Consider the following 114,237-nt stretch of genomic DNA (forward strand, 5'->3'; position numbering starts at 1 on the left):
CCCAGCCTTGGGGGTGCGCCCCCCGCCCGCGGGGGGGGGCGGGGGGGCCCCCCCGTCGGTCCGCGCCGCCGGGGGGGGGGGCGGGCCGGGCCCCGCGCGGGCCGCCGGGGGTACCACCGGCGGCGACGGCACCGGCGGCAACACCGACGACGGCACCACCGACCGCCCGGCGCTGATCCCGCCCTGGCCGACAGCCACCCGCCACCGCACCCCGCCGCCGCCGCACAGGTCAGCCGCATCGGGCACATCAGGCACACCGGATACACCGGATACACCGGACACGTCGGCCCCACCGGCCGGCGCCGACCGGCACGCCCACTGGCGCGACGCCGCCCGGGTGCCGCCCGGCCGAGAGCCCGCCGAGCTCGGCTTCTGCGTTTCGGGCGGCGGCATCCGCTCGGCCTGCGTCACGCTCGGCGCGCTCCAGTCGCTGCGGCCCTGGCTGAAACGGGCCCGCTACCTGGTCTCCGTCTCCGGCGGCGGCTACACCGTCGGCGCGCTCCAGCTCGCGCTCAGCGACTCCGCGCCCGACAGCCCGGTGCACGCCGTCTCGGGCCTGACGGCCGACACCGTGATGGAGCCCGGCTCCCCGGAGGAGGACCACCTCCGCAGGCACGGCAAGTACATCGCCGACGGCGCCGGCGAGTGGCTGGTCGCCCTCGGGACACTGCTGCGCGGCGTGCTGTCCGCCCTCACCCTGCTGCTGGCCGCCGTCCTGACGCTCGGCCTCGGCCTCAGCCGCTTCTACCACGCCGTCCCGCTCACCGACCTGGACCGGCTGGCGGCGGCCGGCCTGCGCCACGCGGGCGCCGTCCCGGGGCCGCTGGAGTTCCGCCCGGCCGCGCTCGCCGCCCTCGGCGCGCTGCTGGCGGCAGCCACCGGGTGCCGGCTGCTGTGGCTGCTGGCCTTCCCCTCCCTCGGCTGGCAGGCGCTGCTGCCGCGCGCCCTCCGCCGGCTCAACCTCACCGCACTCGGGCTGGCCGGCCTGTCGGCCCTCGGGGTGCTGGCCGTCCCGGGGCTGGCCTGGGGCGCGGTCCGGCTCCAGCAGGCACTGGCGGCGGGCCCTCGGCTGACCGGCGCCGGGCTCAGCCTGACGGTCGGGCTCAGCTACCTCGCGCTGCTGCTCGGCATACTCTGGCGCGACCGCCGGACGATCGGCCACGGCACGGCCGGGCCGGCCGGGGCGCTGCGCGGTCCCGGCCGGATCGGCGGCGGCCGTACCGCCGGCCTCCCCCAGTCCGTGGTGGTGTGGGCGGCCCTGCTGACGCTGGCGGCGGGCGCGCTGCTGGCCCTCGGCTGGGCGGTCGCCACCGGCTGGGCCTGGCCGACGGCCGTCCAGGTGCTGCTGCCGCTGCTGCTCGGCGCGGTCGGGCTGAACCTCGACCAGACCTGGATGAGCCTGCACCCGTTCTACCGGCTCCGGCTGGCCTCCGCGTTCGCGGTCCGCCGGGCCACCGAGGGCGGCCGGTCGACGGCCCGCCCGTACCACTTCTTCCAGGAGCAGACCCGGCTGAGCCACTACGGTGCCCGGCACCCCGACTTCCCGCAGGTGATCTTCTCGGCGGCGGCCAACCTGTCCGGCAACTCCCGCACCCCGCCGGGCCGTCGGGCGGTCTCCTTCGCGCTCTCGTACGACTACGTGGGCGGTCCGGACGTGGGGTACGCGCGCACCGACCTGCTGGAGCGGCGCACCCGGCGGCACATCGCCCGGGACCTCACCGTCCAGTCGGCGATGGCCGTCTCCGGGGCCGCCTTCTCCTCCGCGATGGGGCGCAACTCCCGCGTCTACCAGAGGCTGTTCGCGGTGACCAACGCACGCCTGGGGACGTGGCTGCCCAACCCCGCGGTGCTCGGCCCGGACTGGTCCGGCACCCTGGACTGGCGCCGCCCCGCGCAGCCCGCCGTCCGCCGGCTCCCGTACCAACTGCGCGAACTGACAGGCCGGTTCCCGGCGGACGACCGCTTCCTCCTCACCACCGACGGCGGCCACTACGAGAACCTCGGGCTGGTCGAGCTGCTGCGGCACCGGGTCCGCACCGCCGTCTGCGTCGACTCCAGCAGCGACCCTGGCTTCCCCGCCGCCCTCGCCGCCGCGATCACCCTGGCCCGCGAGGAGCTGGGCGTGGAGATCACCCTGCACCGGCCGGAGCTGCTACTGCCGGGCAGCGCTGCCGCCGAGCGGCCGTCCGAGCCGGGCGGCCACGACGAGGCCGGCGACGGCACGGGCGAAACGCCGCCCGCGCCGCTGCACGGGCTCGCGGCCCAGCTGTCCGCCCGGCTCTCGGCCCGGGCGGTCATCACCGGCGACATCCGCTACCCGGACCTGGCCGACGGCACGCCCGAGGCGGACCGGCACGGCAGGCTGGTCGTCCTCAAGTCGCTGCTCACCCCGGACCAACCGTACGAACTGCACGCCTACGCGATGGAGAACCGGGCCTTCCCGAACGACCGCACCAGCGACCAGTGGTTCGACCACCAGCAGTTCGACGCCTACCAGAGCCTCGGCCGCTACCTGGGCGACCAGGCCGCGCCGGTGATCGAGGAGGCCATGGCAGACATGGCGGCCATGGCGACGGGAGCCGCCGCCCCGGTGCCCGCCCAGCCCTGCGGCGGCGCCGCACCGTCCGCCTCCGCCCCCGCTCCTCCGGCACCGCGCCGCCCGGCCGAGGGGTAGCACGGCCGGGGCGGTCGGACGGGCAGCGGGCGGGCAGCGGCCGAGCCGCCCGCACCGGCCGCGCCGCAGCAGGCCACCGGCGCTCCAGCAGCGGTGCAGCGGCGCCCGCGCCCCGGTGGACCGGCTTGACTTCGTCCGGTTCGCTCGGGAAAGATCCGGCGCATGGACTCCGGCACCGCACTGGTCTGCCGCCTGCACGTCGATCTGCGACGCCAGGCGAGTTCCATCTGTGCCTGTTGACCCTGTACTCCCCCGCCGGTCCCGCCCTGTGACGCCTGCCAGGTCCCGCGCCGCGCACCCGCACCCGCAGTTCTGACTCCCGCCCCTCCCCGGCACATTCGTGCGTACCGGACCGCCCAGTCGGCCCGCGCCCGCCCACCGCCGCCGGAGCCCGGGCACACCCTGCCGACGTTCCCGCGCACCCGAGGACGCCTTGATGAGCCTGAACACGAGCCTGGACCCCGCTCCCGACTCCCCGACCGCCGCCCCTGCCGCGGCGGAGACCCGAGCGCCGCTCACCCCCAGCACCCTGCGGGCCCTCGTCCGCGAGCTGGCCGAGCGGCCCGACCAGTGGATCCACCACGTCCGCCTCTCCACCGAGGAGCGCTGGTACCGGCGCCTGGTGGCCGAGGACGACCACGAGGTGTGGCTGATCAGCTGGCTGCCCGGCCAGTCCACCGGTTTCCACGACCACGGCGGTTCGCGCGGCGCGTTCACCGTCGCCCTCGGCGAGCTGGAGGAGCTGTCCCTCGGCGGCCCGGACCAGGGGCTGCTGATCCGCCGGGTCCCGGCGGGCACCACCCGGGCCTTCGGCCCCGAGTACGTGCACGACGTGCGCAATACCGCGGTGGGGCCCGCCGTCACCCTGCACGCCTACTCGCCCCCGCTGAGCTCGATGGCGCACTACGACCTGCGGGCCGGCGGGCTCGTCCGCACCTCTGAGGAAGGACCGGAGCAATGGTGACCACGATCGACGACCTGGTGGAGCGGGCCCGGGAGGGCGTCCACCGCCCGCGCGCCCGGGAGGCGTACCAGGCCCAGCTGGACGGCGCGCTGCTGGTGGACATCCGTCCGGCGGCGCAGCGGGCGGCCGAGGGCGAGATCCCGGGCTCGCTCATCATCGAGCGCAACGTGCTGGAGTGGCGGCTCGACCCGACCGGGAGCCACCGGATCCCGGAGGCCTCGGGCTACGACATCGAGGTGATCGTGGTCTGCTCCGAGGGCTACGCCTCCAGCCTGGCCGCCGCCTCGCTCCGCGAGCTGGGCCTGCACCGGTCGACCGATCTGGACGGCGGTTTCGTCGGCTGGGCGGCCTCCGGCCTGCCGACCCGTTAGGGCGGCTGAACCGGGCCCGTCGGCAGCGCCTCCCGGTCGCTGCGGCAGCGCCTTCCCCGGCCGCTGCCGCACGGCCTGCGGGGCCGGCTGCCACGGGTCCCTGCCTGCTCCCACGGCACGCGCCGGGGGGTAAATCACAGACAGGAGATCATGCAGGTCATAGTCTGATCAGAGTTTCCGCCGGTCCGAACCTGGGCAGCCACGCGGGCGGAAGAACGCCCGGGCGGGCGGTACGAGGAGCGCGACACGCGCGACGAGCACCGGCCCGCACCGCCGTTCGTCGACGATCCGCCATCAACCGAACGACCGACCGACCCAGGCGCCGCCTCCACCGGGCGCCCTGACGAGGAAACACCCCGTGATCAGATTCGAGGGCGCCGGAAAGCGCCACCCCGACGGCACCATCGCCGTCGAGGGCCTGGACCTTGAGGTCCCGACCGGTCGGATAACCGTCCTGGTCGGACCATCCGGCTGTGGCAAGACCACCCTGCTGCGCATGGTCAACCGGATGGTCGAGCCCACCTCGGGCCGGGTGCTGCTGGACGGCACCGACGTCGCGAAGCTGGAGCCCGCCAAGCTGCGCCGCGGCATCGGGTACGTGATCCAGCAGGCCGGGCTCTTCCCGCACCGCAGGGTCATCGACAACATCGCCACCGTCCCCCTCCTGCTCGGCTGGGACCGCAAGAAGGCCCGCGCCCGGGCCGCCGAACTGCTCGAACTGGTCGGGCTGGCGCCCGAGACCGCCAAGCGGTACCCGTTCCAGCTGTCCGGCGGCCAGCAGCAGCGGGTCGGCGTGGCACGCGCCCTGGCCGCCGACCCGCCGGTCCTGCTGATGGACGAACCGTTCAGCGCCGTCGACCCGGTGGTACGCGCCGGGCTCCAGGACGAGCTGCTTCGACTCCAGTCCGAGTTGCACAAGACGGTGCTGTTCGTCACCCATGACATCGAGGAGGCCGTCCGGCTCGGCGACCAGGTGGTGGTGCTGCGCGAGCACGGCCGGATCGCCCAGCTGGCCGACCCGCACACACTGCTCACCACCCCCGCCGACGACGGTGTGGCCGCCTTCCTCGGCCGTGACCGCGGTCTGCGCGGCCTCGGGCTGCGCCCCGCGAGCACCGTCACGCTGCGCCCGGTGAGCGACGGACTCACGTACGGCGGGTGGGAGTTGGCCCTGGACGACGAGCGCCGCCCGATCGGCTGGATCGACCGCGACGCCGTCGCCGCCGAGCTGCACCAGGCCGCCGCCTTCCGGCCGGACACCGACACCCTGCGCACCGCGCTGGACGCCGCCGTGCTGTCCCCGTCCGGAGTCGCGGTCGCCCTGGACGCCGACGGCCGGGCGACCGGAACCGCCAGCCGGGAGGCCGTCCTCACCGCGCTCCGGCCCGAGGCCGCCGGACGCGTCAGCACCACCAAGGCAGTCCCCGCCAAGGCCGCCCCCACCGGGGAGGACACCGCCGGGGAGGACACCGCCGAAGACGACACCGCCGGAGACGGCACCGGCGAGGCGGACAGCACGGGCGGAACGGCCGGAACGGGCGGAGCCGACGGTGGACGATGAACCGATCGTCCGCTGGTACTGGATCGGCGACCACCTCGGCTACCTCGGCCACCTGCTCGCCGACCACGCCGTGATCGCCCTCGTCCCCGTGCTCATCGGCCTGCTGCTGGCCGTCCCGCTCGGCCTGGCCTGCGCCCGCTTCCCCCGGCTGTACCAGCCGCTGTCCGCCGTCTTCAACATCGTCTACGCGCTGCCCTCGCTGGCCGTGTTCGTGGTGCTGATCCCGTACACCGGGCTCGCCACCCAGGCGACGGTGATGATCCCGCTCACCTTCTACGCCCTCGCCGTCCTGCTGCCGACCACCGTGGACGGGCTGCGCGCCGTCCCGGACGCCGTCCGGCAGGCAGCGACCGCGATGGGGTACGGGCCGTGGCACCGGCTGACCTCGGTGGAACTGCCGGCCGCCGTCCCGTACCTGATCGCCGGCCTGCGGGTCGCCGCGGTGTCCAGCATCTCGCTGGCGAGCGTCGGGGCGCTGGTCGGCCGCGGCGGGCTCGGGTACCTGTTCATCGACGGCTTCCAGCGCACCTTCCCGACCCCGATCGTCGCCGGCATCGCGCTGATCGCCGTCCTCGCACTGGCCGTGGACCTGCTGCTGGTGGGCGCCCGACGGGTGCTGGCACCGTGGGCGGTCCGGGAGAAGGGGGCGGGCTCGTGAACTGGCTGACCTGGCTGAGCGACTTCTTCACCGCGCCCGACCACCGCAGCGGCCCGGACTCGATCGTGCACCGCGTCTCCGAGCACCTGCTGCTCTCCGGGGAGGCCCTGTTCTACGCGGCGCTGCTCGCCGTCCCGCTCGGGCTGCTGATCGGCTACACCGGGCGCGGCGTCACCGTGGTGACCATGTTCGCCGGCGCCGCCCGCGCCCTGCCCACCCTCGGGCTGGTGACGCTGGCGGTGCTGCTCGCCGGGGTCGGCGACACCGCCGTCCTGATCCCGCTGGTCGCGCTCGCCGCACCGCCGCTGCTGGTGGCCGCCGTCGAGGGGGTGCGCGGCACCGACCCGGATGTCCGGGACGCCGCACGCGGCATCGGCCTGACGCATCCGCAGGTGCTCCGGCAGGTCTGCCTGCCCTCGGCGGCGCCGACCCTGCTGGCGGGCTTCCGCACCGCGACCGTCCAGGTGATCGCGACCGCCACGGTGGCCGCCTACGTCGGGCTGGGCGGGCTCGGCCGCTACGTCATCGACGGGCTGGCGACCCGCAAGTACGCCGTGACCGTCGGCGGCGCGCTGCTGGTGGTGCTGCTCGCGGTCGGGGCCCAGCTGTTCTTCTCCCTGCTCGCCCGGTTCGCGCTCCCGCCGGGCGTGCGCGCCCAGCACCGGGCCCGCTGAACCCCCTTCCCCTTCTCCTGTCCGAACCTCCTCTCCCCATCCTCTCCGGAAGGACAACTGTCACCATGTCGACAACGAAGCGAAGCCGCCGTGCCCTCGTCCTCGGTACGCTCACCGCGCTCGCCTTCGGCGCCACCGCCTGCGGCTCGTCCGGCGGCGACCCGCTCGGCGGGGGTTCGAGCGCGTCGGCGTCATCAGGAAGCTCAGCCGGCGCCGGTAGTACCGGCGGCGGCTCCGGGTCGACGGTCGTCATCGGCTCGGCGAACTTCCCGGAGAACGTCCTGCTCGGCTCGATCTACTCGCAGGCCCTCAAGGCCAAGGGCGTCAAGGTCGAGGAGAAGTTCAACATCGGCAGCCGCGAGGTGCTGTACGGGCAGCTGCAGAGCGGCAACCTGACCGTCCTGCCCGAGTACAACGGCGCCCTGCTCGCCTACCTGGACGCCAAGTCCACCGCCGTCACCACCCAGGACGTGAACGCGGCGCTCGCCACGACGCTGCCCGCCGCGCTGGGGATCCTCGACTCCTCGCCCGCCGAGGACAAGGACTCGCTCAGCGTCACCCAGGAGAGCGCCGACAAGTACGGCCTCAAGAGCATCTCCGACCTGGCCGCCAAGGCCGGCGAGTTCGCCATCGGCGGCCCGCCGGAGTTCAAGTCCCGCCGCGAGCAGCAGTTCAAGGACGTCTACGGGCTGACCTTCAAGGAGTGGAAGCCCACCGCCGACACCACCGCGAACGCGCTCAAGGACGGCAGCATCCAGGTCGGCAACGTGTTCACCACCGACCCGAAGATCGTCCAGTACAAGCTCGTCCCGCTGGCCGACCCGAAGAACGTCTTCGGCGCGCAGAACATCACCCCGCTGGTCAACAAGGCGGGCGTGGACGCCACGGCGACGGCCGCGCTCAACGCGGTGTCGGCCAAGCTGGACACGGCCGGGCTGACCGGGCTGATGAAGCGCGTCGCGGTGGACAAGGAGGACCCGTCGGCGGTGGCCAAGGACTGGCTGAAGTCCAACGGTCTCGGCTGACGGGCCGACCGACCGGCGCGACGGCCTGACGGGCCGGCCCTGCCGGTACGGACGAACTGACGGCGAGGCGGCGTGACGGCCCCGCCGGCACGACAACGCGACGGCGGCCCGGGGAACTCCTCCCGGGCCGCCGTCGCGTCGTGTCCGGGGTGCTCCCGGGCACCGGCCGGGGGCGGTCCGGAGGACCTCCCGGGGACCTTCCCTTCTACGCCGCGAACATGACAGTGTGGGCGCCATGCGCACTCGTCTCCTCGCCGCCACCCTCACGGCACTCGCCGCGGTGAGCCTCGCTGCCTGCTCCGGGTCGGACTCGGACAAGGCCACCACCGCGGCCGGATCCCCCACCCCCACCGTGGCCTCGACCACCGCGTCCGGTGACGCCGCCGCGACGCCCGCGGCCCCGACGCCTGCGACCCCCGCGCCCGGCACGGACGCCCCGACAGCCACTCCCACGGCCGACGGCGCCACGGGCGCGCCCGCCCCCGACGCCTCGGGAGCCCCCGCGCCGGCCAAGCCCGCCCCGCCCGCCGACGCCGGACTGCCCGCCAAGCCGGACACCGGCCTGACCGCCAAGGTGGTCGCCGCGCTCGACGCGATCGACCCGGCGATCGTCGGCGGCAAGCCCGACCAGGCCGTGGACCGGGCCCGTAACCAGTGCCAGTCGATGTACCAGTTCCCCAAGGACAAGGGGAAGCTGGTCGAGCTGGCCAACCAGCGCTTCACCTCGCCCGACCACCCGCAGGGCTTCGGGCCGGACACCGCCGCCAAGATCAACGACGCGCTGCGCACCACACTCTGCCCGCCCCGCTGACCCTGATCCACCGAACCGCCGAACCGCCGAACCGCTTCGGGCGACCCCGCTCGCCCGGCCCGCTCGCGGCGCCCGCGCCGCGAACGCCCCGAACCGCCCGGTGTCCTGAGCGCCGGGCCGCCGTGGCCGCGCCCCCACCGGGTGCGCGGCCACGGTCATTTTTTGCCCTCCGAGGCCCCGCCCGGAAGCCCGGCAACCGCCACCCTCCACGCGCACCGGCGCCCTTCCGGCACGTTCTCCGCGACCACCCCCGCCCGGTCGCCGATCCGCCCGCCTTCGGCTGCCCGGGCCGTCCGGTGACGAACTGTTAGGACTCTTGACAGACCAGTGGTCTAGTCCAAACATAAGCATGTCGATCCGACCGGGATGCACTGTGGGGGTGTGACCACCGGCGGCTGAGGCATCGCCCTGCCCTGCTCCGCTCCACCCCCGCTCCCTACGGTGCGCGCACTGCGCCGCACCGCCGTCCGCGTCCGCGCGAGTCGGCGGGCTGCCGCGTGCCCGCACCCGATCCGCACCTCCCGTTCCACCCCGCACTCCACCCGATCCCGCTCCCCCGGGACCGGGCCCGCCCGGCCGACCCCACACGGCTGCCGCGCCCCGGAGTGCACGCACCTCCCCAACGTCCTGCCCCACCAAGTCTGTTGGAGAATCCATGCGTCTTCGCAGAACGATCCAGGCCGCGCTGACGGCCTGCGCCACGCTGGCCGCCTCGGCCGGCCTGGTCGCCGCCGGCACCAGCACCGCCGAGGCCGCCACCCCGCTCCCCAGCCGGGTCTTCGCCCCCTACTTCGAGGCCTGGACCGGCCAGAGCCCGGCCCAGCTGGCCGCGCAGTCCGGCGCCAAGCACCTGACCATGGCGTTCCTCCAGGCCGCCACCAAGGGCTCGTGCACGCCGTACTGGAACGGCGACTCGTCCATGCCGGTCGCCTCCTCGACCTTCGGCGCCGACATCGCCACCATCCGCGCCAACGGCGGGGACGTGATCCCCTCCTTCGGCGGCTACACCGCCGACAACACGGGCACCGAACTGGCCGACAGCTGCACCGACGTCAACCAGATCGCGACCGCTTTCGAGAACGTCATCACGACTTACGACATCAGCCGGATCGACCTCGACATCGAGGACAACTCGCTGACCAACACCGCCGGCATCGACCGCCGCAACAAGGCGATCAAGCTCGTGCAGGACTGGGCCGCCACCAAGGGCCGCACCATCCAGTTCTCGTACACCCTGCCGACCACCACCAGCGGGCTCGCCGACAGCGGCCTCGCGGTGCTGCGCAACGCGGTCAGCAACAACGCGCGGATCGACGTCGTCAACATGATGACCTTCGACTACTACGACAACGCCACCCACGACATGGCGGCGGACACCCAGACCTCCGCGCAGGGCCTCTACAACCAGCTCGCCAGGCTCTACCCGTCCAAGACCCCCGCCCAGCTGTGGGGTTCGATCGGGATCACCGAGATGGTCGGTGTCGACGACTTCGGCCCGGCCGAGACCTTCACCCTGGCCAACGCCACCACCGTGTACAACTGGGCGGTGTCCAAGGGCATCAACACGCTGTCCTTCTGGGCCCTCCAGCGCGACAACGGCGGCTGCCCGGGCACCAAGGGCAACGACAACTGCTCCGGGATCGCCCAGAACACCTGGGACTTCACCCACATCTTCGCGCCCTTCACCAGCGGCTCGACGGTGAGCAACGACTTCTCGCTCTCCGCCACCCCGAACTCCGGTACGGTCACGGCCGGTTCGTCGACCTCGGCGACCATCGCGACCGCCGTGACGGCGGGCTCGGCGCAGAGCGTCAACCTGACGGTCAGCGGCGCGCCGGCCGGCGTCACCGCCACCGTCACCCCCGGCAGCGTCACCGCCGGCAACAGCGCCACGCTCAACATCACCACCACCTCGTCGGTGGCGCCCGGGAGTTACCCGATCACGGTCACCGGCACGGCGGCCTCCGGCAGCCACACCGGCGTCTTCACGCTGAACGTCACCGGCACCCAGCCGGGCAATGACTTCTCGGTCGCGGTGAACCCGAACTCGGGTACCGTGGCGGCCGGTTCGTCCGCCTCCGCGGCCGTCGCGACGGCCGTCACCACCGGCTCGGCGCAGAGCGTCAACCTCACGGTCAGCGGCGCCCCGGTCGGCGTCACCGCCACCGTCACCCCCGGCAGCGTCACCGCCGGCAGCAGCGCCACGCTCAACATCACCACCACCTCGGCCGCGGCCGCGGGCACCTACCCGCTGACCGTGACCGCCACCGCGCCGTCCGGCACCCACACCGCGACCTACTCGCTGACCGTCACCGGGACCACCCCGACGACCGGCCTGGCCAACGGTGACCTGGAGACCGGCAGCCTCGCCCCCTGGGCCTGCCAGAGCGGCGGCGCCGTGGTCTCCACCCCGGTCCACTCCGGCAGCTACGCCCTCCAGGCCGCGGCCACCGCGGGCCAGACCGGCGAGTGCTCGCAGACCGTCACGCTGAAGCCCAACACCGGCTACACGCTCAGCGGCTGGGTGCAGGGCAACTACGCCTACCTCGGCGTCAGCGGCGGTGCCACCGCCAGCACCTGGACCAACGCCTCCGGCTGGACGAAGCTGTCCGCCCCCTTCACCACCGGCGCCTCCGGCACCGTCACCGTGTACCTGCACGGCTGGTACGGCCAGGGCAACGTGTTCGGGGACGACTTCTCGATCGCGTGACGGACGACAGCCGGCGAATGACGGCTGAATGACAGCTGACGAGTGACAGCCAGCGAATGACGGATAACAGCTGACAGATTTCATCATCTGTCAGCTGTTATCCGTTTTCCGTCTCAGCCACCCGTCGCGGCCCGCATCCGGGCCGGTCGGCACAACGCCAGGTACGCGGACGTCGCCAGCACTCCGCAGGCCAGCACCACCAGCGCCAGCAGCACCGCGGACGGCCGACCGCCCAGGCTGCTCAACGGGGCGACCACCGCGCCGACCAGGAAGTTGCCCGTCCCGAGCAGCGCGGACGCCGTACCCGCCACCTGCGGCTCGACGAGACCGAGCGCCTGCGCGGCGGTGTTCGGCAGGACCACCCCCAGGCTCCCCATCATCACGAACAGCGGCGGGCAGAACCCGACCAGCCCGAAGTCCCACACCGTCGTCAGCAGCACCAGCGCCACCCCGGCGACGACCGCCGCCGCGAGCCCGCCCAGCATCAGCGCACGCGGGGTGAAGCGCGGCGCGAGCAGCCGCCCGTTCACCTGCGTCATCACCACGATCGCCACCGAGTTCAGCCCGAACAGCAGGCTGTAGGTCTGCGGCGAGACCTGGTACACGTGCTGCAGCACCGTCGACGACCCGCTGATGTAGCCGAACAGCGCGCCGAAGGCGAGGGAACTGGTCAGCGCCAGCCCGAGGAACGGCAGGTTGCGCAGCAGCCGTCCCATCGTCCGCAGGGTCGCGCCCACCCCGCCGCCTTCCCGGGCCTCCGGCGGCAGCGACTCGCGCAGCGCGCCGAACGCGGCCAGGACGAGCAGCAGACCGAGCGCCGTGAGCACGCCGAAGGTCCCGCGCCAGGAGGTGAACCGCATCAGCTGCGCCCCGATGATCGGGGCGAGGATCGGCGCCAGCCCCGATATCAGGGCGATCGAGGCGAGGAAGCGCAGCAGAGCGTTGCCCTGGAAGCGGTCCCGGGCGACCGCCCGGCCGATCACCAGCCCCGCCGAGCCGGCCGCGCCCTGGACGAAGCGGGCGGCGATCAGCACCGACAGGTTCGGCGCGAACACGCACACCAGGCTGGCCAGGGTGTAGACGACGAGCCCGACCAGCAGCGGCGGCCGGCGGCCGAAGCGGTCGCTGAGCGGCCCGAAGAGCAGCTGCCCGGCCGCGACCCCGAACATGGAGAAGGTCAGGGTGAGCTGGACGGCGGCCGGTTCGGCGGCCAGGTCGTCGGCGATCGCGGGCAGGCCCGGGAGGTAGAGGTCCGTGGTGAGCGGACCGAGCGCGGTGAGGCCGCCCAGGACGGCGATCGTGGCCAGGCCGGTGGCGGCCCGGCCGGTCCCGGCCTGGCCGTCGGCGGGCGCGGCGACGGGCACGGCGGCGGGTGCGGTGGTGGATGCGGCGGCGGCAGCGGTCGACATGTCGTCGGCGGGGCCGACGGTCGGGCCGGGCATGGCTCTCCTAACGGACGGGGTGACGAGGGGTTCGTTCGCGCTCCGTCCTATCGCAGGCCGGTCCGGTTACGACAGCAGGGGGTGCGCCTGAATCCGGGCGACGCACACGCACGACATCCGTTCGCGTGCCGATGGCCCTTGCGGGACGGCACCCGGTGTCGGCCCGTGCGCGCACGACAACGGCCCGCCGACACCTTACGGTGCCCGGCGGGCCGTTCCGTCGTCCGGCTGCTCCGCGGTCGGAGCGGCTGCCCCCTGCGCGGGGACGCCGAGCCGCGGTCAGCGGGATCCGTGCTTGGTGACGTGCTCGGCGCGCAGCGCGGCCTGCACCGCCGCGCCGTCCTGCCAGGCGAAGAGCTGGTTGCCGGTCAGCGTCACGTTGTAGTGCCCGCAGGTGCCGGTGACCTTGGTGGTGACGTTCTCCGGGAACCAGCCCGCCTTGAGCGACATCGGCACCGGGTGCGCGGCCTTGCCCGGCAGACCGGCGGTGCAGCCGACGGGCAGGCGCCCCTCCGGGAGGGTGGCGCGCAGCAGGCGGTCGTCGCCCGTGGTGGACATCAGGTACTGGACGCCCGAGGCGTTGTCGGGCAGCCAGGTGGGCATCGAGCGGCGGTCGGCCTTGGCCTGGGTGCCGGTGTCGTAGGAGGCCTGCACCTGATGGCGCTCGTCGTACCAGTCGGACAGCCGCGGGCCGATTGCCACGGCCGCCACGGCGACGGCCATGCCGGTACCCGCGACTCCCAGCGCGACCTTGCTCACGATGCCCTTCATTCCCGACTGCCCTCTCCGTGTCCGCTACCGCTCGCCGGCCGCCGCTTGCCCCGGCCGGCCCGGGCGGCTCGGTCCGCCGCCCGGTGTAACCATGGTGGCCCGCGCCGACCCGGCGGAGCGTCACCACCAGGTCGCGATCTTCTCTCCGACCCACGGGGTACCGTCTCCACCTTCCGGCGTATGCCGCTCGGCGGAGGCCGGGGTTCCGGTGAGCCGGAGCCCCGGATCCCGGGAGACCACCGGGCCGTGGGCGCCCGGGGCCGGAACGCCCGTGCCGGTCCGGCGCTCAGGTTGGCACACTCGGGTCGAGTGCCGCCCGAACCCCGGTCGAGCCTCGCTCAAGCCCGGCCCCACCGCAGCCCGGCCTGCTGCACCCGGGGCATCCGGGGCCCCCGGGGTGGCACACGGGTCGGTGGAACCGCACGGGTGGCCGATTACCGTCCCGGGCGGTGGAGTCCCCGGGCGGTGGGAGGCCCCGGATCAGACCGTCGCGGTCACCGGGCGGGCGACCGGGAAGGGGCGGCCGTCCAGGGTCCAGTGCGGGTCGATCGGGCGCAGCAGGGAGGCGTACACCTGGGCGGCTACGTCCGGGTGGCGGATCTCGCCGGTGGGCGGACCGGCCGGGATGCCGTGCCCGGCGCAGGCGACCCAGGCCGTCCGCTCCTCGACCGTACGGCCGCCGTGGCCGCCGGCGTCGACATGACCGTGGTCGGTGACGACGATGACGGTCCACTGCTCCTCGGCGTACGAGGCCCGGCCGCGGACGGCGTCCAGGAGGCGGCCGAGGCGCTCGTCGGCGGCGCGCATGGCGGCGCGGTACTCGTCGCCGCAACCGAGGAAGTGGGCGGTCTCGTCGACCGCGCCGAGGTAGACGAAAGAGGCCTCGGGGTCGGCGGTGCCGAGGACGTGGACCGATTCCCGGGTGACCTCCTCGTCCACGACCTCCCACGCCTCGGGGGTGTCCTCGGACGGGGCGATGTAGGAGAGCCGGCCGGGGGCGCGGAAGAGCGGCCCGCCGGACTCGTTGATCATCAGCGGGTCCCAGCCGGCCGCGACGAAGGTGCGGCGGCGGTCCCCGCGGGCGAGGCGGGTCGCGAAGTCGGGGAAGACGTCGAGCCGGTTGCCGGCCAGGTGGTTGCCCCAGACGCCGTGCTTGGCGGGCTCGACCCCGGTCACGATGGTGGCCCAGCACGGCCCCGACATGGTCGGCGTGGTGTCCGCCACGGTGACCGGCACCAGGAACCCGGCCTCGGCGACCTCCTGGAGGCGGGGCATCGGCACCTGCGCCAGGTAGTCGTGGCGGACGCCGTCGATCCCGACGACGAGCACCCGGGGGCGGGGCCACTGGACAGCGGACATGGCGGGGGTTCCTTTCGGTCGTGCACGTGCTCGGCCGCGGCCGTGGAGGGCGCCGCCGACCGCGCCATGCTTCACCGGCCGCCGTACCGGTCGGCGTCGCACGGTCGAACGACAGGTGTCCGAGGGGTGTCGGACGGGCTACACCGGACGGAGGAGGGCCCTGCCCGGCACCCGCGCGTGCTCAGCCCGCCGTACGGACGAACCGGCGGTCGGCCTCCCGGAGCTCGGCGGCCGGTCCGGCGGCGCGCAGCACCACGTCCAGGACGCGTTCCGGGTCGGCGGCGTAGGAGTGCGCGAACCACGGCAGGTTGGCCTCGACCACCGCCCACCGCTCGGCCGGGTCGTACGGGTCGGCGATCGGTCCGACGTCCAGGGCGACGGCGCCGGGCAGGGTGTCGCCGACGGCGTCGAGCAGCCGCCGGGCGAACCCGGTGGCCCCGGCGGTCACCGGAGCGGGGTCGAGCCGGCCGAAGCGGGCGTAGCGGCTGCCGGTGATCACCTCGCCGTCCAGGACGAACAGCCGGTACTCGGCGGCGAAGGTCACCGGCTCGCTGACCAGGACGGGCGTGTCCGGGCCGATCCGCTCGCCGGTGCGCGGCAGCCGGGAGCCGTCCGCGTAGACGGCGGGCGGCAGCGACTTGTCGGCCGGCGGCTTGACGAACGCCGGGTGACGCAGCGTCCAGGCCTCGGAGAGCGTGGTGAGCTCGATCCGGCGCCGGGTGAACTCCTCGGGGAGGCGGGCCAGCCAGTCGTCCTCGGGTTCGAGCAGGGCGAGGCCAAGCGGTGCGGCGATCCCGGCGGCGGCGAGCGGCCCGCCGTACCAGTGGACGGGCCGCCCGGCCAGCCGCCCGACGGTGCCCGGTCCGTCGAGGACGGCGGTGGCGAGGCCTCGCCGGGCGGCGGCCTCGGCGAGCAGGACGGTGGTGCCGGTCCGCTGGGCCGAGGTGAGCAGGACGCGGCCGGACGGCTCCGGAGCCCCGGCCCCCGCGACGGACGGCCGGGGCACGGCCGAGCCGCCGGTCACGGCTGGGGCCGGAACTCGTGGACGACCTCGATCCGGCCGACGATGTGCCGGTTGAACTCGTCCAACTCCTCCGCCGGCACCCAGAGTTCGAGGATCGTCCGGCCGCCGGCCTGCCGCACGGGGTAGCGGGCCAGGAACTCGGTCTCGACCTCGAAGCGGGTGACGTAGCCGACGCCGGAGGCGGGCACGTTCCAGTCCCGGGCGATCCGGATCGCGTAGTCCTCGTTGAGGACCGGGTAGAAGATCGGCTGGTCGGGGAGCCGGGGCGGCCAGGCACGCCGGTCGGCGGCCTCGACCAGGGCCAGCTCCTCCGGCCCGGTGGGGCGCCAGAGGGTGGTGGTCGGGGACGTCGGGGCGGGCTGTCCGGTCATGGCAGGGAACGGTAGCCGGGTCGCGACGGACCCGGCCACCGGATTTCCCCTGCTCATGAGGGGCGGAAGGCCTTCGGGTGGAAGGCCTGCGGGCGGAAGGCCTGCGGGCGGCAGCCGTCAGCGGTAGGCGGACTCTCCGGTGATGGCCTCACCGAGGACCAGGGTGTGGATCTCGCTGGTGCCCTCGTAGGTGAGCACCGACTCCAGGTTGTTGGCGTGCCGCAGCACCGGGTACTCGGTGGTGATGCCGTTGGCCCCGAGGACGGTCCGGGCACTGCGGGCGATCTCCAGCGCGGCGCGGACGTTGTTGAGCTTGCCGAAGCTGACGTGCGGCGCGCGGGCCGCGCCCTCCTCCTTCAGCCGGCCGATCCGCAGCGCCACCAGGTAGGCCTTCTCGACCTCCAGCATCATCTCGACCAGCTTCTGCTGGGTCAGCTGGAAGCCCGCGATCGGGCGGTCGAACTGGATCCGGCTCTTGGCGTAGTCCAGGGCGGTGGTGTAGCAGTCGCGGGCGGCACCGACGGTGCCCCAGAGGATGCCGTAGCGGGCCTCGTTGAGGGAGGACAGCGGCCCGCGCAGGCCGACCACCCCGGGGAGCACGGCGTCGGCCGGAAGGACCACCTCGTCGAAGGCCAACTCGCTGGTGACGGAGGCCCGCAGGGACAGCTTGCCGTGCACGTCGGTCGCGGTCAGGCCGCGGGTGCCGCGCTCGACCAGGAAGCCGCGCACGCCCTCCTCGGTCTGCGCCCAGACGACGGCGACATCGGCGATGCTGCCGTTGGTGATCCACATCTTGCTGCCGGAGAGCACCCAGTCCCCGTCCTTGCCGCCCTGGCCGCCCTTGCGGACCGCCCGGGTGCGCATGTTGGCCGGGTCCGAACCGAAGTCCGGCTCGGTGAGGCCGAAGCAGCCGATCAGCTCGCCGGCGGCCATGCCCGGCAGCCAGCGCTGCTTCTGCTCCTCCGAACCGAAGGCGTGGATCGACCGCATGGCGAGCGAGCCCTGGACCGACACGAAGCTGCGCAGCCCGGAGTCCGCCGCCTCCAGCTCCATACAGGCCACCCCGTACGCCACCGCGTCGGCGCCCGCGCAGCCGTAGCCGTCCAGGTGCATGCCGAGCACCCCGAGAGCGCCGAGTTCGGGGGCGAGTTCGCGGGCCGGGAAGACCCCGCGCTCGAACCAGTCGCCGATGTGCGGGCGGATCCGCTCCTCGGTGAACCGGCGGACGGTGTCGCGGATCAGCCGCTCCTCGTCGGAGAGGAGGTCGCCGACGGCGAGCAGGTCGGACGGGTCGATCCGGGTCGGCTTCGTCATCGAAGCTCCTTGTAGTCTCGGCGGGATACCGGTCTCGGCGGAGTACCGGCGAGTATTCCGCACCCGGCCGGACGGTGGGTGGGCGCGAGGCAGTGAGGAAAGCGACATGGCTGAGGACACGGGCGGCGGGACGGACGGCTACGCGGTCGGGCGGGTGACCGCGGAGGAACTGCACGGCGCGGCGGAGGAACTGGGCGCGCTCCTGGTGGACACCGTCCGCGACGGCGCCTCGCTGGGCTTCCTCGCGACGCTCGGCCGCGGCGAGGCAACCGCGTGGTGGCGGGCGCTCGGTCCGGACGTCGCGGACGGGCGGCTGGTGCTGTGGACGGTCCGGGCGGGGGCGGACGGGCGGCTCGCCGGAACGGTGCAGCTGCGTCCGGCGGCGCCGGCGAACGGGCGGCACCGGGGCGAGGTGGCCAAGTTGATGGTGCACCCGGCGGACCGCGGGCACCGGCTGGCCGGACGGCTGCTGGCGGCGCTGGAGGAGCGGGCGCTCGAACTCGGCCTGCGGCTGCTGGTGCTGGACACCGAGACGGGCAGCCCGGCGGAACGGCTGTACGAGGCGGCGGGCTGGACCAAGGTCGGTTCCGTCCCGGACTACGCGACGGACCCGAAGGGCGTTCCGCACCCGACGACGATCTTCTTCAAGGCGCTGGGCGGCTGACGAGGGGCAGCGGCACACAGATGACAGCGGACGGATAACAGATAACAGATGTCAGATGACAGATTTCGAAATCTGTCATCTGACATCTGTTATCCGTCTGCTGAAAGTCGTCGACTGAAATCTGTCGGCCGCTCAGCCCACCCCGCACAGGCGGAGCACCGCCGTGGTCGCCGCGCCCGCGACGACCACGGCCGGGAACGGCGCCCGACGCAGCGCGAGCAGCCCCGCCACCAGCACGCCCGCCGGGCGGGCCCACCCCGCGAAGCCGTGCCCCTGGGTCAGCGCACCGGTCGCCACCAGGGCGACCAGCAGCACCGCGGCCGCGACGGCGAGCAGGTGCCGCAGCCGCTCCGAGAGGGCGAGCCGGCCGCCGAGCACCGGCCCCGCGAGCCGGAACGCGTACGTTCCGACCGCCAGTAGCAGCACGGCATACAGAGGCATCATCGGACCGACTCCTTCGCCACCGACTCCAACGACTCCATCGAATCCGCCGACCCCGCCGACCCCGCCGCCGGCTCACCCTTGGCCCCGTCCGCCGCCGGCCTCCCGGCGAACAGCAGTCCGACCAGGGCGAGCAGCACCGGCAGCCCGGACGGCACGAACGGCGTCGCCGCGACGGCCACCACCGCGCCCGCCACCGCCGCCGTACGGGTGCGCCGGTCGGTGAGCGCGGGCAGCACGAGCGCCAGCAGCACCGCCGGGAAGGCGGCGTCCAGGCCGAGCGCGTCCGTGTCTCCGATCAGCCCGCCCGCGGCGGCACCGAGCAGCACCGAGACGTTCCAGACCACGTACAGGGCGATGCCGCAGAGCCAGAACGCGGCCTTGCGCCGCCGGGGTTCGCTCTGCTGCAGGGCGAAGGCCGCGGTCTCGTCGGTGATCAGCTGGGCGCCGAACATCCGTCGCCACCACGGGCCGTCGAGGACGTCGGCCACGGTGAAGCCGAAGGGCAGCAGTCGGGCGTTGAGGACCAGCCCGGTGGCGACCGCCGCGAGCACGCCGCCGCCGGACAGCACCACGCCGACCGCCGCGAACTGGGAGCCGCCCGCGAAGACGAGGACGGAGAGCGCGATCGGCACCCAGAGGGGCAGACCGCCGGAGACGCTGATCGCGCCGAAGGAGGCGCCGACGAGGGCGTCGGCCAGGCAGACCAGGGCGATGTCACGGAGGGTGGCACGCTCCAGTGTTCGGAGTAGCGAACGCATGTCCATTAGAATGAACCCGTCGAGCCGCGTTCGTCAAGGCGAACGAGACGACCGACAGACCGAACGTCAGGCGCCCCGGATGCACCCCGGACAGCCCGGACGGCCCGGACGGCCCGGACAGCGGGCACGACGGCCGTGACAGCATGAACGGCAGCAGACGGCTGACGACAGGTAGCGGTCGGCAGGCGAACGACAACGGGCGGCGAACGAGCCGGAGGAAAGCGTGAGTGGCGAGCATGAGTGACCAGACCACCCCGGCCACGCCCGTCGGCGGCTCCGGGACCGAGCTGATCGGCCAGATCGCCGCCTCCATCCGGCGCGAGCGCGAGCGCAGCGGCCTGTCGATGGCCGAGCTGGCCCGGCGGGCCGGTATCGCCAAGTCGACGCTCTCCCAACTGGAGTCGGGCGCCGGCAACCCCAGCGTGGAGACGCTCTGGGCGCTCGGGGTGGCGCTGAACGTGCCATTCAGCCGACTTGTCGACCCGCCGCGCCCGGCAGTCAGGGTGATCCGGGCCGGCGAAGGGCCGGTGACCCACTCCGAGCGCGCCGACTACGCGGCCACCGTGCTCTCCTCCTGCCCGCCCAACGCCCGGCGCGACATCTACCGGATCGAGGCGCAACCGGGCGAGACCAGGGCCTCCGACCCGCACATGCCCGGCAGCGTCGAGCACGTGATGATCGGCTCCGGGCGCGCCCTGGTGGGGCCGACGGAGGGGCCGGTCGAGCTGGGCCCGGGCGACTACGTCAGCTACCCGGGCGACGCCCCGCACGTGTTCCGCGCCCTGGCCCCGGACACCCTGGCGGTGATCGTGATGGAGCACATCTGACGGTCCGTCAGATAGTGGCGGCCTGCCGACACCTCCACCCCGGCACCTCCACCCCGGCCCCTCCGGTGGCTACCTCAACAGACCGTCCAGGAAGGGGTTTCCGAACACCCGGTGCGGGTCGTGCCGATCCAGGACGGCGACCGCCTCGTCCCAGCCGGGCCCGCCGCCGGCCCGCAGGCTCTCGGGGATGACCCGGCCGATCAGGTCCTGGTCGGCCCAGGCCGCGTCGGCGGTGTAGGCCCAGCCCTTGGACCACTCGACCCGGAAGCCCGCCCGGGTGCCGTCGAAGGTGCGCAGCAGCCACTGCTCCAGGTCCCGGGCGAAGCGCTCCAGCCCGGGGGTGCCGGGGAACGCGAGGACGTCGAACCAGACCGCTGTGTCCCAGTCCGGGCGGTCGGCGCGCGGGCGCAGCGCGGACAGCAGCGGGGGCCTGGCGCCGGGGACGCCGGACTGCGCCGGGTCGTCCGTTCCGGTGACCCGGATCTCCACCGCGCCGTTCACCGGGAACTCGCCCCGGGCCTGGTAGGTGGCGAGCAACTCCCGGTAGTAGGCGGCGAATTCGCTGACCACCCACTGCAGGTCGGCGCGCCGGGCGAGGATCGCGTAGCCGTTGGCGGTGACCCGCAGGGTGCTGGGCCGGACGTACTGCAGCAGGGTGCGCGAGGGGCCCCAGAGGTCGGAGCGCAGCCCGCCCGCGAGCAGGTGGGTGAGCACGTCACCGCTGAGCAGCCCGCGGAGCAGGCCGCCGGAGAGGAGCACCTGGGTGAGGTCGCCGGTGAGCCCCACCATCGCTACCAGGTACTGGAGTTGGCCGAACAGCGGGGCCGATCCCCAGGCGCCGGAGACGATTTCGGCAGCCAGTCGGGCCACCGGCTCCGGGACGCTGTCCGAGAAGGGGTAGTTGTAGGGGTGGTCGACGGCGAGTGAGGCGGTCGGCTTGGTCGGGGCGACGCTCCAGGTCTTGAGCCACGGGTAGTCGGTGTAGGCGAACCAGATCGCCTCGGCCCGGCCGTCCCGTTCCACGAACTCGGCGAAGGTCCGCGGGCCGCGCCCCTGGCCACCGCCCAGCACTCCTCCGAGCACTCCCCCGAGCAGCCCGCCGTCCGGGGCCGTCCCCGGGCGGGCGAAGAGTTCGCTCGCCGGGATGTCGAGCCGGCTGACGCAGCGCAGCGGTCGGTCGGCGCCGGCCCGCAGGACGACCTCGGTGAGGAAGGCCCGGCCCAGGTGCACCAGGAAGGCGGCGCTGTCGGCCTCGGACCGGTCGAAGGTCCGCAGCACGTACCGGCCACTGCCCGGGTCGAGGACGACGGCGGTGAGCCGGACGACCTGGTTGCTGACCGAGCCGTAGCCGTGGCCCTCCGGCCGTACCTCGCCCGCCGCGGGGACGGCGGTGCCGTGGCCACCGATGGCGAGCACGCCGCCGACGGTGATCTCGCCGGGGGCCGGGCAGGCGGTCAGGCCGAGACCGCGGTCGGCCAGGTGTGCGAGCAGGGCCTCCATGGTGGCGCCGGTCTGCACGCGGACGGTGGTGGGCGAGTCGGCGGTGAGGGCGGTGAGATGACGGCTGGTGTCCACGAGCAGGACGCGGGCGCTCTCCGGGGTCCGGTCGGCGACGGTGAGTGGCGCCCAGGTGTGCCGGTAGCCGGAGGCGCGCAGGCGCCAGCCGTTGGCGTGTGCCCAGTCGGCGAGGGCCGGGACCTCCTCGGGGGTGCGCGGTGCGCAGGTCCACAGCTGGTCGGTGCGGATCTCGCCGGACCAGTTCTGGAAGACCCGCTGGTAGAGCTCGGTTCCGGCGGGCAGTCCGGGCGGTACGGGCGCGCCGGCCTGGGCGCTGTCCGGTCCGACGGTGGCGCGCAGGACCCAGGCCGCGCCGCCGAGCGCGGCCGACGCCCCGAGCAGCTGCCGCCGGGTGAGGCCGCTCCCCCGCTGCGGCGCGCCTGTCGCACCCGCTCCCGCTCCGGACGCCCTGCCCGTGGTGTCGTCCCTCGCGTCCGCCGGGTCCGCCCCGCCTGTTGCGCCCTGTGCCCTGGTCATGCGTCCGTCCACCCCTCGTACCGGCCCCCGCGCCGGTGTCCCCCGGCCCGGGAAGGAGCGTACGAAGCGCCGTACTCCGGTTTGAAGCCGACCGCCCGATGTCTCACTCGTTCGAGTGACTTTCGAGCGAGCCCGGCCGGATCCGTCCGCAGGGGTCCCCGGGGCCGGGCCGTTGCCGGGGCCGGGCCGTTGCCGGCTTTCTCGGCGGACGCATAGGTTTGATCTTGACCACCCGAAGCCGTCCTCCCGGAGCTCCGCCATGCCCTCGCCCCTGTCCGAGCCCGAGTCCGTGGCCGCACCCATACCCGCGCCCATGCCCGCACCCGCACCCCTGACGGTCGCCGTCGCCCAGCCCCGCTGCGCTGCCCCCGGCCGTCCGGACACCGTGTCCTCACTGGTCGCCCAGGCGGGCACCGAACCGGGTGAGCTGGTCCGCGCCGAGGCGTTCCGCGCCGAGCCGCCCCGGCCGTAGGGTCCGGGGTACCGTCCGGCAGTGGGTACCGTCCGGCGGTGGGTTCCGTCGGCGGGTTCCGCCGGGACCCGCCGCAGCCCGTGCACCCGGCCGGAAATACCCGGGCCCCGCTCGCGGCTGTGGTGAGCGGAGATCCGTTCCGGGCCGGTCCGGCCCGTACAGGAGGTGCAGCGCGCGATGGGTGACGAGCAGGCGAAGCCGCAGGAGTACCAGATCGAGCACGACTCGATGGGTGAGGTCCGGGTGCCGGCCGCCGCGAAGTGGCAGGCGCAGACCCAGCGGGCGGTGGAGAACTTCCCGGTGTCCGGCCAGCGGCTGGAGCGCGCGCACATCGCCGCGCTGGCCGGGATCAAGGCCGCCGCGGCCCGGGTGAACGCCCGTCTCGGGGTCCTGGACGAGGAGACGGCGGAGGCGATCGCGGCGGCGGCCGAGGAGGTCGCGCAGGGGCACTGGGACGACCAGTTCCCGGTGGACGTGTTCCAGACCGGCTCGGGCACCTCGTCCAACATGAACACCAACGAGGTGATCGCCACCCTGGCCGGGGAGCGGCTGGGCCGTCCCGTCCACCCGAACGACCACGTCAACGCGAGCCAGTCCTCCAACGACGTGTTCCCGTCCTCGATCCACATCGCCGCCACCGCCGCCGTCACGCACGACCTGATCCCGGCCCTGGAGCACCTGGCGGAGGCGCTGGAGCGCAAGTCCGCCGAGTTCGCGCAGGTGGTCAAGTCGGGCCGGACGCACCTGATGGACGCCACACCGGTCACCCTCGGGCAGGAGTTCGGCGGCTACGCGGCGCAGGTGCGGCACGGGCGGGAGCGGCTGCTGGCCACGCTGCCCCGGGTCGCCGAACTGCCGCTCGGCGGCACGGCGGTGGGAACGGGCATCAACACCCCGCCCGGATTCCCGGCGGCGGTCATCGCGGAGGTGGCCCGCGCCACCGACCTGCCGCTGACCGAGGCCCGGGACCACTTCGAGGCGCAGGGCGCCCGGGACGGCCTGGTCGAGCTGAGCGGTCAACTGCGCACGGTCGCGGTCGGGTTCACGAAGATCGCGAACGACCTGCGGTGGATGGGGTCCGGTCCGCGCACCGGGATCGGCGAGATCAACCTGCCGGATCTCCAGCCGGGCTCGTCGATCATGCCGGGCAAGGTGAACCCGGTGCTGCCCGAGGTGGTGCTGATGGTCGCCGCCCAGGTGGTCGGCAACGACGCGACGGTGACGCTGGCGGGCGCGAGCGGCAACTTCGAGCTGAACGTGATGCTCCCGGTGATCGCCCGCAATGTGCTGGAGTCGGTCCGGCTGCTCGCCAACAGCGCCCGGCTGCTGGCGGACCGCACGGTGGACGGCATCACCGCCAACGTCGAGCGGGCCCGGGAGTACGCGGAGTCCTCCCCGTCGGTGGTGACCCCGCTGAACCGGTACATCGGGTACGAGGAGGCGGCGAAGGTCGCCAAGCAGTCGCTCGCCGAGCGCAAGACGATCCGTCAGGTGGTGCTGGAGCGCGGCTACGTCGAGCAGGGCAAGCTCACCGAGGAGCAGTTGGACGAGGCGCTGGACGTGCTGCGGATGACGCGGCCGTGACGCGTCGCCCGTGACGCCGCCCGGGGGCTTGCGAGTCCCGGGGCGTGCGCCGGGGCGCGGTGGGCGCGTACGCCCGCCTCGCCCCGGACACGGGCTGCGGGGAGGATCAGCCCTTGGCTCGGCCGGCCCGGCCGCGCCGCATTGCCGCTCCGTTCGAGGTCATGGTGGCCATCGAGATCGCCGCGAGGCCGAGCAGGAACATCACGGCACCGACGATGATGCAGGTGACGATGTTCTTGCCGTGCGCGACGGAACCGGAGACCGCCCAGGGAGAGATGATCGTCCAGGCGCCGAGCGCGGTGGCCGCCCAGGCCCTCGCGTGGGTGCGCTCGTAGGCCGATCCGTAACCCGCCATCAGCGCCGTGTAGGCCAGGCCGACGATCAGGCAGGTCACGGTCAGGGTGCTGAACGCGGTGAAGCCGACGATCCATGGCGATGCCGCCAGGAAGAGTCCGGCCAGCACGGCCAGGGCTTCGATGCCCTGGGCGCGCGGGGTCGAGGTGACCCGCTCGTAGTGTTCCCGTAGTTCGACGATGTCCGGATGGTGCTCCATGCCCGTCGGGATATGGGTTGCCACCGATACCACCTCCTGTGGTCCGGAACCATTGAGGGAGCGCCCGGCAAGGGCATGTGCCCCGCAGGAGGCACCTGTCCCGGTGAAGGCGCTTACCCCTACACCATTCTGTCCCTTATCCAAGGTTTTGCACCCAATCGTCCCGAATGATCGATAACCATCCGATCACGCCGGTGACCTGCGTCTCAACCTCGCGGGGCGCCATTGCCTATGCAACTCGTTGCATAGCAGGATGCGGGGCATGGCACTGGAGCACGCGATCCTCGTCTCGCTGCTGGAGCAGCCGGGCTCGGGCTACGAACTGGCCCGACGCTTCGACCGCTCCATCGGGCGCTTCTGGACCGCCACCCACCAGCAGATCTACCGGGTGCTGCGGCGGATGGAGGCGGACGACTGGATCGCCTCGGAGGAGGTCGCCCAGGACGGGCGCCCGGACAAGAAGGTCTACTCGGCCGCCGCGCCCGGACGGGCCGCACTGGCCGACTGGCTGCGCGAGCCGGTCGAACCGGAGACCGTCCGGCACGAGCTCGCGGTCAAGATCCGGGCCGCCGCCTTCGACGACCCGGCCGCGCTGATCTCCGAGGTCGAACGGCACCGCGACGGACACGCCGCCCTGCTCGCCCGCTACCTCCACGGCGAGCAGCGCGACTTCCCCGACCTCACCGGGCTCGACACCCGGCAGGAACTGCAGCACGTGGTGCTGCGCGGCGGCATCGAGTACGAGCGGATGACCCTCGCCTGGCTCGACGACGTCCTCGCCACCCTGCGCCGGCTCGCCGCCGACCGGCCGTCCTGACCCGGCCGTCCCGACCCGGCCGAGCCGACCCGGCCGTCCTGACCCGCCGCCCTCCGTTCGCCGCCCTTCGTTCCGCCACCGCTGCCCCGCCGCCACCGTTCCGCCACCGCTGTCCCGACACCCTCGACCCCCGGGAGCCCCTCGATGCTCTTCAACCCGCGCGCCTACGACCCCGCACAGTTCGACGAGCCGACCCGCCGGCTGCTGCGCGCGACCGTGGACTGGTTCGAGTCCCGCGGCAAGAAGGCGCTGATCGACACCTACATCGACCGAAGCTGGTACGCCGACTTCCTCGAATTCGCCGCGAAGGAAGGCCTGTTCGCGGAGTTCCTGACCCCGTCCGCGGCCGACCCGGACAAGCGCTGGGACACCGCGCGGATCGCCGAGCTGAACGAGATCCTCGGCTTCTACGGCCTCGGCTACTGGTACACCTGGCAGGTCACCATCCTGGGCCTCGGCCCGGTCTGGCAGAGCGAGAACGAGGCCGCCCGGGCCCGGGCCGCCCGGCTCCTGGCCGAGGGCCACGTGATGGCGTTCGGCCTCTCCGAGCGCACCCACGGCGCCGACATCTACTCCACCGACATGATCCTCACCCCGGACGGCGAGGGCGGCTTCACCGCGACCGGCTCCAAGTACTACATCGGCAACGGCAACGTGGCCGGCCTGGTCTCGGTGTTCGGCCGCCGCTCGGACGTCGAGGGCCCCGAGGGCTACGTCTTCTTCGCCGCCGACAGCCGCCACGAGGCGTACCACCTGGTCAAGAACGTGGTGAACGCCCAGATGTACGTCAGCGAGTTCCGCCTGGAGGACTACCCGGTGCGGGCCGAGGACGTGCTGCACACCGGCCAGGCCGCCTTCGACGCCGCCCTGAACACCGTCAACGTCGGCAAGTTCAACCTCTGCACCGCCTCCGTCGGCATCTGCGAGCACGCGATGTACGAGGCCGTCACGCACGCCCACAACCGGGTGCTGTACGGCAAGCGGGTCACCGACTTCCCGCACGTCAAGCGGGAGTTGACCGACGCCTACGTCCGCCTGGTCGCGATGAAGCTGTTCAGCGCGCGGGCCGTGGACTACTTCCGCACCGCCTCCCCCGAGGACCGCCGGTACCTGCTGTTCAACCCGATGACCAAGATGAAGGTCACCACCGAGGGCGAGAAGGTCATCGACCTGATGTGGGACGTCATCGCGGCCAAGGGCTTCGAGGCGGACACCTACTTCGACAAGGCCGCGAAGGACATCCGCGGGCTGCCGAAGCTGGAGGGCACCGTCCACGTCAACCTGGCGCTGATCCTCAAGTTCATGGGCAACTACCTGTTCGCCCCGGCCGACTACGCCCCGGTGCCGACCCGGCTGGACGCCGCCGACGACGCCTTCCTGTTCCGCCAGGGCCCGGCCCGCGGCCTCGGCGCGATCCGCTTCCACGACTGGCGCGCCGCGTACGACCGCCACGCGCAGCTGCCCAACGTCGCCCGCTTCCGCGAACAGGCCGACGGCTTCTGCGAGTTGCTCCTCAGCCACGCGCCGAGCAAGGAGCAGCAGGCGGACCTGGACTTCCTGCTGGAGATCGGCCAGCTGTTCGCCCTGATCGTCTACGGCCAGCTGGTGCTGGAGCAGGCGGAGCTGACCGGCGTGGAGGCGGACGTCCTGGACCAGGTCTTCGACGCCCTGGTCCGCGACTTCTCGGCACACGCCACCGAGCTGCACGGCAAGGCCTCCGCCACCGAGGAGCAGGCCGCCTGGGCCCTGGCGAACGTGCGCCGCCCGGTGTCGGACGCCGCGCGGGCCGCACGGGTCTGGGAGCGGGTCGAGGCACTCTCGGGCGCGTACGAGATGCAGCCGTAGCAGCAGCGGCGGTACCTGAAAGGCCCCGGGGGTGCCGGTCGGCGGACCGGCACCCCCGGTTCAGCCGTCACCGAGGCCCATGTCCCGGGCCCGGGCGACGGCCTCGGCGCGGGTGGCGACGTGCAGCTTCTCGAAGATGTGCGTGATGTGGTTGCGGACGGTCTTCTCCGCGACCACCAGCTCCCGGGCGATCCGCCGGTTGTCCAGCCCGCGCGCGACCAGGTCCAGCACCTCCGCCTCGCGGGCGGTGAGGTCCGGGAACAACTGCCCGGCCTCGCGCATCCTGGCCCCGGCCAGCAGGGCGGTGATCCGCCCGGCCACCTCTCCGCCGAAGACCGCGCCGCCCGCCGCGACCGTCCGCACCGCGTGCAGCACCTCCTCCCGTCCGGCGCCCTTGACCAGGTAGCCGCGCGCGCCCGCCTGGAGCGCGGCGAGGAGGTTGCCGTCGTCGTCCGACATGGTCAGCATCAGCACCGGCGGCGGCGCCTCCTGGCCGGCGAGCTGCCGGACGGCCTCCAGACCGGAGCCGTCGGGCAGCGAGAGGTCCATGATCACCACGTTCGGACGGTGCCGGGCGACCGTCTCCGGCACGTCGGCGACCCGTTCGGCCTCGGCGACCACGACGACGCCTTCGGCGCTCTCCAGTGCCGCCTTGAGCCCCTCCCGGAAGAGGGGGTGATCATCGACGATCAGCACACGCACGGACGGTGCACCGACCGGGACCGGGGATGTCCCCGACTGTTCTTCATCCACACGGCCGACACTACCAGCGGCGATCCGGCTACTTTCCGTGACATGCTCGGAAGTCGTCCGTGTGGCGGGCGGTGCGGGAGCTGATCCGGTGCCGGTGCCGGTACAGGCACCGGGGATCGGGGATCGGGGATCGGGGATCGGGGATCGGGGATCGGGGACAGGATCCGAGACCACTGCCCCAGGCGCCCGGGACACCGGGCCGTCGAGAATGGGACCTGGCTTGGTTCACGCCGCCGGCCGGCCCGCCGACCGGGAGTCCGCCCCCACCGGGGGTCCGTCCCCGCCGGGGTCCGTCCCGCCGGCCCGGCCCGTCTGCGAGGTGGTGCCAATGAGCACGGCGACCCCCGTCCGGCGTCGCACGCCGGCCCAACGACAGCTCACCGCCGCGGCAGTGGTCACGGCGGTCTGCGTCGTCGCCGCGACACTGTGGATCTGCTACGTGCTGGTGCACCTCGGCGATCCGAACGTCCACCAGCCGCGCGACGAACTCGCCATCCTGGTCTACGCCCTGCCGACCGCCGGGGCGGGCATGCTGCTGCACGCCCACCGCCCGGGCAGCCCGCTCGGCTGGGTGATGCTGCTCTACGCGCTGACCGACATCGTCCAGTTCACGGCGGCCGCGCCGGTCTGGGTCGAAGTCGGCGACCCGGGCATCGTCGGCGCCGTCGCCGTCCTCGACGCGCTCTGCAGATCGATCAACGTGACGATCTTCTACGTGCTCCCGCTCTGGCTGCCGGACGGCCGGCTGACGACGCGACGCTGGTGGTGGTACATCGCGGCCGTGGCCGTGTTCGTGGTCCCGGAGATGTCCCAGCGGCTCGCCCTGCCGAAGGCCTTCGGGCGTCCCAACCCCTTCGCCGACAACCCGCCGGCGCACTTCTTCGGCGTGGCCACCGACGCGCTCGGCGGCCACGACCTGCTGGTCAGCGAATGCCTGGTCGGGATCGTGACGGTCGTCCTGCTGGCCCGGCTGCTGCGCCCCCGCCGCCACCAGGGCGACCCGGAGGAGCTGCGCCGGCACCGGCTGCGGGTCGCGGCGATGCTCGGCGCGTACCTGCTCTGGGCCGGGATGCAGGACATGTACTCGCGGACCTGGACCGAGCACTACTGGCTCAGCTATTCGCTGTTCGCCGCCGCCGGGGTGGTGTGGGCGGTCGCGGTGGCCTTCCTGGTCGTCCGGGACCAGGGCTGGCGGCTCGACCGGGCGGCCCGCAGCGTGCTGATCGGGCTGACCCTGGGCACCGGGGTCACCGGACTGTTCGTGGTGGCCGCCGCCGTGCTCTCCACCTGGCTGCTGCCCGGGCACGGCGGGGTGGCCCTGCTGCTGATCGCCCTGATGTACGCGCTCGGCGCGACCCTGCCGCGGGCGGCCCGGCGGGTCGTCGCGCTGGTCGACCGGCTGTACTACGGCGAGCGTGCGCAGCCCTACCAGGTGCTGCGCACGCTCGCGGGGCGGGTGCGGCAGGTGGTCGACCCCGCGCGGCTGCCGGAGGCACTGTGCGCGACGGTCGCCGAGGAGCTGCGGCTGCCCGGGGTCACCCTCGCCGTCACCACTCGGGCCGGGCGGCGCACCCTGGCCACCGCCGGGCGGCTGGACGGACGCAGCCAGGACTTCGCACTGGTCCACAACGGGCTGCCGATCGGCGAGTTGACCGTCGGCCTGCGGGCGGGCGAGGAGCAGCTGGAGGCCAGCGACGTCGACATCCTGCGTTCGCTCGCCGACCAGGCCTCGCCGGCGGTGGCCTCACTGCGGCTCCAGGAGGACCTGCAAGCCAGCCGGGAGCAGATCGTCGCGGCGAGGGAGGAGGAGCGGCGCTGGCTGCGGCGGGACATCCACGACGGCCTCGGGCCCGCGCTGGCCGGGCTGCGGCTGCGGGTGGACAACGCGGCCACGTCGGCGGACGACGGGCTCTCGGACACCCTGCGCGGGGTCTCGGACGGCCTGGGGATGACGATCAAGGAGGTTCGCCGGATCACCGACCGGCTTGGACCGGCGCCGCTCGGCGAGTTCGGACTGGCCCAGGCGGTCCGGCAGTTGGCGGACACCTTCAGCGGGACCGGCCTGACCGTGACGGTGGACCTGTCGCCGGAGCCGCTGCCGGAACTGCCGGCTGCGGTGGAGGTCGCGGCGTACCGCATCACGGCGGAGGCGCTCAACAACGTACTGCGGCACGCCCGGGCGCGGACGGCGCTGGTGACGCTACGGGTCGACGACGAGGCGCTGACGCTGACGGTACGGGACGACGGGGTGGGGTACCGGCCGGACGAGGGCTCCCCGGTGGACGGCAGCGGGGTGGGGCTGCGGTCGATGGTGGACCGGGCGGCGGAGATCGGCGGGCACTGCTCGATCCGGCCGCTGCCGTCGGACCGGGGCACCCAGGTGCTGGCGGTGCTGCCGCGCTCGGCGACGACGGACCGGTGACGGACGGCGAACGACGGACGGCGAACGACGGACGGCAGCCGACGAGCAACGAACAACCGACAGCGAACAGCTGACAGATTTCGAAATCTGTCAGCTGTTCGCTGTCATCCGTCGACTGGGATCAGCCGTCAGGGTCGGTCAGGCGCCGGGGATCGGCGGCGTCGCGCAGGTGCCGGGCTGGCAGCCGATGCCGCCGCCGCCGTTCGGAGTCGGGTTCGGCTTCGGCGCCGGCCCGGGCGACAGCGCCTTGCTGCCGCCGGACGCCGGGACCGGGGAGGAGCAGGCACGGCGCACAGCCGTGGCCGCCGCGATGACGCCCGCCAGTACGCCGGCCGCACAGATCGCCGTAGTGATCGGGTTCGTTGCCATGAGGTGGTACTCCTTAGATCTTCCAAGTGACCGATCGAGGTCGATCGCTCAGTCTCAACTCTGCGGACGGACACGCCCCGAGCGCATGGGCCTGATGTCCCATTCCGGTCCCGACTCGGCGCCGGGAGCGCCGATCCGGCCCAGCACGGCGGAGACCGGCTTGCGCGATCCGGCCCGGAGGCCGTACCGCTCCTTGGCTCGGACGTACACCAAGTCGCCCTGGTACAGCGGCACTTCACCGAGTTCGCCGAGGAAGGCGCCGACCCCGGAGAGGACCAGCAGGAAGGCATCGGCGTCCCGGTCCTCGTACGGTCCGCAGAGCCCGCCCGGGTCGAGGTCCACGGTGCCCACGTCGACCTGCCGCCACGCCCTGGCGGGCTCCGGTCCGGACCGCTGGGCCGGGATGTCGCCCCGGAGCGGGGTGGGCCGGACGGTGAGCACGGTGGTCGGCGTGCCGCGCACGGCGGTGAGCCGGACGCTGCTGCCGGGCCGGTGGTGCAGCGCCTCGCCCGGGGAGAGGATCCGGCCGGCCGCGAACAGTCGACCGGAGAGCACCACGGTCACCGACTCCGCCGACTCGTAGGGGAGTTGCTCGACCCTGACACCGGGCGGCAGGGTCTCGACGGTCAGCCCGGCACGGACGAAGGGCCGCTGCTCAGGGTCGATCAGCCGCCGGAAGACGGGTGCGGTGCGGGGAACGGCAACGGGTACGACGATCACGAGGGGTCTCCTCGACGGGGAGGGAGCGGACCGGACCGGCCGGAGACGGGCACGAGCCGGGGGTCAGGGCCGGTCGCGGCGGGCGGCGCGGCGGCGGGCCAGGGCGGCCCGGGTGCCGGCGCGGTGCCGGGGGACGGCGAGGGTGAGGCAGAGCAGTTCCGCGCCGAGCGGGCCGGCTTCGAGGTGCAGCGTGCGGCCCCGGCGGGCCAGCAGCAGATCGCCCTCGGAAGCCAGGTGGTCCGGCTCCGCGGAGAGGCGGCCGACGACGGCGGCGCCGCGCAGCACGTGCAGGACGGTCTCGGCGTCCGGCCGGCCGGCCAGTACGTGGTGGGCGCCCGGGCTGAGCCGCAGATGGTCGAAGGCCTCGCACGCGCTGGTGAGCATCGAGCGCCGGGCGAGGGAGCGGATCCGTACCCGCTCCCCGTTCGGGCCGAGGACGACCATGGCCGCGCCGGTGTCGGTGGTGACGATCATGCGGGTTCAACTCCGTCCGGAGAGGTGGGGCGGCCGGCGGGGACGGCCAGGACGGCGTGGAAGTACTCCATCCCGGCGGTGCCGGCGGTGAGGACGGTCCGGGTGCCGAGCGGCAGGACGACGGCGGTGCCCTCGACGAGGGGGATGCCTGAGTCCTTCGGCTCGGGGTCGCACGAGCCGGGGTCGCACGAGCCGGGGTCGTCCGGCTCGGCGGCGTCAGGTCCGGGGTGCCGCCGGACCGCGTTCTCGGGCGGTTCGGCGAGGCCGGAGCCGGCGGTGACGTAGAGCGCGTGCTCGACGCCGTCGGCGGCCACCTCGGTGCTCTGGCCCGGCTCCAGCCGTTGCAGGCCGACGCCGCGCAGCGGGCCCGCGAGCAGACCGCCGGGGTCGACGGCGCCGCGGCGCCGCAGGTCGGTGATGACGGTGCCCGGCATGTCGGGCGCTCCTTCCGGTCTCCGGCGGGCCCTTCGGTCCGCCTCTGCGATCCACGGTGCGCCGCCCGCTGTCCCGGCCACACGGGGGTTGCGTCCCGTCCCGCTCCCGGTCCGTTCCCGGCTCGCTCCCGGCCTGCCGCCGGGGTGGTCCCGGTGTGGTCCCGGGCCCATCCCGGGCGGATCCCGGAGCGGTCCCGGCCGCCTCCGGGGCGGATCCCCCCGGGCCCTATCCCGGGGCCGCATCTCGGGCCGGGGCCGGGCCCTATCCCGGGCCCGGGCCCCATCCCGTGGCCGGTCCCGGTCCCGCTTCGTGCCGGACGACGTACGGTGGAACCGGAGGCCGTGTCATGCACGTCACCGGAACCCACTTCACCCGCTTCGCCGACCGCACCGACGCGGGCCGACGGCTGGCCGCGCGCCTCGGCCGGCCGGCCGCCCCCGGCACCGTCGTCGTGGCACTGCCCAGGGGCGGGGTGCCGGTGGCCGCCGAGGTCGCGACGGCGCTCGGCGCCCCGCTGGACATCTGCGTGATCCGCAAGCTGGGTGTGCCCTACCAGCCCGAACTGGGCATGGGGGCGATCGGCGAGGACGGCGTCCGGGTGCTGAACGAGCAGATCATCCGGCTCTCGGCGGTCACCGAAGGCCAACTGGCCGCCGTGGAACGGCGCGAGCGCACCGAACTGGAGCGCCGGGCCCGCCGCTACCGGGGCGACCGCCCGCCCGTGGACGTGCGCGGACGCACGGTGGTCGTGGTCGACGACGGCATCGCCACCGGCTCCACCGCCCGGGCCGCCTGCCGGATCGTCCGGGAGCGGGGCGCGGCCCGGGTGGTGCTGGCCGTGCCGGTGGCGCCGCCGGACTGGACCGAGCGCCTCCACGAGGTCGCCGACGAGTTGGTCTGCGTCGAAACGCCGTCGCCGTTCTTCGCGATCGGCGAGTTCTACACCGACTTCTCGCAGACCGAGGACCAGGAGGTGCTGCGGCTGCTCGCCGAGGCCCGGCGCCGGGAGGAAGCGCAGGCCCCGGAACGGGACCTGCCGCCGGGCCCGACGCCGGGCCTGCCGCCGGAGCGGCCGCCGGACCGGGACCGGGACCGGGCACCCGCGCCGTCCGCCGGGGTCGACCGTGAGCTGGTCCTGCCCGCCGCCGGGGTCCGCCTGCCGGGGAGGCTGACCGTCCCGCCCGGTGCGCGCGGCATCGTCGTCTTCGCGCACGGCAGCGGCAGCAGCCGGCACAGCCCGCGCAACCGCCACGTCGCCGAGCACCTGAACCGCGCCGGGCTGGCCACGCTGCTGTTCGACCTGCTCACCGAGGCCGAGGAAGCAGACCGGCGGAACGTGTTCGACGTCCGACTGCTGGGCTCCAGGCTGACCGCCGTCGCCGCGCTGGTCACGGGAGCGGCCGCCACCGTGTCCGAGACCGCCGGTCTGCCGCTCGGGCTGTTCGGCGCCAGCACCGGCGCCGCCGCGGCACTGCGCACCGCCGCCGACCTCGGACCCGCCGACCGACCCGAACCCGCCGCCGCCCCCGAACCCGCCGACGGGCCGGGGCCGACCGTGCGCGCGGTGGTCTCCCGGGGCGGTCGCCCGGACCTCGCCGGAGCCGACGTCCTGGCCCGGGTGAGCGCCCCGACGCTGCTCGTCGTCGGTTCCCTGGATGCCGCCGTGCTCGACCTCAACCGGCGCGCCGGGCGCCTGCTGCGCTGCGAGAGTGAACTGGCGGTGGTACCTCGCGCGACCCACCTCTTCGAGGAGCCCGGAACCCTCGACCGGGCCGCTGAGCTGGCCCGGGACTGGTTCCTGCGCCACCTCCCCGACCCCGGGCCCACCGCCGGATCCACGGCCGGGAAACCGTGAACCACCCGTCGACGCCGATTGCGCAGACTTCGTGCGTCACCCCGGATCGGCAGCACATTCTGCCCAGTACAACTCGGCAATTTCTGATCAGCTTGTACACATTGAGCAGTGAAAAACCGACCTGTTGCCCAACCACCCCGACAGGAGCAAGCTCTCCGCAACCGCACCGCCCACCCATCCGCGGTGCGGTCGCGGTCCAGCGGGAGCCTCAGAGCCGAGGCCCGAAGTGGAGGAACGAGCGATGACCACGCAGTCCCACGCCCTTGAGCTGACCCCCGAGGAGCGCGAGGCCGGTCTTGACGCCGACCAGCTGCGCCGCCTGGTCGGCCTCGTCGAGCACGACCAGGCCGCCGACCCGTTCCCCGTCACGGCCCAGGACGCCGTCGTCTTCGTGGTGGGCAACGCCACCCAGACGGCCCAGTTCTACCAGGTCGTGTTCGGCATGGAGCTGGTCGCCTACTCCGGCCCCGAGACCGGCCGCCGCGACCGCAAGGCGTACGTGCTCCGCTCCGGCTCCTGCCGCTTCGTGATCAAGGGCGGCGTCCAGCCGGACAGCGCGCTGCTGGAGCACCACCGCCGTCACGGCGACGGCGTGGTCGACCTCGCCCTGGAGGTCCCGGACGTCGACAAGTGCATCGAGCACGCCCGCGCCACCGGCGCCACCGTCCTGGAGGAGCCGAACGACGTCTCGGACGAGAACGGCACCGTGCGCCGCGCGGCCATCGCCACCTACGGCGAGACCCGCCACACCCTGATCGACCGCTCCCGCTACCACGGCCCGTACCTGCCGGGCTACGTCGTCGCGGAGAGCAAGGTGACCCACCCGGAGGGCTCGCCCAAGCGCCTGTTCCAGGCCCTCGACCACGCCGTCGGCAACGTCGAGCTGGGCCGGATGGACGAGTGGGTGTCGTTCTACAACCGGGTCATGGGCTTCGTGAACATGGCCGAGTTCGTCGGCGACGACATCGCCACCGAGTACTCCGCGCTGATGTCCAAGGTCGTCGCCAGCGGCAACCACCGGGTGAAGTTCCCGCTCAACGAGCCGGCCATCGCCAAGAAGAAGTCCCAGATCGACGAGTACCTGGAGTTCTACACCGGCCCCGGCTGCCAGCACATGGCGCTCGCCACCAACGACATCCTCACCACCGTGGACGTGCTGCGTTCGCGCGGCGTGGAGTTCCTCAACACCCCGGACGCGTACTACGACGACCCGGAGCTGCGCGAGCGGATCGGCAAGGTGCGGGTGCCGATCGAGGAGCTGAAGAAGCGCGGCATCCTGGTCGACCGCGACGAGGACGGCTACCTGCTGCAGATCTTCACCAAGCCGATCGGCGACCGTCCGACCGTCTTCTACGAGTTCATCGAGCGCCACGGTTCGCTCGGCTTCGGCAAGGGCAACTTCAAGGCGCTCTTCGAGTCGATCGAGCGCGAGCAGGACCGCCGCGGCAACCTGTGAGCCTCGGGAAGCTCTGACGAACGGTCGAGGAGGACCACGGAGATGGCGTACTACCGGCAGCTGGGCAGCATCCCGCCCAAGCGGCACACCCAGCACCGCACCCCCGAAGGCGGGCTGTACTACGAGGAGTTGATGGGCGAGGAGGGGTTCTCCTCGGACTCCTCGCTGCTCTATCACCGGGGCATCCCCTCGGCGGTGGTCAACGCGGTGCCCTGGGAGCTGCCGGACCAGTCCACGGTGCCCAACCACCCGCTGCTCCCCCGTCACCTCAAGCTGCACGAGCTGTTCGCGGGCCAGGAGTGGAAGTCCGCGGACGTCGTGAGCAGCCGTCGGCTGGTCCTCGGCAACGGCGACGTGCGGATCTCGTACGTCGCCGCCGGGGCCCCCAGCGAGCTGTACCGCAACGGACTCGGCGACGAGTGCGTGTACGTGGAGTCCGGCTCCGGCACGGTCGAGACGGTCTTCGGCTCGATCGAGGTCGGCCAGGGCGACTACGTGATCATCCCGCGCGCCACCACCCACCGCTGGGTGCCGACCGGGGACGAGCCGCTGCGCGCGTACTGCATCGAGGCGAACAGCCACATCACCCCGGTCAAGCGCTACCTGTCCAAGTACGGGCAGCTGCTGGAGCACGCGCCGTACTGCGAGCGGGACTTCCGCGGACCGGTCGGCCCGCTGCTGGCCGACACCCCCGGGGATGTCGACGTCCTGGTCAAGCACCGTGGCCCGCAGGGGGTTTCGGGCACCCGCTACACCGTGCCGCACCACCCCTTCGACGTGGTCGGCTGGGACGGCTGCCTGTACCCGTACGCCTTCAACGTCCGGGACTTCGAGCCGATCACCGGCCGGATCCACCAGCCGCCGCCGGCCCACCAGGTCTTCGAGGGCAACAACTTCGTGATCTGCAACTTCGTCCCGCGCAAGGTGGACTACCACCCGCTGTCGATCCCGGTGCCCTACTACCACGCCAACGTGGACAGCGACGAGGTCATGTTCTACTGCGGCGGCGACTACGCGGCCCGCAAGGGCTCCGGCATCGCCCAGGGCTCGATCTCGCTGCACCCCGGCGGGCACACCCACGGACCACAGCCGGGCGCGTACGAGCGCAGCATCGGCGTGGAGTTCTTCGACGAGCTGGCTGTCATGGTGGACACCTTCCGCCCGCTGGAGCTCGGCGAGGGCGGCCGGGCGAGCGAGGACGACAACTACGCCTGGACCTGGGCAGGTCGGGGGCCCGGGCGATGAGCGGGCTGCCGACGGGGGGAGTGATCCCCGAGCTGTTCCGCGGCCTCTTCGACGACGCGGCGGTGTTCCCGCCGGGGAACCTGCCGGTCGCCGGAGCGGTGCCCGCACACCGGGCCCACCGTACGGCCTGGTACTCCGACGCGGTCGGCCCGCTCCTCTGCGGGGCGGGCCGGCTGGGCGAGTTGGCCGCGGCGGTCGGGACTGGCTCTGCGGCGGAGACCGGCGGCGGGCCGCTCAGGGTCGGGCTGGTGCTGCCGGGGGGCAGCACCGAGCTGGCCCCGGCGCTCGCCGCCGCCGCGCCGTTCGAGACGGCCGGCGTCGAACTGGCCACCCGGGACGCCGCCGAGGCGGTCGCCGAACTGGACCGGCTGCTGCCGCCGGACATCCCGGCCGCCATCGAGGTGCCGCGCGAACTCCTGCGCGGGGACGGCCTGGACGCCGTCCTGGACATCCTGGTGGACAGTCCGTACCGGGCGAAGTTCCGCACCGGCGGACTGGTCGCCGAGGCGTTCCCGGACGAGGCGGAACTGGCCGCCTTCCTCACCGGCTGCGCACAGCGCGGACTGCCGTACAAGTGCACCGCCGGGCTGCACAACGCCGTCCGGCACACCGACCCGGAGACCGGCTTCGAGCACCACGGCTTCCTGAACGTGCTGCTGGCCGCGCAGGAGACCGACCCGGCGGCAGCGGCGGCCGTGCTGGCGGAACGCGACGGCGGGATCCTGGCCAAGGCGGTGCACGCACTGACCGACCGTCAGGTCACGGTGATCCGGAACTCGTTCACGGCTTTCGGCACCTGTAGCATCGCCGAGCCCCTGGGCGACCTGGCCGCGCTCGGCCTGCTGTCGTCGCCCAGTCCACTGCACCAGGAGGACCGTTGACCACCCCCCGCAGCTGGCTCGCCAGCGCCCAGGACTCGCCGTTCGGCGTGCACAACCTGCCGTACGGCGTCTTCACCGCCGCCGACCAGCCCGGGCGGCGCCGGATCGGCGTGCGCGTCGGGGACTTCGTGCTGGACGCCGGGGCGGCCGCCCGCGCGGCCGGCGCGCCGTCCGTGCTGCTGGACGCGGACTCGCTCAACCCGCTGATGGCGGCCGGGCGACCGGTCTGGACCCGGGTGCGGGCGGACCTCACGACGTGGCTCACGGACGAGGCCTTCCGCGAGGCGCTGACGCCGGCGCTGCTGCCGGCGGCCGAGGTCGAACTGCACCTGCCGTTCGAGGTCGCCGACTACGTCGACTTCTACGCCTCCGAGTACCACGCCACCAACCTGGGCCGGATCTTCCGCCCGGGCTCGGAGCCGCTCACCCCCAACTGGAAGCACCTGCCGATCGGTTACCACGGGCGGGCGGGCACGGTCGTGGTCTCCGGCACGCCGGTGGTGCGGCCGAACGGGCAGCGCAAGGCGCCCGCCGACGCCGTGCCGAGCTTCGGGCCGTCCCGCCGGCTGGACATCGAGGCCGAGGTCGGCTTCGTCGTCGGCACGCCGTCCGAGCTGGGCAGCCAGGTCGCGCTGGACGACTTCCGCGAGCACGTGTTCGGCGTCTGCCTGCTCAACGACTGGTCCGCGCGCGACATCCAGGCCTGGGAGTACGTGCCGCTCGGCCCGTTCCTCGGCAAGTCCTTCGCCACCTCGGTCTCGCCGTGGATCGTCCCGCTGGACGCCCTGCAGCACGCCCGGGTCGCGCCGCCGGAGCGCGACGTCGAGCCGCTGGCGTACCTGGACGACCGGGACGGTGAGCCCTGGGGGCTCGACCTGGCGATGGAGGTCCGGCTGAACGGGCACCTCGTCTCCCGCCCGCCGTTCGCCACGATGTACTGGACGGCGCCGCAGCAGCTGACCCACATGACCGTCAACGGCGCCTCGCTGCGCACCGGCGACCTGTTCGCCTCGGGGACGGTCAGCGGGCCGGAGCCGGACACCCGGGGCGCGCTGATCGAGCTGACCTGGAACGGCGAGCAGCCGCTGAAGCTCGCGGACGGGACGACCCGGACCTTCCTGGAGGACGGCGACGAGGTCGCCATCACGGCCACCGCACCCGGACCGGACGGGGTTCTCGTCGGGTTCGGCGAGGTCACGGGGCGGGTGCGGGGCTGACACCGGGGCGTCCGTTCCGGCGGCCGGCGGCTGACGGATGACGGATGACGGATGACAGCGACCGGATGACAGGCGACGGCTGACAGATTTCATCATCTGTCAGCTGTCGTCTGTTTTCTGTTATCTGTTCGCTGTCATCCGTTCGCGGCCGACCGGTGCCCGTCTACAAGCCCGCACCGCCCGTGGCGTCGACGACCCGCCCGGTGACCCAGCGCGCATCGTCGGAGGCCAGGAACGCGACGACGTCCGCGATGTCCTCCGGCTGCCCGACCCTGCCGAGCGCCGCGACCGAGGCCGCGTGGGCCTGCGCCTCCGGGTTGCCGCGCAGCCAGCCCGCGTTGACGTCGGTGTCGACGATGCCGGGCGCGACCGAGTTCACGGTGATCCCGCGCGGGCCGAGCTGCTTGGCGAGGTTGAGGGTGAAGGTGTCCAGAGCCCCCTTGGTCGCGCCGTAGGCGATGATCTCCGGCATGGCGAGCCGGGCCGCCCCGCTGGAGATGTTGATGATCCGGCCGCCGTCCCGCATCCGCTCCAGGCCGTGCCGCACCACGAAGAACGGCGCGCGGACGTTGACGGCGAACACCTCGTCGAACGCCTCCTCGGTCAGCGTGCCGAGGTCCGCGCTGCGCCCGATCCCGGCGTTGTTCACGATGATGTCCACCCCGCCGTCCGGCGCGTGCGCCCCGATCGCCGTGTCGAAGGCCTCCCAGAGCGCGGCCGCGTCGCCGTGCCGGCCGAGTTCGGCCCGCAGCGCGAAGGCCCGGCCGCCGTCCGCGCGGATGCCCGCGACGACCTCCTCCGCCGCCGCCCCGTCGCGGGCGTAGCCGACGGCGACGGTGGCGCCGTCCCGCCCGAGCCGTCGCGCGATGGCCCGCCCGATCCCCCTGCTGCCACCCGTGACCAGCGCGGTCCTGCCCTGCAGCGTGCCCCGAAGTCCGTTCCCGCCCATGGCGAAGCCCCCTTCTGTTGCGTCCACCCGCATCCGGGTATTTGTTGAGCGATCGCTCAAGAAAGAAGCTAGCACACACTTTTTGAGTGAGTGCTCTAAAATTCCATCCATGACCGAGGCGACCGCACCCGACAGCCGGACTCCGGACAACCGGACTCCCGACCGCCCCAGGCGCGGGCGCCCACCGGCCTTCGACCGGACCGAGGCCCTGGCCGCAGCCACCCGGCTGTTCTGGGAGCGCGGCTACGAGGCCACCTCGGTCACCGACCTGACGACCGCCATGGGCATGCGCCCGGGCAGCCTCTACGCCGCGTTCGGCGACAAGCGGTCGCTGTTCGAGGAAGTCGTCCGCCGCTACGGCAGCTCCCCGGTCGGCGCGTTCGCGACCGTCGCACTGGAGGAGGAGCCCACCGCGTACGGTGCCTTCGCCCGCATCCTGCGCGAGGCCGCCGCCATCTACCCCGACCCCTCCCACCCGGCCGGCTGCCTGGTGATCTCCGCCGCCACCAACGTCTCGGTGCAGGACGCCGGGATCCAGGCCCACCTGCGCGAGCTGCGCAACGGGAACACGCGGATCTTCGAGGCCCGGCTCGACCGGGCCCGGACGGACGGCGAACTGCCGCCCGACTCCGACCCGAAGGCGCTGGCCGGCTACCTGGCCACCGTGATCCAGGGCATGTCGCAGCAGGCCCGGGACGGCGCCAGCGCCGCTGACCTGGCCCGCACGGCCGAACTCGCCCTTCGCGCCTGGCCGTAGCCGCCCGGCCCGGGCCCGGCGGCCCCACCGCCCCCGGTGCGGTGATCACAACGGTCCACCCGCCCCGGTACGGTGGGCGGCGGAAGTCCACATCACCGAGGGGACGGGAGCGGTTCCGATGAGCGCAGAGGTGGCGGAGGTCCGGGCGTTCCTGGACGGCGGGGTCGGCCGGATCGTGCTGAACCGGCCGCGCGCGCTCAACTCGCTGACCCACGGCATGATCACCGCCGTGCGCGCGGCGCTGGACGACTGGGCCGGGGACGACCGGGTGCGCGCCGTGGTGCTCACCGGCGCGGGCGAGCGCGGCCTGTGCGCGGGCGCCGACATCCGCGCGCTGCACGACGACGCCAAGGCCGGCGGGGCCGGCGCCCGGGCGTTCTTCCGCGACGAGTACCGCCTGAACGCGCTGATCGCCCGCTACCCGAAGCCGTACGTCGCGGTGATGGACGGCATCACGATGGGCGGCGGCATCGGCCTGTCCGCCCACGGCGCGATCCGGATCGTCACCGAACGGTCCACCCTCGCGATGCCCGAGACCCGGATAGGCCTGGTCCCGGACGTCGGCGGCAGCCTCCTGCTCGCCCGCGCGCCGGGCGAGTCCGGCCTCCACCTCGGGCTCACCTCGGCCTCGATGGGCCCCGGCGACGCGGTGCTGTGCGGGTTCGCGGACCACTACGTGCCCTCGGCCCGGATCCCGGAGCTGCTCGACGCCCTCGCCCGCGCCACCGCGGCCGAAACCACCGGCACCGTGGAAGCCGTCGGAGCCGTGCAGGCCGTGCAGGCCGTGCAGGCCGTCGTCGCCGCGCACGCGGAGCCCGCGCCGCCCGCCGTCCTCGCCGACCGGCGCGCCTGGATCGACGCCTGCTACGCGGCCGACACCGTCGAGGAGATCGTCGACCGCCTGCTCGACTCCGGCGTCCCGGAGGCGAAGGAGGCCGCCGAGCAGTTGCTCGGGAACTCCCCCACCGCCGTCAAGGCCACCCTGGCCGCGCTGCGCCGGGCCCGCACGCTCCCCTCGCTGGAGGCCGCGCTCGACCAGGAGTACCGCGTCTCCTGCGCCGCGCTGGACGGCCACGACCTGGTCGAGGGCATCCGCGCCCAGGTGATCGACAAGGACCGCAACCCGCGGTGGGAGCCCGCCACGCTCGCCGGGGTGACGGAGGCCGACGTGGCGCGCTTCCTCGCGCCGCGCCCGGATGACGAGCTGGGCCTGGCCTGACCGACCTCCCAACCCACCACCCGCACACCTGGAGCCCGTCATGAACCACCCGGTGCCGTCGGCGCCCCCACCCGGGGACGCCGACCCGCTGTCCCGGGTGCCGCTCGGCGAGCAGGTGCGCGGGCTACTGCTGGAGGGCCTGCTGAGCGGGCGCTGGCAGCCCGGGGAGCGGATCGTCGAGCGGCGCCTGGCCGCCGAGTTGAACGTCAGCCAGGCGCCGGTCCGTGAGGCGCTGCGCTCGCTGCAGACGCTCGGACTGCTCGACGCCGAGCCGAACCGGGGCGTCCGGGTGCGCACGATCGGCCCGGCCGAGCTGCGGGAGGTCTACCGGGTGCGGGCCGCGCTGGAGCGGCTGGCCGCCGAGTCGGCGGTGGTCCGGCTGGCCGGGGACACCGCCGCGCTGGAGCGGCACGCCGAGCTGATGGCGGCTGCCGCCACGGCGGGCGACACGATCGCGCAGGCCCGGCACGGCGTGGCCTTCCACCGCGAGATCGTGGCCGCCTCCGGCAACGGGACGCTGCTGCGGACCTGGGAGGGCCTCGGGGTCGAGGTGTGGACGGTGCTGTCACTGCACCGGGCCAGGCCGGAGCTGCACGAGAACGCCGCCGACCACCGGCCGCTGATCGAGGCCTTCCGCCGGCAGGACCCGGAGGCCGGACGGCTGCTGGCGGAGCACGTCCTGGAGTACTCCCGGCGCACCGCCTGAGCCTCGCAAGCACGAGGACCCTCCCCTTACCTTCCCTTTCCTCCCCTCAAATGGTTCGCACAAAAATGATCGATCATCTCTCAAACTACCCGCCAGTAGCGGTTGACGCACCGCCAGATCACTCCCTACCGTCCAAAGAGTTCCATCAAGAGGAACGTCATTCCGCATCCCGGAATAGGCGCGCCTGAAGCGCATCGCCAAAGGGGAACCACCCGTGTCCCAGCTCGACCAGCTTCCCGACCACGACCCCGAGGAGACCGCGGAGTGGCGCGCGTCCCTCGACGCCGCCCGCGACACCGTCGGCCCGCACCGCGCCGCCCACCTCCTGCGCCGCCTCGTCGAACACGCCGAACTGCGCGGCCTCGGCCTCCCCCCGCTGCTGGACACCCCGTACGTCAACACCATCCCCACCGCCGACGAACCGGAGTTCCCCGGCGACGAGGAGATGGAGCGCCGGATCACCGCCTGGAACCGCTGGAACGCCGCCGCCATGGTGACCAGGGGCAACCACCGCGGCGGCCTGGGCGGGCACATGGCCACCTACGCCTCCGCCGCCTGGCTCTACGAGATCGGCTTCCAGCACTTCTTCCGCGGCAAGGAGGCCGACGGCTCCGGCGACCAGCTGTACGTGCAGGGCCACGCCGCACCCGGCGTCTACGCCCGCGCGTTCCTCGAAGGCCGGCTCTCCGAGGCCCAGTTGGACCGGTTCCGCCAGGAGACGGGCGGCGACGGCCTGCCCTCGTACCCGCACCCGCGCCGGCTGCCCTGGTTCTGGGAGTTCCCGACCGTGTCGATGGGCCTCGGCCCGCTCTCCGCGATCCACCAGGCCCGGTTCAACCGGTACCTGACCGCACGCGGGATCAAGGACACCTCCGGCTCGCACGTGTGGGCCTTCCTCGGCGACGGCGAGATGGACGAGCCGGAGGCGACCGCCGCACTGGCCCTGGCCGCGCGCGAACGGCTGGACAACCTCACCTTCGTGGTCAACTGCAACCTCCAACGCCTGGACGGGCCGGTACGCGGCAACGGCAAGATCGTGCAGGAGCTGGAGCGCCGGTTCCGCGCGGCCGGCTGGAACGTGGTCAAGTCCCTGTGGGGCGAGGCCTGGGACGGCCTGCTGGCCCGCGACACCACCGGGGCACTGGTCCGCCGCCTCGGGGAGGTGCCGGACGGGCAGTTCCAGACCTACGCCGCCTCGGACGCCCGCTACATCCGCGAGCACCTCTTCCACTCCTCCCCCGAACTGCGCGCGCTCGCCGCGACCATGGACGACCGACGGCTGACGGAGACCGTCGCCACCTCCCGGGGCGGCCACGAACCGCGCAAGGTGTACGCGGCGTACCGCGCGGCACTGGAGCACCGGGGCGCACCCACCGTGGTGCTGGTGCAGACCGTCAAGGGCTGGACGCTCGGCCCCGGGTTCGAGGCCCGCAACGCCAACCACCAGATGAAGAAGCTCTCCGCCCCGGAGTTCCGGGCGATGCGCGACCTGCTCGAACTCCCCATTCCCGACAGCGCGTTGGAAGGCGACCTGGTCCCGTACGCGCACCCCGGGCCGGACTCGCCGGAGGCCCGCTACCTGCGTGAGCGCCGCGCCGCACTGGGCGGCCCCGCACCCGCCCGGCGGCTGCGCTTCACCCCGCTGCCCGAGCCGCCCGCGAAGCCCTTCGAGGCACTGTCCAAGGGCTCGGGCACCCAGGAGATCGCCACCACCATGGCCTTCGTCCGCCTGGTCAAGGACCTCATGCGGGACAAGGCGAGCGGCCACCGCTGGGTGCCGATCGTCCCGGACGAGGCACGCACCTTCGGCATGGAGTCGCTCTTCCCCACCGCCGGGATCTACTCCCCGCTGGGCCAGACCTACGACTCCGTCGACCGCGACCAACTGCTCCACTACAAGGAGTCGGCCACCGGCCAGATCCTCAACGAGGGCATCACCGAAGCCGGTTCGATGGCCTCGCTGACCGCCGCCGCGACCTCGTACGCGACCCACGGCGAGCCGGTGGTCCCGTTCTACATCTTCTACTCGATGTTCGGCTGGCAGCGCACCGCCGACCAGATGTGGGCACTGGCCGACCAGTTGGGCCGGGGCTTCCTGATCGGCGCCACCGCCGGCCGCACCACGATGACCGGCGAGGGCCTGCAACACGCCGACGGCCACTCCCCGTTGATCGCCTCCACCAACCCGGCCACGCTCTCCTACGACCCGGCCTTCGGCTACGAGGTGGCGGTCATCGTCCGCGAGGGACTGCGCCGGATGTACGGCAGCAGCGAGCAACACCCCCACGGCGAGGACGTGTTCTACTACCTGACCGTCTACAACGAGCCGCTGACACAGCCGGCGATCCCGGCGGGGGACGAGGTCGCGGACGGCATCCTGCGCGGCCTCTACCGCTACCGCCGCGCCGACCCGGCGGCGCCCGCCGACGCTCCGCGCATCCAACTGCTCGCCTCCGGCACCGCCGTGCGCTGGGCCCTGGCCGCCCAGCAGCGGCTCGGCGAGGAGTGGGGGGTGGCGGCCGACGTCTGGTCCGCGCCGTCCTGGACGGAGCTGCGCCGCGAGGCGCTGGACTGCGACGCGGCCGACCTGGCACAGGCGGCGGCCGGTACGGGCGCGGCGGCCCGCGTCCCGTACGTCACCCGGGCGCTGGCCGGGGCACCCGGGCCGGTGCTGGCGGTCAGCGACTGGATGCGCGCGGTCCCGGACCAGATCCGGCCGTGGGTGGAGCAGGACTGGACCTCGCTCGGCACCGACGGCTTCGGGCTCTCCGACAGCCGCGAGGCGGCCCGACGGCACTTCGGGGTGGACGCCGAGTCGGTCACGGTGGCGGCCCTGGCCGCACTGGCCCGCCGGGGCGAGGTGAAGGCGGAGACCGTGCGGCAGGCGGCGGAGCGCTACGGCGTCCGGTTCTGACCTGGTGACCCCGGTGCCGGGCCGGTTCCCCGGCGCCGGGCTCCTGACGGCTGACCGGCTCGGGACCAGCGTCCGGCTCGTGACCGGCGTCTCGCATACCAAGACTGGCGCGGGACCGGGCGCGTCGTAGATCGTTGGGTGGTCAGGGCGCACCCGCACGGCGCCGAGCAGCGGACATGGGAGTCGACGGCGATGACCGAGACCGAGACCTACGAGACGATCCTGGTCGAGCGCAAGGGCCGGGTGGGGCTGATCACGCTCAACCGGCCCAAGGCGCTCAACGCGCTGAACACCCAGCTGATGAACGAGGTGGTCGCGGCCGCCACCGCCTTCGACCGGGACCCCGAGATCGGCTGTCTGGTGATCACCGGCTCGGAGAAGGCCTTCGCGGCCGGCGCCGACATCAAGGAGATGCAGGGCAACCGGTTCCCGGACGTCTACCTGGACGACTGGCTGGGCCCGTGGGACCGGTTCGGCGCGCTGCGCAAGCCGGTGGTGGCGGCGGTCGCCGGGTTCGCCCTGGGCGGCGGCTGCGAGCTGGCGATGATGTGCGACATCCTGCTGGCGGCGGACACCGCGAAGTTCGGGCAGCCGGAGATCAAGCTGGGCGTCCTGCCCGGCATCGGCGGCTCGCAGCGGCTGACCCGGGCGGTCGGCAAGGCGAAGGCGATGGAGCTGTGCCTGACCGGCCGGATGATGGGTGCCGAGGAGGCCGAGCGGGCCGGCCTGGTCTCCCGGATCGTCCCGGCGGACCAGCTGCTGGCCGACGCGCTGGCCACCGCCGAGACCGTCGCCGCGATGTCCACCACGGCGGCCGTCATGCTCAAGGAGAGCGTCAACCGCGCCTTCGAGACGACGCTGGCCGAGGGTGTCCGCTTCGAGCGCCGCCTCTTCCACGCGGTCTTCGCCACGGCGGACCAGAAGGAGGGCATGGCGGCCTTCGCCGAGAAGCGCCCGCCGGAGTTCACCAACCGCTGACGGACGGCGGACGGCGTCCGACGGAGTGCGGCGGAGCACGGCGGACGGATGACAGCTGACAGATTTCAGCTTTCAACATCTGAAATCTGTCAGCTGAACTCTGTCATCCGTCAGCTGTCGGCTCTCTCAGCCGTATCGGCCGTGGCCCGTCACCCGGCCTCGCCCGCGCCCTCCTCCGGGTCCTCCCCCGAGTCCTCCTCCAGCGCCACCGTGTTCAGTCGGGCCAGTCCGCTGCGGGTTGCGGCGACCACGATCCGGTCACCCGGGGTGAGCCGCCGGGTCCGGTCGGGCACGCCCCACTGGAGGTGCGCGCCCCGGGCGAAGCGGACGGCGATCACCCGGACACCGCCCGGGTCCTCCAGGTCGTGCCGGTTGAGGCCGATCAGTCCGCTGCCGTCCTCCACCGCCAGTTCGGCGATCAGCAGCGCGTGCCGGAACACCGACAGCGTGCCGCGCACCTCACGGCCCATCAGCGCCGCCGCGAAGGCGGGTGCGGCCAGGTAGGACACCGACCGCGACGCCGCATTGTCCAGCGTCTTGTAGAAGTGTCCGGCGAAGTCGTCGTCGAACAGCCGTACCACCACCCGGACTTCGGGGTTGCCGTGCCGCGCCTCCAGCGCGGCCTCCAGGTTGGTGGCGTCGTCACCGCTGACCGCGACCAGTGCCCGGCTGTGCTTCAGCCGGGCCCGGCGGAGCTGTTCCTCGAACGGGCCGTCGCCCATCACGACCGGGATCCCGAGCGCCCGGACGGCGGCGACGCCGCGCGCCTGCGGGTCCCGTTCCATGCAGACCACCGGCACGCCCAGTTCGTGCAGTTGGGTCGCGACCCGGGTCCCGACGTTGCCGAGCCCGACGACGATCACATGGTCCCGGGTGCCCGCTCCGGGGCTGCGCGGCTGCCCGCGCCGCCCGGAGCCCAGTACCTCGACCGCGATCGCGGTGGCGACCGGCGCGAAGGTGATCCCGCAGATGGTGATCACCACCTGCGCGACCCGCTGCCAGAACCCGCCGGTACCGGACCCGGCGGCGATGTCGGAGAGCTGGTCCGGCTGGGCGGCGCCGGCCAGGTCGAGCAGTGAGATGTAGACGGTCCAGCCGAAGTTCCGGTTGAGGTACCAGAGCACGCCGAAGGCCATCAGTACGGCGGCGAAAGCGGTGAGCAGCACCAACCGCATCCGGGCACTGGTGAAGAAGCGCATGGTGTCGAGCACCCGCCAGCGCAACCGCCGTCGCCAGCCGATCGGCTCCCGGGGCTCGATCCGCAGGACCTGAAGCGCGGCGGTGCCGCCCGGCTCCTCCTCCCCCTCCCCCTCGGGCTCAGGCTCCGTCCCGGGGGCAACCTCGGCCCCGGCCTCGGCACGGATTTCGGCACGGGTTTCGGCACCGGCCTCCCGCACCGGTTCGCGCCGCACGCCCCCGGGGCGGATCGGCCCGTCGTCGCCGAACTCGCGGGCGAGCCGGACGAACGCGGCCGAGTCGCCCTGCTGCTCCGGCAGCAGTCGGATCTTGCTGAGGTCCTGCCGGTCGATCTGGTCGGCGACCACGCAGACCCGGTCGGAGGTGATGGCGTCGTCGAAGGCGATGTGCAGGTAACGTCCGTCGATCTCGACCGAGTTGGGGCGGCCGAGCGCGGCTGCGGCGAAGGCCGGGGCGGCGGTGGCCGACCCGGAGAGCGCGGCGCCGTTCCTGAGCAGCCGTTCGATGTTCTCGCCGAGCCGCTGGTTGAACATCCGGAAGACGATGCGGATGTCCGGGTTGTGGTTCTGGGCGCTGAGTGCGGCGTGGATGTTCTCCTGGTCGCTTCCCTCGACCAGGGCGAGGCCGCGCGCGGTGCCGATGGACACCGCCCGGAGGGCCTCGTCGGTGATGCTGGTGTACTCCACGACTGCGGCGACACCGGGGAGTTGCTCGATCCGGGGCGCGTGGTCGCGGGTCCGGTCGGCGACCAGGACGACGACCGGTACCTCGTAGTGCTCGACGAGCTCCAGGATCAGTCGGTGCGCCAGCGCATTGCCCCCGCAGACGATGTAGTGCTGACTGATCGGCTCGACCGGAGGGGTCCCCCACCCTTCAGAAGTCATACCGACGGATGATATCGACGGCGAGTGGCCGGAAGGTGTCGTTCCGGCGACTGCGGCACATCCCTCGAACGGCCGTATCCGGCGCGCGCCCCGGCGGCGGCACGGACAGGCTGGGGTTCGTTCCCTGCCCGCCACCCACCGGGCCCGTCCGGCCCGCCCGGCCTTCCCGGCCCACGCGCCTCCTGCCGGAGCCCGCCACTACCGCCCCACTATCGCCCGACTACCGCCCCACTACCGCCACCACCGACTCGGCCCGAGCCGACCCAGCCCGAGGAGTACGCCACCGTGGTCTCACCGATCATCACCCCCGACGGTTCCCCGGTCCAGGGCCCGCTCGGACTGCTCGCCAAGGCCGCCTGGCAGATCCTGCTGGTCGCCGGACTCGCCTCGCTCGCCCTCGGGATCGTGGTCTTCGCCTGGCCCAAGCAGACGCTGCTGGTGGTGGGCGTGCTGTTCGGCCTCTACCTGCTGGTGATCGGCATCGTGCAGCTGGTCGCCGCGTTCGGCACCCACGCCACCACCGCGCTGCGGGTGCTGGCCTTCATCAGCGGCGCGCTCTGCGTCCTGCTGGGACTGCTCTGCTTCCGCAGCGCGGTGCGGTCCCTGCTGCTGCTCGCGCTGTGGATCGGGATCGGCTGGCTCTTCCGCGGCATCACCCAGCTCGCCGCGGCGATCTCCGACCCGCTGATGCCCGCCCGTGGCTGGCAGGCCTTCGCGGGCGTGGCCAACACCCTGGCCGGCGTGCTGCTGATGGTCTGGCCGGTCGGTTCGATCGCGGCGCTGACCGTCCTGGCCGGCTGCTGGCTGGTGATCCTGGGGTTGGTCGAGATCGTGACGGCGATCCAGGTGCGCAGCCGCGCCAAGCAGATCCCGTCGGGGGTCTGACGCACGGCCCGGTCTGGCCCATGAGGTGCGGAGGCCGCCTCCGTCACGGCCTGGGCGCGTAGCCCAGCCGGAACGTGGCGGCCTCCAGCCTCTCCGCGTCGAGCCGGACGTCGGTCAACCGCTCGGCCAGCGCGAACGCGGCCTCGGTGTGCTGCCCGTTGCGCCCGCCGCCGAGGTCGAAGCCGCAGGCGGTCAGCAGGTCGGGGATGCCGGGGGCGTCGGCGTCCGAACCGTGGCGCTGGTCGGCGAAGAGCGGCTCGAACTGGAGCCGGCAGCTGCCGTGCTCCCACCAGTGGAAGCTGTCCACGGCGCCGGCGCTCCGGAAGTGCGAGACGGCCCGGGTGCCGTCGCCGAGACGGGGGACGACCTCGTACAGGCTGCCGAGGTAGCCGTACGGCTCGACCGCGAGGGCCCAGCCGTCCAGTTCGGTGATTGCGACGAGCAGCCGGTCGTCGTCCTCGCCGAGCAGGGCTTCGGCCTCTGTGTCCTCCCCGTCGTCGAACGTCTCCCAGGCCGCGACCGCCGCGTCCAGCCCGGTGACCTCACGCCCGGGCAGGGCCTCGAAGCGGCGCAGCAGTTCATCGGCGGTGACCCCCTGGACGTGGGTGAGGCAGTAGGCCTCACCCAGGACGGGGTAGCGCTGCTCGAACCAGGTGTAGTCGGTGGCGTGTGCGGCGGTCATGCCCCGATCATGCCGGACCCCACCGACACCGCCGGGGCCGGGCCGGTCGGCCTCGGATCCGGACCGGAGCCGGGCCCGGAGCCAGAGCGGCCTCAGAGCCAGACCGGCGCGTCCGTCCCCCAACGCCCCGGCGGGCGGGACCAGTCGGCGGGCGCGCCCGCGTACCCGATCGGCGGCAGGGCGTGGCGCAGCCGCCCGTACGGGGAGTCGGTCTCGACGAGCCACCGGGCCGGGTCGTAGGGCTCGGCGGAGGCGGCCTCCGGCGTCTCCCGTTCGATCCGGTGCATCAGCCAGGAGGCGGTGCCCGCGAAGGAGAAGCGCAGATGGCGGCCGCCGGGTCGGCCGGTGCGCTGTTCGGTGAGGGCGCGCAGGACGCCGGCGGCGACGAGGTAGCCGGTGCCGTGGTCGAGGGCCTGGGCCGGCAGGGCGCCGGGGCGGCCGTCGGGGGCGGCCTCGTGGGCGGCGATGCCGACGCCGGCCTGGACCAGGCTGTCGAAGCCCCGCCGCCCGGCCCACGGGCCGGTCCAGCCCCAGGCGCAGATCCGGGCGACGATCAGGTCGGGGCGGCGGGCGAACAGCGCGTCGGGGGCGAGGCCGTGGGCGTCGAGGGCGCCGGGCCGGTACGCGGTGACGAGGACGTCGGCGGTGGCGAGCAGTTCCTCGAAGGCGGCGCGACCGTCTGGCTCGGCGAGGTCGAGGAGGGTGGAGCGCTTGCCGAAGCCGGTGTCGGCGTGGGCGTCCTCGGCCTCGGGCAGCCGGGGCGAGTCGACGCGCAGGACGTCGGCGCCGAGCAGGGCGAGGGTGCGGGTGGCGACCGGTCCGGCGATCACCCGGGTGAGGTCGAGGACCCGGACCCCGGCGGCGGGCCGGTCCACCGGGGCTTCGCCGAGCGGGCGGGCGGCCGGGGCTCCGGCGCCGCTTGCCCGCCCCGTCTCCAGGTGCTCCACCAGGGGGTGCACGGCAGCCCTCACCGGCGCGACCGCCACGGCGAGCGCCCCAGCCTCGTACGCGCGTTCCTGGATCTGCTCGGAGGGCAGCCGGCCGAGCACCTCGGCGAGTTGCTCGGGCCCGGCGTCGGCGGCGAGGCCGAGGGCGGCCAGCAGCCTGGTCCGGTGGTGCGGGTAGTTGGCGTGGGTGCGGACCCAGCCGTCGGCGGTGCGCCAGAAACCGGAGTGCGGGGCGAAGCCGACCGGCGTACGGCCGTCGATCGTCAGGTGCCGCTCGCTGATGAAGGAGGTGGCGACCGCGCCCTGGTCCACCCGGACGGCGGGGACGGGGCCGCCGGTGCGCAGTGCGGCGAGTTCGGCCGCGGCGAGCGAGCAGGCCGCCACCGTGGCCCGGGCGAGGCGCCGAACCGGGAGTCCGGAGGGCAGGACCGCCTCCGGGCCGTGGAAGCTCACCCGCTCCAGCAGGGCGGCCGGTCCGCCGAGCGCCGCCCACACCTCGGCGGTGGGTCCGTCCGCGGCGGGTCGGCTGGCGGTGGACCGGTCCGCGGTGGACCGGTCCGCGGTGGACCGGTCCGCGGTGGGTCCGTCCGCTGCGGGTCGACCGGCGGTGGACCGGTCAGCGGGTTCACCACCGCTCGCGGCTCCGGTGGCACCGACGGCTTCTGCGGGCAACGGACGATCAGTCATGTCCGGCATTGTGCTCCGCTTCTCAGGCGGCCGCTGTGACGCCCGCCACCAGCATCAGCAGCACCGCGGAGACCATCGTCATCCGGCGGGCCGCCTGCGGGGTGCCGCCGAACCGGCCGCCGAGCCGCCCGCTGGCGTGCGCGACCAGCCCGTACACCACGGCGCAGGCCAGCACGTTGAGGGAGCCGAGCGCGAGCACCTGCCCGCCGACCGGCAACGCGGCGCCCGGGTCGACGAACTGCGGCACCAGGGAGAGGTAGAGCAGCAGCCCCTTGGGGTTGAGCAGGGCGGTCAGCATGCTCTGGCGCAGCACGGTCGCGGTCGGCTGCGGCTTGGGCGCGGTCAGGGCCGTGGCGCCTCCGCCCTTGCGCAGCGCGAGCAGCATGGTGACGGCCAGCACCAGCAGGTACACGGCTCCGGTGAGGCGCAGCACGGGCAGGGCGGCGGGGACGGCGCGCAGTGCGGCGGCCAGTCCGGCACTGGAGAGCAGGGTGTGGACCGCGTACCCGGCGCAGACGCCGCCGACCGCGGTGAGCGCCGCGCGCCGGCCCTGGCCGAGGCCCCGGGCGGCGATGTAGAGCCAGTCGGGCCCCGGGGTGCAGACCAGCAGCAGGTCGACTCCGAGGAAGAGGAGGAGGGCGTGGGTGTCCATGGGATGGGTGGCCTGTCGTACTCGTCGCGGTGTGGGCCCCGGCGGGGGTCCGGGGGCGTCCCGGCGGTGGGTACGGGTACCTGGGTACGCGGACGACGACCGGTGCGGTCACTGAAGGTAGCCGGACAGGACTGGCACGCGATGGCCACTTCCTGCTCGCCCGAGCGGCGTTTTGGCACAATATTGCGCCATGGACCGAATCGACCGCAGAATCCTCCGCGAGCTCCAGCAGGACGGCCGCCTGAGCAACACCGACCTGGCCTCCCGGGTGGACCTCACCCCCTCCCCCTGCCTGCGGCGGGTGCGCCAACTGGAGCAGGACGGCGTGATCCGCGGCTACCGGGCGCTGCTGGACGGCGCGGCGGTCGGCCGGGGCTTCCAGCCCTTCGTGACGATCACCATGCGTCACGAGGACCAGGTGACGGTCGCCGAGTTCGAGCGCCGGGTGGCCGAACTGCCGGAGGTGGTCGAGGCGCACCGGCTGTTCGGCGAGCCGGACTACCTGCTGCGGATCGCGGTCGCCGACATCGCCGCGTACGAGCGCTTCATCACCGACGTGCTCTCCGGGCTGCCGGGCATCGCCCAGGTCAACTCGCACCTGACGATGAAGCAGGTGAAGGCCGACCGGGGGCTGCCGGTCGGCGGGTAGGGCGCGGGCCCCGGGGGGCGGCCGACCCCTCCGAAGAAGGCCCGGAAGGCTTCAGAAGGTGAAGCGCAGCGCGCGGACCCGGTGGTCGAAGCTCGACGGGACGAGCTCCGGCTCGCCGACCGACCGTGCCTCGGGCAGGCGGGTGAACAGCTCCCTGAACAGCGCCGTCATCTCCTGGCGGGCCAGGTGCGCGCCGAGGCAGTAGTGCGGGCCCCCGCCGCCGTAACCGAGGTGGGGGTTGGGCGTGCGGGTGATGTCGAAGGCCTCCGGATCGGGGAAGACCGCCTCGTCGCGGTTGGCCGAACCGTAGAACAGCGCGACCTTCTCCCCGGCCCGAAGCAGCGGTCCGCCGGGTCCGCCGAGCTCGTGGTCGACGGCGACGGTCCGATGGAACTGGATGATCGGCGCGGTGTGGCGGACCATCTCGTCCACCGCGCCGTCGAGCCGCCCGTTCAGGTCCGCGAGGAGCAGGGCGCGCTGCTCGGGGTGGACGGTCAGCAGGTGCAGGCCGTGGGCGAGCGCGTTGCGGGTGGTCTCGACCCCGGCGACCAGCAGCAGGGTGAAGAAGGCCCCGAGCTCGCGGCCGGTGAGCCTGCGGCCGTCGACGTCGGCGGTGACCAGGGCGGAGATCAGGTCCTCGGCCGGCCGTCGGCGGCGCTCCCGGCCGATCCCGGCGACGATGACCTGCATCCGGGCGAGCGCCCGCAGTCCGCGCCCGGGCGAACGGAGCCGGTGGCGCAGCGAGCGGGCCACCCCGATGTCCGCGGAGGTGCGGTTGACCAGGTCGAGGATGGCCCGGCGGGGCCGCTCGGGGATGCCCATCATGGTGCAGATCACCTGGAACGGGAGTTCGGCGGCGACCGCGGCCACGAAGTCCTCCGGACGGTCCCGCTCGACCCGGTCGACCAGGGCGGCGCTGATCCGCCGGACGTCCTCCTCGACCCGGCCGAGCAGCCGCGGGGTGAACGCCCGCGAGACGATCCGGCGCAGCTGGGCGTGCCGGGGGTCGTCCAGGTTGACCATCGAGTCGCCGAACAGCAGCCGGACCCACCGGGCCGGGGCGGGGGTGGTGACACCGGGGCCGCTGAGGAAGACGGCGGGGGTGCGGCTGGCCTCGACCACGTCGGCGTGGCGGACCAGCGCGTGGAAGCCCTGGCCGGTGGCGCGGTCCCCGAAGAACACCGGACCGGGACGGCGGCGCAGCTCGGCGAAGGCGGCGGCACGGGCGGGGGCGGGCAGCCGCCAGAAGCCGGGGTCGGCCAGGTCGGCGGTCGCCGCCCCACCGGTGGGCCCGGCTGCTCCGGCGGGCCCGCCCGATACATCGGGCCCGGCGGCGTCGGGCCCGGCGACGTCGGCGACGGACTCCGCGGCTTCCATCGGGGTCTCCAAGGCCGGACCTCCCTGCGGCTGGACGGCATCCTTCCGGCACGTACGGAACGTGCGCGACTGTGCACATCTAGTGACCACGCGGTGAGTCCTTGTCAAACCGCACCGATGGTCGTACGAGCCGTTGTTCGGGTCGGCGCGCCGGGGCGGGCGACCTGCGACCGGACCCCGAAGGACGACGCCGACCGAGCCCCCGGGCGGGCGGCCGGGCATGTTCTCACGGGGTGGAACCGGCCAATACCGGAGGGTGCGGTACGGGCCGGACGACGCGGGTGCGACGATGAGTGCCATCGTGATGACCGACCGGATCCGCCTGCTGCGCGCCGTGGTCTTCGCCGCGCTGTGCGTGGCGATGGCCGCCACGGCGCACGTCGCCATGGCCGGTTCCGGCGTCTCGCCGACGGTACTGGTCGGCGCCTTCGCGGCGATCCTCGGACTGACCTGGCTGCTCGCCGGGAAGCGGCGCGGACTCGGTGTGATCAGCATTTGGATGGTCGCGGCACAGACCGCACTGCACCAGCTGTTCGAACAAGCCGGGGCGCTCGGCCGAGGGGGCGGCGGTCTCGGCCGGCTCGCCACCACGGACTGGGCCGGGCTACTGCTCTGCAACCCGGACCGCGCGACCGGCGGGCTCTCGCCGACCGAGCTCGCCCGGATGGCGGGCATCGACCCGGACCTCCCCCCGGCCACCGGCGGACTGCACCCGGCGGGCGCGATGCACCACGGGACCATGGACGCCGCCCGGGCCTCGGGGGCGCTTGCCGACGGGACGGCCACCGACCTGGGGATGCCCGGGATGCCCGGGATGTCCGTCGGCGCGCCCGACGCGACGACGGGCGGCGTCACCCACGGCATGACCCACGGAATGTCCCACGGGATGTCGGACGGCATGTCCCACGCGATGTCGCCGGGGATGGCCGCCGCCCACATCCTGGCCGCACTGGCCTGCGCGCTGCTGCTCTGGCGCGGCGACGCGGCACTGGTCCGGCTCTTCGACCTGCTCGGCACGCTGGGCAGCGTGGTCGCGGGGGCACTGCTGCTCCCGCTGCTGGCGCTCTTCGCGCGCCCCCTCGGCTTCCGGGCCCCGGCACCGCCCCGGCCCGCCGACGACCGGGCCGCGCCGCCCCGGTCGGTGCTGCTCACGCATGCCGTGGTCCGGCGGGGCCCGCCGGCGTTCGCCCTCGCCTGCTGACGCGCCCGCCGCTACTCCCCTCCCCAAGCCGCCTCCGGCCGCCGGGACCCCCGCGACGGGCAGGTCGCCCTGCCGTACGGCCGAGCCTTCCGCCGCCGTAGCCAGGGCGCGGGCCCGCGTCCGCCGCCGCACCACCCGGCTTCCCCGGGAGGTACGGCGTGCCGCGCGGCTGCCCACGGACGCCGACGGTGCCGCCCTGCACGGCACCGCTACAAGCCCTTCCCTCGGGACCTCTCCATGCCTGACTTCGACGGCGCACCGGCTCCGGCCACCGCCACCGTCCCACCCCTCCGGCCGCTACCCCTCCGGTGCCTTCCGCTCCGGCGCCTTCCCCTCCGGCCCGGCCTCCGCCAACCCGGTCTCCGCCGGCCCGGTGTCCGCCAGCCCGGCCAGCAGTCGGGCCGACCACTCCGGCGACGGCCCGTCGGCGGCGGCCTCCCGGACACGACCACGCAGCCGCTCCGCCCGGTCCAGCCACTCCCGGCAGCCGGTGCAGCGCGCGACGTGCCTGTCCAGCCGGGCCTCCGGCACGCCGCCCGGTTCGCCGTCGAGCCTGGCGGACAGAGCGGTACGGAACTGCGCGCATCTCATATGCCTATCGTCCCGCACGGTCTCCATGGCCGGGCCGACCGGGTCGGAGGCCGCCGTGGATGACGAGCAGCTCACCGCGCTCGCACTGACCGCCCGCTCCGGCCGGGCAGCGGACGTCGAGGCCTTCGTCCGTGCGACCCAGCGGGACGTGTGGCGATTCGTCGCCCACCTGACCGACGTGCAGTCCGCCGACGACCTCGCCCAGGAGACCTTCCTGCGCGCACTGCGCGGCCTGCCGGCGTTCGCCGGGCGCTCCTCAGCCCGCACCTGGCTGCTGTCGATCGCCCGCCGCACGGTCATCGACCGGTACCGGATGGCCGCCGCCCGGCCGCGCTGCGCGGCACTGCCGGACTGGCAGGAGGCGGCGGAGCGGCAGAGCGGCACCCCGGAGGCCGGGTTCGAGGACGGCATCGCGCTCGACGACCTGCTCGACCGGGTGCCCGCCCAGCGGCGGGAGGCCTTCGTGCTGACCCAGGTGGTCGGACTGAGCTACGCCGAGGCCGCCGAGGTCGCCGGCTGCCCCGTCGGCACCGTCCGCTCCCGGGTCGCCCGGGCCCGCGAGGAGCTGATAGCGCGCCTCCGGGCGGCGGAGGCCGGGGAACTCGCGGCAGCCTGCTGAGCGACGGCCGCGAACAGTCGACGGACGACGGACACCGGACGACGGACGACAGGCGACGGAGAACAGATCACAAGTAACAGATGACAGCTGACAGATTTCAACATCTGTCAGCTGTCATCTGTCACCCCGGGTCCGCCGCCCGCTGACCCCAACCGCCGAACCCTCCCACCGAACCCGCCCACCGGAAAAATCCCCCAAGTGTTCGGAACCGGAGCCACCCCGCCACCGACTGCTGTACCGGACCCCGCCGCCGAGGCGGTGTCCGGTCACGCAGAACGGGAACGGAGGGACTCCATGCCGACAGAACACCCTTCGGCCGCACCGTCACTGACGCATCGTCAGCCCGAGCCGGTCGACCGCTGGAGCCTGGTCGTCGCCGCAGGCCTGCTCTCGTTCGTCGCGATGCTCGACATGAACGTGGTCAACCTCGCGCTCCCCGACATCTCGGCCGGTCTCCACGTCTCCCCCGGAGTCGCCCAGTGGGCCGTCCTCGGATACCAACTCCCGCTGATCGCCCTGCTGTTGCCGGCCGGGCGATGGTTGGACCAGGTCGGCACCCGGTCGGCCCTGCTGCTCGCGGTCGGCTGCTTCGCCGGCTGCAGCGTACTGGCGGCCATGGCCCCGTGGGCCGGCTGGCTGATCGCGGCCCGGCTGCTGCAAGGCGCCTTCGGGGCCGTGCTCTTCGTCCTGATGCCGGTGCTCGCCGCGACATCCGTACGGCCCGAGCTGCGCGGGCGGGCGATGAGCGTGCCCGCGACCCTGGGGCCGCTCGGCGCCGTGACCGGCCCGGTCCTCGGCGGCCTGCTGCTGGACCACCTCGGCTGGCGGGCGATATTCCTGGTCAAGCTGCCGGTCTGCCTGGCCGCCGTGCTGATCGTGCGGCGGCACGCCCCGCGCCGGGGCGGGCTGCGGCTGCCCGACCGGGGTTCGCTCGGCGACGCCGCCCTGATCGGCGGCGCCGTGGCCGCCGTCCTGCTCGGGCTCACCCTGGCCCCGGAGGCGCCGCAGTGGCTGCTGCTCGCGCTGCCCGCCGCGCCCCTGGTGCTGCTGTGGCTGCGCCGCCCCGGCGGCCGACCGGTGGCGGAGGTGCTGCGGGCCGCCGGCACCGCCGGGGTCAACGCCTCGGTGCTGGCGCTCGCCGCCGGCTTCGCGGCCTGCCACTACCTGCTCGCCCAGTACCTGCGCGGCCCCCGGGGCGAGAGCGCCACGGCCACCGCGCTGACCATGCTGGCGTTCCCGCTCGGCATGGTGCTCGCCGGACGGTTCGGCGGCCGGCTGGCCGACCGCTGGGGCGCCCGGCCGACCGCGCTCACCGGCGCCGCCGTCACCGCCCTGGGCCTGGCCCTGCTCGTCCCGCTGGACACCGGCTGGTCCGCCGTCGACATCGCCGCCCGGCTCGCGCTCGCCGGCGCCGGGATGGGCCTCAACGGCGGCCCCACCCAGGCCCTGGTGATGACCGCTTCCCCGCCCGGGAAGCTGGCCACCGCCGGTTCCGCCGTCCAGCTCGCCCGCAGCCTCGGATTCGCTCTCGGTCCGGCCCTCGGCACCGCCGCCGCCCTGGCCGGCGACCGCGCCGGCGCCGGGACCCGCGCCGGGATCGCCCTGGCCGCCCTCGCGGCGGCCACCGCCGTCGCCCTGCTCGCCCTGTACCGACGCCCGCAGGCCCCGGAGCCGTCGGCCTGAGAACCACCGCCCCGAGAACCACACCCTGAGAACCGCAGCCCCGAGCGCCACCGCCCGCACCACCGGAGGACCACCGCAGATGACCGACACGATCCCCGACCAGGCCACGACGGACCCGGCCACCACGGATCCGGCCGTCACCGCAGCCCACCCCGTCACCGCAGCCACCGACCCGACCACCGACCCGACCGCCGCGCCCGCGCGCTGCCCGTACGGCTACGACCGGCTCCCCTCCCCCGTCCCGCTGTACGGCCCGGCGTACAAGAGCGACCCGTACCCGCTCTACGAGCGGATGCGCGCGGCCGGGCCGGTGCACCGGGTGGAGTTCCCGAGCGGCATCCACGCCTGGCTGGTCACCGGCTACCGGGCCGCCCACGCGGCCCTCAACGATCCGCGCCTCGGCAAGAACCACGCACTGGGCAACGACGGTTGGCGCCGGCTCGCGTCGATCATGCCCGAGCCGCAGCACTCACAGCTCCAGGTCCACCTGCTCCACCAGGACCCGCCCAAGCACACCTCCATGCGCCGGCTGGTCCTGGACGCCTTCGCCCCGCGCCGGGTGGAGGCCCTGCGTCCCCGGCTGCAGGAGCTGGCCGACGCACTGGTGGACGAGCTGCCGGAGACCGGCGGCGCCGACCTGGTGGCCGGCTTCGCGGCCCACTACCCCTTCCGGGTGCTCGCCGAAGTGATCGGCCTCCCGGCGGAGTCGGCGGACCGGTTCGACCGCGACTGGGGCAAGGTGGTGCAGCCCGTCGGCCCGCAGGACCCGGGCCGCCCGGCCTACGAGGCCCGGCTGCGCGGCTTGCAGGGGTACATCGCCGACGTCGTCTCCCGCAAGCGGGCCGACCGCCAGGAGCCCGGCTGGACGGAGTCCGAGGACCTGCTCGGCCGACTCGTCGCCGCCCACGACGGGGGCGAGTTGAGCCGCGAGGAGCTCGACTCGATGGTGTTCCAGCTGCTGGTCGCCGGCCAGGAGCCGGTCACCAACCAGATCACCACCATGCTGATCACCCTGCTGCGCCACCCCGAGCAGCTCGACCGGCTGCGCGACGGCATCGACGAGCCGGGCCTGCTCGACCGGGCGGTGGAGGAACTGCTGCGCCACGACGCCGCGTTCGAGCTCACCACCTGGCGGTTCTTCGCCGAGGACAGCGACCTGTTCGGCACCGTCGTCCCGGCCGGGGACTCGGTGATCGTCTCGCTCTGCGCCGCCAACCGCGACGACACGCAGTTCCCCGAGGCCGACCGCCTCGACCTCGACCGCTCCCCCAACGCCCACCTGGCCTTCGGCCACGGCATCCACTACTGCCCCGGCGCCGCCCTGGCCCGGGCCGAACTCCGGATCGCCATCGGCACCCTGCTCGGCCGCCTGCCCGGGCTGCGGCCCGCCGAGTCCCCCGGGGACGGCCTGGCGGACCTCGCCTGGGTCCCCGCCGTGCTGGCACGCGGGGTCAACCGGCTGCCCGTCGCCTACGACCGGCGCCGCTGACCCCGGCACACCCCCGGCACACCCCCGGCACACCGAAGCCCGCCCGCCCGGTCTGCCTGCCCGACCTGTCGAACCTGCCCACCCGCACCCCGCCGCATCACTTCCGTGGAGGACCCACCATGCCGCCCGTCGGCACCGCCGCCGCTCCCGCCCCTGCCATCACCACCAGCACCAGCACCAGCACCAGCACCACGAACAGCAGCGAGGACCGCCCCTGCGCCGAACGGCTGGCCGCCCGCATACTCGGCCTGCTGCTGCCGCACCGCCGCGCCTCCGACCCGGAGTTCGACGCCCGCCCCGAGCACTTCCCGCTCCAGCTGGCGCAGTTGGCGGACTTCATCGCCGCCGGCGAGCCGATCGTGTTCACCCTGCCCGGCTTCCCCTGCAAATCGCCGAACCCGGCCAAGGTGCTCGGCCACCTGCCCGACGAGGGCGAGCGGCTGTCGCTGACCTTCCTCGACCGGCTGTGCGCCGAGATCGGCAGGCTGCACGCACCCGGCGCACGGATCCTGATCTGCTCCGACGGGCACGTCTTCGGCGATCTGATCAACGTGCCGGACGACCACATCGACGCCTACTCGGACGAGTTGACCGCGATGATCGCCCGGGAGGGCCTCCACCGCCTCGACACCTTCGACCTGCGGGCCGTCCTCGGCGACCTCCCGTACGACGAGAAGCGCGCCCGGGTGCACGAGCGGTACGCGCCCACCGTCGAGGAGTTGCGCGAGCAGGTGCTGACCGAGGAGGAGACCCTGCGGCTCTACCGCGGCATCACCCGCTTCCTCACCGAGGACACCGTCGGCTTCCCCGGCAGCCGTTCCGCCCTGCAGCGGGAGTGCCGGCGCCGCGCCTACGGCGTGATCCAGCGCAGCCGGGCCTGGGGCGAGTTGATCGCCGAGCACCACCCCCGGGCGGTGCGGCTGTCCATCCACCCGCAGCCCGCCGGAGTGGCGAAGTTCGGCATCCGGCTGCTGGCGGCGGCCGACGTCTGGACCACCCCCTGGCACTCCTCGGTACTCCACCGGGAGGACGGCGGCTGGGAGCTGCTGCGCAGCGGGGAGGCCGAGCGACTCGGCCGGCTGGTGCTGCGCGACGGCCGGCCGAGCCACTACGAAAGCCACGTCGGGAGCCACGTCGGGAGCCACGTCGCGAGCCGCCCCGACGACGGCCCGGAGAGCGCCGCCGACAGCCGCCGGTAGCCGACGCGGTAGCCGCCTACCGTCCTGCGGCGGCGGCCACCCCGTCGGCGGCCGGGGTGCGGTGGTCGAAGGCGATCAGCGGGTCGCCGGTGAGCGGGTGCTCGACCACCGCCGCCCGGACCCCGAAGACCTCCGCCAGCAGTTCGGCGGTCAGCACCTCGCGCGGTGTCCCGGAGGCGACCAGGGCGCCGCGGTGCAGGACGTGCAGCCGGTCGCAGACCGAGGCGGCGGCGTTGAGGTCGTGCAGGGCGACCAGGGTGGTGCGGCGCTGCTCGCGGAGCAGGGCGAGGAGTTCGACCTGGTGCCGGACGTCCAGGTGGTTGGTCGGCTCGTCCAGCACCAGGACGTCCGGCTGCTGTGCGAGCGCGCGGGCCAGCAGCACCCGTTGCCGTTCGCCGCCGGACAGCCGGGCGAAGCCGCGGTCGGCGGCCTCGGCCATGCCCACCCGGACGAGCGCCTCGGCGGTGATCCGGTGGTCCTCGGCGTCGTCGGCGGCGAAGGCCCGCTTGTACGGGGTGCGGCCCATCGCGACGACCTCGCGGACGCTCAACTCGAAGTCCCCGCCGCGCTCCTGGGGCAGTGCGCCGATGTGCCGGGCGGACTGCGCGGGCCGCAGCGCCGCCAGGTCCCGGCCGGCCAGCAGCACCCGTCCGGCACTCGGCCGGAGGTGCCGGTAGACGGTGCGAAGCAGGCTGGACTTGCCGCTCCCGTTGGGCCCGACCAGTCCGGCGATCTCCCCCTCCTCGGCGACCAGGTGGACCCCGGCGAGCACGGTCCGCCCGGCCAGGGTGACGCTCAGGTCTTCGACGGCGATCCTCAACTGCGCTCCAGACGTCGGTCCAGCAGGTAGAGCAGGGTGGGGGCGCCGAGGACGGCGGTGACCACGCCGATCGGCAGTTCCTGGCCGTCCAGGGCGGTGCGGGCCACGGTGTCGACGACCACCAGCAGCAGGGCCCCGGTGAGCGCGGACAGCGGCAGCAGGCGCCGGTGGTCGCCACCGACGAGCAGCCGGCACACGTGCGGCACCATGAGGCCGACGAAGCCGATCGCGCCGGAGACGGCAACCAGAACCCCGGTGAGCACGCTGGTGACGACGAAGACCTCCCGGCGCAGCCGGGTGACGTCCACCCCGAGGCCGGCGGCCGTCTCGTCGCCCATCAGCATCGCGTTGAGCCCCCGGGCGCGGGCCTGGAGCAGGGCCAGTCCGAGCGCCACGGCAACGGCGGGGACGGCCAGTTGAGCCCAGACCGCGCCGCCGAGGCTGCCCATGAGCCAGAACAGCACGCCCCGGGTCTGCTGTTCGTCGCTGGTCTGCAGGACGAGGTAGCTGGTGATGCCGCCCAGGAACTGGGCGATGGCGATGCCCGCGAGGACCAGCCGCAGCGGGGAGAAGCCGCCGCCGCGCCGGGCCATCAGCCAGACCAGCGAGAACGCGGCAAGCGCGCCGGCGAACGCCGCCAGGGAGACGGTGAGGCCGAGCGCGCTGCCGAAGGAGAGCCGGAGCCCGAACGCGGTGCCGAGGACGATCGCGGCGACCGCGCCGAGCGAGGCGCCGGAGGAGATGCCGAGCAGGTACGGGTCGGCGAGCGGATTGCGGACCAGGGCCTGTACGGCGGTGCCGACCAGGCCGAGGCCGGCTCCCACCACGGCCGCCAACAGGGCGCGCGGGAAGCGCAGTTGCCAGACGATGAGGTCGCGGGTGCCGGGTTCGGCGGCCCGCCCGGTGAGGCGGCGGGCGACCACCGACCAGACCTCCCCGACCGGGATGTCCACCGAGCCGAACGAGACGGCTGCGGTCAGCGCGAGCACCAGGGCGGCCACGAGGACGGCCGCCAGCGGCCCGGTCCGCAGCGTGCGGACCGGGCGGCGGGCGTCGGCAGTCTCGGTGTGAGCGGCCGAAGTCACCTTCTACTGACCGTTCTTGACGAGGTCGGGGTGGACGGTCGCGGCGATCTGCCGGACGGCGTCGGCGTTGCGCACACCCGCGATCGTGGTCACCTCGGAGCCGAGCCGGACGAAGTGCCCCTCCTGGACGGCCTTCAGGCCCTGGGTCGCCGGGAAGCTCCTCAGGAACGCCTCGGCGTCGTCGAAGGCCTTGCGGGTGGCCTCCTCGCTGCCCCGGTTGCGGACGGCGAGCTGGATCCAGTCCGGGTTCTTGGCGACGACGTCCTCCCAGGAGCCGGGCTTGAAGTCGGCGTCGCAGTCGGCGAACACGTTGCGCGCACCCGCCTGGGTGATCACGGCGTTGGCGACCTGCCGGCCGCAGACCGCCACCGGCTGCTTGGTCCCGGCGTCGAAGTCGAAGACGAAGTAGCCGGGCCGCTGCTCCTGCGGGACGCCCGCGAGCGCGGTGCGGACCTCGCCGACCTGCTTCTCCATGCCGGCGACCAGTTCCTCCGCACGGGCGGCGGTCCCGGTGACGGCGCCCAGCCGGCGGATGTCCTCCTCGACCCCGGCGAAGTCGGTGCGCGGCGCCTTCGCGGCCTTCGGCGTCCCGGCGCAGGCGGTGGAGAGCAGGTACACGTGCTGGATGCCGGCCGCCGCGTACTCCTCCTCGCTCGGCCCGGTCGCGCCGCCGCCCATCATCGGCATCGCACCGAAGGTGTCGACGTACAGGTCGGCGCCGGAGCCGAGCAGCTTCTCCTTGGCGATGGCCTTCTCCCCGAGCACCGGCACCTTGGCGCCCTGTTCGGCGAGGTCGGCCGGCAGGGTGCCCTTGCCGGGCGGGAAGCCGGTGCCGATCACCCGGTCGCCGGCGCCGAGGCGGAGCAGCATCTCCAGGCTCGACGCGTTGCTGGTGACGATCTTCGCGGGCGCCTTGGCGATGACGGTCTCCTTGCCCGCGCAGTCGGCGACCGTGACCGGGTAGGCGCCGGCCGGGGCGGCCTGGGCGGTGACGGCACCCTGTCCACCCCCGCCACCGCTTCCGCAGGCCGTGGCGAACAGGGCGACGGCGGCCGCGATTCCGCAGACAACGCGAGGGCGCATGACAATTCTCCTGGTCGGTGGTGCGTGCTCGGGCCCGTGCTGCGGACCCGGACCAGGTAGTCGGACGGGCCGGGCGGCGGGTTCCCGCCGGATTCGCACAGCGGGCCCGGCAGGTTCGGACGGCGGGCCTCCTTCAGGCCCGGCTGATTCACCGGAACTCCGCCCGATGGCCTGCGCCGTCCCCGAACGGCCTTCCGGCGCCGGGACGTAGGCTGGCCGGATGGCCGACCCCACCGTGCTGCGCGACGACCTCGACCTCCCCGTCCGGCTCGGGCCGCACCCGCCCCGCCGGGTCGTCTCACTGGTGCCCTCACTGACCGAGGCGCTCGCCGTCACCGCACCCGGACTGCTGGTCGGCGCCACCGACTGGTGCAGCCATCCGGCCGACCTGGCCGTCACCCGGATCGGCGGCACCAAGAACCCGGACGTCCCGCACATCCTCGCACTCGGCCCGGACCTGGTCGTCGCCAACGACGAGGAGAACCGGCGCCCCGACCTGGACGCGCTGCGGGCCGCCGGCGTCCCGGTCTGGGTGACCGACATCCGCACCCTGGACGACGCCTTCCGCTCACTGGACCGGCTGCTCACCGTCGCCTGCGGGCTTCCCCGCCCCGCGTGGCTGGACGAGGCGGAGGCCGCCTGGGCGCCGGTCGTCGGAACGGGGCTCGCGGAGGGCGACGGCCCGAGGGCGATCGTGCCGATCTGGCGCCGGCCGTGGATGGTCCTCGGCCGCGACACCTTCGCCGGGGACCTGCTGCGCCGGCTGGGCCTGCGGCTCGTCCACGCCGACCACCCCGAGCGCTACCCCGCCGTTCCGCTGCCCGAACTGCTGGCCTGCCGACCGGAGTTGGTGGTCCTGCCGGACGAACCGTACCGATTCACCGCCGAGGACGGCCCGGAGGCGTTCCCGGGCACCCCGGTCGTGCTGGTCAGCGGACGCCACCTGACCTGGTACGGGCCGTCCCTCGCCACCGCACCGGCGGTCCTGCGGCGATCGATCGGCCGACCGGTCGGCGGCGCGCCCGGCGGCGCGATGCCCGACCCGACGCACGACCTGACCGGCGACCCGACCGGCGAGGGCCCGGCGGACGCCTCATAGGATGACCGCCACTCACCGGGACCACCGGTGAACACGTGGGGGGACCACAGATGAGAGCGAGTACCACCCGGCGGACACTGGTCCTGGTGTCGGCCGCCGCCGTCTCGACCGCCGTCCTGGCAGGTTGCGGCACCCAGCACACCGACCGGCACCAGGACGCGGGAGCGGACGGCACCGCCGTCGCCGCGAGCGCCTCTCCCACCGGGACGCCGAGCCCGAGCCAGTCCGCGAGCACCCCGCCGAGCCCCACCGCTCCGAGCCCGACCGCCCCGACCGGCGCCACCGCCTCCCCGAGCCCGAGCGCCGGCGCAGCCAAGACCGCGAAGGCCGGGCCGAGCACCCCGCCCGGCACCGCCGCCAAGGCCGGCGGCGGCCTGCCGCCCGGAGTGACCACCCAACCGCCGGTCGCCAAGCCCGTCGTCGTCGCACCGGTGCCCACCGCCAAGCCCGGACCGGTCGCGCCCCCGCCACCGCCCGCACCGCCGACCCCGCACGTACCGCCGCTGCAGAGCGGCTGCACGCCCAGCAAGCCCCGGCCGGACGACCCCAAGGAGGCCGTCGCCGCAGCGCTCACCACGGCCGCCGGCCAGTCCCGGACGCTCCGGCTCGGCAACGGCGGCACCGACCAGCTGCCGCCACTGCCCGTCAACCTGGTCAAGGCGATCGCCTGGCAGGAGAGCGGCTGGCAGTCCGGCATCCTCGCCTGCGACGGCGGCATCGGCACCATGCAGGTCATGCCGAACACCATCAGCTGGATGAACGGCAAGTTCGGCACCACCTCGGACGCCAACACCCTCGCCGGGAACGTCCAGCTCGGCACCCAGCTGCTCGACTGGCTCGTCGCCTACTACGGCGACTCCTCCTTCGGCGGCGCGTACGACCTCTCCCCCGCCCCGGCCACCGGCAAGACACCGCTGCTCGACCTGGTGATCTCCGCGTACAACGCGGGCGCGGGCAACGTGCACTACAACGCCGTCACCGACCCCACCACGGGCGAGATCGTCGGCAGCCTCGCCATCCCCAACCCGGCGTACGTCGCCAACGTGAAGGCGCTGATGTCCAGCCAGCCGTGGAACAAGGCCGGCTGACGGACACCTCCCGCCGAACGCGACGGGGCCCGGGACGCGTGGTGCGTCCCGGGCCCCGTCGATTCGGCAGCGGACCCCCGGTCAGCCGCGCGCGGCGGTGACGGCGGCGCCCAGCGCCTCCTTGATCCGGGGGCCGAGGCGGGCGAAGCCCAACTCCTTCATCGCCGCCCGCAGCAGTTCCTCGTCGCTCCGCTCGACACCGTCGGCGTCCACCCAACGCACGACGGCGAGCAGCTCATCGGCCGAGTAGGCGGTCACGGGGCGACCGGGCGTGAAGTCCGGCTTCACGGGAACGGCCGGGGCCTCGGCCTCGGTGGCGGCCTCCACGACGGGCTCGGCGACGGGCTCGGTGGCGGGCTCCTCCGCGACGGGAGCCTCGGTGACGGGCTCCTCGGCGACAGGCTCCTCGACGACCGGCTCGGCCTCGACAACCGGCTCCTCCGCCTCCACCACGACGGCCTCGGGCTCAGCAGCCAGGGTGTCCGCCTCGACGACGGGCTCCTCGACAACGGGCTCCCCGGCGACCGGATCGGCGTCGACAGCTTCGGCAGCCTCGTCGGCGGCCGGGGCCACCTCGACGGCGGGCTCCTGCTCGGCGGGCGCCTCGACGACAGCCTCGGCCTCGGTGACAGTCTCGATCTCGGTGACAGCCTCGGCCTCGACCTCGGTCACCGGCTCGGCGTCAGCGGTCTCCTCAGCAGCCACGGCCTCGACCGTCGCCACCTCGGCCGCAGGCTCCTCATCGGCGATCTCGACCTCGGCCTCGACCACAGCCACGGCGGCCTCGGCCTCGGGAGCGGACTCCTCGACCTCGACGGCAGCCGCCTCGGGCGCCTCCTCCACCGCGACCTCGTCCGCCGCAGCGGCCTCCGCCAGGGCAGCGGTCGCGGTGGCGACCAGATCGTCGGCGGCCGGGGAGGGAGCGGGGAGGGAGACCACGGCGGCCGTGGCCTCCGCCTCCGCCGGCTCCTCGGCAACGGCCGGCTCGACGTCAGCGGCAGCCGCCTCGGCGTCCGAGCCCGACGCACCGTCGACGTCTACGTCGGCGTCGGCGTCGGCCTCAACCCCGGTCTCGACCTCCGCGACGGCGGCGGTCTCGTCAGCCTTGTCGGCCTCGTCGGCCTGCTCGGCAGGAGCCGGCACCGAGACCGGGACCTCCTCCGCGAGCCCGTCCCGCTGCCCGCCGGCCAGTGCCTGGAGCGCGAGGGCTTCGGCGTCGGCCTCAACCGCGACGACCGCTCCGTCGGCGTCCGTGCCTTCGGCGTCCGCACCGTCGGCGCCCGGCTCCGCAGCGCCCTGCTCCCGGACCTCCGTCTCCTCGACCGCCGACTCCTCGGCAGTCGTCTCCTCAGCGACGGTCTGCTCCGCCAGCCCGTCCCGCTGACCGGCCGCCAGCGCCTGGCGGGCCGAGTACGCGGCCTCGGCGGCGCGGCGGTCGGCCTTGGCAGCGGCGAGTTCGGTGAGCAGGTCGCCGAGCCCGGCCTCCTGAAGGCCTGCGCGCAGGCCGCGGATGGTGGGGAGCCGGTAGAGGGTGCCCTCGTCGGCCGCGAGCCGCTCGACCAGGTCGATCAGCTCGGCGAACGGCAGCCCGTCCAGGTCGTGGTCGGGCAGCAGGCGGCCGAGCTCGCGCAGCCCGGTGTTGATCGCCTCGAAGGCCTGGGCGGTGCGCCCGACCAGGGCGCCGTCGGCGGGTGCGGACGGGAGGGTGCCGGCCGTGGTGAGGGCGGCCCAGGCGCGGCGCTCGATCTCGGCGGAGGCGAGGGCCTCGTGCAGGTCCTCGCGGCGGACGCGGCGGTCGGTGGCGAGGGCGGTGGCCTGCTTGCGCAGCGAGCGGCCGCGCAGCCAGGAGAGCTTGACCCCGTTCTCTCGGCGCCAGGCGCTGTCGGCGGTGGCGGCGGCGAGGGCGTCGAGGTCGGCGTCGTACGCGGCGGTGAGGAGGGTGGCGGAGGTGCGGTGCACCCGCTGGAGCAGCTCGACCAGGAGCGCGGTCTTGGCGACGGTGTCCGGCTCGTCCAGCTTGACCTCGACGGCCAGGGCGGTGACGGCTTCCCAGGTCTGCTGGAGGTCCCGGCCGCGCAGCTCGGCGAGGGCGGTGGAGGCGGCGCGGGCGTCCTCCGGGGTGGCGACGGTGTCGACGGCCGCGTACCAAGCGTGGGTTTCGGCGGTGAGTGTGAAGGCCCCGAGTTCGGCGTAGCGGCCGAGGTCTTCGCGGAGGTCGGGCTCCGTGGCGGCGTCCTGGGGGTCCTTGACGTCTGCGGCGTCGGCGACGTCCGCCGGGTCGGCTGCGTCGGCGTTGCGCGAGTGAAGCACTGTCATGTGAGGTCCGGTTCTGGGCGACGGCGGCGGGGCGGGCGGCGAGGGGGCGGCGGACCGGTTGCGCGGGGTTGCCCCTGGGGCGGGGCGAGGGGGCGCGCGGGAGGGCCGCCGGTTGTGGAGGCCCAGAATACGGGTGCCCGTTCGAGCCTTGCACGCACCCACCGCCCCGACGGGCCGGTGTCGTATCCCATACCGCCCACCTGGCCGCTACTCGGGGGACCCGCCCGGGTGGTCCGGCGCTGCTCCGGACGGGTGCTCCGGCTGCTCACCGGTGCTCGGACGGGGACGGCGGCCATCGCTCGGGCCGGGGTGCCGGACGGGGCCGGGGCCGGTGCGCCGGAGCCGGTCCGGCGGGATGACGCGGGTGCCGCGGGGCGGTCGGCCGAGCGGCGGCCGGTACCCGGCCCGGCGGAGGGCGGAGAGGTCGACCGGCGCGAGGTACTCGTGAAGCGCCGTGCGGTGCCACCACGCGCCGGTTTGGCGCAGTTCGCGCCAATCGGTGAACCGGTAGAGGTAGAGGGTCGCCCGGACGTGGGTAGGCGGGGCGTCCGGAAAGGGGTTGTGGCGCAGCAGGCGCAGCGTGGCCCGGTCGCCGCTGAGCAGGCGGGCGACGAAGGGCAGGAACCAGGGGCGGGCGTAGCCGGGCGAGATGCCGGCGAACCACATCAGCCAGTCCAGCCGCAGGTGGTAGGGGGCGTACTGGCGCGGGAGGCGGCGCACGTCGCCGGGTTTGCCCTTGAAGCCGTACTCGCGCCAGACCGTCCCCGGGGTGAGGACCTCCTCGTCGGTGCCCTCGACCACGACCTCCTGGCGGAGGCGGTTGACGCTGCCGAAGGCGCCGTACGTGTTGACGAGGTGGATCCGGTTGAAGGAGCGGTTCATGGCCTGGCCGCGGGAGACCATGTTGCGCACCGGCCAGTAGCTGAGGACGAGGACGGCCGCGGTCAGCGCGATCACCAGTGCCTCGTACCAGACCGGGGCGCCGGGGTAGCGCCGGGTGTGGACGGCCAGGCCGAGGCGGGCCGGTTCGACGGCGGCGAGGGCGAGGGCGACGGTGAGCCAGTTGAGCCAGGCGAAGTTGCCGGAGGCGATCAGCCACAGCTGGGTGGCGATGACGGCGCAGGCGGCGTAGCTCGCGATCGGCTGCGGCAGCAGCAGGCCGACCGGTACGACGAGTTGGACGAGATGGTTGGCGGCGACCTCGATCCGGTGCAGCGGGTCGGGCAGGTGGTGGAAGAACCAGCTGAGCGGGCCGGGCATCGGCTGGGTCTCGTGGTGGTAGCGCAGGCAGGTCAGGTCGCGCCAGCAGCGGTCGCCGCGCAGTTTGATCAGTCCGGCGCCGAACTCGACCCGGAAGGCCAGCCAACGCATCAGCCAGAGGACCAGGGTGGGCGGGGCGGTGTCGGCGTTGCCCAGGAAGGCGGCGAGGAAGCCGGCTTCGAGCAGCAGGGACTCCCAGCCGAAGGAGTACCAGGTCTGCCCGACGTTGACGATGGAGAGGTAGAGGACCCAGAGCACCGCCCAGAGCAGGACCGACGCCCAGAGCGGGACGGCGTCGCCCAGGCCCGCGGTGACGGCGGCCGCGAGGACGGCCCCGCTCCGGGCGACGGCGGCGAAGAAGCGGTCGCTGTAGTGGAGGTGGAAGAGGCCGGGGGCCTGGCGGAACGTGACGCGGGCGGTGAAGCGGGGCACCGGCAGCATGCCGTCCTCGCCGATGAGGGCGCGGAACTGCGCGGCGGCGGCGAGGAACCCGATCAGGTAGAGGGCGGCGAGCAGGCGTTGGACGAGCACCCGGCTCAGCCAGAGGTCGGGGGCGGCGAACCAGTCCATGCGGCCCATGCCTACCACCGGCGGTCTGCGGGCGGGCCCGGCCGCAGCGCGGGCGGCGGCCGGTTCACCCGCTCGGCGCGGTCGGTCCGGGCGGCGGGCGGCTCCCCGCTCGGCGGCGCGGTCCGTCCGGCCGGTCCCGGACGGCACTGTGGCGGGGAGCCTCTCCTCGGGGGTGAGAGGCGCCCCGCCACGGTGGTGGGCGGTACACATGGTCCGGGTCGTGCGGGTGGGACGGGCAGTGCGGGTCATACGGGTCATACGGGTCGTGCGCGTCGTACGGGTCGTGAGGACGGGGCGGACGGGACGGGCAGTTCGGGTCGTGCGGGCAGTGCGGGCAGTGCGGGCAGTGCGGGTCGTGCGGGTGGTACGGACGGGAGCCGCCGTGCCGGGCACGGACGGCCGGTGGGCGGTTCAGCTCGGCAGGACGAGCCCGGACCCGCCGGGGATGCCCGGGCGGCCGGTCGCGGTCGCGGTGCCGTTCTGCTGGAGCCGGTCGACCAGCAGCGCGGCCAGCGTGCCGAGCTCCTCCTCCGTGCGGGACTGCGCGGTGACGTCCATGCCGACGGTGAGGACACCGTTGACCTGGCCGGTGCGCGCGGTCCGCAGCGGGGTGCAGGTGAAGCTGAAGATCTGCTGGATGCGCTGGGCTTCGAGCCGGGTCGACTGCACCCGGACCTCGTTCAGTGCGGTGGTGCGGCCGGTGTGGTACGCCTCGGAGACGGCCTGCTGGAGGCCGGCCGCGCCGAGTTGCGGGTAGGCCTGCCCGATCGAGCCGTACGCCACCGGGGCGCCGAAGGTGTCGGCGTGCTGGGCGTTGGCGTAGCGGATCTCCTGGCCGGGGCCGTCGGTGAGCATGATGGGGAACGGGGAGCCGTCGAAGGCCGCGAACATCTCCTGCTGCTGGGCGAGCAGGTTGTCGCGCAGCCGGATCTCGGAGAGCAGCGCCTCGGCGAGGTGCTGGATGTCGCGCAGTCGCTCGCGCCCCCACTGCCGGGGTTCCCGGTCGAGGACGCAGACGGTGCCGATGACGGTGTTGGTGTCGTCGACGAGCGGGGCGCCGAGGTAGGCCCGGACGCCGAGTTCGTCCACGACCGGGTTACCGGCGAACCGGGGGTAGGCGAGGATGTCGTCCAGCGCGAGGGGCGAACGCTGGGCGACCACGTGCGGGCAGAAGCCGTGGCTCATCGGCATCTGCCGGGTCGGGAGGTCGAAGGCGATGCCCCGGTCCGCCCACGAAGCGCCTTCTTCGACCGCGACGTCGTTCGAGTTTGGCGGAATGTAGAGCCCCCGGAACATCTGGCGCTCGTCGTTGATGAAGTTGACCATCGCGATGGGGGCGCGGGTGATACTGGCTGCCAGGTGCGCGAAGCGATCGAACGCCTCGTCCGCGGACGGTTCGTTGAGACCCAGGCTGCGCAGCCTGCGGGTCCGTTCGGAGTCCCCGGCGGCACCCGGGAACTGGCCTTGAGTGCTCATCACATCAGTCATGGCGCACATGTAATCAGACATCCGGGCCCTTCGGTGCTACCGGTACCGGTCACTCCCCTTGCTGATGAACAGTCAAAGGCGCATGTGAACGGCCGCTCAGCCGGGGCGCGAGGAGGGGGAAGATCGTTTCCCAGCTGACGGGGGGTGAAACCCCTGGACAACAAGGACGAACCGATTCCCGCCAATCCAAGATCAACTATGTGTGAAGGGGGTATTCACATATGACAATGAGCCCTGCCGAAGACACGGACGGTATTCCCCGCCCAGGGGAACCGCCCCGGAGCCCGCATGCACCGATGGCATTGGAGCGATCGGCCGCCACACCTCCACACCCCCACCGATCTCCCTGGGAGCGGCCGGAGCGGCGTCGACGGCGCGAACGGAGGCACGACACCGGCTGAAACGAGAGGACCAGAGCATGGCGATGGACTACTTCACCGACGAACGACACGAGAGCCTCCGAGCGGAGGTCCGTGAGTTCGCGGAGAAGGAGGTACGTCCCCAGGTGGCGAGAATGGAGGCCGACCGGAAGGTCGAGTTCGAAATCTCGCGGGAGATCGCGCGTCGGGGCTGGATCGGTGTGACCATCCCCAAGGAGTTCGGCGGCCTCGGGCTCGGCCACCTCGCCAAGACCGTCATCGTGGAGGAACTGGCCCGGGTCAGCGGCGCGATGGGCGCCATGGCGCAGGCCTCCCAGCTCGGCGTCGCCAAGGTCCTCCACTTCGGCTCGGACGCCCAGCGGCGCAAGTGGCTGCCGAAGTTCGCCTCCGGCGAGTCCCTGCCGACCATCGCGGTCACCGAGCCGGAGTCCGGCGGCCACGTCCTCGGCATGGCCGGCACCGCCCGCCGCGAGGGCGACGAGTACGTGCTGAACGGCCGCAAGTGGTTCGTCGGCAACTCGCACATCGGCGACGTCCACGGCGCGGTCTTCCGCACCGGCGAGGGCAGCCGGGGCCTGTCCGCGTTCCTCGTGGAGAGCGACCGCCCGGGCTTCCGCACCGGCGAGATCGGCACCCAGGGCGGACTGCACGGCTTCAGCTTCGGCGAGCTGGTCTTCGAGGACTGCCGCATCCCGGTCCGCAACCGGCTCGCCCAGGAGGGCCAGGGCCTCGACGTCGCCTACTCCTCCTCCACCCTCTACGGCCGCCTCAACCTGGGCGCCGTCGCGCTCGGCATCCACGTCGCGATCGTCGAGGACGTCGTGCGCTACGCCGAGGAGCGGGTCCTGTACGGGAAGCCGCTCAACCAGCTGAACAGCGTCGCGCTGAAGCTGGGCGAGATGCAGTCCCGGCTGATGACCGCCAAGCTCGCCGCCTACCACGCCTCCTACCTGCTCGACCGAGGCCAGGCCTGCGACGCCGAGCTGATGAACGCCAAGCTGATCAACACCGAGTACGCGATGGACTCGGCCCGCAGCGCGATGGAGATCCTGGCCGCCCGCGGCACCCAGGAGGAGTTCCACATCGTGCGCTACCTGCGCGACGCCACCCACATCTTCGCCCCGGCCGGCACCTCGGACGTCCAGCGGCTGCGCCTCGGGCAGGTCGCCTCGGGCACGTACGGCAAGCAGTGGTCGGTGGAGCTGTCCGACCTGGCCAGTTGGGCCTGGACCGAGCTCAACCAGGTGGAGGACGAGGAGCGGGACGAGCGGGGCGGACAGGTGATCCCCATACCGCTGGCGGGCTGACCCCGGCCGGTCCGGGCGGCCGGTCGGCCGGGCCGGGCGATGGAGCCGCGGCCAGGGCCGGGGCCGGAGCCGGGGCCAGGGCCAGGGCCGACGGGGGGCGACATGGGGGGGACAGCGAGGGGACGACGGCCCTTCGACGCAGCACCGCTTGACCTGTTCCTGACGGCTCTCCGGGAAGCGCGCCGCCTCCTCCCGGAGAGCCGTCCGCATGTCGCACCGAGGACGCTGAACTGCTGCGATCCGCCGCCGGAAGCCCCTGCCGCGGAAGCGCGCCGGAGCCATCAGCCGTTCACATATCGTCAGTTGATGTTGCGATGAGGGCACCTGGGACTGATAGGTTTCCTGCCGTCGGCGGCCGTGGATGCACCCAGCCCGGACGGTGACACCGCGTCACCGACTCCGGCAACCCCGGCCCCGGCGCCCGAAGCCCGCCCGGGCCGCACGGGCCGACCCGCCGTTCGGACCCCGAGACCAGGCCTGCAACTCGGCCCTGCACCAAGGAATCAGATGCCAGGCATATCGGCCCCCCACACGGGCCACCGCGCCGGCCGGTCCGGCTCCCTCCGCAGCTCGCTCCTCGCCCTCGTGCTGGTCCCCAGCCTCGGCCTCGCCGCCGCCTGGGGCTACGCCGCGTACCTGCTGCGCGACACCGCCGACCGGACCGCGCTGATCACCGGCACCGCCGTCGTCGCCGTGGTCCTGCTGTTCAGCCTGATCCGCGGCATCCGGACCGCCCGGACCCTGTCCGGCCGCCTCTCCGGACTGCGCGCCGACACCCTCTCGCTCGCCCAGCAGGAGATCCCCGAGGTCGTCGGGCGGCTGCGCGCCGGGGAGCCGGTGCCCACCCCGCCCGCCTGGGCGCCGTCCCGCCGGATCGGCGACGAGGTCCAGCAGACCGCCGACGGCCTCGCCGCCGTCCGCCAGGCCGCCGTCGCCGCCATCGTCCACCAGGCCCAGGGCCGCGAGGGGACCAAGAAGGTCTTCCTCAACATCGCCCGCCGCACCCAGATCCTGATCCACCGGCAGATCAGCATGCTCGACGCGCTGGAGCGCGAGCACGAGGAACCCGAGCTGCTGCGCGAACTGTTCGCGGTCGACCACCTGGCCACCCGGATGCGGCGCAACGCCGAGAACCTGGTCATCCTCGGCGGCGCGCTGCCCGCCCGCCGCTGGCGCAACGCCGTCCCCATGGTCAACGTGCTGCGCAGCGCCGTCTCCGAGACCGAGAACTACGCCCGCGTCGTCGTCCAGGGCGTGCCGCGCGCCTCCCTCAGCGGACAGGCCGTCGCCGACGTCATCCACCTCGTCGCCGAACTGATCGAGAACGGCACCACCTTCTCCCCGCCGTACACCCAGGTCCAGGTCTCCGCGCAGGAGGTGCCCAAGGGCCTGGCCGTCGAGGTCGAGGACCGCGGCCTCGGCATGAGCGAGGAGGAGTACGAGCGGCTCAACGAGTACCTCGGCAACCCGCCCGAACTGGACGTCTCCGCACTCGGCGACGACCTGCGGCTCGGCCTGTTCGTCGTCGCGCGGCTCGCCGCCCGGCACGACATCCAGGTCACCCTGCGGCCCTCGCCCTACGGCGGCACCCGGGCCGTGGTGCTGGTGCCCTCGGCCCTGCTGGAGCAGGCCGAGCAGCCGGCCTCGGTGCCCGGGCTGCCGTCCGGCGCACGGGTCACCCGGACCCCGGTGCCGGACGTCCGGCCGACGGCGAACGGGGACCTCGGGGAGGTCGACCAGGAGCTGTCCGGCGCGCTGGCCGGAGTGCTCGGCGGGCTGCTGGGCGACGGGACGGCGGGGCCCGCGGCCCCGGCACCGTCGGAGCCGCTGTCGGGGCCCCTGTCGGAGGTACCGGAGCTGCCCGGGCTGTCGGACTTCCCGGCGTTCCCGGCGTTCCCGGCGTTCCCGGCGGCCGGGGGTGCCCCGGGTGGGGCCGGGACGGTCGTGCCCCGGACGCCCTCCGGGCTCGGCGACGGATACGGGGGCGGGCTCGGTGACGGTTCCGGCCACGGCGGCCTGACCGCTGGTGAACTGCCGGTGCCCGGCCCCGGGCACGGCCTGCCGGCGCACGGCGTCCTCGTGGACGGGTTCACGGACGGTTCCGTGGGCGGTCTCGGGGGCGGTCCCTTGGGCGGTCCCGTGGGTGGCGGCCTCGTCGGCGACGCTCCGGCGGAGGACGGTTCCGCCGCGCCCGCCAACGGGGGCCTGCCCGTCGGTGCCGGGATCCCCGGCCTGCCCGGTGCGGTGGTCGTCCCCCGGCCCGTGCTGCCGCGCCGGTACGGCCTCTCGGACGGCGCCCCGGCGGACGGGCCGACCGACGGCCCGGGTGTCGCGGGCGGCCCCGGCGGAACGGTCGGCGCTGCGGTGGGCACTCCGGTGGGCGCTACGTCGGCCGAGCCAGCCGAGCCGGCCGAGGCGCCCTTCGATGGCGTCCCCGCCGACCGCTCGGCGCCCACCCACGACCGCCCGCAGGAGGACGCCGTGGAGCACGGCCCGGACGGCGAACTGCGCACCCCGCGGGTCCTGCCGCAGCGGGTCCGCAACGCCAGTCTCGCCGAGCAGCTCCGCGAGGCCCACGCGCCCGCCGCCCTGGTGCCGCCGCCCGTCGGCCGTACCGGGCCGGTCGCCCCGGCCGCCCCCACCGGTCCGACCGTCCCGGCGGCCCCGGCCGCGCCGCTCCCGCCCCGGTACGGCGGCGCCGACGCGGACATCGCCCCCGAGGACCCGTCACCGCAGCGCTCCCGCGCCACGATGGCCGCCATCCAGCGCGGCACCCGGACCGCCCGCGCGGCCGCCACCGAACCGGGCACCGCGGCTCCGGCCGCACCCGCCACCCCCCGCACCCCGGCCGCACCTTCCGCCGCTCAGGAAGCCTCCGCCGCTCAGGAAGCCAAGGAACAGCAGTGATGACGCAGCACACCGAAGCCCAGCGCGATCTCAACTGGCTGCTGGACCAGCTGGTCGCGCGGGTACCCGAGACCCGGCACGCCATCGTCCTCTCCGAGGACGGCCTGCTGGTCGGCATGGACCAGGGCCTCGACCGGGCCGACGCCGAGCACCTGTCCGCCGTCGCCTCCGGTCTTCAGAGCCTGGCCCGCGGCGTCGGGCACCGCTTCAACGGCGGCCGGGTCCGGCAGACCGTGGTCGAGATGGACCAGCTGTTCCTGTTCGTCACCACCGCCGGGCAGGGCGCCCGGCTCGCCGTCCTGACCAGCGAGCAGGTGGACGCCGGACTGATGGCGTACGAGATCAACATGCTGGTCAAGCAGGTCGGCCAGTACCTCACCGCGGCGCCGCGCAGCGATGCCGGCCAGGTCGGCGCGGGTGGCGGTGCGTGACCACCGCCGACGCCGACGAGGGCTGGTTCTACGACAAGGACGCCGGCCACCTGGTCCGCCCTTACGCGATCACCAACGGGCGCACCGGCCCGGTCCGTGACGGCTTCGCGCTGATCACCCTGGTGGTCACCGCCGACCCGCGCACCGACACCAGCCGGCTCACGCCCGAACCGGCCGCGATCATCGACCTCTGCCGCGAACGCCCGCTGGCCGTGGCCGAGATCGCGGCCACGCTCGACCTGCCGGTCAGCGTGGTCAAGGTGCTGCTGGACGACCTGGCCGAGGCCCGGCTGATCCTCACCCGCGCCCCGGTGCAGCTCGCCGAGGCACCGGACATCTCACTCATCCGGGCCGTGATCGAGGGCGTCCGCCGGCTCTGACCGGCGGGCCCGCCCGCACCGGGACACCACCGTTCCGACCGACCTCCCGCTCTCCCAGTTCCCTTTCAGGAGACCCGAATTGACGACCAAGAGCCTGGTGCCGGGCGCGGTCAAGATCCTCGTCGCCGGCGGCTTCGGCGTCGGGAAGACCACCATGGTCGGCTCGGTCAGCGAGATCGAACCGCTGCAGACCGAGGAACGGATGACCCGCGCCAGCATCGGGGTCGACAGCCTCGAAGGCATCCAGGGCAAGTCCACCACCACGGTGGCCATGGACTTCGGGCGGATCACCGTCCGCGAGGACCTGGTGCTCTACCTGTTCGGCACGCCCGGACAGTTCCGGTTCTGGTTCATGTGGGACGACCTCGCGCTCGGGGCCCTCGGGGCGATCATCCTCGCCGACACCCGGCGGCTCGAATCCAGCTTCGCCGCCGTGGACTTCTTCGAGCAGCGCGGCATCCCGTTCGCGATCGGCGTCAACTGCTTCCACGGCCGCCGCGAGGCCAGCCCCGAGGAAGTGCGCCGCGCCCTCGACCTCGGCCCGGAGGTCCCGGTCGTGCTCTGCGACGTCCGGGAGCGGGCGTCCAGCAAGGACCTGCTGCTCGCCCTGCTCGACCGGGTGCACCAGCACGCCCTGGCCGCCGGGCGGCGGTGAGGACGGTCCCGGGCGGGACGGGCACGGCCTGCGGTGCGGCTTTCCGTGCCGCCCGGGTGCGACTCTGACGCGGCCTGCGGTGCGGCCTGCCGCGCGGCTCTGACGCCGCCCTGGGCGCTGTTACGGCCGGGGCCGCCTGCGGGCACCGCGGGTGCCGCAGGCTCCGTGGGCGTCCCCGGTCAGGCGCGGGCCGGGTCGAGCCCGGCGAGCGAGCCGACCAGCGGGGCCAGCTCGGGGACCTCGGTGGCCTGCGCCAGGGTCGCCTCCAGCACCGCGTCGTGCACCGGGCGGGCCGCCGTCAGCAGGTCGCGCCCCTCCGGGGTCAGCTCGGTGTAGATGCCGCGCCGGTCGTCCGCGCAGAGGTAGCGGCCCAGCAGGCCCCGGTCCTCCAGACGGCTCACCAGCCGGGTGGTCGCGCTGCTGCTCAGCGCCGCCGCGCGGGCCAGCTGCTGCATCCGCATGTGCCAGCCGTCCTGGCGCGACAGCGCGTCCAGCACCGTGTACTCGACCACCGAGAGCTTGCACTCGGCCTGGAGTGCCTTCTCCAGCGCGGCGTCGATCATCCCGTGCAGCGCGGCGAGCGTGCGCCAGCCACTGGCCCGGACCTCGGCCGCGTCGTCGCGGATCCCCATGGCGCGCCGTCCTTTCCGCTGCCCTGCGTGTTCGTGTCCCCTTCCCACAAGTATGCCAGTCGGCGCGTATTACCGGTCCCTGCAAATAGTTCGACTTATGGATCACCCCTCCCCGGTCCAGGCAGCCGAGCAGAGCGCGGCAGCCAGCTCCTCGGTGTACCAGGCGGCCGCCAGCCAGGCGGTGGCGAAGGCGTCGTGGTCGTCCGCGACGACCCGGCCGAACACGTCGCGCCGTTGGCCGGCCGCGGCGGCCCGCAGCCCGTCGAGGAGTTCGGCGGCGGTGGACAGCCCGGCGGCCCGCAGCAGGCCCCGGTCGGCCGCTGCCGTGGACTCGCCCGGCGCGAGGGCGTGCCGCCCGGTGGTGACCGTCTGCTCCACCCGGCGGCCGAGCACATGGACGGGTGGACCGTACGGCCCGGGGGCGCCGGAAGCCACGGCGTCCGGTCCGGTCAGTGCTCCGGGCTGCGTTCCGGGCGGGGCCGCCGGGGCCGCCGGGGCCGCCGGGGTCGCCGGTGCCGCCGGGGTCGCGAGGTCGGCGGTCTGGAGGCGTTCGAGGCCGAGGTTGACCCGGCCGGCCCGGTCGGCGGGGAGGGCCAGCGGGTCGGGGGCCTCCGGGGACGCGCCGATGGCGAGCAGGCGCAGCTCGGGCCGGTCCGCGCGCTCCAGGCGGCCGATCACCCGCAGCCGCAGGCCGGGCGCGGTGGCGAGCAGCGCCAGGTTCGCCCGGAACGGCAGCCCCGGGTGCTCGTGCGCCGCCCGCAGGGCGATCACCGGACCGCCTCCCGCGCAGCGGGCCGACAGCTGCGGCGCCCCGCCCGGACCGGTGGGGGCCGTGCCCAGCAGGGTGACGTCCAGGAACAGCAGATCGCTCCCGGCCGGCCGGCTCTCGTACGGCACGTCCTGTGCCGCGAGCGCCCGGGCCACCTGGGCGGCCGGCGGCTCGGCCCAGAGCCGGGCCGCCGGCGGCGCCGTCCACGCCGAGCCCGTCGCCCGGACGGCGCGGACGCCGGCACCGGCCCCCAGCCGGCCGGCGGCGGACCGGGTCGCGCCCTGCACCGCCAGCCCGGCGCGGCTGAACTCGCGGTGGCTGAGCGCGGCGTCGCCCAACCGGACCGTCCGGTTGCCCGCCCCGACCGCCTGCGGGGCGGCCGCCGCCGCGTCCTCGTGCGGCATGACCTCGGCGATCGTGCTGAGCCGCCCGTCGGCGTCCACCGCCCAGCTGACCGCGCCCGCGTGGGTGGCCGTCAGCACCGGCTCCGCGAACAGCCCGTGCAGCCGCAGGCCGCCCTCGTCCCGGTAGGTCTGGCGCGCGGTGCCGCGCAGCTCGGCGAGCGAGCCGGCGCCGGCGCCGGGGCCCGCCGTCAGGGCGGTGGTGAGGCCGAGCAGCTCGCGCAGTCCGGCCACCAGGTCCGCCAACCGGTGGTCGGGTGCTCCGGACCGGGCGGCCCGGACCCGCGTCACGACGGCGACGGCCGCCGCGGCCGGACGGTACAGGCCCGCGAGCCGGGCCCGGTGCGCCGCGCGCAGGAGCTCGGCCTGGGAGACGGCTCCCGCACCGCTCACCCCGGCGGCGAGTACGGCTGCCGCGGCCCGGTGGAGGTGCCGGGCGGCGTCGAGTTCGGGTGCGGTGAGGGAGTCCGGCGCCGATCCCCCGGGTGACGCGGGCGACGCGGCTGCTTCCTCGGGCGCGGCCGTCCCCGCTCCCTCGGCCGCCGCCGCTGTCGCCGCCTCCTCGGGGAGCCCCGCCGCCTCGGCGAGCGGGCAGAGGGTGACGGCGGCGGCCCGGTGCACACAGGCCGGGGCGAGCAGGCAGCCGCAGCGGACGTCCGCCGGATCGGCGACCACCCCGCCCGGGGCGCGCAGGACGAGCACCGACTCCTCGTCCACCTCCACCCGCCACTCGTCGCCCTCGCGGGCCACCGGACGGTCCGCCAGCTTCGCCGCCGCGCCGTCCAGCCGCTTCTGCAGCCGGGCGCTCAGGCCCGCCACCACCTCGGCGACCACCTCGGGCCGTACGCCCGGCCACACGTTCGTCCGCACCGTCATGCTCCTCGCACCTTCTCCCCCACCCAGCGGGCCAGTTCCAGCGGGCTCAGTGCCGCCACGGGCATGCCGGCCGCGACCAGCCGGCCCGCGACCGCCTTCGAATAGCGGGCCGTCCCGGTGTCGTCCAGCGCCGCGCAGCCGAGCAGGTGCACGCCGGAGTCCACCAGCGCGCGGGTCTGGGCCAGCAGCCCGCCGACCGGCCCGCCCTCCTCGAAGTCGCTGACCACCGCGACCAGCGTGCGGGACGGCACCGTCACCAGCTGCCGCGCGTAGCGCAGCCCGCTCGCGATGCTGGTGCCGCCGCCCACCCGCACCTCCAGCAGCAGGCCGAGCGGATCCTCCACCCGCTCCGTCAGGTCGAGGACCTCGGTGGAGAACGCCACGAAGTGGGTGCTCAGCGAGGGCACCCCGGCCAGGATCGAGGCCGTCAGCGCCGCCCAGACCGTGGAGGCCTCCATCGAGCCGGAGACGTCCACGACCAGGATCAGCCGCCAGTCGTTCGCCTGCCGGGCCCTCGTCCGGAACACCGGCCGCTCGGGCACGATCAGGGTGCCGCCCTCCGGCGAGGGACGGGCGGTGGCGAGGTTGGCCCGGATGGTCCGGTCCAGGTCCAGCCCGCCGCCCGGGCGGCGGGACGGGCGCGGCACGCTGATCCCGGTCAGGGCCGGGCGCAGCCTGGTCGCCAGCTCGCGGGTCAGCTCCTCCACCAGGCGCCGCACCAGCGGACGCAGCCGCGCCACCCGGGCCTCGGGCAGGCCGCCCGCGTGCTCCAGCACGGTGCGCAGCAGGTCGACGGACGGGCGGACGGCGGACGGATCCACCGCCGCCAGGACGTCGGTGCGGCCCTGTGCGACGGCCGCGGCGAGTACTTCCTCCCGAAGGCCCGGGCCGAACAGCGACTCCAGCTCCTCGGCCCACTCCCGCACCCCGGGGTAGGGGGCCTCGCGGCCGCCGCGCCCGCCCCGGCTGTCCAGGCCCGGGCCTGAGCCCTCGCCGTGGCCGCTGCCGTACAACTCGTCCAGGGCGGCGGCGAGCCGGGCGCCGCGGCCGCTCAGGCCGCCGGTGCCGGGGCGGCCGAGGAGCAGCCGCCAGCGCTCGGCCGGGGCGAGGGCGTGGCGGGCCGGGTCGGCCGGCCCGGGCCCGGTCGGCAGTGCCGGGGCGGGCGGCGAGGTCGGGGCGGCCGGCGGGGTCGGCCCGGGCGGCGCGTCCTGCGGTGTCGGGGGCAGCAGGCCGCGCCGGGCCAGCGCGGTGCGGGCGGCGAGGTCCGCCCGCACCCAGCCGGCGACCACGGCGGGGGCGGTCTCCTCCGGCAGGGCCGTGAGCCGGGTGCCCAGGCGTTCCTCGACCAGGACCAGCAGCCGGTCGCGGGCGGCCGGGCTCAGGGTGTCGAAGCCGCCGCGCAGCGCGGGCAGCCGGTCCAGGAACGCGGCGTCCGGCAGCGCGGTGACGCGTTCCAGCAGCGGTTCCAGTGCCTCCGGGGCGGAGTCGAACAAGCCCTCCGCCGCCGTCAGCAGCCCGACCAGCGCCCGTCCGAGCGCCTGCCGCGCCTCCGGGCCGGTCGCGCCGTCCACCCAGGAGGCGGCCCGACCGCCCAGCACCCCGGCGGGCTCCTGTCCGAGCAGGACCCGCACCGCCCCGGCCGCGCCGCGCACCAACGGACTCCCCCGCTCGGCGAGCCCGGCCAGGACGTACCCCAGCCGCACCCCGCCCAGCCGGTCCGCCCGCCGTACCAGCTCCACCAGCGCCCGGGCGTCCTGCGGATCGTCCGACCCGCCCAGGCCCTCCAGCTGCCGGACCGCGGCGACCGTCAGGACCTCCACCGCCGCCGGGGCGTCCGGCACCGTCGCGGTGGGCTCCCCCGTAGGGGTGCGGCCGGGGAAGTGGCCGGCGGTGAGGCGGTCGAGGAGGGAGAGCGCGTCGAGGAGCTCCGGAAGGGTGGCGGAGGCCGGGAGGGTGGTGGTGAGCTGGGTGAGGCGGGTCTCGGTGAGGGCGGGGAGGGCGCAGGAGGCGGCGGCGGTGAGGCCGTCGATGGTCTCGCGCGGGGTGGGGTCGCCGGTGAGGTGGGCCCGCAGGGCGCCTTCGGCGGCCTGGGCGGGGGTGACGCCGCGGGTGCCGGCGACGGTGAGCATGGCGGCGGTGGCGGGCGTCCAGTGGAGGCGCCAGCGGGTGCCGACGGTCTCGGTGCCGCCGGCGCCGGTGGTGGGGACGGGGTCGGCGTACGGGACGTCGCAGGCGCCGAGGCGGTGGAGCAGGACCTCCCGGCGGCGGTCCAGGGCGCCGCGCAGCGGGTCGAGGCGCAGCTCGCGCGGGCCTGGGTCGGCGGGGCCGGGGAGGCCGAGGTCGGCGAGGAGGGCCTCGACGGCGGGCGCGAGTCCGCTGCGCGGGGCGGCGGGGGTGGGGCGGCCGGTGCGGGTGCCGATCAGGACCTGTTCGAGGGCGCGGGCGACGGCCCGGCCCCGGCCGAGGGGTTCGCCCTGGGCGAGGACGGTCTGCACCGCCTCGACCAGTTCGCCTCGGCCGGGGGCGGCGTGGCCGCGCAGCCGGGCGAGGTCGCCGGCCAGCCGGACGATCTCGCGGGCGTCGGCCGGGCCGCTGGGGTGGTCCTGGGCCCGGAGCGCGGCACAGATCCGGACGGCGGTGGTGGTGAGCGCCTCGGCGAGCCGGTCGGGGTCGCCGCCGGCGTCGAGGACGGTGTGCTGCCACTCCGGGTCGCGGATGCCCGCCGGGTAGCCGGAGCGGGCGTCGAGCAACGGGTAGGTGTACGGGATCAGGGAGAGGACGTGGCCGGGGTCGTCCGGGTGCGGCGGCTCTTCGGCCGCGACGGGGCCGTCGAGCAGGGCGGGCGCGTGGAAGGCGCCGACCACGGCGGCGATCCGGCGCCCGTCGGCCGCGGCGGCCCTGATGCGGGCGCGCATCCAGGCCTCCCGGCGCAGGTCGTACGGGTCGACGCCGGGGCCGCTCTCGGCGTCGTGGCGCAGTGCCCAGCCGACCAGGAGGGCGGCGCGGCGGACGGCCTCCGGGGTGGAACCCGGGGCGGCCGTCTCGACCAGCCGGTCCCAGAGGTCCTCGTCGGATTCCCGGCCGGTGAGGCGGTGGCGCAGCGCCTCGGCGACGCCCGGGGTGCCGGGCGTGCCGGGCGTGCCCGGGGTGCCGGCGGTCTCCTCGCCGGCCGCCCGGCCCGCTCCGGCGCGGGCCGGGCGGTGGGCGAGCGGGAGGTCGCAGGCGATGGCCTGGACGCCGTTGCGCCGGGCCCACCGCAGGGCGGCGAGTTCCGGGGAGAAGTCGGCGAAGGGGTAGAAGGCGGGCCCGGCCGCCTCCTGGGCGCCGGACGGGGCGGCCGGCGCGGCCGCCAGGGCGACCGGCGCCTCGGTCGCCTCGTCGGCCAGCCAGTCCAGCCAGGGCTGGAACTCTGCGGGCAGTTCGACCAGCACCGCCTCGGGCCGGGCGGCGTCGAGCAGCGCGGGGACGACCGCGCTGAGGGACGGCGCGTGGTGGCGCACGCCGATCAGGTAGGGCCCCGGGCGGTCGGTGCCGGAGGCGGCCAGCCGGTCGGCCACGGACCGCACCGCCTCGTCCGCACCGGCCCGGACCGCGTCCCCGGGGACCGCGCCGCCGTGGGTCGCGTCGCCGTGGACCGCGTCGCCGCCGGTCGCGTCGGCCCGGGCGGGAGTCACCGCGCTGCTCATCCGCTCAGCCCTCCAGTGCCGGACGGAGGTCCCACAGGGTGCGCCAGGTGGCGGCGCCCTGCTCGGCGCGACGGCGGACCGGGCCGTCCCAGTAGCCGAGCAGCCGGGCGGCGTCGGCCGGGTCGTCCTTGCGGACGACGCCGAGCAGCTGGCCGGGGAGGCGGCCGAGCAGGTCGCCGCCGTCGGGCAGGTAGGCGGCGGAGACGCCGAGCGCGGTGGCCACCGAGACGGCTTCGGCGGTGCTCATCACGGTGGACGGGCGCTCGACGTCCCAGCCCTCGGTGGAGCGGCCGGTACGCAGGTCGCGGAAGGCCGTGACCAGGGCCTCCAGGACGGCGTCGTCCACCCCGTAGGCGGCGCCGGCCCGGGCGACGGCGACGGTGGACTGCCGCCGGACCAGGTCCACTTCGGCGGCGAGGCTGCCGATCGGGCCGACCGTCTCGAAGTTGAACCGCCGCTTGAGGGCGGCGGACATCTCGCTGACGCCCTTGTCGCGCAGGTTGGCGGTGGCGATCAGGGTGAACCCGGCGGCGGCGTGCAGCTGCCCGTCCGGGCTGCCCGCCAGCTCGGGGACGGCGATGCGCCGTTCGGAGAGCAGGGAGACCAGGGCGTCCTGCACCTCGGGCAGGCAGCGGGTCACCTCCTCGACCCGGGCGACCGCCCCGGTGGTCATCGCGGTGAGCACCGGGGAGGGCACGAGGGCCTCGCGGCTGGGCCCCTTGGCGAGCAGCAGGGCGTAGTTCCAGCCGTACTTGAGCTGGTCCTCGGTGGTGCCGGCGGTGCCCTGGACGGTGAGCGCGCTGGTGCCGCAGACGGCGGCGGCGAGCAGTTCGGACAGCATCGACTTGGCGGTGCCGGGCTCGCCGACGAGCAGCAGGCCGCGCTCCCCGGCGAGGGTGACGACGCAGCGTTCGACCAGAGCGCGCTCACCGACGAACTTGGGCTCGACGGCCAGGCTCCTGCGCCCGGCCTTGAGCTTCTCGCCACCGCTGCCCACCACGAAGGTGACGACGGCGCGCGGGGTGAGGCGCCAGCCGGGCGGGCGCGGGCCGCCGTCGTGCGCGGCCAGGAACTCCAGTTCGGCGGCGTACTTCTCCTCGGGCGGGACGATCTGCCGCTCGGCGGCGGCGACAGTGGCGGCGGTGGTCGCGCCCGCGGCGGTCGTGCCGGTGGCGGTGGTGCCTGTGGCGGTGGTGCCGGTGGTGGGGGTCTCGGTGGCGGTCATCGGCGGGCCTTCCTGCGCTTGCCGGTCTGGAGCTCTTCGTAGCCGGGGGTGTCGCCGTCGACGGTGCGCTGCCAGGCCCGGGCGAACAGCTCGGGGACGGGCACGGGCACCAGCACGGGCTGGTGGGTGGGCAGTTCGTACAGTGCGGCCTTCCAGGTCTCGGCCGGGAGGGCGGGGGACCTGGCCTCCTGCCAGCCGCCGGGCAGGAACAGGCCGCGACCGGCCCGGGACCGCTTGGCCTCCAGCACCAGTGCGGTGGCGGCGAGTTCGGCGCGGGCCCGCTTCAACCTGGCCGGCTTCCAGCCCGTCCAGCGGGCGACGTTGCGGTCGGTCGGGTCGGGCAGGGCGAGCAGTTGGAGGTAGAGCGCGGCCGCGTCCTCGCCGAGGCCGTGGGTGCGGGACGCCTCGGCGACCAGCTCGGGGGCGGACAGCTGCGGGTTCTGCAGCCAGGCCGGCGCGTCACCGGTGGGCTCCGCCCCGGACGCGGAGGCGGCCAGCCGCTCCGGTTCGCCGCGCAGGACGGATTCGATGGCGCCGCGCTCCAGGGCGAACAGGTAGCCTCCGGAGAGCCCGTCGAGCAGGTCGAGCAGCGGGTCGTCGGGGCCGGTGAGGGCGGCCGGTCGCAGCCAGACCCGCTCGTACGTCTCGTTCTGCGGGGTGAGGACGAGTGCCGGCCCGCAGCGGACCAGGCCGTCCGGGTCGGCCCCGCCCTCGGCCGGCAGGCCGAAGTGGGTGCGCAGCACGGCGGACAGCGGGGCGCCCTTGGTGGTGCTGACGAGGTCGAGGTCGAGCAGCAGCCCGGGGTCGGCCAGCCGCTCGCGCAGCGCGGTGGCGGCGCGGGGCAGCAGCGGGCGCAGCGGGCTGTCGGCGGGCAGGTGGTAGGCGAGCCAGCGCAGGGCGTCGACCGTCTTGTCCAGCTGGCCGGAGCCGGGCACCGCGCTCGGGTCCTCCGGGACGAGCCGTGGTACGGCCGGGTGCTCGCCGCTGAGCCGGAAGGCGGTGGTGCGGTTGAGCCACGGGGTGCGGGCGGGGTTGAGCACCTCCTCGATGGTGGTGACGGAGACGCCCTGGACGGTGGCCTGGGCCTCCTCGGGGAGGGTGACGAGCCGTCCGAAGTGCCGGATCCAGGCTTCGGCTCCGGCGGCCACGTCGGGGCCGTCGGTCCACAGCGTCTTCGGGTCGGCGGTCAGCAGGGCGCCCCAGACGGCGGCGATCCCCGTGTGGTCGTGTCCGCGCAGCCAGTTCTGGGCGGCCCGGACCTCGGCGGCCTTGAGGCCGTACTCGGCGGGCACCTCGGCGTTGCCCCAGTGCAGCAGCCCGGCGGGCGGGCTGAGCAGCAGGGTGGCGCGGGCGGTGCCGATGCCGGTGAGCTCGGAGAAGGCGGCGGCCCGGGCGGCGTCCCAGGCGACGGTGCCCTGCAGGGCGGCGACCCGCCGGAACGTGGCCGTCCAGGCCGCGTCGACCCGCTCCTCGGTGCCGCGCTCCTCGACGGTGGTGAAGTGCGCGACGGGGCCGAACCGCCCGCTCGGGTCGTGGTCGACGGCGAGCCAGTGGATCGTGCCGTCGGAGTACTGGCGCCGGTGGCCGAGGATGACGACGGTGCGGTCGCCGTGGCGCAGCACCTCGCCCTGGCGGTGGCTGTCCGGGCGGGCCTCCCTGGCCGGCTCGGGCCGCTCCGCGAGGACGATCTCGCGCAGGGTGGCGCCCCGGTCGGCGAGCGGGCCCTTGGTGAGTTCGCCGAACAGCAGGACCAGCGAGGAGCGGTGGGCCGGGCGGGTGAGCGGGGCGGCCACGGCGTGGGCCAGGACGTCGAGCCGGCCGAGCAGGTGCAGCCAGCCGTGGTTGCCGTCGCCGCCGTGCAGGGTGACTGCCGCCGGGGTCGTCCAGCCCTCGGCGGCCGCGGCGGGCGGGGCGGCGAGGACGGCGAGGACGGTGCGCAGGTTGTTGAGCACCCAGCAGCGCTCCGAGCTGCCCCAGCTGTTGCCGAAGCCGCCGACCTCGGGCAGGACGGCGCGCACGGCGTCGCGCAGTTCGTCGTCCAGGCCGTGGTCGGGCCGCCACTCGGCGGCCTTCGCCTTGTCCGGGCGCTCGGCGTCCGGCTGCGGGACGAACCGGGCGACCCCGTCCAGCAGGTCGGCCGCGGCGCGGGCGATCCCGGCGACGCCGGCCAGCAGCAGCGGGTGGGCGATCCCGGGCAGGGCGGTGCCGACCGCCTCGACGGGCAGGGTGTTGCGGGCCTCGCCCTGCCGGGAGAGCGGGCGCCGGACGCCCTGGACCGTCAGCCAGCGCTGCTCGTCCTCCGGGGCGGGTTCGGCGTCGACGGGCCAGGCGAGGTCGATCAGGCGCGCGGCCTGTTCGGTGGTCACGCCGCGCAGGGCGCGGGACCCGGCCTCGTCGCGCGGCCGCAGGGCGTGCCAGTGGTCGTAGGGCGGGACCAGCGCGGTGCCGGCCGCGGAGAGCTCGCCGGCGCGGCAGGGGCGCAGGTCGGTGGTGCGGTCCGTGCGGTCGGCGAGGTCGGGCAGGTTGAGGGCGAGGTGGTCGTTGCTGTCACGGCTGACCACCGGGCCGCCCTCGCCGGGCAGGGCGAGGCGGCCGACCGGGACGGTGTCCGGACCGGGGCGGCCGTGCAGCGGCAGGACGATGCGCTGCCCGTCGGCCGTGAAGGTGGTGACGGCGCGGCCGGGTTCGTTGCGCACCCAGCTGCCGAGCACGGTGCCGTCGGTGCCCAGCGGGGTGCCCTCCAGGCCGGGGCGCATCGGCAGCAGCCGGGCGTCGTCGGGGAGGAGCCGGCCGGCCTCGGCGGTGGCGGCGATCACGGGCGGCTCGGCGGCCCGGCCCAGGGCGCCGGTGGCCGGGTCGAGTTCGCGCAGGACGCGGCCGCCGTCCGAGGCGTAGCGCAGCGTCCAGTACCCGGTGCCGTCGCCGAGGACGCGGTGCTCCTCGGGCATCCGGGTGTCGCCGGGGTGCAGCGGGCGCTCGCCGGTGGTGCGGCCGCCGCCGGGCAGTTGGAGGGACGGCGCCTCCGGGGACCGCTCGCCGTAGTAGTAGCCGGCGATGCTCTGGCCGGTCAGTTCGAAGGTCTGGTCCGGCCGGCCGGACCAGTAGGCCCGCTGCTCGCCCTCCTCGTACCAGGCGACGAGGAGTTCGCCGTCGACGAGGCGCAGCCGGGGCCGGTTGCGGTTGCCCCGCGGCTGTGTGGGCACCCGCAGGGTGTGCTCCAGCAGGATGCCCTCCGGCCCGACCACGACGGCCCGGTCGTGGCGGGCGAGGACGAGGTACGGCCAGGCGTCCTCGACGGTCAGGTCGTCCAGGCCGCGGGTGCGGTGGCCGGGGGCGGTGACCGGGAGGGTGTCGGCGGCGGGCGGGTCGGCGAGCTTGGCGAGCGCCTCCTCCAGGGCGGGCCAGCCGAGTTCGTCCAGGATGCCGGCGCCGAGGGCCCGGGCGAGCAGTCCGGTGACGTCGAGGGCGGCGATCCGCTCGGCGGCGGCCGGGGCGACGGTGCGGATGGCGGTGCGGTGCTGGCTCAGCGAGCGGACCAGGTCGTCGGCGGCGGCCAGGCCGCGGGCGGCGGTGATCTCGTCGGCGCGGGCCTCGGCCCACTCCGCGAACAGCTCGCTGAGCAGCGGCAGCGCGGCGGACCGGTGCTTGACGGCGGTGTCCCAGGCGGCCGGGGCGGCGCGGCGCAGCAGCGGCCGGTAGCGGTCGTCGGCGGCGACGGCCGCGAGGCCGGGGCCGTCCGGGCCGCTCTGCTCGACCCAGTCGCGCAGGTCGAAGCCGAGGCCGGCCGGCGGGTCGGCCACCGGGACGCCCGCGGCCAGCAGGAGTTCGAGCAGGTCGAGCCGGGTGTGGCCGGCGCGGACGCCGGTGGCGAGGTCGACCGGGACGGCGTCGGCGTGCAGCCGCCCGACCATCCGGCGGGCCAGGGCGAGGGTGGCCGGGCAGCTGGGCCGGCTGCGCCAGCCGCGGCCGAGGTGGTTGCACCAGCGCTGGAGCCAGGCGGCGGCGGGCTCGGCGCCCTCGGCCCGGGGGCCGGTGAGCAGTTCCTCCGCGCCGGTCTCGGCGAGGACCGCCAGCCAGGCGGTGTCCTGCGGGGTCTCGGAGCCCGAGGTGGCCGGGTCGGGCAGCAGCTCCAGCAGCCGGGCCCGGACCTGCGCGTCCTCCGTGCCCAGCTCGATCAGCGCGCCGTGCCAGGACTTCCAGAAGGCGGCGGGCGCCCGGTTGACCGCCGGGGAGTCCAGCAGTTCGGCGAGCAGCGCGCGTTCGTGCTCGCCGCGGTCGAGCCCGGCGGCCCGGATCAGCGCGCGGGCGTCCTCGGCGACCCCGGCGTACGGGGCCATGCCGGCCGCGGAGCGCTCGGTGCACAGCTGGCGGAAGCGCTGCCAGGCGGTCAGCGGGTCGAGCCGCTGGGCGAGCTCCTTGACGTACTGGCGCAGGGACTTGACGGTGAGCGCGCCGGCCAGGGCGAACTCCAGGAAGACGGCGCGCAGCCGCTCCTCGTCCACCGTCAGGCCGTGGGTGCGCTCGGCCTCGCGGGCCTTGCCGAACCAGGCGGCGGCGTAGGTCTGGTTGCCGTGGCCGAGGAACGTCCGGCCGACCTCCTCGCAGAAGGTGGGCAGGAAGTGCGGGACGGCGCGGCCGAGACGGGTGGCGAGCTCGTCGAAGCCGTCCTTGGCGGCGCCGGGTTTGGCGGCGGCCTGGCGGCCCAGCCGCTCCATCTCCTTGACCAGGGCGAGCGCGTGGTGGCCGTTGGCCGGGTCGTGGACCAGGGCCCAGGCGGGGAAGCCGAGCGCCTCCTGGCGGACCTGGCCGACATCGGCGGGCTCGCCGTCCGGGGACAGGCCGAGGAAGTCGACGGCGAGGTCCTCGGCCCGGCCGAGCGTGCCGGGGACCAGCCGGACGATCCGGCGGCCGTCGAGCGCGGGGTGGGTGTAGGTGCGGGCGGTGAGGACGTCGGCGGCGCTGTCGGGGCGGCCGGCGTCGGGCAGGGTGCCGGGCGCCAGCACGGCGCCGGCGTCGAGCAGGGCCTCGGGCGTGGCCGCGGCGGCCGTACCGGCGGCGGTGGCGGTGTTGTTCGGGCCGGTGGTGGTCATGCGGCGTCCTCCCCTTCGATCGTGCGGCCGGCGTGCAGGGCGGCGGCCATCCGCATGCCCTCGGACCAGGCGACCGGCCCGACATCGGTGAGCGGCAGGGCCCGGCCGTCGGGGCCCGCCCAGCTGAGCGCCCCGGTCTCGCAGGCGTCGTACTCGTAGTAGTCGCCGACCCAGACCCGGGCCTCGACGGTGCGCCCGGCCTCGGTGATCGACTGGACGGCGGAACCGCCGCGGACCCGGCAGCCGAGCCGGTTGCAGCGGCCGACCAGCTCGCGCAGCTCGCGGTAGCGGCCGCCGGCGTAGGTGGTGACCTCGGTGCCGGCGGGCGGCTCCGCCGGCCGGTGCCAGACCTCGCGGTAGAGCTGCTGGACGCGCTGGGAGACGCCGAGTTCGACGGCGAACTCGCGCAGCTCGTCGAGGTCCTCCAGGAGGACCGGGTGGGGTATCAGGACCTCGCCGTCGAGGAGGCGGACGGTGTCGCCGTCCAGGTCGACCAGGCCGAGGCCGCGCTCGGCGTCGGCGCCGCGCAGGAAGCCGGCCACCGAGCCGTCGGGGCCGGTCACCACCAGGTCGCGCAGCACGGCCTGCCAGGCCTCGTCCGGCCACACCGCGGTGAGCAGCGCGGCGGGCACCGGCAGCGAGCGCACCATCCAGCGCTCGACGTCCTCCTGGCAGCCCCGCTCGTGCGCGGACAGCCACTCGGCGAGCTGCTTGAGCTGGGTGACGACCGGGTCGTCACCGAGCTTCGACGGTACGGACTTCAGGTCGCGGCCCGCCGCGTTGCGGCACACCACCCTGCCGTCCTCGCCGAGCGCGACGCGGTACCCTCCCGCGCCCGTCTCCACCCATGCCACGGCCGTACTCCTCCCACCGGGGAACCACCCGGGAACCACGTCTCGATCGCCTGCTGACCAGCGATGCGAGGAACGTAGCGAGGCCCACTGACAACGCGGTGGGCGGGGTGGAGTCGGCCGGGGGCGTGGGGAGTTGAAACCACTCGAACGAGTGATCGATCAGGTGGGCGGGGTGGAGTCGGGCGGGCCCGGAGCCCGGAAGCCCCGGGCCCGGAAAGCCCGAAGGCGGCACCGCCCGGGAAGGACGGCACCGCCTTGACGCGGAACACGGCGCGCCCGGGAACGGGCGGACCCGGGAGCCCCGCGACGGACCCGGGAGCCCCGCGACACCGCGCCCCCGGACCGCCGCCGCGCGGCCGTCAGCCCAACGGCGCCCGGGGCACGATCACCGGCGCGCCGTCGCCCGGCGCCGTCAGCACGTGGCTGTCGATGTCGTACAGCGCCCGCACCAGCGGCGCGTCCACCACCTCGCGCGGCGGCCCGCAGGCCACCACGGCGCCGTCGCGCAGCGCGACCAGCAGGTCCGCGTAGCGGGCCGCCGCCGCGAGGTCGTGCAGCACCATGACGACCGTCCGGCCGCCCGCGGCGACCTGCCGGACGAGCTCCAGCACCTCCACCGCGTGCCCGAGGTCGAGCGCGCTGGTCGGCTCGTCGAGCAGGACGACCGGGGTGTCCTGGGCGAGCACCATCGCGAGCCAGCAGCGCTGGCGCTGGCCGCCGGAGAGCCGGTCGAGCCGGCGCTCGGCGAGGTCCTCGACGCCGGTGGCGCGCAGGGCCTCGGCGGTGAGCCGCTCGTCGTCCGGCGACCACTGCCGGAACAGGCCCTGGTGCGGGTGGCGGCCGTAGCGGACGAGTCCGGCGACGGTGACCGCCTCGGGCGCCTGCGGGCTCTGCGGCAGCAGGGCGACCCGGTGGGCGGCCTGCCGCGGGCGCAGCCGCCAGACGTCCTCGCCGCCGACCAGGACCCGTCCGCCGTCCGGCCGGTGCAGCCGGGCCACGGCCCGCAGCAGGGTGGACTTGCCGCACCCGTTGGGTCCGACCACCGCCACCACCTGCCCGGCCGGGACGGTGAGGTCGACCCCGCCGAGCACCGGGCGCCCCGGGCCGTAGCCGGCGGTGAGCCCCTCGATCGTCAACTCCATGACTGCCTCCCCCGGTCCGGCGCCCGCTCAGCTGCCGCCGAGGGCCTTGCCGAGGTCGCCGATGACGACGTCGGCGGCGAGCGGGCCGCCCCGGGTGGACCAGACCGAGCCGTCCACCGTCACGGCGTGGTTGTTCTTCACCGCGTTCAGCTCCTGGTAGGCGGGCTTGGACTGGACGTCCTTGAGCGCGGACTTGCCGTCGTCGGTCAGGGTGGACAGGAACAGCCAGTCGCCGTCGATCTCGGAGAGCTTCTCCAGGCTCAGCGCCGGGCTGTGCGCGTTGCCGTCCTTGTCCTGGGCGGCCGGGCGGGTGAGGCCCATGTCGAGGGCGACACCACTGGCGAACTGCTTCTTCTCCATCCAGCTCGGACCGGTCGGGTTCCAGCGGACGATGGAGACGGCGGCGCCCTTGTTCTTGGTGAGCTCGCTGCCGGCCTTGGCGGCCTTGGCGTCGTAGTCGCCGATCACCTTGTTGGCCTGGTCCATCTTGTTGACGGCGTTGCCGATGCCCCGGAAGGCGAGCTTCCAGTCGTCGGTGGGGGCCATGGTGACCAGGGTCGCGGGGGTGATCTCGCGCAGCTGCTTGAGCACCTGCTCGTCCTGCATGTCGCCAGCCAGGATGAGGTCGGGCTTGGCGGCGACGACCTTGTCCATCACCGGCTGCAGCAGGTTGCCGACCACCGGGATGCCCTGGACCTTGTCCTTCAGGTACGCGGGCGGCTCGTTGAGGCCCTGTCCGTTGGTGATGCCGACCGGCTTGACGCCGAGGGCGAGCACCGCGTCGAGGTCCTCCTGGGTGAGGGTGACGATCCGCTTGGGCTCGGCGGGGACCTCGACGGCCTTGCCGGTGGCGTCCTTGACGGTCCGCTTGTCACCGCTGGCGCCGGACTTGTCCGCCGCCGGGGAGGCGGCCGCGGAGGAATCGGAGGAGGACGAGCCGGAGGAACCGCAGCCCGTGAGCAGGAGGGCGGCCGCCCCGGTGACGGCCAGCGCCTGGGCCGCGCGGCGGCGGACGGGGCTGAGCGGGCGACGGGCGAACGGCATGGGTGCCTCCGGGCAACGGTGGTACGGGAGTTGAGCGACTCACGGGAAGTCCGACGGGACGGGGGCGTCCGACGGCCCGCCCGAGGGGGCGGCTCGGCCATTAGGTTAGCCTTACCTTATGACATTGTCGCAAGCGGGCGTCCACGAAGCGTCCTCGGCCGCCGCGCCGGCCGCCCCGTCGCCCGGACGGGGGCCCCACCCGGAGGACCGGCCTCACGACCCGTCCGAGGACCGACAGGAAGGCCCGCCCGGCGACCGGAAGGAGGGCCCGCCCGGGAGCCGCCCCCAGGGGCGCCGGGAGGGCGTCCGCCGCACCTGGCCCTTCGTCGTCGGAGCGCTGGCGCTACTGCTCGCCCTGGCCGCGCTCTCACTGTCGGTCGGCGCGGGCGAGGTCGGCGCCGGGCGGGTGCTGGACTACCTGCTCGACCGCGGCGGCGCCCGCGCCGACGGCCGGCTCGCCCTGGTCGTCGGCGACCTGCGCCTCCCGCGCACCGTGACCGCCCTGCTGGTCGGCGCCGCACTCGGCGTCGCCGGAGCCCAACTCCAGTCCGTCACCCGCAACCCGCTCGCCGAGACCGGCCTGCTCGGCGTCAACGCCGGCGCCTCGCTGGGCGTCGTGCTCGGCATCGCCGTGCTCGGCGTGCAGACCTCGTACGGGTACCTCGCCTTCGCCTTCGGCGGCGCCGTGCTCGCCAGCACCCTGGTCCTGCTGATCGCGAGCAGCCGGGGCGGCGGGTCGCCGATGCGGCTGGTGCTGGGCGGCTCGGCGGTCGGCGCCACCTTCGGCGGCCTCACCGGCGTGCTGATCGTCAACTCGCCCGAAGCATACGATCGTTACCGGGTCTGGGTGCTCGGCTCGCTGTCCGGCGTGGAGGGCTGGGAGACCCTGGGCAGGCTCGCCCCCGTCCTCGGTGTCGGCTTCCTGCTGGCGCTGCTCACCACCCGGCCGCTCACCGCGCTGGCCCTCGGCGACGACCTCGCCCGCGGCCTCGGCCACCGGCCCGGCGCCACCCGGGCGGCGGTCGCCGTCACCGTCACCCTGCTGACCGCCTCGGCCGTCGCGCTGGCCGGGCCGATCTCCTTCCTCGGCCTGCTCGCCGGATTCCTCGCCCGCTCCGTCGCCGGCCCCCGCGTCGGCCGACTCACCCTGCTCGCCGCGCTGTTCGGCGCCGCCGTGCTGACCGGCGCCGACGTACTGGCCCGGGTGGTGGCCCGCCCGTTCGAGGCGCCCGTGTCGGTGATCGTCGCCCTCGTCGGCGCCCCCGCCCTGATCGCGATCGTCCGCTCCCGCCGCTCCGCCGCGCTCGCCATGGCCGACCCGGCCGAGCCCGCGCCACCCGTGCGGCACGCCGAACCGCCCACCCCCAAGCCGGACCTGGCACTGCGGTACGGGATCTGGTCACTGCTGCTCCCCCGCCGGACCATGCTCGCCTCACTCGGCCTGGCCGCCGCGCTGCTCGCCGCCGTCGTGGTCTCCGCGCACGCCGGGCAGAGCGAACTCGGCCTCGGCCGCACCTTCCAGGCCGTCTTCGGCTACGGCGAGCGCCTGGACGTGCTGCTGGTACAGAAGTTCAGGCTCGGCCGGATCGTCGCCGGACTCGCCGCCGGAGCCGCGCTCGGACTGGCCGGCTGCCTCACCCAGACCCTCGCCCGCAACCGCCTCGCCACCCCCGAACTCCTCGGCGTCAACGACGGCGCGACCGCCGCCGTCCTGATCTCCGCCACCGCCTCGGGCACCTTCGGCGCCTGGTGGGCCGGGCCACTCGGCGCGCTCGCCGCCGTGCTGGTCGTCACCCTGGTCTCCGGCGGGCTCGGCGCGCGCGGCTACCGGGTCCTGGTCGTCGGGCTCGCCATGTCCGCGCTCGCCTCCGCCGTGATCCAGGTCGCGCTGGCCCGCCGCTCGCTCAACTCGGCCGGATCGCTGTACATCTGGACCTCCGGCAGCCTCAACGGCCGGGACTACGCCGTCGCCACGCCCGTGCTGATCGGGCTGGCGGTGCTGGTGCCGCTCGCCCTGGCCACCGCCCGGCGGCTCGCCGTGCTGCGCTTCGACGACAGCGTCGCCTCCGCCCTCGGCGTCGACCCCGGCCGGGTCCGGCTCGTCTGCCTGCTGCTGGCCGTCGCCCTCGCCGGGCTGGCGGTCGGCGTCTGCGGACCGGTCGGCTTCGTGGCACTGGCCGCACCCGTCCTCGCCGGGCGCCTGGCCGGGCCCGCACGCGTACCGGTCCTCGGCTCGGCGCTCACCGGTGCCCTGCTCGTCGTCCTCGCGGACACCCTCGGACGGGTGCTGATCGGCGGGGTGGAGATCCCCGTCGGCATCGTCACCACCGTCCTCGGCGGCCCCTTCCTGCTCTGGGTGCTGCTCGGCCGCAAGGGCAGCACCGTCTGACCTCCCGCCCGAACCCCGACCGCGCCCCCCTCGCCCCGCCCGCACGCCCCGTCCCACGTCCCGCACCGCGCGCCCCCAGGAGCCCGTACCGTGGCAAACCCGCCCGCCGTCACCACCGACCCGACCGACCCCGCCTACCGCCTGGTCACCTTCACCCACCGGGACGAGGAGTGCGACGGCGTCCTGGCACTACTGCACACCGTGACCGACAAGGACCGCCACGCCGGCGACCTGACACCGCACCTGATGGAACGTCAGGACGACGGCCTGTGGTCGATCACCTACCGGCTGCGCGCCGACCACCGGGCGTCCTACCAGCTGCACCCGTTCCGGGGCGAGGCCCCCGGAACGGCCCGCCCCGACTGGCTGCACGTCCTGGACCACGCCCGCCCCGACCCGTACGACACCGAGCCCCGACTCCCCGCCCCCGACGGCCGCCACCCCTCCTCGGTGCTCAGCCTGCCCGACGCGCCGGCGCAGCCGTACGTCCGGCGGCGGGAGGGCGTGCCCCGGGGCCGGACCGTCGCGCACACGGTCGCCGGCCGCCGGGTGGACGTCCACCTCCCGGCCGGACACGGGGACGGCCCGCAGGCCGGGGACGGCCCGCACCCGGTGGCGGTGCTGCTCGACGGGGACATGTGGGGCGACGTACTGTCCGTCGGCGACACCCTCGACAACCTCGCCGCGGACGGCGCCGTCCCGCCCACCGTGGCCCTGCTCGTGCACACCATGGGCCCCGGCCGACCCGACGACCTCAGCTGCAACCCGGCCTTCGTCGACCTGCTCGCCGACCGCCTCCTCCCCTGGGCGGCCCGGGAGTTCGGCGCCACCACCGACCCGGCGGCCACCGTGATCGCCGGCCAGAGCGCGGGCGGGCTCACCGCCGCCTACGCCGCGTACCGGCGCCCCGAACGCTTCGGCAACGCGCTCTCCCAGTCCGGCTCCTTCTGGTGGCCGGACACCACGGAGTTCGACGAGGGCAGCGAGTGGCTGACCCGCCAGTTCGCGGCCGAGGAACGGCGGACGGCCCGCTTCTACGTCGAGGTCGGCCTCCAGGAGTGGATGCTGCTCGCCCAGAACCGGCACCTGCGGGACGTCCTGACGGCACGCGGCTACGACCTCGCCTACCGCGAGTTCAACGGCGGCCACGACTACGCCTGCTGGCGCGGCGGGCTGGCGGACGGACTGACCCACCTGCTGGGGCCGGCCGGCTCACCCGAACGGGGCAAGCAGGGCGAGGCCTCCCGGCGACCCGGCGACCGGACCGCCTAGCCTCTGGACGGAGCCCGCCCTCCGGAACGAACGGATGTTCCGGGGGCGTCCGGACCGTCCGGAGCGGGTGCCCCACAGGAGATGTCCATGGCTGTCGGTGTGCCGGTCCCCCGCCCCCTGGAGGCCCGGTGGATCCACGGGTCCCCGTCGGCGAAGCACGACACGGACCCGGAGCTCCAGGTCCACGCGTACGACGAGCACACCGTCATCCTGCGGCAGAACAAGGCGGTCCACTACGAAGCACCGTTCCTCTACCTGCTGTTCGGCGCCGAACGCGCCCTGCTGCTCGACACCGGGGCCACCGCCGAGGCCGAGTTCCTGCCGCTGCGCGCGGTGGTCGACGGGCTGATCGACCAGTGGCTCGCCCGCAACCCACGCGACGGCTACGAACTCCTCGTCCTGCACACCCACGACCACGAGGACCACGTCGCGGGCGACGGCCAGTTCGCCGACCGTCCCGCGACGACCCTGGTGGGCGCCCACCCGGCGGAGGCCTGGCCGTACTTCGGCTTCGACCGCGACCCCGGGGCGACGGCCCCGGTGGACCTGGGCGGCGGACGCGTCCTGGAGTGCCTGGCCACACCCGGGCACCACGCGTCGGCGGTGACCTACTACGACCCGTGGACGGGCTTCCTCCTCACCGGGGACACCGTCTACCGCGGCCGGCTCTACATCGACGACTGGCCGGCCTTCCGCCGCACCGTCGAACGCCTCGTCGACTTCACCGCCACCCGGCCGGTGACGTACGTGCTCGGCTGCCACATCGAGATGACGAGCCGCCCCGGCGTCGACTACCCCGTCCGCACCACCTACCAGCCCGACGAGCCGCCCCTGCAGCTCACCCCCGCCCACCTGGGCCGGATCCACGCCGTCCTCACCGGCCTCGGCGACGAACCGCGCCGCCACACCCTGCCGGACCTCATCCTCTGGCCGGAGGGCGAGGAGGAGGACTGAGGACGGGGGAACGGGGGCCGGGGCCCCGGCCCGGGACGTGCGGTCAGTCCCGGTACGGGACGAGCCGGGACAGGTCCAGCTCGAAGCCGAACGGCTCCGGGATGCGGACGGTCTCGCCGAACTCCCTTTCCGTCCTCGTGTGGTAGCGGTCGCGGTTCGGCTCGGAGAACAGCGTCACGGTCTTCTGCCTCGGGTCCACGATCAGGTAGAGCGGGAGGCCCATCCGCGGATAGTCGCGGACCTTGCCGCTCCAGTCGTTGTCGGGATTGGACGGCGAGACGATCTCGACCGCGATCAGCGCCACGTCGGCGGGGATCTCACGGCCCAGCTCGATCACGTCCTCGGGCAGGTAGGTGAGGTCGGGATTGCGGACCGAACCGACTGCCGGGGAGGACAGGTCGCTGTTCCCGGACGGGAAGTACCCCGTCGGACAGTGCGCCTCGAACTGGCGCTGGACGATGGCCAGGTCGAGCTGGTGGATCGAGGACGGCGATGCCTGCATGACGATGACGTCGCCGGACAGCTCGACCTTGAAGCCGTCCGGGAGGCTGCGGCGGGCCTCTTCGAGCAGGCGGTAGTGCTCAGGATTCATTCGGACTCCTCCGGTGCTCCGACCACCGTACGGCAGCCGGGCGCCGGAGGAGTCCTGTCCCGCGTCGGTGTCAGTCCTCGGCGTCAGTCCTCCGGGGGCGGGCCCGGGGGCTCCGTCGGGAGGCGGACGGCGAGGAGGGCGCCGGCGGCGACCAGCAGCGCCGTCAGGAGGAGCGCGAGCCGGTAGGGGGTGGTGCCCGCGTCGGCGGGGAGGGCGCCGATCAGGGCGGCCGTGGCGGCGATGCCCAGGGCGCCGCCGAGGGTGCGCAGGATGGTGAAGAGACCCATCGCGCGGCCCATCGCGGGCGGGGGCACGTCGGCGAAGCCCGCGATCTGGACGGTGAGGACGGCGGTGCCCAGGATCAGGCCGACGCCGAACATCAGGGCCCGGACCAGCCACGGGTTCTCGGCGAAGCCCAGGGCCGCGAGGACCGCCGCCGCCAGCAGCAGGGCGGGCAGGGCCAGCCGGCGGGGGCCGAGGCGGGGCAGCAGGCGGTCCACCACCTGGGAGGCGGCCATCAGGCCGATGGCCTCCGGGAAGACGCTCAGCCCGGCGTCGAGGGCGGAGGCGCCGAGCGCGGCCTGGTAGAGCAGCGGCAGGGCGAACAGCGCGCCCATCAGCCCGGCCGAGGTGAGCAGGGCCAGCCGGCTCGCGGTGCCGAAGGTCCGGTCGGCGAGCAGCCGCAGGTCCACCAGCGGCTCGTCCGAGCGGAGCTGGTGGCGGACAGCAGCACCCAGCAGCACCAGGCCGGCCAGGCCGCCGAGCGCCACGCCCGGGGAGGACCAGCCGTGCGCGGGGCCGAAGCCGAGCGCGTAGGTCAGCAGGCCGAGGCCGGGGGTGGCGAGCAGGAAGCCGGTGGTGTCGAAGCGGCCGGCCGGGGGTTCCTCGGCACCGCGCAGGGCGACCAGCCCGGTCACGACGGCGGCCGCCCCGATCGGGACGTTCACCAGGAACAGCCAGTGCCAGGACAGGTGTTCGGTGAGGAAGCCGCCGAGCGGCGGCCCGAGGGCGGGCATCAGCGCGGTCGGGACGATCAGGAACCGGCCGAGGCCGGACCGCTCGTGCGGGGCGAAGGCCCGGAACAGCAGGGTCATCCCGACCGGCGTGAGCAGTCCGCCCGCCACGCCCTGGACGGCCCGGGCGGCGGCCAGCGAACCGAGGCCGGGCGCGGCGGCGCACAGGGCGGAGGCGAGGGTGAAGGCGCTCAGCGCGCCGAGGAACACCCGCTTCACCCCGTACCGGTCGCCCAGCCAGCCGGCCACCGGCAGGCCGAGGGCGAGGCCGACCAGGAAGGCGGTCTCGACGGCGTTGGCGGCCGAGACCGGGCGGCCGAAGTCCTCGGCGATGCTGAACAGCGCGGGGTTGACGATCGTCGAGTCCAGGCCGTTCATGCACATCGCGGCCGTGTAGACGACGACCACCGCGGCGCGCCCCGCGAGCAGGGGGCGCGCCGGGGCCTCGGCGCCGGGGGTGGCCGGTGGGGTCACAGGGCGGTCCAGTGCGCGGTGATCCACTCCAGCACGGCGGCCCGCTCGCCCGGGCCGTGGGCGGCGCTCCAGCCGGCCGGGACGGCGGCGAAGGCGGGCCAGAGGGAGTGCTGCCCCTCGGGGTTGACGAGGGCGAGGAACTCGCCGTCCGCGTCGAAGGGGTTGACGGGGGCGTCACTCATCGCTGGTCTTCTCCATCATCGGTCCTGTCGGTCCTGTCGGTCTTCAGGTGGTCGGCGATCACGCTCGCGATGTGCGCGATCGGGGCGGGCAGGGTCATGTCCTTGTGGGAGCAGGCCACATCGGTGTCGGCGATCCGGCCGGACACGTACGGGGTCCACAGTTCGGGCACCAGCGCGTCGTCGATGGTGTCGACGGTGGCGCGGAAGAACAGCACGTCGCCGTCGAAGCGGCGGTGGTCGTAGCCGCGCACCAGGTGGTTGGTGTTGAGGTAGATCCGGTTGAGCGCCGCCACGGTGGCGTCGTCCAGTCCGGCGAGCGGGCTGCCCTCGCGGCGCAACAGCTCGGTGACGGCGTCGAGTTCGAGCGGACGGCCGGCGAGGTCGTCCGGCCCGAAGCCGCCCATGGTGAGCAGCGCCTCCAGCGCCTCGGCCTGGTCGGGGACGGGCAGGTCGCGGAAGCCCTCGGCCGGGTAGGCGTCCAGGATGGCGAGCAACTCGACCTCGTGGCCCAGCTCTTGGAGCCGGACCGCGACGGCGTGCGCGATGATCCCGCCGGTGGACCAGCCCATCAGCCGGTACGGGCCCTCGGGTTGGACCTCGCGCAGCCGGTCGGCGTAGTGCGCGGCCAGTTCCTCCATCGTGCCGGGCAGCGGCTCGGCGGCGGTGGCCGCGCCGACGCCCTGGGCCTGGAGGCCGTAGATCGGGACCTCGCCGGGCAGGTTGCGGATCAGGCCGGTGTAGCACCAGCTGAGGCCGCCGGCCGGGTGGACGGCGAACAGCGGGCGCTGCCGTCCGGGGGCGACGGGCCGCAGCGGGAGCAGGACGTCCAGGGCGTCGGGCTCCCGGGCGCCGGCGTCCTGCGAGCCGGCGGTGAGCGCGGCGTCGAGGGCGGCCACGGTGGGCGCCTGGAACAGCGTGCCGATGCCGACGTCCAGGCCGAGCACCTCGCGGATCCGTCCGGCGAGGCGCACCACCAGCAGCGAGTGCCCGCCGAGGGCGAAGAAGTCGTCCTCGACGCCGACCGCGGCGACGCCCAGCACCTCGGCGAACAGTTCGCACAGCTGCTGCTCGCGCGGGGTGCGCGGCGGGCGGCCGGCGCCGGTGACCGGCGCGTCGGGGGCGGGCAGGGCCCGGCGGTCGAGCTTGCCGTTGGCGGTCAGCGGCAGCCGGTCGAGCAGGACGACGGCGGACGGCACCATGTGGCCGGGCAGCCCGGCGGCCGCGTGCGCCCGCAGGTCCTCCGCCGCCAGGCCGTCGGCCACCGCGTACCCGACCAGCCGCTTGTCCCCGGGGACGTCCTCGCGGACCACCACCGCGGCGTCGGCGACGGCCGGGTGGGCGGCCAGCACGGCCTCGATCTCGCCGAGTTCGATCCGGAAGCCGCGCAGCTTGACCTGCTGGTCGGCGCGGCCGAAGTACTCCAGGACGCCGTCGGCGCGGCGGCGGGCGAGGTCGCCGGAGCGGTACATCCGGGTGCCGCTCTCGCCGAACAGCCCGGCGTACGGGTCGGCGACGAACCGGGTGGCGCTCAGGTCGGGGCGGCCGAGGTAGCCGCGGGCCAGGCCCGCCCCGGCGACGTACATCTCGCCGGTGACGCCGGGCGGGACGGGCTGGAGGTGCCCGTCGAGGACGTAGACCCGCAGGTCCGGGATGTTGACGCCGATGGTGCTGCTGCTTCCGGCGGCGGCGCTCGCCCGGTCGAGGGCGATGTACGAGACGTGCACGGTGGTCTCGGTGATGCCGTACATGTTGACCAGGGTCGGCGCGTCCTCGGCGTGCCGGGAGTACCAGTCGTCCAGGCGGGCCAGTTCGAGCGCCTCGCCGCCGAACACCACGTAGCGCAGGGCGAGTTCGCTGCCGGGGCGGTCCCGGTCGGCGGCGCTGAGCTGGTAGAAGGCGGACGGCGTCTGGTTGAGCACGGTGACGCGCTCGCGGGCGAGCAGGTCGAGGAAGGCGGACGGGTCCCGGCTGACCAGGTGCGGGACGACGACGAGCCGGCCGCCGTGCAGCAGGGCGCCCCACAGCTCCCAGACGGAGAAGTCGAAGGCGTAGGAGTGGAACAGCGTCCACACGTCCTCGGCGCCGAAGCCGAACCAGTGGTCGGTGGCGGTGAAGAGCCGGACCACGTTGCGGTGGGTGACGGGCACGCCCTTGGGGCGGCCGGTGGAGCCGGAGGTGTAGATGACGTACGCGGTGTCCCCCGCGTCCAGCGGGCGGGTGCGTTCGTGCTGGGCGAGCGGAACGGCCGGGTACCGCGCGGCCTCCGGGCCGTCGACCAGGATCTGCGGCACCTCGTGGGCGGGCAGCCGGGGCGCGGTGGCACGGTCGGTGAGCAGGGCGGCGGGGCGGGCGTCGGCCAGCATGTAGGCGAGGCGGTCGGCCGGGTAGTCGGGGTCGAGCGGCAGGTAGGCGGCGCCGGACTTGGCCACCGCCAGCAGGGCGACGACGAGTTCGAGCGAGCGCGGCAGGGCGAGGGCGACGATGGTGCCCGGGCCGATGCCGCCGGCGGCCAGCAGCCGGGACAACCGGTCGGCGCGGGCGGCGAGTTCGGTGTAGTCGAGCTGGTCGTCCTGGTACCTCACGGCGATGGCGGACGGGTTGGTGGCGGCTGCCGCCTCGAACAGCTCGGCGAGGGTCGCGGAGGGGGCCGCAGCAGCGGGGGTCGGGGCGGCCAAGGCGGTCGGGGCGACGGCCCCCGGGCCCGAGCTGGTCGGGGCGCTGTTCCACTCGACCAGGGCGCGCAGCCGCTCCTCCTCGCCGATCAGCGGGAGCCGGCCGATCGGGGTGTCCGGTGCGGTGCCGGCCGCGGTGAGGAGCCGGGCCAGGCGTTCGCCGAGCGCGGCCACGGTCGCGGGCTCGAAGAGGTCGGTGCGGTACTCCAGGAAGCCGCCGATGCCGCCGCCGGGCAGTTCGCCCGCGTTGAGGGTGAGGTCGAACTTGGCGGTGCCGCTGGGGACGGCGGCGATCTCGGCGGTGAGGCCGCCGCCCAGGGCGAGGCGCTCGTCCGGACGGCTCTGCCAGGCGAGCATCACCTGGAACAGCGGGTGCCGGGCGAGCGAGCGGGCCGGGTTGAGCTCCTCGACCAGGCGGTCGAAGGGCAGGTCGGAGTGCTCGTGGGCGCCGAGGACGGTGGTGCGCACGCGGGCCAGAAGTTCGCGGAAGGTCGGGTCGCCGGACGTGTCGGTACGCAGGACGACGGAGTTGACGAAGTAGCCGACCAGTGCGGCGGTCTCGTCGTCCTCGCGCCCGGCCATCGGGGTGCCGACCGGGATGTCGGTACCGCAGCCGTGCCGGGTGAGCAGCGCGGCGAGCCCGGCCTGGACGGCCATGAAGACGGTGCTGCCCGCGGCCCGGGCGATCCCGGCCAGGGCGGCGTGCGCCTCGGCGTCGAGGACGAACGGCACGGTGGCACCCCGGTGGCCGGCGACGGCCGGGCGGGGGCGGTCGGTGGGCAGTTCCAGCTGGTCGGGCAGACCGGCGAGGGCGGTGCGCCAGTACTCCGTCTGCCCGACGGCGAGCGGGGTCGGCGCGTCGGCGGTGCCGAGGCGCCGCCGCTGCCAGGCCGCGTGGTCGGCGAACTGCACGGTGAGTACGGGCAGTTCGTGGTCACGCCCGTGCAGGCGGGCGGTGTGGGCGGCGGCCAGGTCGTGGAGCAGCGGGGTGGTGGAGGCGCCGTCGCCGGCGATGTGGTGGAGCAGCAGCAGGAGGGTGTGCCGGGCGGGCCCGTCGGAGAACAGGGTGGCCCGCAGCGGCGGCTCGGCGGTCAGGTCGAAGGCGTACCGGACGGCTTCGGCCAACTCGCCTGATCCGTCGTGCAGTTCGACGGGTGCGGCGGGCAGGATCCGCTGGTACGGCGTGCCGTCCGACTCCTCGCCGTAGACGGTGCGCAGCACTTCGTGCCGGGCGACGAGGTCGCCGAGGGCGAGGGTGAGCGCGTGCCGGTCCAGCGGGCCGGTGAGGGTGAGCACCAGCGGGATGTTGTAGGTGGGGCTGGGGCCTTCGAGTCGGTGCAGGAACCAGAGTCCGCGCTGGGCGGGCGACAGCGGCATCCGCTCGGTGCGCGGGACGGGCACGAGGGCGGGACGCGGTTCGGCGGTGCCGGTCGGGCTTCCGTCGGCCGTCGGGATTGCGCCGGTCGGGCTTCCGTCGCTCGGGCGGTCGGCGCCGGCCGGGCGGTCGGAGTCGGCCGCGTTGTCGAACAGGGCGGCGAGGCCGGCCGGGGTCGGGTGACGGAACACGTCGGCGAACCCGACCGGCGCCGCGAAGGTCTCGCGCAGCCGGGCCGCCAGACGGCCGGCGAGCAGCGAGTGGCCGCCGAGGTCGAAGAAGGAGGCGTCCCGGCCGGGCGCCCGCGGCAGGCCGAGGACGTCGGCGAACAGTCCGCAGACCAGTTCCTCCCGGGGGGAGGCCGCCGCGCTGCCCTCGACGGCGACGGCCGGCTCGGGCAGGGCGCGGACGTCGAGCTTGTCGTGGGCGGTACGCGGCAGTTCGTCCAGCAGCAGGATGGCGGACGGCACCATGTGCGCGGGCAGTCGGGCGGCGAGCGCGGCGCGCAGCCCCTCCGGGTCCGGGACGGACGCGGGCTCGGCGGCGGTTGCGGTCGCGGTTGCGGCCACGGACACGGACGCGGGTGCCGACACCGGGACGACGTAGCCGAGCAGACGCCGGCCCTGCGGTCCGGGACGGGCGATCACCACGGCCTGGGCCACGCCGGGCAGTTCGGCGAGGACGGCGGCGATCTCGCCCGGCTCGACCCGGAAGCCGCGGATCTTCACCTGGTCGTCGGCGCGGCCGAGGAACTCCAGGGTGCCGTCCGGACGGCGCCGGGCGAGGTCGCCGGTGCGGTACATCCGGCTGCCGGGCGGGCCGAAGGGGTCGGCGAGGAAGCGTTCGGCGGTGAGGTCGGGGCGGCCGAGGTAGCCGCGGGCCAGGCAGGCGCCGGCGACGTACAGTTCGCCGGTGGCGCCGTCGGGAGCGGGGCGCAACGAGCCGTCCAGGACGTAGGCGCGGGAGCCGCGCACCACCCGGCCGACCGGGGAGCCGTCCGGGCCCGGGGTCCAGGCGTACGCGTCGACGGTGGTCTCGGTCGGGCCGTAGAGGTCGACCGGGTGCAGGCCGGGGACGGCGGTGAGGCGCTGCCAGAGGGCGGGCGGGGTGGCCTCGCCGCCGACCACGAGGACCGAGGGGCGGTGCCGCCGCTCGTCCAGGATGCCTTCGGCGATGAGGACTTCGAGATAGGAGGGGGTCAGGTCGAGGTAGTCGACCCGCTCGCGGTCGAGGTGGGCGGCGAGGGCGGCCGGGTCCCGGTAGGTGGCGTCGTCCAGCAGGTGGAGCTCGTGGCCGTGGACCATCCACAGCACCGGGTCCCAGGAGGCGTCGAAGGCGAACGAGGCGCTGTGGGCGACGCGCAGGCGCTCGCGGCCGGTGCGGCGCACGGCGGGGGCGATGTGGTCCTCGGCCAGGCCCGCGTGCAGGTTGGCCAGCGAGGCGTGGGTGACCACCACGCCCTTGGGGCGCCCGGTGGAGCCGGAGGTGTGCAGCACGTAGGCGGGGTTGTGCGGTCCGGGTGCGGGCGGCGCGGTGTCCGGTTCGCCGTCGGCCTCCCCCGGCCGGACGGTGGGCAGTCCTGCGGGCAGCCCGAGGGCGGCGAGGCCCTCGGTGGTGCCGACCGCGCACACCGGGCGGGCGTCGGCCAGGACGGCGGCGAGCCGCTGCGGGGGGTGGGTGAGGTCGAGGGAGACGCAGGCGCCGCCGGCCTTGAGGACGGCGAGCATCGCGACGAGCGTGTCCGTGCCGCGCGGCAGGGCGATCGCGACCGGCGCGCCGTCCCGGACGCCCAGGGCGACGAGGCGGTGGGCGAGCCGGTTGGCGTCGGCGTCGAGTCGTGCGTACGTCACGCTGGTCCGGCCGCTGCGGACGGCCACCGCGTCCGGGGTGCGGGCCGCCTGGGCGGCGAACAGCTCGGGCACCGTCCGCTCCGCCGGGGGCTCGCTGCGGCCGGCGGTGGCGCGGCGCAGACCGTCCGCGTCGAGCAGGTCGATCCGGGCGATCGGCGTCTTCGGGTCGGTCAGGAGCAGGTCGGCGAGGGCGTCGAGGTAGCGCAGCAGGCCGTCGTGGTGGACGGCGAGGGAGGCGGCGTCGTGGCGGTCCGGGTCGGCGTCGATGACCAGGCGCAGTGCGCCGTCCGGGCCCGGTGAGACGTTCAGGGCGAGGTCGTCGACCGGGCCCGCGGCGAGGTTGCGGACGGTGCCGGGCAGGCCGGCCAGGTCGAGGTCGCCCTCGAAGGCCTTGATGTTGACCATGGGGCCGAACAGGGCGTTGCGGTCGCCGGTGCGGCCGAGGTCGCGGCGCAGGTCCTCCAGCGGGTAGCGCTGGTGGCGGCGGACCGCGCGCAGCTCGCGGACCACGTGGCGCAGCAGCGCCTCGGCGCTGTCGGCGGGGCGCACGGCGAGGCGCAGCGGCAGCACGTTGGCGGCGGCGACGGGGGTGCGCAGGGCGGCCGGGCCGCGGCGGTTGGCGAGCGGCAGGCCGAGGACGACGTCCTCGGTGCCGGCCAGGCGGTGCAGGTAGCCGGCGGTGGCGGCGAGGAGCAGTTCGGCCCAGGTGGCGCGGACGACGGTGGCGGCGCGCTCCAGGCGGTCGCGGGTGCCGGCGGGGAGGTCGGCGGTGAGGCGCAGGGGGGACGGCGCGGGCGCTGGCGTCGTCGGCGTCGGCGTCGGCGCGGCCGGGTCGGCGGTACGGCCGAGTGCGCACGGGAGAGCCGGGAGGGTCGCCGGGGCGTCGATGTCGGCCATCCGGTCGGACCAGTAGGCGCGGTCGGTCCGGTAGTCCTCGCCCTCGCGGTACGCGGCCTCCTCGGCGGCGGCGTCGGCGAGGCCCGCGAACGGGCTCGGGCCGGGCTCGGAGCCGTCGGTGTGCGCGCGGTACAGCTCGGCGACGCGGTCGCCGAGGAGGGTCAACGCGTAGGCGTCGACGGCCAGGTGGTGGATCCGCCGGTACCAGAGCCGCCGGTCGCCGGCGAGGCGGATGAGCGCGTGGGTGAACAGCGGGCCCTCGGCGAGGTCGGCCGGGCGGGCCAGGTCGGCGCGCATCCAGGCCTCGGCGGCGGCCCGAGGCCCTGCGTCCGGTGTCTCGCTCGCGTGCTCGGCGGTGCCGGCGCGCAGGTCGAGGCGGTGCAGCGGCCATTCCCGGCCGGGGCGCACCCGCTGACGGGGCGTGCCGTCGGGGCCGGTGACGACGACGGCGTTCAGCGCCTCCGCCTCTACCACCGCCTGTCGCAGTGCCCGCTCGAACCGGTCCTCGTCGAGCGGGCCGGTGATCTCGACGGCGTCACCGGTGTTGTAGACCGGGCTTGCGGGGTCGAGCGCCTGGGCGTACCAGACGGCGGCCTGGGCGGCGAGCAGGGGGATGTCGACGGCCTGGGTGTCGTCAGTCCGGGTGTCGCCAGGCTGGGTCTCGGCGGCGGGCATGGTTCGGAGAGCTCCTCGGGGATCCGGAACGCCTTACTTAGGTTAGCCTAATCTAACTTCATATGATCTGGTCAACAGCCCGGGTGAGTCCGGGCCCTGACGCCACCCCGGAGGCGCTCCCCATGCCCCTGCACCAGCCGCCGATGCCGCTGCCGGCCCCGACCTCGACTCCGGCCCCGACCCTGGCCCCGGCCGAGATCAAGCAGGACGTCCACGACCGCGTGCACGCACACCGGGACGAACTGCTCGCACTGAGCCGCCGCATCCACGCCCACCCCGAAACCGCCTTCGAGGAGCACCGCGCCGCCGCCTGGTGCGCCGAACTGCTGCGCGACCACGGCTACCTCGTCACCGCCCCCGCACACGGCCTGGCCACCGCGTTCAGCGCGAGCCTCGGCAGCGGACCGGTCACCGTCGCCCTGGTCTGCGAGTACGACGCGCTCCCCGGCCTCGGACACGCCTGCGGACACAACCTGATCGCCGCCGCGGGCCTCGGCGCGGCACTCGGGCTCGCCCCGTACGCCGAACAACTCGGGCTCACCGTACGGGTGATCGGCGCGCCGGCCGAGGAACGCGGGGCGGGCAAGGCACTGCTGCTGGAGGCGGGGGCCTTCGACGGCGTGGACGCGGCGATGATGGTCCACCCCTGCCCGGTGGAGGTCGCCGACTTCCGCTCCTTCGCGCTCGGCACGCTGTCCGTCCGCTACACCGGACGGGCCGCCCACCCGAGCCTCAACCCGCACGAGGGCCGCAACGCCGCCGACGCGCTGACCGTCGCACAGGTCGCGATCGGGCTGCTGCGCCAGCAACTCCCCCCGCACTGGCGGGTGCACGGCGTCACCACGGCGGCCGGGACGGCACCCAACCTCATCCCGGACAGCGCGAGCGCCGAGTACGAGATCCGGGCCTCGGCGGCCGAGGACCTCGTGGAACTGCGCGCGCGGGTCGAGGACTGCTTCCGTGCGGGAGCCCTCGCCACCGGATGCGAGGTGGAGCTGACCCGCCCGGAGCCGGACTACCTGGACATGCGCTCCGACTCCGGACTGCTGACGCTGTGGCGGGCCAACGCGGCGGCGCTCGGCCGGCCGGAGCCGGTCGAGAGCGGGCCGTTCGCCTGTACGGACATGGGGAACGTGTCGCACGTGGTGCCCTCGATCCATCCGGTACTGGACATCACCGGCGGCGCCTGCGCCCCGCACGAAGCGGCGTTCGCGGAGGCCGCGCTGGGCGCGGAGGCGGAGCGGGCCGTCCTGGACGGCGCGGTGGCGATGGCGTGGACGGCCGCGGACCTCGCCGCGAGCCTCGCCGCGGGCCTGGCGGCGGACCCGAGCGGGGCAGTGAACGCGGTGGCGACGAACGAATGACAGCCGACAACTTTCAGCGAACAGATAACGAAATCTGTTCGCTGAAAGTTGTCACTTGTCACTTGTCGCTCGCCGGCCGTCAGCCGCCCGCCCTCAGCCGTCGACCCTCAGCCGTCGACCCTCAGCCGTCGGCCAGCGCCGACGACGCCACCCGCACCGCCGTCACGCCCAGCTCCCGCACCAGCGTCCCGACCTCGCCCTCCCAGCGCGGGTCGGCGAGCACCACGGCGGCACCGGTCCGCAGCGGCCAGAGGAACTCCCAGAGCGGCAGCCCCAGGTGCAGCACCCGGTCCCCCGGGCCGAGCGGGTGGGCCTCCTGCAACTCGCGCACCCGGCGGTCCGCCTCGCCATGGGTGAGCCGCACCGCGGTCGGCCGCCCGCCCGGGCCGTAGCCGACGCAGAGCAGGTGGTGCGGGGTGAGCGCCCGCGGCGGGTCGGTGGGCAGCTCTCCGTCCGTCTCCAGCCCGGCGAGCGCCCCCGGCACCCCCTCCCCCAGCACGCACACCGGCGCGCTCTCCGCCAGCACCCGCTCACGCCGCCCGGGCGCGTCCGCCGGGTCCAGCGGCAGGTAGGCCGCACCCGACTTCACCACGGCCAGCAGCGCCGTCACCAGGTCGGCCGGTCGACTGGCGGCGGCCAGGCCGACCACCGTGCCGGGGCGGGCCCCACGGGCGGCCAGGGCGCGCGCCAGCCGGTTGGCCGAGGCGTTCAGCTCCCGGTAGGTGACGGTCTCCCCGCCCGCGAGCACCAGGGCCGGCGCGTCCGGCGTCCGGGCCGCCTGTGCCTCGACCGGCCCGACCACAGTCGTCGCCGGGTAGGCGACCGGGCGGCGGGGCAGCGGAGGCACCCCGATCGGCGCCTCCTCCCGCAGCAACTCCGCGACGGCGCCCCGCAGGCCCCCCGGGACGGCGTCCCGGACGACCGCCTCCATCACGCCGCACCCAGCAGTTCGGCCCAGGCCTCGACCGCCGGGCGCTCCGCGAGCCGGACGAACGCCACATCGGCGCCCTCCGCCCGCCAGCGCTCGGCCAGCGTCATCAGCCGGATGGAGTCCAGCCCCCAGTCGACCAGGTTCTCGTCCAGCGGGATGTCCGCCGGGTCCTCGCCGAGCAGGTCGGCGACCTCGGCCCGGATCCGCTCCACCGTGAAGCCCACGCCCGTCACTTCCCGTCCACCTCGTCCGTCTTGTCCGTCTCGTCCGTCTCGGCAGCCTTGCCCGTCCCGCCGTCCGCCGCGCCCTTGCCGTCCAGCATGGCGAGCACGGCCTCCGTCGTGGTGACCATCCCGCAGCGCCCGGCCACCCAGGCCAGCGCGGCGCGGTGCTCGGCCGGGCCGAAGTCGGCGACCGCGTCGGCCACCACGAAGGCCGGCAGGTCCTGCATCCAGGCGTCGCAGGCGGTGGCCTGCACCCCGATGTGGGCGTACACGCCGGTGATCACCAGCTGGTCCCGGCCCTGCTCGCGCAGCAGCCGCTCCAACTCGGTGCGCACGAAGGCGCTGTACTTCCACTTGGTGAGCACCGTGTCACCCGGCGCCGGCGCGACGGCGTCGGCGATCGCGGTGGCCCGGGCGTCGTCCGGGATGCCCGGCCCCCAGAAGTCCTGCTGCAGTCCGCGTTCGGCCGCGCTCTGCCCGCCGAGCTGCGCGGAGTAGAGCACCGGCACCCCGGCGGCACGCGCCGCACCCGCCAACGCCGAGACGTTGCCGAGGAGTTCGGGCACCGGAGCGGCCTCGGCGTCGAAGGCGCCCAGGAAGTGGTTCTGGAGGTCGTGCACCAGCAGGACGGCGCGCGCCGGGTCCACCGTCCAGGCCACCCGGTTGGCGGGCAGTTCCTCGGCGGCGGGCATCGGATAGGAGGGAATGCGGGGCAGGCCCACGGTGGTCGTTCCTTAGCAACTAGACGGAAATCAACGGGCGGTGAGGGAGGCCGCGATGGCCGCGCGCAGGTCCTTCTTGCTGACCTTGCCGATGCCGGTGGCCGGGAAGGCCGCGACGAACTCGACCCGGTCCGGCACCTTGTAGTCGGCCAGCCCGCGCTGCCGCACGAAGCGCTTCAACTCGACGCCCTTCGGCGGCTGTTCGAGGTGCTCGGGGCGGAGCACGACGTACGCGCAGGTGCGCTCGCCCAGGTACGGGTCGGGCATCGACACCACGGCCGCGTCGTGCACGGCGGGGTGCGCGAGCAGGTGGTTCTCGATCTCCTCGGCCGCGACCTTCTCGCCGCCCCGGTTGATCTGGTCCTTGGCCCGCCCCTCGACCACCAGGTGGCCGGTCGGGGTGCGCCGGACGAGGTCGCCGGTGCGGTAGTAGCCGTCCGCGGTGAAGGAGGCGGCGTTGTGCTCCGGCGCGTTCCAGTAGCCGCGGATGGTGTACGGGCCGCGCGTCAGCAGGTGGCCGGTGGCGCCGTCGGGCAGGTCCCGGTCCTGGTCGTCGACCACCCGGACCTCGTCGTCCGGGGAGATCGGACGCCCCTGGGTGGTGGTGATCAGCTCCTCCGGGTCGTCCAGCCGGGTGTAGTTGACCAGTCCCTCGGCCATCCCGAACACCTGCTGGAGCGTGCAGCCCAGCACCGGACGCACCCTGCGGGCCGCCTCCGTACTGAACTTGGCACCGCCGACCAGCAGGACCTCCAGGCTCTCGTACCCCCGGGCGCCGCGTTCGGCCGCATCCAGCCAGAGCAGCGCGAGCGGCGGCACCAGGCCGGTGATGGTCACGCCCTCGCGCTCGATCAGCGGGAAGGCGGTCTCCGGGCTGGGCTGCGGGCAGAGCACGACCCGGCCGCCCGCGTACAGGGTGCCGAGCGAACCCGGCGAGCTGAGCGGGAAGTTGTGCGCGGCGGGCAGCACGCACAGGTACACGCTGTCCGCGTCCTGCCCGCACAGTTCGACCGAGCCGCGCAGCGAGTAGATGTAGTCGTCGTGGGTGCGCGGGATCAGCTTCGGCACGCCGGTGCTGCCGCCCGACAGCTGGAGGAAGGCCACGTCGCCGGGCTCGGGTTCGTCCGAGGGGCCGGCCCCGTCGCACGGCACGTCCGACAGCCGGACGTGCTCCCCCGGGTCCTCGCCGGCCACCAGCACCAGCCGCAGCGCGGGGCTCTCCGCCCGGACCCGGGAGGCGAGTTCGCGGTAGTCGAAGCCGCCTTCGACGGCCGGCACCACGTACGCCGCCGCGCCCGTGAAGGAACAGAAGTACCCGATCTCGGTGTACCGGTGCGCGGGCAGTGCGAAGACCGGCAGCGCGCCGATCCGGAACAGGGCGAAGACCACCTCGAAGAACTCGGCGGCGTTGGGCAGTTGGACGACCACCCGGTCACCGGACCGGATCCCCCGGGCGAGCAGCCCGGCGGCCATCCGGTCGGCCCGGCGGTCGAGTTCGGCGTACGTCCAGCGCCGGTCGCCCGCCGCCACCGAGTGGCCGCCCGGGTCGACGACGGCGATCCGCTCGCCGTGCGCGGCGGCGCGCTCGCGCAGCATCCGCCCGAAGGTCTCGCCGCGCCAGTACCCGGCGGCCCGGTAGCGCTCGGCGAACTCGGCAGGGTACGGGGTGAACCCCTCCGACGGCGTCACCGGGACACCCCCGCGGCGTCCAGGAAGGTGCGGAACTTGGCACTGGTCTCGGCGAGTTCGGCCGCCGGATCGGATCTGTCGACCACCCCGGCGCCGGCGTACACCCGCAGCGTCCGCTCGTCCGCCTCGGCGCAGCGGATGGTGACCACCCACTCGCCGTCGCCGGTCGCGTCGCCCCAGCCGACCATGCCGGTGTAGAGGCCGCGGTCGAAGGGCTCGACCTCGCCGATCACCCGGCGCGCGACGTCCGTCGGCGTACCGCAGACCGCCGGGGTCGGGTGCAGGGCACAGGCGAGCTCCAGGGCGGAGACCGCCGGGTCGGCCAGTTCGCCGGTGATCGTGGTGGCCAGGTGCCACATCGCGGCCGTCCGTACCAGGGTGGGCCGTTCGGGCACGTCCAGGGTGCGGCAGTACGGCGCCAGCGCCTCCCGGATGGCATCGACCACGACCGCGTGCTCGTGCAGGTCCTTGGGCGACTCCAGCAGGGCGGCGGCGCGCCGGACGTCCTCGCCGAGGTCCTCGCTGCGCGGCACCGAGCCGGCCAGCGGGTTGGCC

Annotated in this window: 89 protein-coding genes (1 of these 89 only partly in view); 44 read left to right on the forward strand and 45 right to left on the reverse strand. The window is 74.6% G+C overall.

Features of this window, described 5'->3' with window-relative positions; all coding sequences use genetic code 11:
• The first annotated feature begins 337 nt into the window (after window positions 1-337).
• The 9 genes from ACFQ6N_RS07530 to ACFQ6N_RS07570 all read left to right on the forward strand — a co-directional run bounded on the left by ACFQ6N_RS07530 (window position 338) and on the right by ACFQ6N_RS07570 (window position 11,448).
• Window positions 338-2,674 (forward strand): hypothetical protein, encoded by a 2,337-nt coding sequence (locus tag ACFQ6N_RS07530; protein ID WP_380647571.1) that lies wholly within the window; start codon window positions 338-340, stop codon window positions 2,672-2,674.
• 436 nt (window positions 2,675-3,110) lie between these two features.
• Window positions 3,111-3,638, forward strand: coding sequence for a cysteine dioxygenase (locus tag ACFQ6N_RS07535; protein WP_380647572.1), 528 nt, complete (start codon window positions 3,111-3,113; stop codon window positions 3,636-3,638).
• A complete protein-coding gene (locus tag ACFQ6N_RS07540; protein ID WP_380647573.1) occupies window positions 3,632-4,009 on the forward strand; it encodes a rhodanese-like domain-containing protein in 378 nt (125 codons plus the stop codon). Before ACFQ6N_RS07535 ends, ACFQ6N_RS07540 begins: the two co-directional genes overlap by 7 nt.
• A gap of 358 nt (window positions 4,010-4,367) precedes the next feature.
• On the forward strand, window positions 4,368-5,570 hold the full coding sequence (locus tag ACFQ6N_RS07545) for an ABC transporter ATP-binding protein (protein WP_380647575.1): 1,203 nt from the start codon (window positions 4,368-4,370) through the stop codon (window positions 5,568-5,570).
• Complete coding sequence (locus ACFQ6N_RS07550) at window positions 5,560-6,228, forward strand: ABC transporter permease (RefSeq protein ID WP_380647576.1); 669 nt, start codon at window positions 5,560-5,562, stop codon at window positions 6,226-6,228. Before ACFQ6N_RS07545 ends, ACFQ6N_RS07550 begins: the two co-directional genes overlap by 11 nt.
• Window positions 6,225-6,902: an ABC transporter permease gene (locus ACFQ6N_RS07555; protein ID WP_380647578.1), complete on the forward strand. Its 678-nt coding sequence runs from the start codon at window positions 6,225-6,227 to the stop codon at window positions 6,900-6,902. Before ACFQ6N_RS07550 ends, ACFQ6N_RS07555 begins: the two co-directional genes overlap by 4 nt.
• Before the next feature lie 65 nt (window positions 6,903-6,967).
• The gene (locus tag ACFQ6N_RS07560) at window positions 6,968-7,927 is read left to right on the forward strand and encodes an ABC transporter substrate-binding protein (protein ID WP_380647579.1); all 960 of its coding nucleotides are present in this window, start codon (window positions 6,968-6,970) and stop codon (window positions 7,925-7,927) included.
• A gap of 235 nt (window positions 7,928-8,162) precedes the next feature.
• Window positions 8,163-8,738, forward strand: a complete 576-nt coding sequence (locus ACFQ6N_RS07565; protein ID WP_380647580.1) for a hypothetical protein — start codon at window positions 8,163-8,165, stop codon at window positions 8,736-8,738.
• 655 nt (window positions 8,739-9,393) lie between these two features.
• Window positions 9,394-11,448, forward strand: a complete 2,055-nt coding sequence (locus tag ACFQ6N_RS07570) for a glycosyl hydrolase family 18 protein (RefSeq protein WP_380647582.1) — start codon at window positions 9,394-9,396, stop codon at window positions 11,446-11,448.
• Between the two features lie 113 nt (window positions 11,449-11,561).
• Here the strand turns inward: ACFQ6N_RS07570 and ACFQ6N_RS07575 are convergent, their stop codons facing one another.
• From ACFQ6N_RS07575 to ACFQ6N_RS07600, 6 genes are all read right to left on the reverse strand, one after another.
• Window positions 11,562-12,890 (reverse strand): multidrug effflux MFS transporter, encoded by a 1,329-nt coding sequence (locus ACFQ6N_RS07575; RefSeq protein WP_380647583.1) that lies wholly within the window; start codon window positions 12,888-12,890, stop codon window positions 11,562-11,564.
• Window positions 12,891-13,169: 279 nt separating this feature from the next.
• Window positions 13,170-13,661, reverse strand: a complete 492-nt coding sequence (locus ACFQ6N_RS07580) for a hypothetical protein (RefSeq protein ID WP_380647585.1) — start codon at window positions 13,659-13,661, stop codon at window positions 13,170-13,172.
• 480 nt (window positions 13,662-14,141) lie between these two features.
• A complete protein-coding gene (locus ACFQ6N_RS07585; RefSeq protein ID WP_380647586.1) occupies window positions 14,142-15,020 on the reverse strand; it encodes an alkaline phosphatase family protein in 879 nt (292 codons plus the stop codon).
• A gap of 181 nt (window positions 15,021-15,201) precedes the next feature.
• On the reverse strand, window positions 15,202-15,972 hold the full coding sequence (locus ACFQ6N_RS07590; protein ID WP_380647759.1) for an ATP-grasp domain-containing protein: 771 nt from the start codon (window positions 15,970-15,972) through the stop codon (window positions 15,202-15,204).
• Between the two features lie 68 nt (window positions 15,973-16,040).
• Window positions 16,041-16,415, reverse strand: a complete 375-nt coding sequence (locus tag ACFQ6N_RS07595) for a hypothetical protein (protein ID WP_380647587.1) — start codon at window positions 16,413-16,415, stop codon at window positions 16,041-16,043.
• A 117-nt stretch (window positions 16,416-16,532) separates the two neighbouring features.
• Window positions 16,533-17,729 (reverse strand): acyl-CoA dehydrogenase family protein, encoded by a 1,197-nt coding sequence (locus tag ACFQ6N_RS07600; RefSeq protein WP_380647589.1) that lies wholly within the window; start codon window positions 17,727-17,729, stop codon window positions 16,533-16,535.
• Window positions 17,730-17,835: 106 nt separating this feature from the next.
• Between ACFQ6N_RS07600 and ACFQ6N_RS07605 the strand changes: the two genes are divergently transcribed.
• Complete coding sequence (locus tag ACFQ6N_RS07605) at window positions 17,836-18,393, forward strand: GNAT family N-acetyltransferase (RefSeq protein ID WP_380647591.1); 558 nt, start codon at window positions 17,836-17,838, stop codon at window positions 18,391-18,393.
• 132 nt (window positions 18,394-18,525) lie between these two features.
• On the opposite strand, the gene ACFQ6N_RS07610 is transcribed toward ACFQ6N_RS07605, so the two are convergent.
• Together ACFQ6N_RS07610 and ACFQ6N_RS07615 are read right to left on the reverse strand one after the other, a co-directional pair.
• Entirely contained in the window at window positions 18,526-18,834 is a 309-nt protein-coding gene (locus ACFQ6N_RS07610) for an AzlD domain-containing protein (protein ID WP_380647761.1), read from the reverse strand.
• Complete coding sequence (locus ACFQ6N_RS07615) at window positions 18,834-19,595, reverse strand: AzlC family ABC transporter permease (RefSeq protein ID WP_380647592.1); 762 nt, start codon at window positions 19,593-19,595, stop codon at window positions 18,834-18,836. Before ACFQ6N_RS07615 ends, ACFQ6N_RS07610 begins: the two co-directional genes overlap by 1 nt.
• A 236-nt stretch (window positions 19,596-19,831) precedes the next feature.
• Between ACFQ6N_RS07615 and ACFQ6N_RS07620 the strand changes: the two genes are divergently transcribed.
• Window positions 19,832-20,422 carry a helix-turn-helix domain-containing protein gene (locus ACFQ6N_RS07620; protein WP_380647762.1) on the forward strand — a complete coding sequence of 197 codons (591 nt, stop codon included), beginning with the start codon at window positions 19,832-19,834 and terminating at the stop codon, window positions 20,420-20,422.
• Window positions 20,423-20,491: 69 nt separating this feature from the next.
• Here ACFQ6N_RS07620 and ACFQ6N_RS07625 read toward each other — a convergent pair whose 3' ends face one another.
• Window positions 20,492-22,456 carry a cholesterol oxidase substrate-binding domain-containing protein gene (locus ACFQ6N_RS07625; RefSeq protein ID WP_380647593.1) on the reverse strand — a complete coding sequence of 655 codons (1,965 nt, stop codon included), beginning with the start codon at window positions 22,454-22,456 and terminating at the stop codon, window positions 20,492-20,494.
• A 259-nt stretch (window positions 22,457-22,715) separates the two neighbouring features.
• Here ACFQ6N_RS07625 and ACFQ6N_RS07630 point away from each other — a divergent pair, with 259 nt between their 5' ends.
• Both ACFQ6N_RS07630 and ACFQ6N_RS07635 read left to right on the forward strand, forming a co-directional pair.
• Window positions 22,716-22,928, forward strand: coding sequence for a hypothetical protein (locus tag ACFQ6N_RS07630; RefSeq protein ID WP_380647594.1), 213 nt, complete (start codon window positions 22,716-22,718; stop codon window positions 22,926-22,928).
• Window positions 22,929-23,105: 177 nt separating this feature from the next.
• Entirely contained in the window at window positions 23,106-24,512 is a 1,407-nt protein-coding gene (locus ACFQ6N_RS07635) for a class II fumarate hydratase (RefSeq protein ID WP_380647596.1), read from the forward strand.
• A 106-nt stretch (window positions 24,513-24,618) separates the two neighbouring features.
• Here ACFQ6N_RS07635 and ACFQ6N_RS07640 read toward each other — a convergent pair whose 3' ends face one another.
• Window positions 24,619-25,065: an SPW repeat protein gene (locus ACFQ6N_RS07640; RefSeq protein ID WP_380647597.1), complete on the reverse strand. Its 447-nt coding sequence runs from the start codon at window positions 25,063-25,065 to the stop codon at window positions 24,619-24,621.
• A gap of 262 nt (window positions 25,066-25,327) precedes the next feature.
• Here ACFQ6N_RS07640 and ACFQ6N_RS07645 point away from each other — a divergent pair, with 262 nt between their 5' ends.
• Window positions 25,328-25,882 carry a PadR family transcriptional regulator gene (locus ACFQ6N_RS07645; protein WP_380647598.1) on the forward strand — a complete coding sequence of 185 codons (555 nt, stop codon included), beginning with the start codon at window positions 25,328-25,330 and terminating at the stop codon, window positions 25,880-25,882.
• 144 nt (window positions 25,883-26,026) lie between these two features.
• Window positions 26,027-27,727, forward strand: coding sequence for an acyl-CoA dehydrogenase family protein (locus ACFQ6N_RS07650; RefSeq protein ID WP_380647600.1), 1,701 nt, complete (start codon window positions 26,027-26,029; stop codon window positions 27,725-27,727).
• 60 nt (window positions 27,728-27,787) lie between these two features.
• On the opposite strand, the gene ACFQ6N_RS07655 is transcribed toward ACFQ6N_RS07650, so the two are convergent.
• Window positions 27,788-28,429: a response regulator gene (locus ACFQ6N_RS07655; RefSeq protein WP_380647601.1), complete on the reverse strand. Its 642-nt coding sequence runs from the start codon at window positions 28,427-28,429 to the stop codon at window positions 27,788-27,790.
• Window positions 28,430-28,808: 379 nt separating this feature from the next.
• Here ACFQ6N_RS07655 and ACFQ6N_RS07660 point away from each other — a divergent pair, with 379 nt between their 5' ends.
• A complete protein-coding gene (locus ACFQ6N_RS07660; protein ID WP_380647602.1) occupies window positions 28,809-30,902 on the forward strand; it encodes a sensor histidine kinase in 2,094 nt (697 codons plus the stop codon).
• Between the two features lie 138 nt (window positions 30,903-31,040).
• Here ACFQ6N_RS07660 and ACFQ6N_RS07665 read toward each other — a convergent pair whose 3' ends face one another.
• The 4 genes from ACFQ6N_RS07665 to ACFQ6N_RS07680 all read right to left on the reverse strand — a co-directional run bounded on the left by ACFQ6N_RS07665 (window position 31,041) and on the right by ACFQ6N_RS07680 (window position 32,899).
• Window positions 31,041-31,271 carry a hypothetical protein gene (locus ACFQ6N_RS07665; protein ID WP_380647604.1) on the reverse strand — a complete coding sequence of 77 codons (231 nt, stop codon included), beginning with the start codon at window positions 31,269-31,271 and terminating at the stop codon, window positions 31,041-31,043.
• A gap of 54 nt (window positions 31,272-31,325) precedes the next feature.
• On the reverse strand, window positions 31,326-31,991 hold the full coding sequence (locus tag ACFQ6N_RS07670; protein ID WP_380647605.1) for a hypothetical protein: 666 nt from the start codon (window positions 31,989-31,991) through the stop codon (window positions 31,326-31,328).
• Window positions 31,992-32,054: 63 nt separating this feature from the next.
• A complete protein-coding gene (locus ACFQ6N_RS07675; protein ID WP_380647607.1) occupies window positions 32,055-32,465 on the reverse strand; it encodes a hypothetical protein in 411 nt (136 codons plus the stop codon).
• Window positions 32,462-32,899, reverse strand: a complete 438-nt coding sequence (locus tag ACFQ6N_RS07680) for a hypothetical protein (RefSeq protein WP_380647608.1) — start codon at window positions 32,897-32,899, stop codon at window positions 32,462-32,464. The genes ACFQ6N_RS07675 and ACFQ6N_RS07680 overlap by 4 nt, the downstream gene beginning before the upstream one ends.
• A 347-nt stretch (window positions 32,900-33,246) precedes the next feature.
• Here ACFQ6N_RS07680 and ACFQ6N_RS07685 point away from each other — a divergent pair, with 347 nt between their 5' ends.
• The 5 genes from ACFQ6N_RS07685 (at window position 33,247) to fahA (ending at window position 39,554) form a co-directional block, all read left to right on the forward strand.
• On the forward strand, window positions 33,247-34,755 hold the full coding sequence (locus tag ACFQ6N_RS07685; RefSeq protein WP_380647609.1) for a phosphoribosyltransferase family protein: 1,509 nt from the start codon (window positions 33,247-33,249) through the stop codon (window positions 34,753-34,755).
• 241 nt (window positions 34,756-34,996) lie between these two features.
• A complete protein-coding gene (gene hppD / locus ACFQ6N_RS07690; protein ID WP_380647610.1) occupies window positions 34,997-36,211 on the forward strand; it encodes a 4-hydroxyphenylpyruvate dioxygenase in 1,215 nt (404 codons plus the stop codon).
• A gap of 42 nt (window positions 36,212-36,253) precedes the next feature.
• Window positions 36,254-37,456 (forward strand): homogentisate 1,2-dioxygenase, encoded by a 1,203-nt coding sequence (locus ACFQ6N_RS07695; protein ID WP_380647611.1) that lies wholly within the window; start codon window positions 36,254-36,256, stop codon window positions 37,454-37,456.
• The gene (locus ACFQ6N_RS07700) at window positions 37,453-38,337 is read left to right on the forward strand and encodes a hypothetical protein (RefSeq protein ID WP_380647612.1); all 885 of its coding nucleotides are present in this window, start codon (window positions 37,453-37,455) and stop codon (window positions 38,335-38,337) included. The genes ACFQ6N_RS07695 and ACFQ6N_RS07700 overlap by 4 nt, the downstream gene beginning before the upstream one ends.
• A complete protein-coding gene (gene fahA / locus ACFQ6N_RS07705; RefSeq protein WP_380647615.1) occupies window positions 38,334-39,554 on the forward strand; it encodes a fumarylacetoacetase in 1,221 nt (406 codons plus the stop codon). The genes ACFQ6N_RS07700 and fahA overlap by 4 nt, the downstream gene beginning before the upstream one ends.
• A 163-nt stretch (window positions 39,555-39,717) precedes the next feature.
• Here the strand turns inward: fahA and ACFQ6N_RS07710 are convergent, their stop codons facing one another.
• Window positions 39,718-40,503, reverse strand: coding sequence for an SDR family oxidoreductase (locus ACFQ6N_RS07710; RefSeq protein ID WP_380647617.1), 786 nt, complete (start codon window positions 40,501-40,503; stop codon window positions 39,718-39,720).
• Between the two features lie 109 nt (window positions 40,504-40,612).
• On the opposite strand from ACFQ6N_RS07710, the gene ACFQ6N_RS07715 reads away from it, so the two are divergent.
• The 5 genes from ACFQ6N_RS07715 (at window position 40,613) to ACFQ6N_RS07735 (ending at window position 47,077) form a co-directional block, all read left to right on the forward strand.
• Window positions 40,613-41,260, forward strand: coding sequence for a TetR/AcrR family transcriptional regulator (locus ACFQ6N_RS07715; RefSeq protein WP_380647618.1), 648 nt, complete (start codon window positions 40,613-40,615; stop codon window positions 41,258-41,260).
• Window positions 41,261-41,378: 118 nt separating this feature from the next.
• The gene (locus ACFQ6N_RS07720; protein WP_380647619.1) at window positions 41,379-42,479 is read left to right on the forward strand and encodes an enoyl-CoA hydratase/isomerase family protein; all 1,101 of its coding nucleotides are present in this window, start codon (window positions 41,379-41,381) and stop codon (window positions 42,477-42,479) included.
• 40 nt (window positions 42,480-42,519) lie between these two features.
• Complete coding sequence (locus ACFQ6N_RS07725; RefSeq protein ID WP_380647620.1) at window positions 42,520-43,185, forward strand: GntR family transcriptional regulator; 666 nt, start codon at window positions 42,520-42,522, stop codon at window positions 43,183-43,185.
• A gap of 214 nt (window positions 43,186-43,399) precedes the next feature.
• Window positions 43,400-46,099, forward strand: a complete 2,700-nt coding sequence (gene aceE, locus ACFQ6N_RS07730; RefSeq protein WP_380647621.1) for a pyruvate dehydrogenase (acetyl-transferring), homodimeric type — start codon at window positions 43,400-43,402, stop codon at window positions 46,097-46,099.
• Window positions 46,100-46,291: 192 nt separating this feature from the next.
• Complete coding sequence (locus ACFQ6N_RS07735; protein ID WP_380647622.1) at window positions 46,292-47,077, forward strand: enoyl-CoA hydratase; 786 nt, start codon at window positions 46,292-46,294, stop codon at window positions 47,075-47,077.
• 149 nt (window positions 47,078-47,226) lie between these two features.
• On the opposite strand, the gene ACFQ6N_RS07740 is transcribed toward ACFQ6N_RS07735, so the two are convergent.
• Entirely contained in the window at window positions 47,227-49,158 is a 1,932-nt protein-coding gene (locus ACFQ6N_RS07740; protein WP_380647623.1) for an NAD-binding protein, read from the reverse strand.
• A gap of 285 nt (window positions 49,159-49,443) precedes the next feature.
• On the opposite strand from ACFQ6N_RS07740, the gene ACFQ6N_RS07745 reads away from it, so the two are divergent.
• Window positions 49,444-50,043, forward strand: coding sequence for an HdeD family acid-resistance protein (locus tag ACFQ6N_RS07745; RefSeq protein ID WP_380647624.1), 600 nt, complete (start codon window positions 49,444-49,446; stop codon window positions 50,041-50,043).
• A 43-nt stretch (window positions 50,044-50,086) separates the two neighbouring features.
• Here ACFQ6N_RS07745 and ACFQ6N_RS07750 read toward each other — a convergent pair whose 3' ends face one another.
• The 3 genes from ACFQ6N_RS07750 to ACFQ6N_RS07760 all read right to left on the reverse strand — a co-directional run bounded on the left by ACFQ6N_RS07750 (window position 50,087) and on the right by ACFQ6N_RS07760 (window position 53,011).
• The gene (locus tag ACFQ6N_RS07750) at window positions 50,087-50,725 is read right to left on the reverse strand and encodes a DUF6461 domain-containing protein (RefSeq protein WP_380647625.1); all 639 of its coding nucleotides are present in this window, start codon (window positions 50,723-50,725) and stop codon (window positions 50,087-50,089) included.
• 92 nt (window positions 50,726-50,817) lie between these two features.
• Window positions 50,818-52,359 (reverse strand): CoA transferase, encoded by a 1,542-nt coding sequence (locus ACFQ6N_RS07755; protein WP_380647626.1) that lies wholly within the window; start codon window positions 52,357-52,359, stop codon window positions 50,818-50,820.
• A 22-nt stretch (window positions 52,360-52,381) separates the two neighbouring features.
• Entirely contained in the window at window positions 52,382-53,011 is a 630-nt protein-coding gene (locus ACFQ6N_RS07760) for a LysE family translocator (protein WP_380647627.1), read from the reverse strand.
• 190 nt (window positions 53,012-53,201) lie between these two features.
• Here ACFQ6N_RS07760 and ACFQ6N_RS07765 point away from each other — a divergent pair, with 190 nt between their 5' ends.
• Window positions 53,202-53,660, forward strand: coding sequence for an Lrp/AsnC family transcriptional regulator (locus tag ACFQ6N_RS07765; protein WP_380647628.1), 459 nt, complete (start codon window positions 53,202-53,204; stop codon window positions 53,658-53,660).
• Window positions 53,661-53,711: 51 nt separating this feature from the next.
• Here ACFQ6N_RS07765 and ACFQ6N_RS07770 read toward each other — a convergent pair whose 3' ends face one another.
• Window positions 53,712-55,049, reverse strand: coding sequence for a cytochrome P450 (locus ACFQ6N_RS07770; protein ID WP_380647629.1), 1,338 nt, complete (start codon window positions 55,047-55,049; stop codon window positions 53,712-53,714).
• A gap of 277 nt (window positions 55,050-55,326) precedes the next feature.
• Here ACFQ6N_RS07770 and ACFQ6N_RS07775 point away from each other — a divergent pair, with 277 nt between their 5' ends.
• Window positions 55,327-56,238, forward strand: coding sequence for a hypothetical protein (locus ACFQ6N_RS07775; protein WP_380647630.1), 912 nt, complete (start codon window positions 55,327-55,329; stop codon window positions 56,236-56,238).
• A gap of 297 nt (window positions 56,239-56,535) precedes the next feature.
• On the opposite strand, the gene ACFQ6N_RS07780 is transcribed toward ACFQ6N_RS07775, so the two are convergent.
• The gene (locus ACFQ6N_RS07780; RefSeq protein WP_380647631.1) at window positions 56,536-56,829 is read right to left on the reverse strand and encodes a zf-HC2 domain-containing protein; all 294 of its coding nucleotides are present in this window, start codon (window positions 56,827-56,829) and stop codon (window positions 56,536-56,538) included.
• 25 nt (window positions 56,830-56,854) lie between these two features.
• Here ACFQ6N_RS07780 and ACFQ6N_RS07785 point away from each other — a divergent pair, with 25 nt between their 5' ends.
• From ACFQ6N_RS07785 to ACFQ6N_RS07800, 4 genes are all read left to right on the forward strand, one after another.
• Complete coding sequence (locus ACFQ6N_RS07785) at window positions 56,855-57,448, forward strand: sigma-70 family RNA polymerase sigma factor (protein ID WP_380647632.1); 594 nt, start codon at window positions 56,855-56,857, stop codon at window positions 57,446-57,448.
• 294 nt (window positions 57,449-57,742) lie between these two features.
• Window positions 57,743-59,131: an MFS transporter gene (locus ACFQ6N_RS07790; protein WP_380647633.1), complete on the forward strand. Its 1,389-nt coding sequence runs from the start codon at window positions 57,743-57,745 to the stop codon at window positions 59,129-59,131.
• Between the two features lie 79 nt (window positions 59,132-59,210).
• Window positions 59,211-60,620 carry a cytochrome P450 gene (locus ACFQ6N_RS07795; RefSeq protein WP_380647634.1) on the forward strand — a complete coding sequence of 470 codons (1,410 nt, stop codon included), beginning with the start codon at window positions 59,211-59,213 and terminating at the stop codon, window positions 60,618-60,620.
• A 119-nt stretch (window positions 60,621-60,739) separates the two neighbouring features.
• Complete coding sequence (locus ACFQ6N_RS07800; protein WP_380647635.1) at window positions 60,740-61,819, forward strand: L-tyrosine/L-tryptophan isonitrile synthase family protein; 1,080 nt, start codon at window positions 60,740-60,742, stop codon at window positions 61,817-61,819.
• Between the two features lie 16 nt (window positions 61,820-61,835).
• Here the strand turns inward: ACFQ6N_RS07800 and ACFQ6N_RS07805 are convergent, their stop codons facing one another.
• Genes ACFQ6N_RS07805 through ACFQ6N_RS07815 form a run of 3 tightly spaced genes read right to left on the reverse strand, consistent with a single transcriptional unit; the run spans window position 61,836 to window position 64,807 of the window.
• Window positions 61,836-62,639, reverse strand: coding sequence for an ABC transporter ATP-binding protein (locus ACFQ6N_RS07805; RefSeq protein ID WP_380647636.1), 804 nt, complete (start codon window positions 62,637-62,639; stop codon window positions 61,836-61,838).
• A complete protein-coding gene (locus ACFQ6N_RS07810) occupies window positions 62,636-63,724 on the reverse strand; it encodes a FecCD family ABC transporter permease (protein ID WP_380647637.1) in 1,089 nt (362 codons plus the stop codon). Before ACFQ6N_RS07810 ends, ACFQ6N_RS07805 begins: the two co-directional genes overlap by 4 nt.
• A 3-nt stretch (window positions 63,725-63,727) precedes the next feature.
• Entirely contained in the window at window positions 63,728-64,807 is a 1,080-nt protein-coding gene (locus tag ACFQ6N_RS07815; RefSeq protein WP_380647638.1) for an ABC transporter substrate-binding protein, read from the reverse strand.
• A gap of 220 nt (window positions 64,808-65,027) precedes the next feature.
• On the opposite strand from ACFQ6N_RS07815, the gene ACFQ6N_RS07820 reads away from it, so the two are divergent.
• Both ACFQ6N_RS07820 and ACFQ6N_RS07825 read left to right on the forward strand, forming a co-directional pair.
• Window positions 65,028-65,906, forward strand: coding sequence for a helical backbone metal receptor (locus ACFQ6N_RS07820; RefSeq protein WP_380647639.1), 879 nt, complete (start codon window positions 65,028-65,030; stop codon window positions 65,904-65,906).
• Window positions 65,907-65,956: 50 nt separating this feature from the next.
• Complete coding sequence (locus ACFQ6N_RS07825; RefSeq protein WP_380647640.1) at window positions 65,957-66,994, forward strand: transglycosylase SLT domain-containing protein; 1,038 nt, start codon at window positions 65,957-65,959, stop codon at window positions 66,992-66,994.
• An 81-nt stretch (window positions 66,995-67,075) separates the two neighbouring features.
• Here ACFQ6N_RS07825 and ACFQ6N_RS07830 read toward each other — a convergent pair whose 3' ends face one another.
• From ACFQ6N_RS07830 to ACFQ6N_RS07840, 3 genes are all read right to left on the reverse strand, one after another.
• On the reverse strand, window positions 67,076-69,310 hold the full coding sequence (locus ACFQ6N_RS07830) for a hypothetical protein (RefSeq protein ID WP_380647641.1): 2,235 nt from the start codon (window positions 69,308-69,310) through the stop codon (window positions 67,076-67,078).
• 207 nt (window positions 69,311-69,517) lie between these two features.
• Window positions 69,518-71,140, reverse strand: a complete 1,623-nt coding sequence (locus ACFQ6N_RS07835) for a lipase maturation factor family protein (RefSeq protein WP_380647642.1) — start codon at window positions 71,138-71,140, stop codon at window positions 69,518-69,520.
• A 411-nt stretch (window positions 71,141-71,551) separates the two neighbouring features.
• Window positions 71,552-72,628, reverse strand: coding sequence for a GAF domain-containing protein (locus ACFQ6N_RS07840; protein WP_380647643.1), 1,077 nt, complete (start codon window positions 72,626-72,628; stop codon window positions 71,552-71,554).
• 418 nt (window positions 72,629-73,046) lie between these two features.
• On the opposite strand from ACFQ6N_RS07840, the gene ACFQ6N_RS07845 reads away from it, so the two are divergent.
• From ACFQ6N_RS07845 to ACFQ6N_RS07865, 5 genes are all read left to right on the forward strand, one after another.
• A complete protein-coding gene (locus tag ACFQ6N_RS07845) occupies window positions 73,047-74,315 on the forward strand; it encodes an acyl-CoA dehydrogenase family protein (protein WP_380647644.1) in 1,269 nt (422 codons plus the stop codon).
• A gap of 507 nt (window positions 74,316-74,822) precedes the next feature.
• Window positions 74,823-77,222 (forward strand): sensor histidine kinase, encoded by a 2,400-nt coding sequence (locus tag ACFQ6N_RS07850; RefSeq protein ID WP_380647645.1) that lies wholly within the window; start codon window positions 74,823-74,825, stop codon window positions 77,220-77,222.
• Entirely contained in the window at window positions 77,222-77,653 is a 432-nt protein-coding gene (locus ACFQ6N_RS07855; protein ID WP_380647646.1) for a roadblock/LC7 domain-containing protein, read from the forward strand. Before ACFQ6N_RS07850 ends, ACFQ6N_RS07855 begins: the two co-directional genes overlap by 1 nt.
• Window positions 77,650-78,033 (forward strand): DUF742 domain-containing protein, encoded by a 384-nt coding sequence (locus ACFQ6N_RS07860; RefSeq protein ID WP_380647647.1) that lies wholly within the window; start codon window positions 77,650-77,652, stop codon window positions 78,031-78,033. Before ACFQ6N_RS07855 ends, ACFQ6N_RS07860 begins: the two co-directional genes overlap by 4 nt.
• 79 nt (window positions 78,034-78,112) lie before the next feature.
• Window positions 78,113-78,688, forward strand: a complete 576-nt coding sequence (locus ACFQ6N_RS07865; RefSeq protein WP_380647649.1) for an ATP/GTP-binding protein — start codon at window positions 78,113-78,115, stop codon at window positions 78,686-78,688.
• A gap of 179 nt (window positions 78,689-78,867) precedes the next feature.
• On the opposite strand, the gene ACFQ6N_RS07870 is transcribed toward ACFQ6N_RS07865, so the two are convergent.
• From ACFQ6N_RS07870 to ACFQ6N_RS07905, 8 genes are all read right to left on the reverse strand, one after another.
• Window positions 78,868-79,320 carry a MarR family winged helix-turn-helix transcriptional regulator gene (locus ACFQ6N_RS07870; protein ID WP_380647650.1) on the reverse strand — a complete coding sequence of 151 codons (453 nt, stop codon included), beginning with the start codon at window positions 79,318-79,320 and terminating at the stop codon, window positions 78,868-78,870.
• A 102-nt stretch (window positions 79,321-79,422) separates the two neighbouring features.
• Window positions 79,423-81,366, reverse strand: a complete 1,944-nt coding sequence (locus ACFQ6N_RS07875; protein WP_380647651.1) for a hypothetical protein — start codon at window positions 81,364-81,366, stop codon at window positions 79,423-79,425.
• Complete coding sequence (locus tag ACFQ6N_RS07880) at window positions 81,363-85,052, reverse strand: DUF5682 family protein (protein ID WP_380647652.1); 3,690 nt, start codon at window positions 85,050-85,052, stop codon at window positions 81,363-81,365. Before ACFQ6N_RS07880 ends, ACFQ6N_RS07875 begins: the two co-directional genes overlap by 4 nt.
• 4 nt (window positions 85,053-85,056) lie before the next feature.
• Complete coding sequence (locus ACFQ6N_RS07885; protein WP_380647653.1) at window positions 85,057-86,277, reverse strand: AAA family ATPase; 1,221 nt, start codon at window positions 86,275-86,277, stop codon at window positions 85,057-85,059.
• The gene (locus ACFQ6N_RS07890) at window positions 86,274-91,367 is read right to left on the reverse strand and encodes a hypothetical protein (RefSeq protein ID WP_380647654.1); all 5,094 of its coding nucleotides are present in this window, start codon (window positions 91,365-91,367) and stop codon (window positions 86,274-86,276) included. The genes ACFQ6N_RS07885 and ACFQ6N_RS07890 overlap by 4 nt, the downstream gene beginning before the upstream one ends.
• Window positions 91,364-92,221, reverse strand: a complete 858-nt coding sequence (locus tag ACFQ6N_RS07895) for a DUF4132 domain-containing protein (RefSeq protein WP_380647656.1) — start codon at window positions 92,219-92,221, stop codon at window positions 91,364-91,366. Before ACFQ6N_RS07895 ends, ACFQ6N_RS07890 begins: the two co-directional genes overlap by 4 nt.
• A 359-nt stretch (window positions 92,222-92,580) precedes the next feature.
• Window positions 92,581-93,363, reverse strand: a complete 783-nt coding sequence (locus ACFQ6N_RS07900) for an ABC transporter ATP-binding protein (RefSeq protein ID WP_380647657.1) — start codon at window positions 93,361-93,363, stop codon at window positions 92,581-92,583.
• 27 nt (window positions 93,364-93,390) lie between these two features.
• A complete protein-coding gene (locus tag ACFQ6N_RS07905) occupies window positions 93,391-94,407 on the reverse strand; it encodes an ABC transporter substrate-binding protein (RefSeq protein ID WP_380647658.1) in 1,017 nt (338 codons plus the stop codon).
• A gap of 118 nt (window positions 94,408-94,525) precedes the next feature.
• Here ACFQ6N_RS07905 and fhuB point away from each other — a divergent pair, with 118 nt between their 5' ends.
• From fhuB to ACFQ6N_RS07920, 3 genes are all read left to right on the forward strand, one after another.
• Window positions 94,526-96,796 (forward strand): Fe(3+)-hydroxamate ABC transporter permease FhuB, encoded by a 2,271-nt coding sequence (gene fhuB, locus ACFQ6N_RS07910; protein WP_380647659.1) that lies wholly within the window; start codon window positions 94,526-94,528, stop codon window positions 96,794-96,796.
• Between the two features lie 90 nt (window positions 96,797-96,886).
• The gene (gene fes, locus ACFQ6N_RS07915) at window positions 96,887-98,068 is read left to right on the forward strand and encodes an enterochelin esterase (protein WP_380647660.1); all 1,182 of its coding nucleotides are present in this window, start codon (window positions 96,887-96,889) and stop codon (window positions 98,066-98,068) included.
• 87 nt (window positions 98,069-98,155) lie between these two features.
• Entirely contained in the window at window positions 98,156-99,022 is an 867-nt protein-coding gene (locus ACFQ6N_RS07920) for an MBL fold metallo-hydrolase (RefSeq protein ID WP_380647661.1), read from the forward strand.
• A 43-nt stretch (window positions 99,023-99,065) separates the two neighbouring features.
• On the opposite strand, the gene ACFQ6N_RS07925 is transcribed toward ACFQ6N_RS07920, so the two are convergent.
• The 4 genes from ACFQ6N_RS07925 to ACFQ6N_RS07940 all read right to left on the reverse strand — a co-directional run bounded on the left by ACFQ6N_RS07925 (window position 99,066) and on the right by ACFQ6N_RS07940 (window position 108,752).
• Window positions 99,066-99,614: a Uma2 family endonuclease gene (locus ACFQ6N_RS07925; protein ID WP_380647662.1), complete on the reverse strand. Its 549-nt coding sequence runs from the start codon at window positions 99,612-99,614 to the stop codon at window positions 99,066-99,068.
• Window positions 99,615-99,697: 83 nt separating this feature from the next.
• Complete coding sequence (locus ACFQ6N_RS07930; protein ID WP_380647663.1) at window positions 99,698-101,101, reverse strand: DHA2 family efflux MFS transporter permease subunit; 1,404 nt, start codon at window positions 101,099-101,101, stop codon at window positions 99,698-99,700.
• A complete protein-coding gene (locus ACFQ6N_RS07935) occupies window positions 101,098-101,283 on the reverse strand; it encodes an MbtH family protein (protein WP_380647664.1) in 186 nt (61 codons plus the stop codon). Before ACFQ6N_RS07935 ends, ACFQ6N_RS07930 begins: the two co-directional genes overlap by 4 nt.
• Window positions 101,280-108,752 carry an amino acid adenylation domain-containing protein gene (locus tag ACFQ6N_RS07940; protein ID WP_380647665.1) on the reverse strand — a complete coding sequence of 2,491 codons (7,473 nt, stop codon included), beginning with the start codon at window positions 108,750-108,752 and terminating at the stop codon, window positions 101,280-101,282. The genes ACFQ6N_RS07935 and ACFQ6N_RS07940 overlap by 4 nt, the downstream gene beginning before the upstream one ends.
• A gap of 143 nt (window positions 108,753-108,895) precedes the next feature.
• Between ACFQ6N_RS07940 and ACFQ6N_RS07945 the strand changes: the two genes are divergently transcribed.
• Window positions 108,896-110,116 (forward strand): amidohydrolase, encoded by a 1,221-nt coding sequence (locus ACFQ6N_RS07945; RefSeq protein ID WP_380647763.1) that lies wholly within the window; start codon window positions 108,896-108,898, stop codon window positions 110,114-110,116.
• Window positions 110,117-110,237: 121 nt separating this feature from the next.
• Here ACFQ6N_RS07945 and ACFQ6N_RS07950 read toward each other — a convergent pair whose 3' ends face one another.
• The 5 genes in view from ACFQ6N_RS07950 to dhbC are tightly spaced (at most 30 nt apart) and all read right to left on the reverse strand, a layout consistent with a single transcriptional unit that may run on beyond the window.
• Window positions 110,238-111,047: an AMP-binding protein gene (locus tag ACFQ6N_RS07950; protein WP_380647666.1), complete on the reverse strand. Its 810-nt coding sequence runs from the start codon at window positions 111,045-111,047 to the stop codon at window positions 110,238-110,240.
• A complete protein-coding gene (locus ACFQ6N_RS07955; protein WP_380647668.1) occupies window positions 111,047-111,280 on the reverse strand; it encodes a phosphopantetheine-binding protein in 234 nt (77 codons plus the stop codon). The genes ACFQ6N_RS07950 and ACFQ6N_RS07955 overlap by 1 nt, the downstream gene beginning before the upstream one ends.
• Window positions 111,277-111,993: an isochorismatase family protein gene (locus tag ACFQ6N_RS07960; RefSeq protein WP_380647670.1), complete on the reverse strand. Its 717-nt coding sequence runs from the start codon at window positions 111,991-111,993 to the stop codon at window positions 111,277-111,279. Before ACFQ6N_RS07960 ends, ACFQ6N_RS07955 begins: the two co-directional genes overlap by 4 nt.
• A gap of 30 nt (window positions 111,994-112,023) precedes the next feature.
• A complete protein-coding gene (locus ACFQ6N_RS07965; protein ID WP_380647672.1) occupies window positions 112,024-113,682 on the reverse strand; it encodes a (2,3-dihydroxybenzoyl)adenylate synthase in 1,659 nt (552 codons plus the stop codon).
• Window positions 113,679-114,237, reverse strand: partial view of an isochorismate synthase DhbC gene (dhbC, locus tag ACFQ6N_RS07970; protein WP_380647674.1) — the final stretch only. The gene runs 653 nt beyond the window's last position; 559 of the gene's 1,212 nt are visible here — the last part of the coding sequence; its start codon lies off the right edge, out of view; it ends in the stop codon at window positions 113,679-113,681. Before dhbC ends, ACFQ6N_RS07965 begins: the two co-directional genes overlap by 4 nt.

The sequence above is a fragment of the Kitasatospora sp. NPDC056446 genome (assembly GCF_042796115.1).
Taxonomy (GTDB): Bacteria; Actinomycetota; Actinomycetes; order Streptomycetales; family Streptomycetaceae; genus Kitasatospora.

What these genes read in the sequence shown, in the direction of transcription:
- ACFQ6N_RS07535 (WP_380647572.1), top strand. Translation starts at nt 3,111, where the DNA reads ATGAGCCTGAACACGAGCCTGGACCCCGCTCCCGACTCCCCGACCGCC.
- ACFQ6N_RS07540 (WP_380647573.1), top strand. Translation starts at nt 3,632, where the DNA reads ATGGTGACCACGATCGACGACCTGGTGGAGCGGGCCCGGGAGGGCGTC.
- ACFQ6N_RS07560 (WP_380647579.1), top strand. Translation starts at nt 6,968, where the DNA reads ATGTCGACAACGAAGCGAAGCCGCCGTGCCCTCGTCCTCGGTACGCTC.
- ACFQ6N_RS07565 (WP_380647580.1), top strand. Translation starts at nt 8,163, where the DNA reads ATGCGCACTCGTCTCCTCGCCGCCACCCTCACGGCACTCGCCGCGGTG.
- ACFQ6N_RS07570 (WP_380647582.1), top strand. Translation starts at nt 9,394, where the DNA reads ATGCGTCTTCGCAGAACGATCCAGGCCGCGCTGACGGCCTGCGCCACG.
- ACFQ6N_RS07575 (WP_380647583.1), bottom strand. Translation starts at nt 12,890, where the DNA reads ATGCCCGGCCCGACCGTCGGCCCCGCCGACGACATGTCGACCGCTGCC.
- ACFQ6N_RS07580 (WP_380647585.1), bottom strand. Translation starts at nt 13,661, where the DNA reads ATGAAGGGCATCGTGAGCAAGGTCGCGCTGGGAGTCGCGGGTACCGGC.
- ACFQ6N_RS07585 (WP_380647586.1), bottom strand. Translation starts at nt 15,020, where the DNA reads ATGTCCGCTGTCCAGTGGCCCCGCCCCCGGGTGCTCGTCGTCGGGATC.
- ACFQ6N_RS07595 (WP_380647587.1), bottom strand. Translation starts at nt 16,415, where the DNA reads ATGACCGGACAGCCCGCCCCGACGTCCCCGACCACCACCCTCTGGCGC.
- ACFQ6N_RS07600 (WP_380647589.1), bottom strand. Translation starts at nt 17,729, where the DNA reads ATGACGAAGCCGACCCGGATCGACCCGTCCGACCTGCTCGCCGTCGGC.
- ACFQ6N_RS07605 (WP_380647591.1), top strand. Translation starts at nt 17,836, where the DNA reads ATGGCTGAGGACACGGGCGGCGGGACGGACGGCTACGCGGTCGGGCGG.
- ACFQ6N_RS07610 (WP_380647761.1), bottom strand. Translation starts at nt 18,834, where the DNA reads ATGCCTCTGTATGCCGTGCTGCTACTGGCGGTCGGAACGTACGCGTTC.
- ACFQ6N_RS07615 (WP_380647592.1), bottom strand. Translation starts at nt 19,595, where the DNA reads ATGCGTTCGCTACTCCGAACACTGGAGCGTGCCACCCTCCGTGACATC.
- ACFQ6N_RS07620 (WP_380647762.1), top strand. Translation starts at nt 19,832, where the DNA reads ATGAGTGACCAGACCACCCCGGCCACGCCCGTCGGCGGCTCCGGGACC.
- ACFQ6N_RS07625 (WP_380647593.1), bottom strand. Translation starts at nt 22,456, where the DNA reads ATGACCAGGGCACAGGGCGCAACAGGCGGGGCGGACCCGGCGGACGCG.
- ACFQ6N_RS07630 (WP_380647594.1), top strand. Translation starts at nt 22,716, where the DNA reads ATGCCCTCGCCCCTGTCCGAGCCCGAGTCCGTGGCCGCACCCATACCC.
- ACFQ6N_RS07635 (WP_380647596.1), top strand. Translation starts at nt 23,106, where the DNA reads ATGGGTGACGAGCAGGCGAAGCCGCAGGAGTACCAGATCGAGCACGAC.
- ACFQ6N_RS07640 (WP_380647597.1), bottom strand. Translation starts at nt 25,065, where the DNA reads ATGGAGCACCATCCGGACATCGTCGAACTACGGGAACACTACGAGCGG.
- ACFQ6N_RS07645 (WP_380647598.1), top strand. Translation starts at nt 25,328, where the DNA reads ATGGCACTGGAGCACGCGATCCTCGTCTCGCTGCTGGAGCAGCCGGGC.
- ACFQ6N_RS07650 (WP_380647600.1), top strand. Translation starts at nt 26,027, where the DNA reads ATGCTCTTCAACCCGCGCGCCTACGACCCCGCACAGTTCGACGAGCCG.
- ACFQ6N_RS07660 (WP_380647602.1), top strand. Translation starts at nt 28,809, where the DNA reads ATGAGCACGGCGACCCCCGTCCGGCGTCGCACGCCGGCCCAACGACAG.
- ACFQ6N_RS07665 (WP_380647604.1), bottom strand. Translation starts at nt 31,271, where the DNA reads ATGGCAACGAACCCGATCACTACGGCGATCTGTGCGGCCGGCGTACTG.
- ACFQ6N_RS07675 (WP_380647607.1), bottom strand. Translation starts at nt 32,465, where the DNA reads ATGATCGTCACCACCGACACCGGCGCGGCCATGGTCGTCCTCGGCCCG.
- ACFQ6N_RS07680 (WP_380647608.1), bottom strand. Translation starts at nt 32,899, where the DNA reads ATGCCGGGCACCGTCATCACCGACCTGCGGCGCCGCGGCGCCGTCGAC.
- ACFQ6N_RS07685 (WP_380647609.1), top strand. Translation starts at nt 33,247, where the DNA reads ATGCACGTCACCGGAACCCACTTCACCCGCTTCGCCGACCGCACCGAC.
- hppD (WP_380647610.1), top strand. Translation starts at nt 34,997, where the DNA reads ATGACCACGCAGTCCCACGCCCTTGAGCTGACCCCCGAGGAGCGCGAG.
- ACFQ6N_RS07695 (WP_380647611.1), top strand. Translation starts at nt 36,254, where the DNA reads ATGGCGTACTACCGGCAGCTGGGCAGCATCCCGCCCAAGCGGCACACC.
- ACFQ6N_RS07700 (WP_380647612.1), top strand. Translation starts at nt 37,453, where the DNA reads ATGAGCGGGCTGCCGACGGGGGGAGTGATCCCCGAGCTGTTCCGCGGC.
- ACFQ6N_RS07710 (WP_380647617.1), bottom strand. Translation starts at nt 40,503, where the DNA reads ATGGGCGGGAACGGACTTCGGGGCACGCTGCAGGGCAGGACCGCGCTG.
- ACFQ6N_RS07715 (WP_380647618.1), top strand. Translation starts at nt 40,613, where the DNA reads ATGACCGAGGCGACCGCACCCGACAGCCGGACTCCGGACAACCGGACT.
- ACFQ6N_RS07720 (WP_380647619.1), top strand. Translation starts at nt 41,379, where the DNA reads ATGAGCGCAGAGGTGGCGGAGGTCCGGGCGTTCCTGGACGGCGGGGTC.
- ACFQ6N_RS07725 (WP_380647620.1), top strand. Translation starts at nt 42,520, where the DNA reads ATGAACCACCCGGTGCCGTCGGCGCCCCCACCCGGGGACGCCGACCCG.
- ACFQ6N_RS07735 (WP_380647622.1), top strand. Translation starts at nt 46,292, where the DNA reads ATGACCGAGACCGAGACCTACGAGACGATCCTGGTCGAGCGCAAGGGC.
- ACFQ6N_RS07740 (WP_380647623.1), bottom strand. Translation starts at nt 49,158, where the DNA reads ATGACTTCTGAAGGGTGGGGGACCCCTCCGGTCGAGCCGATCAGTCAG.
- ACFQ6N_RS07750 (WP_380647625.1), bottom strand. Translation starts at nt 50,725, where the DNA reads ATGACCGCCGCACACGCCACCGACTACACCTGGTTCGAGCAGCGCTAC.
- ACFQ6N_RS07755 (WP_380647626.1), bottom strand. Translation starts at nt 52,359, where the DNA reads ATGACTGATCGTCCGTTGCCCGCAGAAGCCGTCGGTGCCACCGGAGCC.
- ACFQ6N_RS07760 (WP_380647627.1), bottom strand. Translation starts at nt 53,011, where the DNA reads ATGGACACCCACGCCCTCCTCCTCTTCCTCGGAGTCGACCTGCTGCTG.
- ACFQ6N_RS07765 (WP_380647628.1), top strand. Translation starts at nt 53,202, where the DNA reads ATGGACCGAATCGACCGCAGAATCCTCCGCGAGCTCCAGCAGGACGGC.
- ACFQ6N_RS07775 (WP_380647630.1), top strand. Translation starts at nt 55,327, where the DNA reads ATGAGTGCCATCGTGATGACCGACCGGATCCGCCTGCTGCGCGCCGTG.
- ACFQ6N_RS07780 (WP_380647631.1), bottom strand. Translation starts at nt 56,829, where the DNA reads ATGAGATGCGCGCAGTTCCGTACCGCTCTGTCCGCCAGGCTCGACGGC.
- ACFQ6N_RS07785 (WP_380647632.1), top strand. Translation starts at nt 56,855, where the DNA reads ATGGCCGGGCCGACCGGGTCGGAGGCCGCCGTGGATGACGAGCAGCTC.
- ACFQ6N_RS07790 (WP_380647633.1), top strand. Translation starts at nt 57,743, where the DNA reads ATGCCGACAGAACACCCTTCGGCCGCACCGTCACTGACGCATCGTCAG.
- ACFQ6N_RS07795 (WP_380647634.1), top strand. Translation starts at nt 59,211, where the DNA reads ATGACCGACACGATCCCCGACCAGGCCACGACGGACCCGGCCACCACG.
- ACFQ6N_RS07800 (WP_380647635.1), top strand. Translation starts at nt 60,740, where the DNA reads ATGCCGCCCGTCGGCACCGCCGCCGCTCCCGCCCCTGCCATCACCACC.
- ACFQ6N_RS07815 (WP_380647638.1), bottom strand. Translation starts at nt 64,807, where the DNA reads ATGCGCCCTCGCGTTGTCTGCGGAATCGCGGCCGCCGTCGCCCTGTTC.
- ACFQ6N_RS07820 (WP_380647639.1), top strand. Translation starts at nt 65,028, where the DNA reads ATGGCCGACCCCACCGTGCTGCGCGACGACCTCGACCTCCCCGTCCGG.
- ACFQ6N_RS07825 (WP_380647640.1), top strand. Translation starts at nt 65,957, where the DNA reads ATGAGAGCGAGTACCACCCGGCGGACACTGGTCCTGGTGTCGGCCGCC.
- ACFQ6N_RS07830 (WP_380647641.1), bottom strand. Translation starts at nt 69,310, where the DNA reads ATGACAGTGCTTCACTCGCGCAACGCCGACGCAGCCGACCCGGCGGAC.
- ACFQ6N_RS07835 (WP_380647642.1), bottom strand. Translation starts at nt 71,140, where the DNA reads ATGGACTGGTTCGCCGCCCCCGACCTCTGGCTGAGCCGGGTGCTCGTC.
- ACFQ6N_RS07840 (WP_380647643.1), bottom strand. Translation starts at nt 72,628, where the DNA reads ATGACTGATGTGATGAGCACTCAAGGCCAGTTCCCGGGTGCCGCCGGG.
- ACFQ6N_RS07845 (WP_380647644.1), top strand. Translation starts at nt 73,047, where the DNA reads ATGGCGATGGACTACTTCACCGACGAACGACACGAGAGCCTCCGAGCG.
- ACFQ6N_RS07850 (WP_380647645.1), top strand. Translation starts at nt 74,823, where the DNA reads ATGCCAGGCATATCGGCCCCCCACACGGGCCACCGCGCCGGCCGGTCC.
- ACFQ6N_RS07855 (WP_380647646.1), top strand. Translation starts at nt 77,222, where the DNA reads ATGACGCAGCACACCGAAGCCCAGCGCGATCTCAACTGGCTGCTGGAC.
- ACFQ6N_RS07870 (WP_380647650.1), bottom strand. Translation starts at nt 79,320, where the DNA reads ATGGGGATCCGCGACGACGCGGCCGAGGTCCGGGCCAGTGGCTGGCGC.
- ACFQ6N_RS07875 (WP_380647651.1), bottom strand. Translation starts at nt 81,366, where the DNA reads ATGACGGTGCGGACGAACGTGTGGCCGGGCGTACGGCCCGAGGTGGTC.
- ACFQ6N_RS07880 (WP_380647652.1), bottom strand. Translation starts at nt 85,052, where the DNA reads ATGAGCAGCGCGGTGACTCCCGCCCGGGCCGACGCGACCGGCGGCGAC.
- ACFQ6N_RS07885 (WP_380647653.1), bottom strand. Translation starts at nt 86,277, where the DNA reads ATGACCGCCACCGAGACCCCCACCACCGGCACCACCGCCACAGGCACC.
- ACFQ6N_RS07890 (WP_380647654.1), bottom strand. Translation starts at nt 91,367, where the DNA reads ATGACCACCACCGGCCCGAACAACACCGCCACCGCCGCCGGTACGGCC.
- ACFQ6N_RS07900 (WP_380647657.1), bottom strand. Translation starts at nt 93,363, where the DNA reads ATGGAGTTGACGATCGAGGGGCTCACCGCCGGCTACGGCCCGGGGCGC.
- ACFQ6N_RS07905 (WP_380647658.1), bottom strand. Translation starts at nt 94,407, where the DNA reads ATGCCGTTCGCCCGTCGCCCGCTCAGCCCCGTCCGCCGCCGCGCGGCC.
- fhuB (WP_380647659.1), top strand. Translation starts at nt 94,526, where the DNA reads ATGACATTGTCGCAAGCGGGCGTCCACGAAGCGTCCTCGGCCGCCGCG.
- ACFQ6N_RS07920 (WP_380647661.1), top strand. Translation starts at nt 98,156, where the DNA reads ATGGCTGTCGGTGTGCCGGTCCCCCGCCCCCTGGAGGCCCGGTGGATC.
- ACFQ6N_RS07925 (WP_380647662.1), bottom strand. Translation starts at nt 99,614, where the DNA reads ATGAATCCTGAGCACTACCGCCTGCTCGAAGAGGCCCGCCGCAGCCTC.
- ACFQ6N_RS07935 (WP_380647664.1), bottom strand. Translation starts at nt 101,283, where the DNA reads ATGAGTGACGCCCCCGTCAACCCCTTCGACGCGGACGGCGAGTTCCTC.
- ACFQ6N_RS07940 (WP_380647665.1), bottom strand. Translation starts at nt 108,752, where the DNA reads ATGCCCGCCGCCGAGACCCAGCCTGGCGACACCCGGACTGACGACACC.
- ACFQ6N_RS07945 (WP_380647763.1), top strand. Translation starts at nt 108,896, where the DNA reads ATGCCGCTGCCGGCCCCGACCTCGACTCCGGCCCCGACCCTGGCCCCG.
- ACFQ6N_RS07950 (WP_380647666.1), bottom strand. Translation starts at nt 111,047, where the DNA reads ATGGAGGCGGTCGTCCGGGACGCCGTCCCGGGGGGCCTGCGGGGCGCC.